We start from the raw sequence: 94,296 nt of genomic DNA, 5'->3' as shown, positions 1-94,296 counted from the left end.
CGCGGGCGAGGCGAGCCAGCCGAGCGGTTCGCTGAAGAGCGTCTGCGCATCGTCGCGCGGCGGCTCGTCCGCGCCATAGCGGATGATCGCCGCGTCGAGCCGGCGCTCGTCGAATTGCGTGAGCAGTGCCGCCGACGTCCCCATATGCAGCTCGATCACGAGCCCCGGATCGTGCGCATTGAGCCGCCCGAGCAACTGCGGCAGATCGGGGCCCGCGACATGCTCGCTGAGCCCGAGCGCGAGCCGGCGCCGTTCCACCGACAGCGCGCCCAACGCGCGCTCGTGCGCATTCAGCAGTTCGCGCGCCGCGCCGAGAAACGCGTTGCCATCGGCGGACAGACGCACGAGGCGCGGCGTGCGTTCGAGCAACGGCTTGCCGAGATGCGCTTCGAGCCGCTTCAGCTTCAGGCTGACGGCCGATTGCGTGGTGTCGAGCGCGTCGGCGGCGCGCGTGAAGCTGCGCAGATCGGCGACGAGCACGAATGCCCGCACCGCATCGAGATCGAGCACTTTCATTTCCAATGAATATGGATGAAATAGGCGAAGATATCTGTTTATTATGACTGAGCGTGCCTAAGCTGTGTTTAACCCAACACCGCAACAGGAGTCGATCATGCCGCTCACCCGAATCTCACTGCGCGCCGGCAAGCCGGCCGAATACCGCGAAGCGCTGACTGCGGGCATCCAGCGCTCGCTGGTGGACACGTTCAACGTGCCGCCCGACGACATGTTCATGCTGATTACGGAGCACACGCCGGGCAACCTGATCTATGACCGGCAGTATCAGAACATCGAGCGTGGCGACGATTTCGTCGTGATCCAGTTGACCGTGAGCAACACGCGCACGATCGAGCAGAAGAAGGCGCTGTACCGGCGGATCGTCGATGAACTGGCGAAATCGCCGGGCGTGCGGCGCGAGGATGTGTTCATCAACCTCGTCGAGGTGGAGAAGGAGAACTGGTCGTTTGGGAATGGGGGGGCGCAGTATGCGACGTAGGCGCGTGCGGGGCAGAGCATCTTCGATGCTCCGCCCCTGCGATTATCCGGTTCAAGCCTCTCAAGCCATTTGAGGCTCAAACGGAAACTGCTCGATCTCCCCGCCGCGCGCCACCACCACCGTGCTCTCCGGAATTTCCTCCCACCAGTCCGGCAAATCGGAGAGCGGTTCCGACAGGACCAGAAACGCATCTTCACCGACCATCGCGATGCGCGGATCGTCGGGATACAACTCGTGCAGATGATGGAACGACGTGCTGTGATACAGCGAGCGTGATTGCTGTTCACTCGAATAACGCACCGCCACGATCTGCTCGCCGTCGGTTGCGCAGACGGTCATGTTCAGCGGCTGATCCACGCCGTGGCGGCGGCCGGTTTCCTCGACGAACGCCACCATGCGCCTGAGCGCGGTGACGGGCGCCAGTTCGAGACCGAACGTGAGCGCGAGGAAGAACAGCACTTCGGAATCGGTCGATCCCTCGACCGACGGGAACAGTTCCGGGTCGATCGCGACCATCAGATCGCGACGCAGCGCCGGATAGTTGCGCACGAGGCCGTTGTGCGCGAACAGCCACCGGCCGTGGCGAAACGGATGACAGTTGGTTTCCTGCGAAGGCGTGCCGGTCGCCGCGCGTATGTGCGCGACGAACATCGGCGCGCGAATCGCGCGCGCGGCTTCACGCAGATTGCGATCGCTCCACGCCGGCTGAATGCAGCGATAGCGGAACGGAATGTCGGTCGGATGGCCGTACCAGCCGATTCCGAAGCCGTCACCGTTGGTGGTCGTGTTGCCGAGCCGCGAATGCAGGCTCTGATCGATCAGCGAATGCTTGGCGTTGAACAGCACCGTTTCGAGCTGAAGCGGTTTGCCGGAATAAGCGAGCCAGCGGCACATGAAATGTCTCCTGTCGAATACGCTTCTATCTGGCGGCCGGTTGCAGCGTCGTGATCGTGATCCGCACACCGATGCACGGCAGCAGCGACGACGATACACGGATTACCGCCCCGGCACCTTTCAAGCCGAAATAATGGGCAAAAATTTCCACACGGCAGCGGATCGGCATGCCGTAAGCGCTACTCATGGTCGACAAAGACCGTGTCGTTATAATGATTCGCGGTCCTTTCCGGACCCTAGCCCTCGCCCCGGCCCTTCAACTTCTCCCGCCATGCCCACCGACCGCACCGATCCCCCTCGCGAATCCCTCGAACTCGGCGGCTCCGTCTGGTTTCAAGCCGGCACGCAGACGCTCGGCGGCGCGGCGCGCATCGCGCTGCTCGCGGCGATCGGCGAAACCGGCTCGATCACGAGCGCGGCGAAGGCGGTCGGCATCAGCTACAAAGGCGCGTGGGACGCCATCGACACAATGAACAACCTCGCGGGCGAACCGCTCGTCGTGCGGATGACGGGCGGCAAGGGCGGTGGCGGCACCACGCTCACGCCGCGCGCGGTGAAGCTGATCGCGACGTTTCGCGCGGTCGAGCGCGAGCATCGGCGTTTTCTCGAACGCGCGGGTGCGGCGATCGAAGGTTTCGCGACGGACTGGGACCTGATCGGCCGCATCGGCGTGAAGACCAGCGCGCGCAACCAGTTCTACGGCACCGTTTCGGCGATTACGCGCGGCAGCGTCAACGACGAAGTCACGCTGGCGCTGCCCGGCGGCCAGGCGATCGTTGCCGTGCTCACGCACGAGAGCACCGAGGCGCTGGGGCTCGTCGAGGGCGCGGCGGCGTTCGCGCTGATCAAGGCGTCGTGGGTCGTGCTGCTCGTCGATGGCGCAGACGGCGCGCCGCTCAGGCTATCGGCGCGCAATCAGTTGCGCGGCACGGTGCAGAGCGTGAAGCGCGGTGCGGTGAACGCGGAAGTGTCGCTGGCGCTCGACGGCGGCGCGGTCATGACCGCGGTCGTCACCAACGAAAGCGCCAACGCACTCGGCTTACGGGAAGGCGCGAGCGCGGTGGCCGCGTTCAAGGCGTCGAGCGTGATACTCGGCGTGAAGGATTGAGCGCCAGCAGGGACGGCGAGACCGCGCCCTTACGACTCGCTGCGCACATACCCCGCGAACGGATGGTCTTCGCGCACGCGGCCATCGTTGACCTGCACGACCTGATCGCCGAATGCCGCGACGTCGTCGGGATCGTGCGTAATCAGCACCATCGGAATGTCGAGCCGCGTTTGCAGGTCCGACAGTTCGCGCCGCATGCGCTGGCGCAGCGCGCTGTCGAGCGCGGAAAACGGCTCGTCGAGCAACAGCAGGCGCGGCTGCGCGACCAGCGCCCGCGCCAGCGCGACGCGCTGCTTCTGCCCGCCGGACAGCTGCACCGGGTGATTGCCCGCGACGCCCCTCAACTCCAGCGCCTCGAGCCAGTAATCGACCTGCGGATGCGAGCCGCGCGCGCGCGGATTGAACCAGCCCCGGCGCAGCCCGAAGCCGATGTTCTGCCGCACGTTGAGATGCGGGAACAGCGCGTAGTCCTGAAACAGATACGCGATCTTGCGCGCCTGCGGTTTCTGATCGACGCCGCTCGCGCTGTCGAACAGCGTGGTGCCGTGCAGCGTGATCGATCCCTCGTCGGGGCGCAGCAAACCGGCAATCGCCTGCAGCGTCAGGCTCTTGCCCGCGCCGGACGGGCCGAACAGCACGAGCCGCTGGGTGTTCGCGCGGAACGAAACGTCGAGCGTGAAGCGGCGCTCGGCGGTCTCGAAGGTCTTGCGGATGGCGACGTCGAGCGGCATGTCAGCGAGACCTCAGAAGCGTGTGCTGCGGCACGAGCCGCCCCGCGAGCAGCAGGATCGTGACGCACGTCACCGAGGTTACGAGCACGAGGAAGTTCGCGGTGCTGTCGTCGCCGGCCTGCACGGCCGAGTAGACCGCGACCGAGAGCGTCTGCGTGCGGCCCGGCAGATTGCCGGCGATCATCAGCGTCGCGCCGAATTCGCCGAGCGCGCGCGCGAACGCGAGCAGGCCGCCGGCGAGAATGCCGCGCGCGGCAAGCGGCAGCGTCACGCGAAAGAAGATCGCCGCTTCGCTGACGCCGAGCGTGCGCGCCGCGCGCTCCAACTGCGGATCGACGCCCTCGAAGGCGGCGCGCGCCGACTTCAGCACGAGCGGAAACGCCACCACTGTCGAGGCGATCACCGCGCCCTGCCATGTGAACACGAGCTGGATGTCGAAGCGGTCGAGCCACGCGCCGATCACGCCGCGCCGGCCGAGCAGCACAAGCAGGTAGTAGCCGAGCACGGTCGGCGGCAGCACGAGCGGCAGCATCAGCAGCGAGTCGATCACGTCGCGCGCGCCGGAGCGCCAGCGCGACAGACCGAGCCCCGCCGCGACGCCGAGCACGAGATTCAGCGCGGTGGCCCAGCCCGCCACCTTCAGCGACAGCAGCAGCGGAACCCAGGCCTGTTGCATGACGTGTGCTTTCCCGTCGATCAGTGCGCGGGCTTGAAGCCGTACTTCGCGAGCACGGCCTGGCCGGCCGGCGACAGCACGAAGTCGATGAACGCCTGGGCGTCGGCCGCGTGATGGCTGCCGTCGACCTGCGCGATCGGATAGGTGATCGGCGTTTGCGTCGGCAGGCTCAGCGCGACCTTGACCTTGTCGGGCATGATCGCGGCGTCGGTGCCGAACACGAAGCCGGCGTCGACTTCGCCGCGCGCGACGTAGTCGAGGCTCTGGCGCACGTTCGCCGCGAGCACGGCCTTCGCGTTGACCGCGTCCCACACGCCGGCAGCCTTCAGCGCGCCTTGCGTATAGCGGCCGACCGGCACCGAAGCCGGATCGCCGAACGCGACGCGCTTCACGTTCGCGGTCGTCAGATCGTTGAGGCTCGCCGGGGCGAAGTGGCTGTCGTTCGGCACGATCAGCACCAGCGAATTGGCCGCGAAGTCGCGCCGCGTGGACGGCACGATCACTTTTTGCGAGGCGGCCATGTCCATCGCCTTCTGGTCCGCCGAGGCGAACACGTCGGCCGGCGCGCCCTTGACGATCTGCTGCATCAGCACGTCGGACGCGCCGAAGTTCAGCAGAACCTTGGTGCCCGGATGCTGCTGCTGGAACGCGTCGCCGACTGCCTTGAACGCGTTGGTCAGGCTGGCGGCGGCGGAGACCACGAGTTCGTCGGCGTGGGCGTTCACGCTGACCACAACGGAGACGGCGCTTGCGACGCAAAGCGCGTATTTCTTCAGATGGCGGGAGAGTGTCATGAAGGACCTGAAAGTCTGACGTGGACGGGAAGCAGCGGTTTAAAAACGCTATCGTAATATATGCGCGGTTATAGCGGTGTGCGCATGACCGGCGATCGAGGCTGACGCTTCATTTTCGACGTGCAGCGCTCGTGGATCGGGACAGGATCGGCGGGGAACCGGGAACTGCGAGGAACGCTCGCAGCAAACCCGAAGAGAGCGGCGCCGTGCCGCTCAGACGTGAGACGCGTGCTGCGGCGCGAGCGTATTGAGCGTTTGCGACAGCGGCAGGCTGGCCGGACGAATCTCGCGCGCGGCCTTCCACTTGGCGCGGATGAACGGCCGGTCGTGGCCGGACACCTTCAGCGCGATATGCGTGACCCAGCGCTGCGTCGGCACATGCACGTCGTGCATCGCGATGGCGAGCACCATCATGCTGACGGCGACTGGCAGCGCTGCGAGGCGCCCCGGCTCGGCATTCCACGCGATGCGCACGAACAGCAGCGCCGCGAGCGCGCCGACGATGCAGCCGGTGACCGCTTCGGACGGCGAATGCGCGCTCAGCACGACGCGCGACAAGCCCACCGCGATGCCAGCGGCCAGCCCCGCCAGCACGCCGAGCAGACGGATGGCGGGCCGCGCGGGCAACAGCATCAGGAACATCGCGACCGGGTAGACCGCCGTGGACAGCGTCGCGTGGCCGCTGACGCCAGTGAAATCGAGTTCCCGCACGCCGACGCCCCAGCCGAGGAAGGCCAGCTTGGTCACCGTCACGATGCCGATGGCCGCGCCGAGCAGCAGCAGCCAGCCGGCCGCGAGCCGCCACGAGTAGCCGACCGCCAGCCAGAGTGCGATGGCGAACGCGAGCGGCAGCGTGAGGCCGGCGCCGCCGAGGCTGGTAATCGAATACCACAGGTGGATCGGTAAGTCGGGCATGGCTAAAGTGCGACGTGGGCCGCGTGAAATGAGGTGGGTGGGTAGCCGAACCGGCGCGCGGCCGGCACGGACGCCGCTTTCGCCCGGGTCGGGACCTTCGGCATTAACCGCCAGTATAGACGGGTGTCGCTCGCCGGTCTTGCCGCGCACCGCGCATTTACGCGCCAAATGTTGGCTGGCGAACGGGACGTCGTGCCAGCTTGCGCGGTGCTTACCGGGTGCCTGTCCTGGACGTCGACGAGCAGCGGTTAGGGTTCGACGGCAGGATGGCAACAAGGTTCGCCGGAGAGAAAATCGGACTCGGCATGATTGTCAGTCTTCGGCAACGCATGAAAAATAATGTTATTGTGCATTGCACAACTTCGTGTGAACTCGCGTTTTTCGCCGGTTTGCACTGTCCCTTTTTGCGAGGTTATCGCCGATGGCAAAAAGCCTGTCGAAAATCTGGCTGCGCGGTTTGAAGCGCCTGCTCGCGATTCAAACCGAACATGCGCAAAAGTCCACCCGACGCGCACCGGCGCGACCCGTGCGCGCCGCCGCCAACAAACCGTCGAGCAAGGCTCGTCCGCTCAAGCCGGCCGACGCGCTGCGCACGCCCGTGAAGCGCGAGTCGCGCGTGCGGCCGCGCGCGGCCGCGTGGGCGAGCGGCTCGTGGACGCGCTCGTTCCACTCCGCGCCGGTGGCGCCGGGGCGGCTCGTCAATCATCTGCAGTACGGGCTGTATGTGCCGTCGGGCCATGCGCTGGAAGCGATGCCGCTCGTCGTGATGCTGCACGGCTGCACGCAATCCATCGACGAATTCGCCGAGGGCACGCGCATGAATCTGCTCGCCGATCGCTACGGCTTTGCGGTGGTGTACCCGGAGCAGTCGAAGCACGCGCACTCGCACCGCTGCTGGCACTGGTACGACGCCAGCGACAGCGCGGGCGGCGCCGAGGCGCGCGCGGTGGTGTCGCTCGTCGACGAGCTCGTCGCGCAGCATGGTTTCGACCGGGAGCGCGTCTACGTGGCCGGGATTTCCGCGGGCGCGGGCCTGACGGCGCTGCTGGCGCTCAACTATCCGGATCGTTTCGCCGCGGTCGCGCTGCATTCCGGCCCCGCAATCGGCGAGGCCCGCTCGGGCATCGCCGCCATGGACGTGATGCGGCGCGGCGTGCGCCGCGAACCGGCCGAGCTCGTCGACGAAATGACGGACGTTGCGCAATATCCGGGCATGCCGGCGCTCATCATCCACGGCGACGCCGATCACGTGGTCGCGCCCGTCAACGCGGACCAGCTGGCGGCGCAGTTCCTGCGTCTGAACCGTCTCGTCGACGCCGACGGCGCACGCCGGGCCGGCGAAATGCGCGAAGACCGCAAGGGCGGCGTAGTGATGCGCGACTATCTGCGCGGCGGCCGGCGCGTGGTGCGGGTGTGCCGTGTGCAGGGGCTCGGCCACGCATGGGCGGGCGGCGACGACGCATTGCCGTTCCATTCCGCCAAAGGTCCGGACGCGAGCGCCATGCTGTGGGAGTTTTTCAGGCATCAGCGCCGCACGGATGCGGGACGTGCCGTGGAAGGCCTGGCGGCGTCGTCGGCCGGGAGATGACACCGGAAGCGCGCCTCGAAAATGAGCAGTAGCACGGAACTAGGGTTTTCCCTATAATACGGGTTATCCCTTAGTTGTAACGCACAGCCTTCATTTCCGAGGTCGACCATGTATCTGCTTAGCCGCCTGTTCCTGTTTCTGACCAAATCGCCGGACCAACTCGCAAAAGAGCGCGCCGACGACTACCTCTCCGAAGCGACCGATCTCTACGATCTCGAATTCCGCATGCGCAAACTGGACCGCGAAGGCAGCGTGCGCCAGCCGTCGTGGATGAGCCAGCACTACGGCTAAGCAGGCGCGAGCGTCGCGATAGTCGGAAAGACATCGGCGTGTGGTGAGGCGCCGATGTGCGGGGCGAGCCGCTCAGGTATCGCGAACCGCCACGGGTTTTTCAGCGTAGTTGCCGCCGGGCAGCCTGCGCGCCCAACGCCCAACCAATCGGCTCCGCGTCAAGCAGCCGGATTCAACTGCCAGAGCGCGTAATTCAGTAGCGCCGCGTACGCGACCCAGATCACGTACGGCATCAGCATCACACCGGCCAGGCGGTCCCGTCGCCAGAAGACGCCGGTCAGCATAACGATCAGCACCAGCAGAATCACGATATCGGTTAATGCCATTTCCGGCCGATGCAGACCGAAGAATAGCCACATCCACGCGGCGTTGAACACCAACTGAACCACCCACAGGACGATTGCCGCGCTCAGGCCATCGCGCTTCCATACGCGCCACGCGGAAAACGCCATCAGCACGTAGAGTACGCTCCAGACCGGCGGGAAGACCCAGTTCGGCGGATTGAACGCGGGCTTTTGCAGTCCCGCGTACCAAGCGTCCGGCAAGGACAGGCTTGCGGCCCAGCCGGCCGCAAGCGTCAGAATCAGAAACACGAGCAGCGACGGCAGACGGCGCATCTTCATCCCTCCAGGCGTTTTTCTTCAATGATGTAAGCGGGCACTCACTTGCCGAAACGGGCCAGTGTACGCAGGCGCGCCTGCGCATGATCGACGATCGGCTCGGGATAATTCCCGCCCAGCACCACGCCGAATTCCGCCAGCCGTTCCGCGCCCGCCAGCCACGGCGCGTGAATCCATTTTGCCGGCAGCTTCGTAAGCTGCGGGAGATAGCGTTGGATAAAGCGCCCGTCTGGGTCGAATTTTTCGGATTGCGTGACCGGGTTGAAGATGCGGAAGTACGGCTGCGCGTCGCAGCCCGTTGATGCCGCCCACTGCCAGCCGCCATTGTTCGCGGAGAAATCGAAGTCGTTGAGCCGATCGGCGAAATAGCGTTCGCCGCGGCGCCAGTCCACGCCGAGATCCTTCGTGAGGAAACTCGCCGTCACCATTCGCAAGCGGTTGTGCATGTAGCCGGTGCGGTTCAGTTGCAGCATGGCCGCGTCGACGAGCGGATAGCCGGTGCGGCCGTCGCACCACGCGGCGAATGCGGCGTCGGCTGCGGGGCCTTGTTCCCAGCGCAACTGCTCGTATTCCGGCTTGAACGAGGCGCCCTTTGCGAGGCGCGGATGATGCGCGAGGATCATGAAATAGAAATCGCGCCAGATCAGTTCGGAGAGCCACGTCGCCGCGCCTTGTCCGTCGGGCTGTAGCGACGTTTCGTAGGCGAGCCGCGCGAGCGTGCGGATCGACACCGTGCCGAAGCGCAGATGCACCGATAGATAGCTCGGCCCCTTCGCGGCGGGAAAATCGCGCCGCTCGGCATAGCTGTCGATGCGCGTCAGGAAGTCGTCGAGCAAATGCCGGGCGCCGCTCATGCCGGCGGGCAGCTTCAGGTCTGCGAGATTGCTCGGTGCGAAACCGAGCTGGTCGAGCGTGGGTAATTGCCGGTCGAGCTTGCGCGGCAGCGCCGCGAGGTGCTTCGCGTAGGTTTCCACGGGGTAGGGCTTCAGGTCGAATGCATCGAGTTGTTTGAGCCACGCGTTCCTGTACGGCGTGAACACCGTGAACGGTTTGTGCTGGCCGGTCAGCAGTTCGTCGCGCTCGAAAATCACCTGATCCTTGAACGTTAGCCACCGACGCCCCGCTTGCGCGAGGCGCACGCGCACGGTTTCGTCGCGTTCGAGCGCGACCGGTTCGTAGTCGTGATTCGCGAATACGGCATCGACGCGCAGTTCCGCGGCGAGCTTCGGCACCTGCTCGGCCGGATCGCCGTACAGCACGACGAGACCGCCGCCGTGTGCGCGCAACGCGTCGCCAAGCTCGCGCAATGACTCGAGAATGAAGTCGATGCGACGATCCGGAGCCCGCTCGCCCGGATGGCGCGCCTGCCACGCGTCGATCAACGGTTGCAGGATCGTCGTGTCGAACACGAATACGCACCAGACGCGCTCGCAATGCTTGAGCGCGTAGTACAGCGCCGCGTGGTCCGTGCTGCGCAGGTCGCGGCGGAACCAGACGAGGCCGGTATCGAAGATGTCGTTCAGGCGGCGGGCGAGTGTCATCGAGCGCGTCGGTCGGAATGAAGGGGGCTCGAAAGCCAGTGCAGCAGATTGCGTGCCCCGTGCGCCCAATGCGTCAGCGCCCGCCCCTATTGTGCAGGGGCGGGCGCTGTTCGCGAGCGCGCGAGGGTGTTGCGCCGGCGGCGCTCATTGGCGGCGTGCTTATCAGCACCATCGCCTATGCTGCCATGAGCAAAGGCCGCCGCAACGCGCAACGACTAACGCAGCGGCGAACCCAGCTTAAGCGACGTGCAGACGCACCGCGACGTTGTTGCGCGTGGCGTTCGAGTACGGGCAGACCTGGTGCGCGGCATCGACCAGTTCCTGCGCCGCATCCGCGGCGAGGCCGGGCAGCGAGATTCGCAGATCGATGTCGAGCGCGAAGCCGCCCTTGTCGTTCGGGCCGATGCCGACCTCGGCCGAGACCTGCGTGTCGGCCGGCAATGCCTGCTTGCGCTGGCCGGCGACGAACTTCATCGCGCTCAGGAAACAGGCCGAGTAGCCGGCTGCGAAGAGTTGTTCGGGGTTCGTGCCCGCTGCGCCGTTGCCGCCCAGTTCACGCGGTGCTGCCAGCTTCACGTCCAATGCATTGTCCGACGATACTGCGCGGCCGTCGCGGCCACCGGTGCTCGTTGCGCTTGCCTTGTAGAGGATGTTCATGGTGCTGCTCCTTAGCTGGGTTGTCAGGGTTTGCATGCTTGCCGCTTCGTGTTGCTTTCCGGTCCGGCCGGGTGGTTGCGAGGTAGTTACGAAGCGGCATGTCGTTAAGATAGTACACAAATGATTTGTGTGCAAATTAAATTTGAGCGGATACCGGAACAAGTCTTTTGCTGTGATTGCACTACTGGTCCATGTAATCGTTGAGCGTCGTGCGCAAGCGCGTCAGGTCGTCGCGCAGACGCAGCAGAAAGTCTGGCGTCTGCTGGGTCGCGCAGAGAATTTCGGCAGGCACCTCGCGTGCCTGGCGCTTGAGCGCCTTGCCCGCGCTGCTGAGGCGGATATAGACGATGCGTTCATCGTCGACGCCGCGCACGCGCTCGACGAGGCCTTGCGCTTCGAGGCGCTTGAGCAGCGGTGTGACGGTGGCCGGATCGAGATTCAGGCGCGCGGCCATGTCCTTGACCGCGACGTCGTCGGCTTCCCATAGCACGAGCATGGCCAGATATTGCGGATACGTGAGTCCGAGCTTGTCGAGCAGCGGCTTGTACGCTTTCGTCATCGCAAGCGAGGTCGAGTAGAGCGCGAAGCAGAGTTGCTCGTCGAGCGTGAAAGGCAGGATGGGGCGCTGTGTCATGGTGCATCTCGGCTGAAAGAGCGTACGAATGAATTGCACGCAAACCATTGTGCCGCAAATCGATGCGGGCCGGTGAGCACAGGCAGAGGTACGGGCGGGGAGCGGCGGGTAGCGCGAAAGGCGGCCGCTAAAGCAGGAAAGCGAAGGAAAGCCGCGCGAAGAAAACGCGGGTATCCCGACGACGCCCGCATGCAAGCGGTCGATCAGGCCGCCGGTTTGGTCGGCAGATCCGGCGTTTGCGGTGTCTGCACGCCGAAGCAGCCGCGGTAGGTCGCGTAGAACGAGCAGTACAGCATGGTCGTGACGATCATCGTCGCGGGCATCAGGACCGCGAACGCGAAGTCGGCGGCGCCGAGCGCCTGCATCACCGCGGACAGACCGAACGACACCAGCGTCGCGACCGCGAACCACAGCGCCACGAACACGACGAAAGCACCGCGATTGCGCCAGCAACTGACGACGCTGAAGAACATCGCCTTGACGGGCGGCACGTCGTGCCAGGCGGCGAGAATCGGCGAGAACCAGAACAGCATCGCAACCGGCACATAGAACGCGAGCGCCGTGAGCACCGCGAGCGGGATGTTGCTGTTGACGATCGCGTCCTGATCCAGCTGCGCGCCGCCGAGCATCACCTTCAGCAGCATGCCGCCGTCGGCGAGCGCGGAGCCGGCCAGCACGAGCGCCATCGCGACGACATACAGCGCGCCGAGCACGAGCAGCCGCCGCGCGACCACCGGGCCGTACGAATGAAAGCCATCCACGAGGATGGTCGGGAACACCGGCTTGCCCGCGATCGTGTTGCGGCACGCGGCCATGAAGCCGACCGCGACGCCGGGAATGAACAGCAGCGGCAACACGCCGCCGATCACCGGAATCTGCGAGACGAGCGTCATCACCAGCACATAGGTGAAGAACAGCGTCAGGAACGCGAGCGGATTCTTACGGAACAGCCAGATACCTTGCCGGAACCATACATAGCCGGTTTTCGCGGGGACTTCGATCAGTTGCATGAGGTAGGGATGCCTGGATGCGCGACGCCGGCGAGGCGTTCGCGCAGAATGCGTTCGAAATGGCCGGGATCGTGCGGCTTGAGCAGCTCGGCCGCGCGCGGCAGGTGAAAATCATACAGGCGCGAGACCCAGAAACGGTACGCACCCGCTCGCAGCATGTCGCCCCAGTGGCGGTTTTCCTCGGCGGTGAACGGCCGCACCGTCTGATACGCGCGCAACAGCGCTTCGGTGCGCGCGGCGTCGAGCTTGCCGGTCGCGAGGTCGACGCACCAGTCGTTGACGGTCACCGCGACGTCGAACAGCCACTTGTCGCAACCGGCGAAATAGAAGTCGAAGAAGCCGCCGAGCCGCACTTCGTGGCCCGTATCGGGCGCCGCATGCGCGAACATCGCATTGTCGCGGAACAGGTCGGCATGGCACGGGCCTGCGGGCAGCGCCGCGTAATCGGCCGAGGCGAAGAACGCTTCCTGATGCGCGAGCTCGGACGCCAGCAACTCGCGCGGCTCGCCTTCGAGAAACGGCAGGATGGTCGGCACGGTCTCGCGCCACCACGGCAGGCTGCGCAGATTCGGCTGATAGCGCGGATAGTCGCGGCCCGCGAGGTGCATGCGCGCGAGCATCTGCCCGACTTCGACGCAGTGCTCGACGCCCGGCGCGAGTTCCGGCTTGCCTTCGAGCTTCGTCACGATGGTCGCGGGCTTGCCGAGCAGCATGCCGAACAGCGCGCCGTCGAGGCGCGGCATCGGGTCCGGCACCGGCACGCGGTGCGCGGCGAGGTGGCGCATCAGGTCCAGATAGAAGGGCAACTGCTCGGCGGTCAGCTTTTCGAAAATCGTCAGCACGTATTCGCCGCGCGTCGTCGTCAGGAAGAAGTTGCTGTTTTCAATACCGGACGAGATGCCGCGAAGCTCGACGACATCGCCGAGATCGTAGTGACGCATCCATTCTGCGAGTTGGGATTCGTTGACAGCGGTGAAGACAGCCATGCGGGAAACGTCGGATCAGGTTGCTCGGGCTGGCGCGATGCGGCCAGTGCGAAGTGTGGCGAATGGATGTTGCGAATACGGTGTCGAACGATGCGGCGGGACGCGGGCGATTCCGGCTGGACTCGCCGGCAAACAGGACAAGCGCGACGGGCGCATTGCCGCATGTAGCGCCGGAGCAACCCGCCAGCCACCGGAATCAGGCGCGGCGGCCCACGACAGCCGCGCCCACGCGCATCGGCTCAATAGTGCAGATTCACCGAAGGCAAGCGCGTACTCGGACGGCCGCTGTCGTGGACAGTGGGCGAGGTGTCGAGCGGCGCGTTCATCTGATAGCGCGTGCCGAAATTCGAGTGCACGTTGATTTCGACCGGCTTGCCCTTGTCGCGGTATTCGGTAATTTCGGTGCCGTTCGGGCTGACTTCGTGGAAGCTTGGCGTGCGCGGAACGTTGATGTCGACCTTCGAGCTGACCTCGGCGCCCGGACGGTTGATCTTGTCCAGGTCGGGCAGACCGGCCCGTTCATTGGCGGACTGGGGCGCGTCGGCGGGCGGCGGTTCGTCGACGGGCTGGGCAGCCATCGCGGCGTTGCCGAAGGCGAGGGCCAGCGCAACGGCGACGGGAAGGAGCGGCTTCATGGTGATTCTCCGATGGGATGCGCCGATTCTAGCAAATCCGGCCTCGCGTACGGTCGCGAAGCCTTATTTTGCGCCGCTTTCGCGCGCCGCGCGCGAACCGTGCGGGGAACGCCGCGAGGCCATGTGGCGCGCGCGTGTTCCGTGGTAATGTCGTCTCATCAATAGGGGTGAACGATGATGAACAACGATATCAATCAGCGCGCGCTGCAGACGCCCGCCAACAGCTTCCCGACCGAAGGCTTCGACGACGCGGCCGAGGCCGTCACCCGCCTCGCCGCGATCTACGAGGCGAACACGTCGTTTCTGCGCGATGCGTTCGCGCGTTATCGCCGCAACGAACTGTTCGAGCGCCGCGTGCGCGCGTGCTATCCGTTCGTGCGCGTGCGTACCGAGGTCAACACGCACGTCGATTCGCGCCGCTCGTACGGCTTCGTCGCCGGGCCGGGCGTGTTCGAGACGACGGTCACGCGTCCCGATCTGTTCGGCGACTACTATCGCGAGCAGTTGCGCCTGCTCGCGAAGAACCATCATGTGCAGATCGAGGTCGGCGTGTCGGACCAGCCGATTCCGATTCACTTCGCGTTCGCCGAGGGCATTCACCTCGAAGGCGATCTGGACCGCGAGCGTCTGTTCCTGATGCGCGACATCTTCGACACGCCGGACCTCGCGCTGCTCGACGACCGCATCGTCAACGGCACGTACGAGCCGATGCCGGGCGAGCCGCATCCGCTCGCGCTTTTCACGGCGGCGCGCGTCGACTTCTCGCTGCATCGGCTGAAGCACTACACGGCGACCTCGCCGACGCACGTGCAGAACTACGTGCTGTACACGAACTACCAGTTCTATATCGACGAGTTCGTCAAGTTAGGCCGCACGATGATGGCCCGTACCGACGACGAGCAACTGCGCGCCCATCGCAGCGAATACACGTCGTTCGTCGAGCCCGGCGACGTGATTACCTATAACGAGAATCTCGGCGAGCAGGCGCAGGAAGGCGCGCCGCCGCCGCGTCTGCCGCAGATGCCCGCGTATCACCTGAAGCGCGCGGACGGCAGCGGCATCACGATGGTCAACATCGGGGTCGGGCCGTCGAATGCGAAGACCATTACCGATCACATCGCGGTGTTGCGTCCGCATGCGTGGATCATGCTCGGCCACTGCGCGGGTCTGCGCAACACGCAGCGTCTCGGCGACTACGTGCTCGCGCACGGCTATGTGCGCGAAGACCATGTGCTCGATGCCGATCTGCCGCTATGGGTGCCGATCCCGGCGCTCGCCGAAGTGCAGGTCGCGCTCGAGCGCGCGGTCGCGCAGGTCACGCAGCTCGACGGCGTCGAGTTGAAGCGCGTGATGCGCACGGGCACGGTGGCGAGCGTCGACAACCGCAACTGGGAACTGCGCGATCATCGCGAGCCGGTGCAGCGGCTGTCGCAGAGCCGCGCGATCGCGCTCGACATGGAAAGCGCGACGATCGCCGCGAACGGCTTCCGCTTCCGCGTGCCTTATGGCACCTTGCTGTGCGTCTCGGACAAGCCCTTGCATGGCGAACTGAAGCTGCCCGGCATGGCAGATCAGTTCTATCGCGCGCAGGTCGATCAGCATTTGCAGATCGGCGTGATGGCGATGGAGATCTTGCGCACGAACGGGCTGCACCGCCTGCATAGCCGCAAGCTGCGCAGTTTCGCCGAGGTGGCGTTTCAGTAGGCCAAGGGCGAGCGGGTTGCGTCGGCCCGCTCGCGCTGCGCGAGCGTTGCCTCAGTCTCGCATCACACCTGCCCGAAGCCGGTCAGCCCGATCAGGCTGCCGGCCGCCAGCAGCCAGAGCGGATGAATGCGCGTCTTCGTCGCCAGCACGGCGGTGAACGCGGTGATGGCCCATGCGATCGCGTTCGGGTTCGATGCTTTCGCGATCAGCGCCGCGCTGGCCGCGACGATGCCGGCCGTCACCGGCACGAGCCCGAGTTGCGCATAGCGCCGCCACGGGCGGTCCTTGAAGCGATCCCACGCATGCAGCGCGAGGACCGTTACGAGCGACGACGGTCCGAACTTCGCGATCGACGTCACGAGCATGCCGGCCCAGCCGGCCACATGCCAGCCGATCAGCGTCACGATCATCAGGTTCGGCCCCGGCGCGGCCTGCGCCAGCGCGAACAGCGCGCTGAATTCGCTGGCCGGCATCCAGTGATGCACCTCGACCACCTGCCGCTGCATTTCCGGAAGAATCGTATTGCCGCCGCCGAATGCGAGCAGCGAAAGCTGGCTGAAGATGATGGCGAGAGAAACGAGCGTGTCGTTCATCGTGCGTTCCTCGCTGCGAGATAGATGCTGATCGGCGTGAGCACGAGCATTGTCGGCAGAAGCGGAACGCGCAGGATCGCAATCGCGATGAAGCCGAGTACCGCGATCAGCGCGGCCAGCGGCTGGTTGCGCAACGGCAGCACGATCTTGATCGCCATCGCGATCAGCAATCCCGAGGCCGCGGCCGCGAGTCCCGCGAACAGATGGCGCACGTGCGGATCGTTCTGCGTGTGCTCGTAAAGCACGCCGAGCCCGATCACGACGAGCGAGGGCCCGGCGATGAGTCCGAGCAGGCCCGCGAGCGCGCCGGGCACGCCGCGAAAGCGCATGCCGAGCGCGACCGCGAGATTGATGACGTTGCCGCCCGGCAGGAATTGACAGAGGCCGAGCAGATCGGTGAATTCGTCGGCGCTGAGCCAGCGGCGCTGTTCGACGATCGCGCGGCGCGCGAGCGGCAGGGCGCCGCCGAATGAAATCAGCCCGAGGCCGAGAAAGCCGCCGAAGATTTCCCGCGATGTCGGCGTGGGCGCGAGCGCGGGTTCGGACGAGGTGAGTTCGTGGTTCATATCGCGAGGCTTCGAGTAGAAGCTCAGCAGGTTAGCGCCGAACCGGCGGCCCGCAAAACGATTTTTACGCGAACGAGTCGTTCGCGCGCGCGAGCCGCCTATAACCCGCCCATAACCGTAAGCGCGCCGCAAACTGCCCTGCAAAACGAAAGCGGGCGGCCCGAAGGCCGCCCGCCGGATGCGCGTGATCTCACGCGCAAGGCTCAGGCTATTCGCGTGGCATCACGCGATTACAGATAGAACATCCTGTCCTCATCCGACTTGGCCGGATGCGCCTCGCCTTCCTCGCGGTCTTCGTAGAACTTCAGCACCGCTTCGAGCACCTGGTCCGGATCGTCGATCACCTGCATCAGATCGATGTCGGTCGGATTGATGAGGCCCATCGGGATCAGCGAGCTCTTGAACCACCCGAGCAGTCCTTCCCAGAACTCGGCGCCGACCAGGATGATCGGCACGTGGCGCGACTTCTTGGTTTGAATCAGCGTGAGTACTTCGGCCAGTTCGTCGAGCGTGCCGAAGCCGCCCGGCATTACGATGACCGCGTCGGAGTTCTTCACGAACGTGACCTTGCGCGTGAAGAAGTGGCGAAAGCGCAGCGAGATGTCCTGCCATTGATTGCCCGACTGCTCGTGCGGCAACTCGATGTTCAGACCGACCGACGGCGCCTTGCCCGCATGTGCGCCCTTGTTGGCCGCTTCCATGATGCCGGGGCCGCCGCCGGAGATCACCGCGAAGCCTGCGTCCGACAGTTTGCGGGCGATCTGCGTGGTGAGTTTGTAGTAGGGCGAGTTCGGTTTGAGGCGTGCCGAACCGTAGATGCTGACTGCCGGGCGGATCTCCGAGAGGTATTCGGTCGCCTCGATAAACTCTGCCATAATCGTGAACATCTGCCACGATGCGCGGGCTTTTTTGGCCGTTGCGCGCTCTTGATCTGCGAGCGATCGCAGACTCGGAATCACTTTTCTCTTAGTCATAATGCCTGAAGAACGAAGCCTTGAAGGTAAGACCCTGCTGTTGGTCGACGGTTCGAGTTATCTGTACCGGGCCTACCATGCGATGCCTGATCTGCGCGGTCCCGATGGTGGCCCGACGGGTGCGCTCTACGGGATCATCAACATGCTGCGGCGCATGCGCAAGGAAGTCACGGCAGAGTATAGCGCGTGCGTGTTCGACGCCAAGGGCAAAACGTTTCGCGACGACTGGTATCCCGACTATAAGGCGAACCGTCCGTCGATGCCCGATGATCTCTCGCGCCAGATCGAGCCGATTCACGTCGCGGTGCGCGCGCTCGGCTGGCCGCTGCTGATGATCGAAGGCGTCGAGGCCGACGACGTGATCGGCACGCTCTCCACCGCGGCGGAAAAGCTCGGCATGAACGTGATCGTCTCGACCGGCGACAAAGACCTCGCGCAACTCGTGTCGGAGCGCGTCACGCTCGTCAATACGATGACCAACGAAACGCTCGATCGCGACGGCGTGGTTGCGAAGTTCGGCGTGCCGCCGGAGCGCATCGTCGACTATCTGTCGCTGATCGGCGACACAGTGGATAACGTGCCGGGCGTCGAGAAGTGCGGCCCGAAAACGGCCGTCAAGTGGCTCACGCAATACGACTCGCTCGACGGCATCGTCGAGCATGCGAGCGAGATCAAGGGCGCGGTCGGCGACAATCTGCGCCGCGCGCTCGACTTCCTGCCGATGGCGCGCAAGCTCGTGACCGTCGAGCGTCATTGCGATCTCACCGGCCATCTCGAGTCGATCGAGGAAAGCTTGCCGAGCCTTCCCGAGTCGCGCGAAGAATTGCGCGACGTCTTCACGCGCCACGGCTTCAAGACGTGGCTGCGCGAAGTCGAAACCGCCGCCGCCGAAGAGGGGCCGGCAACCGACGCGCCGCCCGCGCTCGCGGTGGATCAGGAGCGCCACTACGACACCGTGCAGACGTGGGAGCAGTTCGACGCGTGGCTCGAAAAAATCGACGCGGCCGCACTGACTTCGTTCGATACCGAAACCACCTCGCTCGATCCGATGATCGCGCAGATCGTCGGCCTGTCGCTCTCGGTCGAAGCGGGCAGTGCGGCCTATGTGCCGCTCGCGCATCGCGGTCCCGACGCACCCGTGCAACTGCCGCGCGACGAAGTGCTCGCGAAGCTCAAGCCGTGGCTCGAAAGCGCGCAGCACAAGAAGGTCGGCCAGCATCTGAAGTACGACGAACAGGTGCTCGCGAACTACGGCATCGAAATGCGCGGCGTCGAGCACGACACGCTGCTCGAATCGTACGTGCTCGAATCGCATCGCACGCACGACATGGACAGTCTCGCGCTGCGTCATCTCGGCGTAAAGACGATCAAGTACGAAGAGGTCGCGGGCAAGGGCGCGCAGCAGATCGGCTTCGACGAAGTCGCGCTCGAGCAGGCCGCCGAATACGCGGCCGAAGACGCCGACATCACCTTGCGTCTGCATCAGGCGATGTATCCGCAGATCGCCGCCGATAAATCGCTCGAACGCGTGTATCGCGAGATCGAGGTGCCGACCTCGCGCGTGCTGCGCAAGATGGAGCGCACGGGCGTGCTGATCGACGCGGAGAAGCTGCGCCAGCAAAGCAGCGAGATCGCCACGCGGCTGATCGAACTCGAAGGCGAGGCGTACGAACTCGCGGGCGGCGAGTTCAACCTCGGTTCGCCGAAGCAGATCGGCCAGATCTTCTTCGAGAAGCTCGAGTTGCCGGTGGTCAAGAAGACGCCGAGCGGCGCGCCGTCCACCGACGAAGAAGTGTTGCAGAAGCTCGCTGAAGACTATCCGCTGCCGAAGATCCTGCTCGAACATCGCGGCCTCTCGAAGCTGAAGTCGACCTATACCGACAAGCTGCCGCGCATGGTCAACCCGCAAACGGGCCGCGTGCACACCAACTACGCGCAGGCCGTCGCGGTGACGGGGCGGCTCGCATCGAACGATCCGAACCTGCAGAATATTCCGGTGCGGACCGGCGAAGGCCGCCGCATCCGCGAGGCGTTCATCGCGCCGCCGGGCCACAAGCTCGTGTCCGCCGATTATTCGCAGATCGAATTACGCATCATGGCGCACATCTCCGGCGACGAATCGCTGATGCGCGCGTTTTCGCAGGGTGAGGACATTCACCGCGCCACCGCCTCGGAAATCTTCGGCGTGACGCCGCTCGAAGTGTCGAGCGACCAGCGGCGCGTCGCGAAGGTCATCAACTTCGGCCTGATCTACGGCATGAGCGCGTTCGGCCTCGCGTCGAACCTCGGTATCACGCGCGACGCGGCAAAGATGTATATCGACCGCTACTTCGCGCGCTATCCGGGCGTCGCGCGCTACATGGACGAGACGCGCACGAGCGCCAAGGCGAAGGGCTACGTCGAAACCGTGTTCGGCCGCCGCCTGTGGCTGCCCGAGATCAACGGCGGCAACGGTCCGCGCCGCCAGGCGGCCGAGCGTGCCGCGATCAATGCACCGATGCAGGGCACCGCCGCCGACCTCATCAAGATGTCGATGATCGCCGTGCAGAAGTGGATCGAAGACTCGAACATCGGCACGCGCATGATTATGCAGGTACACGACGAACTGATTCTCGAAGTGCCTGACGCCGAGTTGTCCGAGGTCCGCAAACGTCTGCCCGAACTGATGTGCGGCGTCGCCGCGCTGAAGGTGCCGCTCGTGGCCGAGGTCGGCGCGGGCCTGAACTGGGAGGAAGCGCATTGACATGCCTGTGACACAGGTACGATGAGTGCGCGATAACGTCGTGCGCATGTCACACATGGGTTTTGGCGACTTGTGGCATCCCGTGAGGGTCGAGGACAATCGGGTCAGGACGGCGCATTCATGCGCAGCGTCGCGACAGATAATTCATCGGCTACACGGAGAAGTGCAATGCATCGATTTATCGTCGTTGGCGGAGGTGCGGGCGGACTGGAACTGGCGACACGCCTGGGTGATCGCTATGGCGCCGGCAAAAGAGGGAGCAGCGCGCGGGCCGTGGTCACGCTGGTCGACCGCAATCCGACGCATATCTGGAAGCCGCTGCTGCACGAGGTGGCGGCCGGCAGCATGGATCCGTTCACGCAGGAACTCGAATACGCGGCGCAGGCGCGCTGGCACGGCTTCGAGTTCCAGCAGGGCGAGCTGACCGGTCTCGACCGCGCGAACCGGCGCATCACGCTCGGCACCGTGCTCGACGACGACGGCGCCGAACTGCTGCCCGAACGCCAGCTCGAGTACGACACGCTGGTCATTGCAATCGGCAGTACCACGGCCTTCTTCGGCGTGAAGGGCGCGGCCGAATTCTCCCTTGCACTCGATACCGTCGGCCAGGCCGAGCGCTTCCGCAAGCGGCTGATCGCCGCGTGCATGCGCGCCGAGCATCAGGCCTACGAGCCCGTCGAGTCGCGGCCGGGGCCCGGCACCTCGACGTCGAGCGAGCCGCGCATCCAGGTGGCGATCGTCGGCGGCGGCGCGACCGGTGTCGAGTTGTCGGCGGAGTTGCGCAATACGGCGCAGGTGCTGTCCGCGTATGGCTTGCACAAGCTCGATCCGCGGCACGACGTCGGCATCGTGCTGATCGAGGCCGGGCCGCGCATTCTGCCCGCCTTGCAGGAGCGCGTTTCGACGGCCACCGCCGAATTGCTGACCAAGCTCGGCGTCAAGCTGATGATCGGCGAAACGGTGGCCGAGGTCGCGCCCGGCTATATCCGCACCGCGAGCGGGCACACCGTGCGCGCCGATCTGACCGTGTGGGCGGCGGGCATCAAGGCGCCGGCGGTGCTGAGCCAGCTCGACGGGCTACCGGTCAACCGGCTCGGCCAGCTCAACGTGCGCCGCACGCTGCAAACCGAAATCGACGACAACATCTTCGCGCTCGGCGATTGCGCCGCCTGCCAGTGGCCCGGCAACGAGCGCAACGTGCCGCCGCGCGCGCAGGCCGCGCATCAGCAGGCGGCCTTTTTGCTGAAGGCGCTGGCGGCGCGGCTCGACAACAATCCGCTGCCGGAATTCACCTATCGCGATTTCGGTTCGCTCGTGTCGCTCGGCCACTTCAGCGCGGTCGGCAATCTGATGGGCGGGGTGATCGGCGGCAACATGCTGATCGAGGGGCTGTTCGCGCGCTTCATGTACATGTCGCTGTACCGGTTGCACATCGCCGCGCTGCACGGCTATCCGCGCATGGTGCTCGACACCTTCGCGCATTGGCTGCGCCGTACCACGCTGCCGCGCGTCAAGCTGCACTGACGACTGCCCCGACGCGGGCGGACGTTCTCCTCAGTCGAATCTGCAACGGGATGCGCCCAGGGCGTATCCTGTTGCTTCCCACCCTTCATCGAGGAGCGCCGCATGCTGAAACCCGAAGTCGACGCCCTGGTCCCGCACGTTCCCTTCAACCGGCGTACCTTCATCAAGACCGCGCTCGGCAGTGGTTTCGCGGCGGCCGTGCTGCCGGTCTCGGCGCAAACCATCCATACCGACAGCGACGGCCTCGAAGCCGGCGAAGTCGCGTTTCATTCGCAAGGCACGCTGATCCCGGCCTATCGCGCGCGGCCATTGGGCAAGACGCATCTGCCGGTGATCCTTGTCGTGCATGAGATCTTCGGCGTGCACGAGCATATCGCCGACGTTTGCCGGCGCTTCGCGAAACAGGGCTATCTGGCGATCGCGCCGAACCTGTACGAGCGCGAGGGCGATCCGACCGTCTACACGAGCATGCAGCAACTCAACGAGCAACTGGTCAGCAAGGTGCCCGACGAGCAGGTGCTGGCCGACCTCGACGCGGCCGCCGCGTGGGCCGGCGAGAACGGCGGCGACCTGAAGCGGCTTGGCGTGAACGGCTTCTGCTGGGGCGGGCGCATCGCGTGGCTGTATGCCGAGCACAATCCGCGCGTGAAGGCGGGCGTCGCCTGGTATGGCCGCGTGACCGGCGCGAAGAATGCGATGACGCCGGCCAATCCACTCGATCTCGTCGCCGATCTGCATGCGCCGGTGCTCGGCCTGTATGGGCGCGAGGACCCGAGCATTCCGCAGGACACGCTCGCGCAGATGAAACAGGCCATCGCGCAAGGTCCGCAGGCGGGGCGCGGTTCGCAGTTCGTCGTCTATGACGACGCGGGCCACGCGTTTTTCGCCGATTACCGGCCGAGCTACAGGAAGGCCGATGCCGAGGACGGCTGGCGTCGCACGCTCGTGTGGTTCAGGCAGCACGGGGTGGTTTGAGGCACATGGTGCTGTCAGGCGGTAACGACGGGGTTGACGCAGTCCTCGTGCCTCGTTGATCCGATAAGTCGGACGAAAAGGAAAAGGCCATGGCCGCGTTGAGACGGCAATGGCCTTTTTAGTCGGCTTTCCTGGCAGGGCTAATGCATTGGACTAACGCGTGCCTCACTGTGGCTGCGCCCGCCCATCGCGGCTTGCTTGCCCGCAAGCTCGGCTCAGCTCAGCTCAAGGATTCGGCCCCGTCGCGACCGGCCGCTTCGGGTCCGAACTCCATTCGCTCCACGACCCTGCGTATAGCGCGGAGCCATGCATGCCGGCGATTTCCATCGCGAGCGAGTTCACGCAGGCGGTCACGCCCGAGCCGCATTGCAGCACCACGTGTTCCGGCGGCGTGTCGCCGAGCAGCGCGTGGAATTCCTCGCGCAGCGTGTGCGCCGGCTTGAAGCGGCCGTCGGCGGTGAGGTTGTCCTTGAAGAAGCGGTTGAGCGCGCCGGGGATATGGCCGCCGACGCGATCGAGCGTTTCGTTCTCGCCGCGATAACGGTCGGCCGCGCGTGCGTCGACCACGACGCGCTCCTTCGAGCCGAGGTTGCGCTCGACCGTCTGCGCGTCGACGGTTACGGCGAGCGGCGCGGCCGCGCTGAAGTCGCCGGTGTTCTGCGCCGGCACGTCCGGCGTCAACGGTTGGCCCGCGGCCTGCCAGGCTTGCAGGCCGCCGTCGAGCAGCGCGACCGCATCGTGCCCGAGCCAGCGCAGCAGCCACCAGACGCGCGCGGCGTACATGCCGCCATGCGCGTCATATGCGACGACCTGCTGGCCCTGCTTGAGTCCGCGCGATTCCAGTGTCTCGACGAGCCGTGCGCGGTCCGGCAGCGGATGCCTGCCGTTCGAGCCGGTCTTCGGCCCGGACAGATCGCGGTCGAGATGCAGATAATGCGCGCCCGGCAGATGGCCGGCGAGATACGCTTTCTCGCCCGCTTCGGTATCGGCGAGGTCGAACCGGCAGTCGACCACGAACACGCTGCCCGGCGCGGCGGCGAGCCGCTCGGCAAGATTGGTCGCGGAGATCAGGGTGGTGTAGTGGGTGTGGGGCATGACGTTTCCTCGATACGTGCGATGGTGGCTCCGGTTGCGTGGTGGGGCGCAGCGGGCGGAGAGCCGGTCTATGTCGGTAGTCTAAACAAAAAAAGACGGGCCGCAGCCCGTCTTTCCTTGTCTTGCCCATTGTGCCAACGAGTGGCGCTGCTTGCAGCGAATCAGACCGTGCCGAGTTCGCGACGCAGGAACTCGTGGAAGTGCTGCATACCGTCTTCCATCGGGCTCTGATACGGACCCACCTGCGATTCGCCGCGTTCCATCAGCGCGCGGCGGCCGGCGTCCATGCGCTCGGCGATCTCGTCGTCTTCGCGGGCCGTTTCCATATAGGCGGCGCGCTCGGCTTCGACGAAGTCGCGTTCGAACAGCGCGATTTCCTCGGGGTAATAGAACTCGACCACGTTGGTGGTTTTCTGCGGACCATGCGGAATCAGCCACGACACCACGAGCACGTGCGGATACCACTCGATCATGATGCCCGGGTAGTACACCATCCAGATCGCGCCGAACTCGGGCGGGTTGCCGCCGCGAAAGCGCAGCACTTCGTCGTGCCACTTGCGGTACGTCGGGCTGCCCGGCTGCTCCAGATCCTTGTGCACGCCGACCGTCTGCACGCTGTACCAGTCGCCGAACTCCCACGTCAGGTCGTCGCAATTGACGAAGCTGCCGAGGCCCGGATGGAACGGCGCGACGTGATAGTCCTCCAGATAGACCTCGATGAAGGTCTTCCAGTTGTAGTTGCACTCGTGGACTTCGACGTGATCGAACATGAAGCCCGAGAAGTCGAAATGCCGCTTCGTGCCGAGACGTGCAAGGTCTTTCGCGACGTCGCGGCCCTGTGCCTCGAACAGCAGGCCCTGCCAGTTCTGCAGCGGCGTCGCGCCGAGGTTCAGGCACGGGTTGTCGGCGAAATGGGGCGCGCCGAGCAGCTCGCCCTTCAGGTCGTACGTCCAGCGATGCAGCGGACAGACGATGTTCTGCGTCTGGCCGCGGCCGTTAAGCATGATGGCCTGGCGGTGGCGGCACACGTTCGACAGCAGTTCGACCTGCGACTGCTGGTTGCGGACGAGCACCCGCCCCTCGCGTTCGCTGGGCAAGGCAAAATAATCCCCCGCTTCGGGCACCATGAGATCGTGGCCGATGTAGCGAGGACCTTTCTTGAAAAGGGTGTCGATTTCGCGCGTAAGAAGCGCTTCGTCAAAGTAAGCCGTGACTGGCAGCTGGCTGTGAACAGACCGCAACTGCAATGCATTGCTCAGATTGGACATTCCCACTCCCGATGAAGACGTGAAAGCAGTGAACAACCCAACCATCGAAGATTCGATTTAGGGAGCCGGAGATTATACCCGTTTCTCGCTGTCAGGGGCACTTAAGTGACTGATTTGGGTCAAAAATGTCCGATTGGTTCGGCATTTTCGCCGCAGATTCAGCGGTTTTTTTCTGCGAGACTTCAGGCTCGAAGCCGCTGCAAAGCAGGGTCGAAGCGGGGTAGGGCGGCGAGGCGAAGGGGGCGAGCGGATCGGAAACGCCGCTTTTGCCGTAGAATGTCCGACTTGTTTTAATTTTGCGACTATTCATGGCGAAGACCGCATCGAAAGATACTGCCGCCGCGTCGGCCGAAAGCGGCGATACCACGCCGCTGCCCGGCAACTACGAGGCCGCGCAGGCCGAACTGGAAGAGCTGGTGGCGCGCATGGAAGGCGGCAGCCTGAGTCTCGAGGAGTCGTTGGCTGCCTACCGGCGCGGGGCCGCGCTTGTCGCGTTCTGCCAGCAGCAGCTCGAAAAGGTCGAGCAGCAGGTGCGCGTGCTCGACGGCGAAACGCTGAAACCACTGCCCATGAATACCGCAGGCACAGCCGCTGAAAGCGGGGACGATCTATGACATTCGAACAATGGACGCGCTCGGTGCTCGAACGCGTCGAAACGGCGCTGGAACATTACCTGCCGGCTGACACGACCACATCCGCCAATCTGCACGAGGCGATGCGCTATGCGGTGCTCGGCGGCGGCAAGCGCGTGCGGCCGCTCCTGTGCCACGCGGCCGGCGAGCTGACCGGCGCGCACGCCGAATGCCTCGACGCGGCGGCAGCGGCGCTCGAAATGATCCACGTGTATTCGCTCGTGCACGACGACATGCCGTGCATGGACGACGACGCATTGCGCCGCGGCAAGCCGACGGTTCACGTCAAATACGACGAAGCGACCGCGCTGCTGGTTGGCGACGCGCTGCAATCGCAGGCATTCGTCACGCTCACTTCCGACGTGCTGGCCCCGCCGCAGCAGGCCTCGCTCGTGCGCGAACTCGCGCTCGCGAGCGGCTCGCTCGGCATGTGCGGCGGGCAGGCCATCGATCTGGCGAGCACCGGCCTGACGCTGGCGCGCCCGCAACTCGAAACGATGCACCGTATGAAGACCGGCGCGCTGCTGCGCGCGGCCGTGCGCATGGGTGCGCTGGCCGGCGAAACGCCGGACGCGCAGGCTCTGGCGTCGCTCGACGCCTACGCCGCCGCGATCGGCCTCGCGTTTCAGGTTGTCGACGACATTCTCGATGTCACGACCGACTCCGCAACGCTCGGCAAGACCGCCGGCAAAGACGCGAAGCTCGGCAAGTCGACCTACGTGTCGATTATCGGGCTCGACGCGTCGCGCTCGCTCGCGGCGCAACTGCGCAGCGACGCCCACGCCGCGCTCGCGCCGTTCGGCGCGCGCGCGCAGCGTCTTGCCGAATTGGCCGACCTGGTGGTGAACCGGGTCAGCTAAACGCGAAAGCCCGCCGCCGCGCACCTTCTGTCCCCGGGGTGCATGTATGAAGTGCGGGCGCGTAAGTTTTCCTACAATGGAACGACGATGTACGACTTGCTGAAAACCATCGACGACCCGGCGGCCCTGCGCCGCCTCGATCGCCGCCAATTGCAACCGCTTGCAGACGAGTTGCGTGCCTTTGTGCTCGACAGCGTATCGCAGACGGGCGGCCATCTTTCGTCCAATCTCGGCACGGTCGAGTTGACCATCGCGCTGCACTATGTGTTCGATACGCCGCATGACCGGATCGTCTGGGACGTCGGTCATCAGACCTATCCGCACAAGATCCTGACCGGCCGCCGCGAGCAGATGCACACGCTGCGCCAACTGGGCGGCATCTCTGGCTTCCCGAAACGCGACGAATCCGAATACGACACCTTCGGCACCGCGCATTCGAGCACGTCGATTTCGGCGGCGCTCGGCATGGCGGTCGCGAGCAAGCTGCAGGGCGACAACCGCATGGGCATCGCCGTGATCGGCGACGGCGCGATGACGGCCGGCATGGCCTTCGAGGCGATGAACAACGCGGGCGTCGAAGACGACGTGCCGCTGCTCGTGATCCTCAACGACAACGACATGTCGATCTCGCCGCCGGTCGGTGCGCTCAATCGCCATCTTGCGCGTCTGATGTCGGGCCGCTTCTACGCGGCCGCGCGCGCGGGCGTCGAACGCGTGCTGCGCGTCGCGCCGCCGGTGCTCGATCTCGCGCGCAAGCTCGAAGAGCACGCGAAGGGCATGATCGTGCCGGCCACGCTGTTCGAGGAATTCGGCTTCAACTATATCGGGCCGATCGACGGCCACGATCTCGACTCGCTGATCCCGACGCTGCAGAACATCAAGGAACTGCGCGGTCCGCAATTCCTGCACGTCGTCACGAAGAAGGGCCAGGGCTACAAGCTGGCCGAGGCCGATCCGGTGCTGTACCACGGCCCGGGCAAGTTCAACCCGGCCGAGGGCATCAAGCCGGCCGCGACGCCGTCGAAGAAGACCTACACGCAGGTGTTCGGCGAATGGCTGTGCGATGCCGCGGAGCTCGATTCGCGTGTGATCGGCATTACCCCGGCGATGCGCGAGGGCTCGGGCCTCGTCGAATTCGAACGGCGCTTCCCGGACCGTTACTTCGACGTCGGCATCGCCGAGCAGCATGCGGTGACGTTCGCGGGCGGCCTCGCCGCGGATGGCATGAAGCCGGTCGTCGCGATCTACTCGACGTTCCTGCAACGCGCGTATGACCAACTGATCCACGACGTCGCGCTGCAAAACCTGCCGGTCGTGTTCGCGATCGACCGCGCGGGCCTCGTCGGCGCGGACGGCGCCACGCACGCGGGCGCCTACGACCTCGCGTTCATGCGCTGCATCCCGAACATGACCGTGATGGCGCCGTCGGACGAAAACGAATGCCGCCAGATGCTGTACACGGCGTTGCAGCAGCCGAATCCGACGGCCGTGCGCTATCCGCGCGGCGCGGGCACCGGCGTTGCAACGGTCAAGCAGATGGTCGCGCTGCCGCTCGGCAAGGGCGAAGTGCGCCGTGAAACCTCGGCGCCGGCCGGCAAGCGCATCGCGATTCTCGCGTTCGGCACGATGGTCGCGCCGTCGCTCGCTGCAGCCGAGCAACTCGACGCCACGGTCGCGAACATGCGTTTCGTAAAGCCGCTCGACGCCGAGCTCGTGCGCCAGCTGGCTGAAACGCACGACGCGATCGTCACCGTCGAGGAAGGCTGCATCATGGGCGGCGCGGGTTCGGCCTGCGTCGAAGCCCTGCTCGAGAGTGGGGTTATGCGACCCGTACTACAATTGGGCCTCCCCGACCAGTTCATCGATCACGGGGACCCGGCCAAGCTGCTCGCCGCGTGCGGTCTCGACGCCGCGGGCATCGCCCGGTCGATCCGCGAGCGTTTCCTCGCAAGCGGCACGGTCGGCGGTCAGTCGTCGGTGAAGCGCGTCGCGTAAAGCGCTGCCGCGCGTCAGGCCGCTGCGCTGCCGTCATGCGGCGGCGGCCGCGACAATCTCCTGTTTGAGCTGACGGGCGTAACGGCCCGTCTTCCAACGCCGGCGGAAGCCGGCGTTCGCCGTTGCGCGTGCTGATCCGCGCGGCCGCCGGGCGTTTCGACGTCGTCGCGTGACAGTTTCCGATGCGGCGAACCGGGAGCGGCCCGGCGCTTTCCAGAAAGGACAAAAAATGAATCAGATGAACCCCGCCTTTGTGATGCCCGACGTGCAAAGCACGCCCGACACGCGCCAGATCCCGATTCAGCGGGTCGGCGTCAAGGGCGTGCGTCATCCGCTGACGGTGCGCACGCAAGGCGGCGAAGTGCAGCCGACGGTCGGCACGTGGAATCTCGATGTGCATCTGCCGGCCGATCAGAAGGGCACGCATATGTCGCGCTTCGTCGCGCTGCTCGAAGAGAACAAAGCGCCGCTCGAGCCGGCCGCGTTCCGCTCGATGCTCGCGGTGATGCTCGAAAAGCTGGAAGCCGAGGCGGGCCGTATCGAGGTGTCGTTTCCGTACTTCGTGAACAAGACCGCGCCGGTGTCGGGCGTGCAAAGCCTGCTCGACTACGAGGTCACGCTGACGGGCGAGACCCGCAACGGCGCGACGCGGCTGTTCCTGAAGGTGCTGGTGCCGGTCACGAGCCTGTGCCCGTGCTCGAAGAAGATTTCGCAATACGGCGCGCACAACCAGCGCTCGCATGTGACGATCGACGCCGAGCTGGCTGGCGACGTCGCCGTGGAAGAGCTGATCCGCATCGCCGAGGAAGAGGCGTCGTGCGAACTGTGGGGGTTGCTCAAGCGCCCGGACGAAAAGTTCGTTACCGAGCGCGCGTATGAGAATCCGAAGTTCGTCGAGGACCTCGTGCGCGACGTCGCGCAGCGCCTCAATGCCGACGAGCGCATCGTTGCCTATGTGCTCGAGGCCGAGAACTTCGAGTCGATTCACAATCACAGCGCCTATGCGGTGATCGAGCAGGACAAGCGCCTCGCTTGATCGCTTCTGCGCCGGTCCGCCCCGTTTCGTTGCGGGCGCATTGACGCAAAAAAGCCGCTTTAAAGCGGTTTTTTTTATCGCACCGGGATTTACGGCATTCGCTTCCGGCGACTCAGCGCGCGAGCGAAGTCAGGTCCCAGCGCGGCTTCACCGTGAACGCGTAGTCGTTGCCGGCCTGCTCGGGCCAGCGCTGCAAGCGCAGCGCGCCGGCCAGCGCGATCATCGCGCCGTTGTCCGTGCATAGCGACAGGTCCGGGTAGTGCACGTAGAAATTGCGTTTCTTCGCGGCGGCCGAAAGCGCTTCGCGCAGTTGCCGGTTCGCGCCGACACCGCCCGCGACCACCAGCCGGTTCAGCTTCGTGCGCTTGAGCGCCGCGAGCGACTTCGCCGCCAGTACGTCGACGGCGGCGTCGACAAAACCGCGCGCGAGGTCGGCCTTCGCCTGCTCGCAGATATTCGCGCCGCCGAGCCGGTTCGCGTGTGTGAGGACCGCGGTTTTCAGCCCGCTGAAGCTGAAGTCGAGATCGCCGGAATGCAGCATCGGACGCGGCAGCACGACCGCGCCGGGCGTGCCGAATTCGGCCATGCGCGAGACTTCCGGGCCGCCCGGATAGCCGAGGCCGAGCAGTTTTGCGGTTTTGTCGAAGGCTTCGCCGGCGGCATCGTCGAGCGTTTCGCCGAGCGTCTCGTAGACGCCGACGTCGGTGACGCGCATCAGTTGCGTATGACCGCCGGACACGAGCAGCGCGACGAACGGAAACGGCGGCGGTTCATCGACGAGCAGCGGCGACAGCAGGTGCCCTTCGAGATGGTGAATGCCGACGGTCGGCTTGTCCCAGGCCATTGCCAGCGAATTGGCGATGCTCGCGCCCACGAGCAGCGCGCCTGCCAGCCCCGGCCCTTGCGTGTAGGCGATCGCATCGATGTCGCCGCGCGTGACGTCCGCGCGTTCCATCACCTCTTCGAGCAGCGGCAGCGCGCGGCGAATATGGTCGCGCGACGCGAGTTCCGGCACGACGCCACCGTACTCCCGGTGCATGGCGATCTGCGAATGTAAGGCGTGCGCGAGCAGGCCGCGCTCGGTGTCGTAGAGCGCGAGTCCGGTTTCGTCGCAGGAGCTTTCGATGCCGAGAACGAGCATGATGAATCGCTTGAAGGCGGGCACACGTAACGCGGGCCCAACAGTGAAAGGTAAGCCTAAAAGTATAGCAGCGCGGGCAAGCAGGCGCTGCTACTGGCGGCCTTCGGGGCTTGGCCACGAACGCGCGGACCCGGCAGGTACAATGCGGCCCCATGGAATCTTTCGATATCGCGGTGATCGGCGCGGGCGCGGCCGGCATGATGTGTGCGGCCGTGGCCGGACAACTCGGCCGGCGCGTGGCGTTGATCGACCACTCGCAGCGTCTCGCGGAAAAAATCCGCATTTCCGGCGGCGGCCGTTGCAACTTTACGAATCTGTACGCGGGGCCGGCCAACTATCTGTCGGCGAATCCGCACTTTTGCCGTTCCGCGCTCGCGCGCTACACGCCGCGCGACTTCATGGCGCTGCTCAAGCGCCATCGCGTGACATGGCACGAAAAGCACAAGGGGCAACTGTTCTGCGACCAGTCGAGCGACGCGATCATCGACGTGCTCAGGAACGAATGCGACGCGGGTGCGGTGGCGTGGCGCGCGCCGCTGTCCGTCGAAGCAGTGAGCCACGACGGGCAGCGTCAGTTCACGCTCGGCACGCCGGCGGGGATGATCACCGCCCGCGCGCTCGTGATCGCGACGGGCGGCCTGTCGATTCCGAAGATCGGCGCGACCGACTTTGCCTACCGGCTTGCCAAACAGTTCGGCCACAAGCTGATCGACACGCGTCCCGCACTGGTGCCGCTGACCTTCGCGCCGGCCGACTGGGAGCCGTTCGCGGCGCTGTCGGGCGTGTCGCTCGAAGTACAACTCGCGACCGGCAACAAAAAGACCGGCGCCGAATTCACCGAGGATCTGCTGCTCACGCACCGCGGCCTGTCGGGCCCCGGCATCCTGCAGATTTCGAGCTACTGGCAGCCCGGCGAGCCGGTCCACATCGATCTGCTGCCGGAGCGCGATGCCGCGGTCGCGTTGCTGGAGGCGAAAAGCGGCACGAAGCGCCAGATCGCGAATCTGCTCTCGGAGTGGGTGCCGCAGCGGCTCGCGCACGTCTGGCTGGAGACTCACCAGATTCCCGCCGAGGCGCGCGTCGCCGATCTGCCGGACAGGACGCTGCGGCGCGTCGGTGAGGCGCTGTCGCGCTGGACGCTCACCCCGAACGGCACCGAGGGCTACCGCAAGGCCGAGGTGACGCGCGGCGGCGTCGATACGCGCGGCCTGTCGTCGACGACGATGATGAGCGCGCGCGTGCCGGGCCTCTATTTCATCGGCGAAGCGGTCGACGTGACCGGCTGGCTCGGCGGCTACAATTTCCAGTGGGCGTGGGCTTCGGGCGTGGCGGCCGGTCAGGCCGCCGCCGACTATGCACGAGGGGCTTGACGGCGCCATGGCTTTGTGAGAAAGCTCTGCTATACTCATCAACCTTTACAAAGTTCCGTTATTGAAAAATGACGACCATCCGCGTAAAAGACAATGAGCCGTTTGAAGTTGCCATGCGCCGTTTCAAGCGCACCATGGAGAAAAACGGCTTACTGACGGAACTTCGCGCTCGCGAGTTTTACGAGAAGCCCACGGCCGAACGTAAGCGCAAGAAAGCGGCGGCGGTGAAGCGTCATTTCAAGCGTCTGCGTGGCCAGATGCTCCCGAAGAAGCTCTACTGATTCTGGCGTTGCCGCGCTCCGCTTCACACGCGGTGCGGCAGCATCCAAGCCGATGGCGGCACGACGGGTGCCGTCACGGAAAACCCGGCCCATCGGGCCAGCCGGCAGGGTCGCATCCACCAAACATATTGCGCCAACCCGCTTGAGGAAGAGGTCCCAAGCGGGTATTCGTGTTGATGCCGCGGTATGGCCGCCATCGACCCGCCGGTTTTTCAACTTTCAACGCATTCAGGTGAGTGATGAGTCTCAAAGACCGGATCAACGACGATATGAAAGCCGCCATGCGGGCGCGCGAGACCGAGCGTCTCGGCGCGATCCGCCTGCTGCTCGCGGCGATCAAGCAGCGTGAAGTCGATGAGCGCGTCACGCTCGACGAAGCCGGCGTGACTGCCGTTGTCGACAAGATGATCAAGCAGCGTAAGGATTCGATCAGCCAGTTCGAGGCTGCCGGCCGCACGGATCTGGCCGACAAGGAAAAGGCCGAACTGGCCATCCTGTCCGCTTACATGCCGGCGCAGATGTCCGAAGCGGAAATCGTTGCCGAAGTGCAGGCCGCGGTCGCGCAAACCGGCGCGGCCGGTCCGCAGGACATGGGCAAGGTGATGGGCGTGCTCAAGCCGAAGCTCGCCGGCCGGGCCGACATGACGGCCGTCTCGGCGCAGGTCAAGGCCGCGCTCGCGAAGTAATTCCTGTGGTTTGTCCGGACCGCGCGCGCCGTGTTCGAAAGCGGGCGCGGCGCCGGGTTGCGGTGTCGAGCCTGAGTACCCGTACCGGGCTTGGATTTTGAAGCTTTCCTGGCAGCGTCATTTACTGTGATCCCACCGTCATTCCTGCAGGACCTGCTCAACCGCGTCGATATCGTCGACGTGGTCGGCCGGTACGTGCAGCTGAAAAAGGGCGGCGCAAACTTCATGGGGCTTTGTCCGTTTCACAACGAGAAGAGCCCTTCGTTTACGGTTAGTCCGACTAAACAGTTTTATCACTGCTTCGGTTGCGGCGCGCACGGCACGGCCATCGGTTTCCTGATGGAGCACGTGGGCGCGTCGTTCCCCGAGGCGGTCAACGAGCTCGCGCAGTCGGTTGGCCTGACCGTGCCGAACGAGCCTTCGCCGGGCTACGGCGGAGGCGGCGGTTTGGGCGGCGGCTATGCGCCGGCAGCGTCGAAGGCCGTCACCACGGCGCTCTCCGACCTCATGCAGACTGCCTGCGACTTTTATCGCAAGCAGCTGCGCGGCGCGACGGGTGCGATCCAGTACCTGAAAAAGCGCGGCTTGACCGGCGGGATCGCCGCGCGTTTCGGCCTCGGCTATGCGCCGGACGGCTGGCAGAACCTCGAGGCGGCCTTCCCGAACTATCGCGACGACGGGCTCGTCGAGGCGGGTCTCGTGATCGTCAGCGAAAAGTCCGACGGGCAGGGGCAGAACCGCCGCTACGACCGTTTCCGCGAGCGGATCATGTTCCCGATCCGCAACGTGAAGGGGCAGGTGATCGGCTTCGGCGGGCGCGTGCTCGACGGCGGCGAGCCGAAATATTTGAATTCGCCCGAAACGCCTTTATTTAACAAAGGCAGCGAGCTGTACGGCCTGTTCGAGGCGCGTCTCGCGATCCGCGAGCAGCATTACGTGCTGGTCGTCGAGGGCTATATGGACGTGGTCGCGCTGGCCCAGCTCGGTTTCCAGAACGCGGTCGCGACCCTTGGCACGGCCTGCACGCCGATTCATGTGCAGAAACTGATGCGGCAGACCGATACGGTCATCTTTAGCTTCGACGGCGATTCGGCCGGCCGGCGCGCCGCGCGCCGCGCGCTCGATGCCTGCCTGCCGCACGCCGCGGACAACCGCACGATTCGCTTCCTGTTCCTGCCGGCCGAGCACGATCCGGACAGCTACGTGCGCGAGTTCGGCACCGAGGCATTCGCGGAGCAGGTCGAGCGCGCGATGCCGCTGTCGCAATTCATGCTCAACGAGGTGCTGACCGGCAAGGAGCTCGATCAGCCGGAAGGCCGGGCCCGCGCGCTGTTCGACGCGAAGCCGCTCTTGCAGGCGCTGCCGGCCAACGCCCTGCGCGCGCAGATCATGCACATGTTCGCGGACCGGCTCGACGTGCCGTTCAACGAAGTCGCGGCGCTCTGCGAGGTCGATGCGCGGATCGCGGCTGCGGCGCGCGAGGCGCCGGCCCGCAAGGACCGCCGCAGCGTGACCGGGATCGAGGAAAAGACGCTGCGCAATCTGGTGATGTATCCGCGCACGGTCGCGATGCTCGACAGCGAGGCCGAAGAGGCGCTGCTCACGGTGACGCGGCATGGGGAACTGTTCGGGGAAGTGACCACGCATGCGCGCGCGCTCGGCGATTCGGCGGAATTCCAGTTGTTGTCCGATCTCTTGCGAAATGGCGCGAACGCCCCAACTTTCGAGGAAATCTTTCGCAAAATTCTAGACTATGATGAAAACGTCCGGGATTTGCTGCTGAAAGACCCACAGGACGCGGCTGTCATCGAGGAACGGCGCGAACAGGAGCGGATCGTCGGCGAGGAGCTGAAGGCTGCGATTCTGAAGATGCGGTATGACGCTTATTGCGATCGTCTCGAGCAGCTTTCGCGACAATCCCGGCATTCGCCTGAGGAATTCGCCGAGCTCTCGGAACTCAACCGGAAACGGGCTGACATGAAGCGTCAGCTCGGGCTCTAACGGAGAGGCCGAAAGCTCGGGTGGTATAATAAAAAGTTTCTAGCGGTTTGTTTTTCAAGGGTTTTCCTAGCAAAGGCGAAAGGCGATGCGATGGCAAAGACGACAGGCGGAAATCAGGCAGCAGGCACACGCTCGCAGGAGCGCACCGCGAAGGTTACCGAGGCCAGGCTGACTTCATCCGCCAGAAAATCGTCTGCTGTCAGCGTTGCGCCGGCCGGGAAAAAATCGTCGACCACTGCGGCCGCGCAGGCGGCTTCGGTAAGGGCGGCGAAAGCTGTACCACCGTCGGCTGCGAGGCGGCCGGGTGTCGGAAGCGCAAGGGAAGCGGCTGCCGCTGATGACGATGCGGTAGCGCGCGTGACTCCAGTATCCACGGTTCAACCGGCTGTTGTCCAACAGCCGGAGGTCGAGATTACAGCCGGTACGACGAACTCCATGACGAAAAAGCTGAACGAAGTATCTGTCGACGACGATGCAACCCAAGCCGAAGAAACCGCTGCCGCCGCGCCGGGCAAGACGGAGAAGGTCAGGGCTCGCGACCGTCGTGCAAAGGAAAAAGCGCTGCTGAAGGATGCGTTCGCGTCGTCGCAGCCGGGCACGGTGGAGGAACTCGAAGAGCGCCGCTCGAAACTGCGCGCGCTGATCAAGCTCGGCAAGGAGCGCGGCTTCCTCACGTACGCTGAAATCAACGATCACCTGCCGGACAACTTCACCGAGACCGAGGCGATCGAAGGCATCATCAGCACGTTCAATGACATGGGTGTGGCGGTCTACGAACAGGCCCCCGACGCCGAAACGCTGCTGCTCAACGACAACGCACCGGCCGCTTCGTCGGACGACGAAGTCGAAGAGGAAGCCGAAGTCGCGCTGTCCACCGTCGATTCCGAATTCGGCCGCACCACCGACCCGGTCCGCATGTACATGCGCGAAATGGGCACGGTCGAGCTGCTCACGCGCGAAGGCGAAATCGAAATCGCCAAGCGCATCGAAGACGGCCTCAAGCACATGGTGATGGCGATCTCCGCGTGCCCGACCACGATCGCTGACATCCTCGCGATGGCCGAGCGCGTCGCCAACGACGAAGTGCGCATCGACGAACTCGTCGACGGTCTGATCGACGCCGACGCGGAAGACGCCGACGGCTTCTCTGCGCAGGAAGCGGAAGCGATCGAGAACGAAGACGAGGAAGCCGAGGAAGAAGACGAAGAGGACGAGGAAGAAGACGATGGCGCGGCGCAAGCCACGGCCAACGCCGCGCAGCTCGAAGCGCTGCGGCGTGCGTCGCTCGAAAAATTCGCGCTCATCAGCGAGTGGTTCGACAAGATGCGTCGCGCGTTCGAGAAGGAAGGCTACAAGTCCAGGTCGTATCTGAAGGCGCAGGAAACCATCCAGAACGAGCTGATGACGATCCGCTTCACCGCGCGTACCGTCGAGCGTCTGTGCGACACGCTGCGCGCGCAGGTGGATGAGGTGCGCCAGGTCGAGCGTCAGATCCTGCACACGGTCGTCGACAAATGCGGCATGCCGCGCGCGGAATTCATCGCGCGTTTCCCGGGCAGCGAGACGGACCTCGAATGGTCCGACAAGATCGTCGCCGAGGGGCACGCGTATAGCGCGATCCTCACGCGCAACATTCCGGCGATTCGCGAACAGCAGCAACGTCTGCTCGATCTGCAGGCGCGCGTGGTGCTGCCGCTGAAGGACCTGAAGGAAACCAACCGGCAGATGGCGGCCGGCGAACTGAAGGCACGCCAGGCGAAGCGCGAGATGACCGAGGCGAACCTGCGTCTCGTGATCTCGATCGCGAAGAAGTACACGAACCGCGGTCTGCAGTTCCTCGACCTGATCCAGGAAGGCAACATCGGCCTGATGAAGGCCGTGGACAAGTTCGAATACCGTCGCGGCTACAAGTTCTCCACCTATGCGACGTGGTGGATTCGCCAGGCCATTACGCGTTCGATCGCCGACCAGGCGCGCACGATCCGGATTCCGGTTCACATGATCGAAACGATCAACAAGATGAACCGCATCTCGCGGCAGATTCTGCAGGAAACCGGCCTCGAGCCGGACCCGGCAACGCTGGCCGAGAAGATGGAGATGCCGGAAGACAAGATCCGCAAGATCATGAAGATCGCGAAAGAGCCGATCTCGATGGAAACGCCGATCGGCGACGACGACGATTCGCATCTGGGCGACTTCATCGAAGATACGAACACGGTCGCGCCGGCGGATGCCGCATTGCATGCGAGCATGCGCGATGTCGTGAAGGACGTGCTCGACTCGCTGACGCCGCGCGAGGCGAAGGTGTTGCGCATGCGCTTCGGTATCGAGATGAGCACGGATCACACGCTCGAAGAGGTCGGCAAGCAGTTCGACGTGACGCGCGAGCGGATTCGTCAGATCGAGGCGAAGGCGCTGCGCAAGCTGCGTCACCCGAGCCGTTCGGACAAGCTGAAGTCGTTCCTCGAAGGGAATTGAGCGTAGCGGGCTTCGAGAGGTAATCAGTGATGTAGTTTGAGGGGCCTCCTTGTCGTTTCGCATAGGCGAAGCGGTCACGGCGGCCCCTTTTTCGTGTAGTATGTCGGCCAATCGACGAAACAGGCCCGGCCTTCACGACCGGGTCTTTTTCTTCTTGGGCTGGACGCCGTGTTGGTTGCAGGCAGTGGACTCATAATCCACCTCCGAAAGGACACCGTGGGTTCGAACCCCACCCGGCCCACCATTTACTCTTCCGCTGGACTCCCGGGCGTTCCGCCTGATTCTCCGAGGCCCATGCCGGACAGGCATTCTGGGCAGTCTTCAGCTCCTTGGTCTACCGTGTTGGTTCATTGACTTCCGACATTCTCTGAGGGTAGTTTTGGGGGTACGCTGTTCTTCGCGACAGGAGATACCCCCATGCCCCTCTCCGACGCAACAATCCGCAGTGCCAAGCCCAGCATCAGACCGATCAAGCTTTATCGATGTGCTGTCGACTGCAACGACGCCTTTTCGCGGCGGCAGTATCGCGTTCAACAGCTATGAGGCGAACGTGCGATACGATCTGACTGCCGCACTGACGCTGGCAGCCTCTTACAATTACACGGATGCCGGGTAGAACGAGGCGGTTCCTCCTGTTGATATCACTATCAGAATACTGCCCATCGCTGTCCTATAGATACAGCGCGGCTAGCTACCGCGCCTGTGACTGCCGCAAATAAACGCTCCCTGTCGTGTGACGTGAAAATCGTCCAGGCGATGCGTGCAAGCTTGTTGGGCAAACCGAGCTTGTAGGGCAGGTACCAGCGCACACAAAGAACAATGATTCCACGATCAAAACACCGATCATCGAACAATCCTTTCACACCTTTGCGCTTGCGGATCATCGCCTGCCGAGTCATTGAGCGGGCTGCGTTAGCTGATTCCAACGACTTATTTGCACCAGGTACTTCTGTGCTGTGGGCGATCGTCGCACATTGTTCGTGCTTCTTAATTATTGGACGATGATGAGCCAGTTATGCTCACACGCGTTGTGTCGTTGTGGTAACTGACGAATTTTTCAAGCAGGCGCAGAAATTGTTCGCTTTCTTTATTGGTGAACGGTTCAAGTAGCGTCTTCATTTCATATTCCGCCAATTTTTGCGCCTCTCGGAATATTTTTTTTCCTTCATTCGTAAGCTGTATCTCGATCTTTCGAGCATCCTCCGTGCTTTGTGTTTTGGTCAGCAGTCCGCGATCCGTGAGCAGCTTGACAACGAGTGCCGTCGTAGAACGATCCAGACCAATCAGGCGTGATATGCCGATCTGACTGAGTGAGCCGAGGGTATTCACGATGTATAGCACTCCGTACTGACTCGGTGTGATGTTCACCGGCAGGCAAGCCTGGACGAACAGATCAATGGCGATCTGATGTGCACGTCGGAGCATAAAACCTGGTCGGGAATAAAGCTCGGTGAGCATGGCACCTTCAGCATGCTTATCGGGATTAGGTTTGGTCATTTTTAAAATTGATCGCGTAGGTAGCGCGCCTCATTCTAACTGACCTCGGCGCCATCCACGGCCGCAAGTAGGTACATACCCCAGGGTGATAGGAATTTGACTTGCATCAAAGTCTCTTAGTACTATTCGGCAGACGTCTGTCGTTTTTGGGGCGACAAATCTTGAGGTGAGGAAAGCTGCATGAACAAGGAATGTGAAGTCGCGATCATCGGCGCGGGCAATGGCGGGTTGACCCTCGCGCTGGCCCTGCATGAAGCCGGTATCAACTGCCGTGTCTACGAAGCGGTCCCGGAACTCAAACCGCTCGGCGTAGGTATCAACATCCTGCCGCACGCGACCGGCGTGCTCGGACGCCTGGGCGCGAATGAGGCGCTTTCGAAGATTTCGATTTCGACGCAGAACGCGTCGTTCTTCAACCAGTACGGCCAGCACATCTATACCGAAGCACTCGGCACGAACGCCGGGTATGCCACGCCGCAATTCTCGATTCATCGGGGCGAACTGCAATTGGCGCTGTTGAAGATCGTCGAGGAGCGGCTAGGGGCGGATTCCGTGGTTATGGATCGCCGCTGCATCGGCGCAACTACCGTGGGCGATGAAGCACATGTGCAATTCGAGAACGTAGCGGGTGAGAAATTCACGGTGAAAGCCAGCGTCGTGATTTCCTGCGACGGCTTGCATTCGGCGTTGCGCAAGCAGTTCTACCCGGATGAAGGTGCTCCGCACTATACGGGCGTGAACATGTGGCGCGGCGCGCTGAACTGGTCGCCGTTTCTCGATGGCGCGACGTTCGCACGTGCCGGTGCGCTGACGGCCGACACCGGCAAGATGGTGATCTACCCGATCCTGAACAATCCGGACGGCACGCAACTGATGAACTGGGTCGCGGAAACCGTTTCGCCGCAGCCTGCAATGCGCGACTGGAACAGGCAGGGCAGCCTGGACGACTTCTTTCCGGTCTTCAAGGACTGGCATTTCGACTGGCTCGACGTGGCAAAGATGATCGAGTCGACCCAAAACGTTCTCGTGTTCCCGATGGTGGATCAGGAGCCGCTGCCGCGCTGGACGCATGGGCGTGTGACGCTGCTGGGCGACGCCGCACACCCGATGGTACCGCGTGGTTCGAACGGCGCCGGTCAGGCAATCATGGATGCGGAATATCTGACGGCGCAATTCGTCAAGTTCGGCGTCGGTACTGAAGCGCTGGAAGCGTACGACCGCGAACGTGTCACGGCGACGGGCAACGTCGTACTGGCGAACCGCAAGGCACCGCCCGACAAGATTCTCCAGGTCGTGCACGAGCGCACGGGCGGCAAGCCGTTCGCGTCGATCACCGACGTAATCAGCCTGGATGAGCTGCGCGAAATCACGAGCAGCTACAAGGCAGTCGCCGGGTACACGCTCGAAGGTCTGGCGAACAAGGCCGCGTAACAGGAGATGACGAAATGACAGACGTTAAAGCAGACCGTGCCGCGTATTACGGCCAGATCAAACATAGAAATATGGCCCCGTTGTGGGAGTCGCTGCACAACCTGGTGCCGCCGCAACCGCGCCCGCAAGCACGGCCAGCGATCTGGAAATACGCGGAAGTTCGTGATCTGGTGATGCAGTCGGGCGGCTTGATTACAGCTGAGGAAGCGGTACGCCGTGTACTGTTCCTGGAGAATCCGGGTCTGCCCGACAAGGCCAGCATTACGCCCGCGCTGTACGCCGGGCTGCAATTGATCCTGCCCGGTGAAATCGCGCCGAGCCATCGTCATACGCAATCGGCGTTGCGCTTCATTCTGGAAGGCTCGACCGCCTATACGGCCGTCGATGGCGAACGTGTACCGATGCAACCGGGTGATTTCATTATCACGCCGTCGTGGACGTGGCACGACCATGGCAACAAGACTGAAGAAGACGGTGGCGAACCCGTTATCTGGCTCGACGGCCTGGATATTCCGATTGTCTACCAACTCGATCAGGGGTTCGCAGAGAACTATCCCGGCAAGGTCCAACCGGTGCAACGCGAATCTGGCGATAGCGCCGCGCGTTACGCCCAGAACATGCTGCCGGTGCGTCATGTCGCGAGCAACCCGACCTCGCCGTTGTTCAGCTATCCATACGACCGTACGCGTGAAGCGCTCGATACGCTCTATCGCCATGGCGAGGTGGATCAATGGGATGGCGTGAAGCTGAAATTCATTAATCCTGCCACCGGTAGCTGGCCGATGCCGACCATGGCGACTTTCATGCAGTTCCTGCCTGCCGGGTTTCGTGGCCGCCAGTACCGCACGACCGATGCGACCGTGTATTCGGTTGTGGAAGGTTCCGGCGTCGCGAAGGTCGGTGACAGGACGTTTGAATTCGCGGCGAAGGATATTTTTGTCGTGCCGTCCTGGGTGACGGTGAATCTCGATGCTGACGTCGATTCCGTGATCTTCAGCTATTCGGATCGCCCGATCGTCAGCGCTCTCAATCTGCTGCGCGAAGAGCGGATTTAGAGCTCGCTTTACATTCATAAGGAAACAAGATGGCGTTTATTTTCCCCCCTGAAGTGCACGTTGCCGTTCCCGTTTTCGGAACGGAAGATAGCGTTGCTGTACGCCGCGTCTACTGCGTCGGTCGTAACTACGCGGCACACGCCCGCGAAATGGGCTTCGATCCGGATCGCGAACCGCCGTTCTTCTTCTGCAAGCCGGACAATGCCGTCGTACCGGCCGCATATGGCGAAACGCTGGAACTCGCGTATCCGGCGCAGACGCAGAACTACCATTACGAAGCGGAACTGGTCGCCGTAATCGGTAAGAGCGGTGTGAACATTGCCGTTGAAGATGCGTTGTCTTATGTGTACGGCTACGCAGTTGGCCTCGACATGACGCGCCGCGATCTCCAGATGAAGATGCGCGAAATGGGCCGCCCGTGGGAACTCGGCAAAGCCTTCGACCGCTCCGCGCCGATCGGCCCGATCCACCGTGCGAGCGAAGTCGGTCACTTCGAGCAGGCGGGTATCTGGTTGACCGTGAACGGTGAAACGAAGCAGAAGAGCGATGTCACGCACCTGATCTGGTCGGTTGCCGAAACTGTTTCGTATCTGTCGCAATTCTTCCAGATCGAACCTGGCGATCTGATATACACGGGCACGCCGGAAGGTGTGGGTCCTGTCGTCGCGGACCAGACGATAAAGGTCGGCGTCGATCGCCTGGGCGAACTGACCGTGCTGGTTGTCTGATGGAACTACATAGCTTCTTCAACAGTTCGGCATCGTACCGCGTGCGGATCGCCCTCAATCTCAAGGGACTTCCGTACGAGTACGTACCGGTCAATATCCGCACCGGCGAGCATCGCGACCGGGAATACGTCGAGCGCATTAATCCGTCCGCGGGTGTGCCGGCGCTGGTCGATGGCGATTTCAGCCTCGGACAGTCGCTGGCAATTATCGACTGGCTGGATCAGATACATCCGGAGCCATTGCTGATTCCAGGTGAAATAGACGCGCGTGCTCGCGTTCTGGAATTAGCGACGCTCATCGCTTGTGATATTCACCCCGTGAACAACATGCGAATCCTGAAGTATCTGGACAGCGTATTGAAGGTCACACCGGAACAGAAAAACGCATGGTATAGGCACTGGATCGTGGAAGGCATGCAGGCAGTTGAACGTCTTCTGACTGATACAGGCGGCGACGACTGGTGCATTGGCGACGCACCTACGCTCGCGGATTGCTGCCTCATTCCTCAAATCGCGAACGCTGAACGCATGGGTTGTGACCTGACGCCATATTCGCGCAGCATGCGAATCTATCAGCACGCGATGCAGCACCCGGCTTTTTTCACGGCAGCACCAAAACAACAACCTGACTATACGAACTAGTCGGTAGCAGAAGGAGACAAAACAATGAAAAACTCTAAAAAAGCAGTGCTTGCGTGCGCGGTAGCATTGTGCGCCGCCTCCGCAGGGGCCACGGAAGGCGGCAATTCCGCCTACGTGATTGGAGCGCAGACGATCTTTCCCGGTACTCTTGATCCCGGTATGCAATTCCAATCGTTCACGGTGATCTATAACTCCGGGAATTTCAAGGATTCGAACGGCAATAACAAGTTCAAGCAGTTCTCGTCCAACGTTCAGGTGCAGGCGTTCCGCTTCCAGTATGTGCTGCCGGAAGAATTTCACGGCTTCCGCTTCGGCATGGCCGCGCTGTTGCCGTTCTTTCACATCAACACTTATCGTCAGCCGCCAGGCGGTGCGATGATTCACGGCAACGACACGGGCCTGTCAGATCCGCTGATTACTCCCGTCATGATCGGCAATAGCTTCAATGCGCCGTTTCTCGGACATGTGAATCAGGCAGTGCGATTGACGGTGAACGTGCCGATTGGCAATTACGCGTCGAGCCAGCCGTTCAACGTCGGTCACCATTACTGGGCGTTTTTGCCCAGCTACGGCATCGATGTACATCCCGACGACAAAACGACAATCGGGATGAACTTCACGTACATCTGGAATGGTCGCAATCTCAACGATGGGTACCGCAGCGGTCAGGAAACCGTGACGGAATTCGTTGCCATGCGCAAGGTGACGCCGAAACTGTCGTTGGGCTTGAACGGGTATTACTACAAGCAGATTTCCGGTGACGTACAGAAAAACGGAACTCCATTTAACGGTGATGGCTTTTACGGCCGCGCTGTCGCCATTGGGCCTCAGATCCAGTATCAGTTCACCAAGAAAACGGCTGTGACGGTGAAGTGGCAGCACGAAATGCTGGTGCAGAACCGTCCGCAAGGCGAGCGCATCTGGATGCAGTGGTCCTTTAAGCTCTGATGTAGCGCGCCGCCTCTCTTGTGGAGCGGTATGTCATTCGAGCATGGTAAAAACAAGCAGGTGTAAATGAAACGTTTGATAGTAGGTATCACTGGGGCTTCCGGTGCGATTTACGGCGTCAGGACCCTCGAAATCCTGCGTGGGCAAGCGGATGTCGAAACGCATCTGGTCGTTTCGCCGTCAGGCTTGCGGACGCTTGAAGAGGAAACCGGTCTTGGACTGGCACGTTTGCGTGAGCTTGCGGACGCAACGCACAGCTACAAGGACATTGGCGCTTCACTTTCCAGTGGTTCATTTCGCACTTGCGGCATGCTGGTTGCGCCGTGCTCGATTCGTGCATTGAGCGGCATCGCCAATTGCTATGACGCGGACCTCATCACACGCGCGGCTGATGTTTGCCTGAAAGAACGTCGTCGCGTCGTGCTGATGCTTCGCGAGACGCCTTTTCACGCCGGGCATATCGAACTGATGGCACAGGCGACGCGCAACGGGGCAATCATCATGCCACCGGTTCCTGCGTTTTACGCACAACCGAAGACACTTGACGATATGGTCAATCAGACTGTCTCGCGTGCACTGGATCTGTTCGATATCGATGTCGGTATCGCGAAGCGCTGGAACGGCGGACAAAAATTCAAGGCGCAACAGGAAGTCGCAAAAGTACAGAACGTCGGAGACAGAACATGAGCACAACGAGTATGAATGCAGCACCGATCACGGTGGAAGACTGGCTAGCAACGCGGCGCGTCAACGTGTTCCAGATTTTTACGACGGTGTTGTGCGGCCTCGCGGTGTTTCTCGACGGCATCAGTACGCAGATTATCGGATATACCGCACCTGCCATTCATAACGCGCTGCATCTGGATCATCAGCAGATGGGCACAATTTTCTCCACGGGCCTTTTGGGCTTGCTTATCGGAGGCTTCAGTTGCAGTGTGCTGGCGGACCTATACGGTCGCCGCCGTATGCTGATTGCCTGCACGATAATTTTCGGTATTTTCACGGTAGCAACCGGTATGGCTACATCGCCATCTGAAATGCTCGCGTGGCGTTTCATCGCCGGTCTGGGCCTCGGTGGCGCGATGCCCACTGCAATCACGCTGACGGCAGAAATCGCCCCGGCCCGCGCACGCAGCGTTATGGTGATGTCCATGTTCTGCGGTTTTCCCGCTGGAGGCGCAATTGCTGGAGTACTGGTTTCGTCCATTTTGCCGCGTTACGGCTGGGAAGCGGTGTTCTACACCGCCGGCGCCGTTTCGCTGATCGTCGCGCTCGCACTCATCATGTGGTTGCCCGAGTCGCTGGTGTTTCTCGTGAATCGCAATGCGGATGCAGCACGTATCGAGCAGGCGAAGCAGCGCATTTCGCCGCTGAGCGATATTGTCGAATTTACGCGCGATGAGAAGAGAAGCAGCACGCCGGTCGCTGGACTGTTCCAGGAGGGGCGAGCACCCGGCACACTTATCCTGTGGGTGATTTATTTCATTAGCCTCCTGGAAATTTATTTCCTGGCCTCGTGGCTCCCGACCGTGCTCAACAGTGATGGCCGTTCGCTTGCGAATGCTGCATTGGGTACGTCGCTGATGCAGTTTGGTGGCGTTGCCGGTACGTTTGTCTTTGGCCGCTTCATGGATCGCCTGAATCCGCACCGCGTGCTGATGGCTTGCTATCTCCTGGGTTGTTTCTTCATCGGCTCTATCGGCTTCCTGTACAAGAGCAGCATCATCCTGCCGACGCTGTTTCTCGGAGGCATGTTTCTGATCGGCGCTCAATCTGGCCTGAGCGCTGTATCTTCAGTGTTTTATCCGACGAGTGCTCGTGCCACCGGGGTAGGCTGGAATCTGGGCGTGGGTCGTATCGGCTCGATCTGCGGCCCTATGGTTGGCGCGTTACTGCTCAGCAAGAATTTCAGCGTGCAGTCGATGTTCATCTGGATTGCGGTGCCGATGTTTATCGCTGCTATCTTCTCGATGGTTCTGCAATACGTTCGCCCCAAAAACTCCTGAACGGAATCTGTCCGTGCTTTCGTATGGACAACACAAGGAATACATGATGACAAACCACACTCCGCACGCCGATCTGCGTGAATTTCTCGAACGTTGCGACGCCGCGGGCGAACTCGTGCACATGAAGGGCGTACATTGGGATCTGGAAATGGGGGCGATTGCGGAAATCGTCAATCACAAGCGCGCCGAAGCACCCGCGATCCTGTTCGAAGACATCCCGGATTATCCCGGTATGCGCGTGCTGTCGGGCGCAACGAATTCATCGAAGCGACTGGCAATCACACTGGGTTTTCCGGAACCGGCACACCCGATGGATGTGGTGCAGGCGTACCGCAATCGCATGAAGACATTCCAGCCGATTCCGCCGCGAGAAGTCGAAACCGGCTCGATCTTTGACGTTGTCGACCGCGATGACGATGTAAACGTACTCAAATTCCCGGTGCCGAAGTTGCATGAACTGGACGGCGGGCGCTACATCGGCACGCATGACCAGGTCATCATGCGCGATCCGGATGAAGGCTGGATCAACCTCGGCACCTACCGCGTGATGGTGCACGATGAAAAGAGCGTCGGTCTATGGATGTCGCCAGGCAAACAGGGTCGTCAGATTCGCCAGAAATACACGGATCGAGGCCAGCCTACGCCGGTCCTGATTTGCGTTGGCATGGACCCGCTGATGTTCCTCGCGTCGGGCAACGAACTGAAATGGGGGTTGTCCGAATACGATTACGCTGGCGGTCACCGTGGCGCGCCGTTCGAAACGGTCAGGAGCGAACTGTATGGCCTGCCGATGCCGGCGCATGCGGAAATCGTGCTCGAAGGCGAAATCATGCCGGGCGACGACAAGATCGAAGGCCCGTTCGGTGAGTTCACCGGCTACTATGCGAACCATCCGAGCGAACAGCCGGTGGTGCGTGTGCGTCGTGTCTATCATCGCAAGAATCCGATCTTGACGATGGCATCTCCGATGCGCCCGCCTTCGGATTTCAACTTCTCGAAGTGCGTCATGAAGTCCGGCATGATCTGGGATGAAATCGAAAGTGCCGGCCTGGCTGGTGTGAAGGGCGTGTGGGTTCACGAGGCCGGAGCCGCGCGCATGTTCAATGTGATTTCCATCAAGCAGGCGTTTGCCGGTCACGCCAAGCAGGCGGGGCTGCTGGCCGCGGGTTGTCAATCGGGTTCGTATATGGGCCGCTACGTTGTGGTCGTGGATGATGATGTAGATCCGAGCGACATGTTTGACGTGATGTGGGCGATCTGCACGCGCGCTGATCCGGCGCAGGACATCGACATCATTCGCCGTGCGTGGAGCGGCCCGCTCGATCCGATTTACGATTCGGCTTCGTCCACGAACTCGCGTGCGATCATCGACGCGTGCCGTCCGTTCGAACGCATCAAGAACGGTAGCTTCCCGCCTGTTGCGCGGGGGTCGAAGGAGCTGATCGCGCAGGTGGAGGCGAAATTCGCAGATGTGCTGAAGAAAATCTAAGCTTTCCTGTGCATTAGAACAACACGTCTGTTGAATTTGAAATGCGCCCCAAAGGTTGGACACTAACCTAACCTTTTGGGGTGACCAGGGGGCCTTGAACAGTCTGGTCGACGAGGACGAAGCGGCGCGGCGCATCGACGTCCACAAACCGGTCGCGGAGGAGGCTGCTGGTGCCTGTACCGTGTTCGGGATGAGCGATGTCTACCTGGAGGTTTGCGACGCATCATATTCTCAGGTCGAGTGGTGCCTGCTTGCCTTCCTGATCGGGTTCCCTGCATTCGTGGTGAACCGATATGGCCGGAGGACGTCGAGGCTGCTGCAACAATGCTCAGCCAGCCGGGGTAACGGAAGTTTGACGGGTTCCAGGGCCGTCTCGTGCAGCGACCTGACAAGTTGCTTGCGAAACGTCCGGTATCTGGCCCGCCGTCGCGCACCGACAGGTTTTCACATTTGTTCCGTATATAAGAACGCATTTCCTTTATAGTTAACACACAGTAAGTAAAAACCCGTATAATGGTTTCCACGGGTTGCCTTGGTGCGCCACCCACGAATCGCTACGGGACTCTCACATGAAATCGCTCATCAATATTGCCTTCGCAGTTGCCCTTATCGCTCCGGTGCTGTCGCATGCCGCTGAGCCGCTTACGCACGCGCAGGTACGCGCGGAACTGATTCAACTGGAAGACGCGGGCTACGACCCTGCCGACGTCAACGGCTACCCGAAGAACCTGAAGCACGCGCAGACCATCCTGGCGCAACAGAACGAAGCCAATACCGCGTACGGTTCGGATATTGCTGGTGCGTCGCAATCCAGTGGCATGAAGCAATCCATCGCAAAGTAAAAAAGCTGCCTTGAACCGAGGCAGCTTTTTATCGAAGGAATGCGGAGCCTAGCTCAGAAACAGGTGGTTAAAGAGGTTGTTCCATTTGGTGCGCTCGGCTGCTGACATTGCAGGATCGACAGGCGTTATCTGGCTATTCTGGAAAGGTGACGCGATATTCCGATGCGTCGGAACATAGTCCATGTTCGCCAGAATTTTTTGCGCCTCCAGCGAGAGCATGTAATCGTAGAGCAATATGCCCGCAGCCGGATGCGGTGCATGTTTGAACAGGGCAATGCCATTCGCTCGCGCCACCGCTGGCTGCAACAGGAACCAGTCGATAGCCGCATTTTTGCGCTTCGCCTGCATGGGCATGTAATTGTACGTCTCGAGCGCGAGTGGCACTTCGCCTGAGGCAACCATATTGTTCAGCAATGAGTTGCCGTTGCGGACAGACACACCATTAGTGGCGATCAATTCCTTGAAGAAGGCAATGCCTTTTTCGGTGCCCATCTGCTGACAAATGGTTGCAAACCAGTCGGAGCTCTTCGACTCGATGCCGAGTTTGCCTTTCCATTTCCGCAACAGCAGATCGTCAAAGGAAGAGGGCAGGTCTTCTTTCCTGATGGTGTTCGTGTTGTAGGACTGAACCCAGACAGAGAGCAGTGTCGAAGCCCACATGCGATGTTCCGGCACCGATCCTGGAATCAGGTCTGCGAACATGGGCGAGGCGACAGGCTGCAACAGGTTCTCCTGTCGCAGATTATTCAGGAATGAAGAGCCGACATGCACATTGTCGGGCATGAAACGGCCGGCTCGCGCTTCTGAAACGGCGCGTTGCACGACTTGCTCATCTCCTGCACGCCAGGTATTGACCTTGACGCCGTATTTTTTCTCAAACGGATTGAACAATGGTTCGAGGTCCGATTTTGCGATCGTGGTGTAGAAGTTCACTTGCCCTTCTTTCTTTGCCGCTGCGAGAATCCGGGCTGCGCGATCCGATCCGGCATAGTTTGCCAGCGCAAGATTCGACGAATTTTCCTCGGCCGATCTGGCATGGAACGGCACGAATGCCGCGCTCGATGCGAGGCCCAAACTGGCTTTCAAAATGGTACGTCGAGTAGTCATCCTGTCTCCATGTTTGAAATAAAACGCCCCGAATGTGGCAGCATTCAGGGCTGTAGTTGGCGCGTGCCCGTGTATCGCGCGATTCGCGCACCTGCATCAATTCGGTCTGCATAGTTTCATGCATCTGCGCATCGAGCGCAGAAAACGGCTCGTCCATCAACAGTACTTCGGGCTCTACTGCTAGTGCGCCTGCGAGGCTCGGGTGTTCGCGCATGCCACGGAATAACTGACGTGGTTAGGTTTCTTGAATCCATCGGGTCCGATTCGTTACAACAATGCGCGCACGGCATGGTTCGACATCGTTGGTACGACCGGCAATTTTGCTCGCTGCCCGCATTCGGGAACGATCTGCGTTGAATTAATTGGTAATCAATCCCGTCATGTGTAAATTAGTAATTTCCCCATGGCGGTCCTATAATAATGAGATAGTGATCTGACAAATCAGACGTCCACACCCCAGAGGTAAGGCCATGAAACTCCTGATCAATGCTGTTTGCGCTGCTGCCATCCTTGTTCCAATGTTGTCGCATGCTGCTGAGCCCATCACGCACGCCCAGGTGGTCAAGGAACTTGAGCAACTGGAAGCGGCGGGCTACAACCCCGGTGTCGCCGACGACAGCTATCCGGAGAATCTGGAGCAGGCGAAGGCCGTCCTCGAGCAGCAACAGAACGCAGCGACTTCCTGGGGGCCGGACATGCACGGCACAACGCAATCGGGTCATTAAACGGCCTCGCGCGAACAAAGCCGTTTCAGACCTGCTGGCGTTCAGAGTCGGCGCCACACGCCAGGCATCGCGACTACCTGTCCTGTGCCGTGTCAGGATCGCCAGTACCATTGGGATCAGGCTGAGGCGCCTGCCTTGACTGCGGCACGCTTCGGATCACGCTGTTCCGGATACACGTATGGCCCGAGACACATGATCGAGACGACGGCGATCGAAATAAATCCCGAGAACGTCCAGAGGGCAATCGTGTAGGAGTGCGTGAGGTCGAACGAGAGTCCGGATGCAAAGATCATGATGCCCGCACCCCATCCCCACGCCATCCACATCGCACCACATACCCGGCCAAACAGGCGCAGATCGAAGTAGCGGCTTACGATGAACGTAATGATGTCCGCTTCCGCGCCAATTGAAACGCCAATCAGTCCGGCGGCAATCATTGCGGTGTAACCGGTCGCGCCCGTTGCGAGAATGAGCACGCCAATGAGCGTCAGCGAGAACGACATCGCAGCACAATAGGGCGCATGAATCCGGTCCATCAACCAGCCAGCGAGCAGACGGCCGAGCGCTGATGTCAAACCGGCGATCGACAGCATCGTTGCGGCAGCCGACACTGTTTCGCCGCGATCGCTCATCATGGGTACGAGTTGCGAAAGCAACGCGAGCAGCACGCCGGACACACAGAAGATCGAAAGGCCCAGCAGGCGGAAAGTCCGATCCTCGAGGAATAGCGACCAGAGCGATGGTAGTTCGCGTCTAGCTTCATGCGCTTTACGCACGAGTTCTTCGTCGACGCCCGGCGGCATTTTGACGAGGAAGTAAAGCGCGGGAACGGAGAACATGGCCATCAACGCAGCGACGCCGAAATAGCCTGCACGCCAGCCAAAGTGTTTCAGCAGGTAACCCGCATAGTGCGGCATGAACATCGCGCCCACTGCCGTGCCGCCAACCATCAAGCCCAGTGCCAGGCCACGCTGGCGGTCGAAGCGAGCGCAGATTACTTTCGCATAAGGCAGTGCATTCGTACTGGGTGCGAACAGGCCGACCGCAACGAATGCCAGTGCGAATATCCATGGAGACGCCGGCAACACGCCCACGAGAGCCGTCGATGCCGCAAACAGGATCAGAAATAACAGGGTGGGGCGGCGCACACCCATTTTGTCGATGAGCGAGCCGAGGAGGATGGTGCCGGGTCCCATCGAAAATTCGAAGACGGTCAAGCCGAGCGAAACCTGTGCACGGCTCCAGTGATTCTCCGCGGCGATCGCCTTGATGAACATGCCGAACATGAATGCCGACAATACCCCCGCGCCGACGGAAACACAGACTGCGCCGCCGAGTACTGTCCACCATCGATTGATGTCGCGCTGCAAAATATTCTCCTTGTTACGCGCCGAGTGCGGAAAGCAGGTCGTCCAGATAACCGGCCTTCGTCGGAAGAACCATCATCGTGCTGTAAGGACGCAACATATCGGCCGTGCTGTTCGATTTCCTGTCGGAAGGACTGATTACGACGGATACGGTGACGCCATGCATGCGATACGTCCTTGCCGCGATTGCCATCGCTCGGGCATCGTCACCGTCGCGGCCCGAAATGACGACCGTATCGGGCGTGCCGAGCCATTCGCTTAGCACCTCGGAGTCCAGGTCAGCACTTGTATCAGAGCTTTGCGAAAGCGCGGCGAGATCGCTCGCCATCGCAAACTCCACATCGGCGTATGTGCGGCAGCTTGCGACTTCGGGGTCGTTATCCGTCAGCGCGATTACGCGAATGCGCCGAGGAGAAGAATTCGGCGTCTGAATTCTGTAACGCACTTCGGATGGGGTCTGGTAATCAGGCATGGCTTACTTCCACGGATCGATCGTCATGTGAATCGCACCGCTGACACCTTCGCCCTGCAAGGTGCGTAACGCCAGGTCCGTGTCGTCGAGACCGAACGTGTGCGTGCTCATCTGCGTGACGTCGTGGCGGTTCGCGGCGATCAATTGCAATGCGAGTTCTACGGACTGGTAACTGTGACCGCGCATGCCTTTCACCGTGAGAAAGCGCGCGATGATCATGTCGCTGTTGAATTCGGGAATCGGCACGCGCTTTTGCCCACCGAGTACGACCGTTCCGCGCTTTCGCGCAAGCTGGATTGCGGAGACGACGGTGGCCGGACCGCCCGATGCGCAATCGATCACGAGATCGGCCATCGAGCCGCCCGTGAGGTCGGCTACGCGTTCGAGCACGTCTTCCTGATCGACCTCGATCGTGTGATCCGCGCCGAGCCGTTTTGCCAGTGCAAGACGTTCGCGGTCGGTGTCCGTCGACAGTCCCGTGACGATGATTTTTTCGGCACCCGCTTCGCGCGCTGCAACGACGCACGACAAGCCTTGTTGTCCAGGACCCTGGATGACGACTGCCTGGCCTGGACCTGCGCCGCCCTGCAAGTAAGCCCATTCGATACCGTTACCAAGGGGCAGGGCAAGTGCCGCGTGTTTCGGTGCGACGCTCGAGGGCACGCGGTGAAATACGGTGTTCAGTTGCAGGTACTGGTATTGGCTGAAGCCGCCCCAGAAAGACGGCGCGGTCTTCAGGCCGGTTGCGCCATAACGCAGACCGTTCAGGCGCCAATCTGTTGCGTTGCACAGGCGGAATTCGTTCGACAGGCAATATTCGCAATGACCGCACGGAACGTATTCTTCGAGCGCGACGTAATCGCCTTCTTTAAGCCCCCAACGTGTGCTGGCAAGCTCGCCTGCTTCTTCGATATGGCCGACTGTCTCGTGCCCGAGAATCAGCGGCCCGCGGCTTTGAGGAAGTTGCTGGTAATAAGGGCCATCGCTGCCGCATACGCCCGTAATCGCAACGCGAAGCAATCCGGTAGACGGCGTAATTGCCGGGCGCTCGAATGTCTGAATCTCCGTGCGTGATGGTTCGACAGCAACAGCCGCCTTGAAGTGACGTGGGGTGAGTTGGATCGTGTCGTTCATACGTAGTGCGCGTGCGAAATTTCCGAAATAACGCGAGGCTCCATGCAACAGAGCCTCGCACGTCCATCAACCGGTTTTAGAAGCGATGCCGAAGAAGGAGCTTGACTGCAACCTGCGTGGGCGTTGAAGAGCTGCCGAGCGAGCCGATCGTTGCGACCGCGGACTTGCCGGTCGAATCGATACCGGAGGCGAGTTGCCATACGCCGCTCAATTGAATGTCGGTGCGTTTGGAGAGGAAATAATCCGGTCCGGCATTGACCTGGTGATAGTGCGCCGCCCTGCCCTGCGCGCGCACGGTCGTGTAGTCATACGCTGCCGCAAGCAGCAGTGTCGGCATCACGCGGTAGCGAATGTTGCCTTCGTAGCTGTTGAACGTCGCCGACCCGGTATTCGGCGTCGTTTTCGTTGGCAACATATTGCTGAAGACGGTTCGCGTGTACACGAAGCTGACCTGGCCGCCGGTGCCGAATTTGTAGCCGACACCTGCTGCGAAGATGGCTTGCGTGTCTGCGGACAGGAAGCCGCTGAACGATGGCGACTTGCCGGGCGACGAGAAGGCCGACGTGCCGGGTGCAGCAGCACTGTCGTAAACCGACACCGCCGGATTGTTCAGATTCTCGTACGCGATTGCGCCGATAATCGGGCCGGAATCGTATGTCGCCGCAGCCTGATAACGACGGTTGGTGGCGAAGCTACCCGGTGCGCCGCCCGGTGCGAATAACAGATCGAGCTTGACGCCGGCATACGTCGGCGAGATATAGCGGATCGAGCCATCCATCCGGAAATTGGCGTTCAGGTTGTCGAAGTCGCCCACGTGACTGCCGATCCACGCCCATATTCCGGTCGAGGACAGGCGCTCGCCGACATCGTCGTGCATGGCATCGTATTGACGACCGAACGTGAGCCTGCCGTACGGCGTTTGCAGACCCATCCATGCCGAGCGGCCAAAAAGACGGCCGCCTTGCGAGAGCGTGCCGGCAGAACCGTCGAAACCGTTCTCCAGGTCGAAGACGGCTTTCAGGCCGCCGCCAAGATCTTCCGTACCGCGCAGACCCCAGCGACTACCATTGGTCTGACCTTTGATGAGGCCAACCACGGCGCCACCGCCCTGATTGTTGATGTAGTTGATCCCCTCGTTCACAATGCCGTACAACGTAACCGAACTTTGTGCGTGGGCAACGCTTGCAATACTTGCAAGAGCGGGGAAGGACATCAGTGCGAGTATTTTTTTATTCATGAGTCTCCGACCTTGATTTAATAAAAATTCAGTGTGGATCGACAGATATCTGCATGCAGAAATGCCGCAATTTGTAGAAATAAGTATACCTAATGAAAAAGGATATACTTTGCGATCTGGTACAAACCCCTGCTGGAACGCGGCACTAAATGCACTGCCTATCCCGTGTTAAATGAAACACACGCATAAGATTCCATGACAGATAAAGATTATCCGCGTGGAAAGCAGTCCTTATAATAATAATGATACTTTGGGTCTGCCTGAAAGAAGAGGTGCGTGGACCAGACGCACCTCTTTCTGATCGGGACTTAATTCATGCCGTTGAATACGGTATTGAACAGCGCCTGGTTTTTCGCCTGGTTGTCGATGATGTCCTTGTTCGAGATGATCTGCATCGCCACGCTCGGCAGCTTGTGCTTGACCGTCGTATTCGTCACAGCCATATCGTGATCGGCATACATGGCCTGGCCTTCGGTCAGCAGGAAATCATAAAACAGCACGGCCGCGTTCGGATGCCTCAGCATGTGCGCGACACCGACGCCGTTCGGCTGGGTGATGGCCGATCCAATCGAAAACCAGTCGATGGAAGCGCCGGCCTCCTTCATGGACTGGACCTTGTAGTTGTAGATGCCGAAAGCCATCGGCACGTCACCCGAGGCGACCAGATTCGCCAGCAGCGTATGGCCGCGACGCACGGACACGCCGTTTTTGGCAACGATCTGCTTGAACAGGTCGATACCCGGCTGACCACCGAGTTCCTGCACCGTGCCTGCGAACCACGGGATCGAATCCTGGCCTTCCACGCCGAGCTTGCCTTTCCATTTCGGGTCGAGCAGATCCTTGTACGTCTTCGGCAGGTCTGCCTTCTTGATCAGGTTCGTGTTGTACGCGACGGTGAACACGTTCAGGCGCGTCGCCGTCCAGGCGTTGTTGTCCTGAATCGCTTCGGGAATCAGCGATTTCAGAACCGGCGAGTTGATCGGCTGCAACAGTTTTTCGCGGTACATCGCTTCGAGCTGCGGGCCGTTGGTTTCGAACACGTCCGCTTCGTAGCGGCCGGCACGGCCTTCCGAAATGGCGCGTTGCAGAATGCCCGAAGCGCTTGAACGCCAGACAGTCACGTGTACGCCGTATTTCTTTTCGAAGGCCTGCACGACCGGGTTGAAATCGTCAGGCGGCAGCGACGCATATACCGTCAGTTTGCCTTCTTCCTTCGCCCCGGCGATCAACTTTTGCATGCGATCCGCGCCGTTGTATTGCGCGACGGATTCGCTCGATACATAACCGGCTGCGAAAGCGGGACTGGAATCCATGAACGTCAGCGCGGCACCCAGAAGCCCAGCAATGGCTGCGAGGCGGAAATTACTCTTCATCAAGAGTCTCCGATGTGTTTATTTTCGGCAGGGGCACATCGGCCTGATGTACCCCACACCTTTAGCCGTACCGGATTAGCGGTTCAGCGGCAGGAATTCAAACCGCGAGCGGCGGCAGCGTTTCCAGTTCCTTCGTGTATGCGCCATCCATCTGCATCGAGAGGCCGATCTTTTCCAGTTCCGATGAGAACGTCGAACGGATGACCGGGTTTTCGTCCGCATAGTCGATCTGGCAACCGCCGATGCGACGCGAAATCCAGGCCTTCGGCACGCCTTGCGAATTGCGCTGCGATACGACTTCGTGCTTGAGCGCGAGGTAACGCGACGGATTCGGGTTCGTGTTGAAGTGCTGGTGGAACTCGCCGTTGGACGGAGTGATGAGCGAACCGGTTTGCCAGTCGTAACGCTTCGGCTCTTCGCCTTCGCGCCACATCATCGAGTAACCCGAACCGCTCATGATGATGACGTGCGCGCCGGGACCATGCGAGTGCGCTTTCTTGTACGTCGAGGTCGGGAACTGCGAAATGTGGCTGTTCTGCGAGCCGCGCGCCATGCTGAAGCGGATGTGACCGCCGCCGGCACCACGTTCGGCGGCGCTGATCAGCGGCAGGTTCACCGCATCGGCGACGAAATTCGTGTCCATCAGCAGGCCTTTCTGTTCGCCGCCGTTGGCGAAGTAATCGGGCTCGCCATTGAAACGGTTCTTGAAATCGTACGCCGTGCCGAAGATGAAATCGATGTCTTCGAGCGCGTTGATCGTAGGCGGACCGTTCGTGACCGCGACGAAACGCGCGGCGTCCTTGCCGGACGTATTGTAGTGCGTGTGCCAGCAGTTCAGCGGGATCGCGAAGAGGGCCCCGGCTTGCCATTCGAACGTGACTTCCGCGCCGGCTTCGTTGCGAACGGTAGTCGATCCCCGGCCACTCAGAACGTAGATCATTTCTTCGAACAACTGACGCTGCGGCGCAAGCGATTTGCCCGGCGGAATTTCGCAGACGTAGCAGTCGTTCGACGTTCGCGACGCTTCGTGGTTGATGTAGACGCCCTTGCCGCCGCGACGCGCCCAATCCTTCAGATCGACCGTACGCAGGTCCTGGATGTAATGACCGTCGATAATGTCCAGGCCTTGCTGGGCAACCCAGCGCGTATACGCGGTTTCCTTTTCGGAAGCGAATTTCTTCGCCATGTCCTCGGAAACGACTGCGTTCTTGCTCATTTACTTCTCCATTCAATGCGGGTTGCGTATACAACAAGTTAGCTCGCAGACCTGCAAGCTAACCGATCCGGGTACGCCTTAGACGGTCGCCGTATTCTTCAGGTACTCGCGAATCTTCTCGGCCGTGAGCGTCACGCTCGGGTCGTATTCCGGCGCGTCTTCGAGCTGTTGGAGATCGTTGAGGCCGCACTTCCAGAAAATGCGGTTGATCGCGGAGATCAGGCGTACGGGGCGCTCCGGGTCCGCGTTGAAATGCTGATGCGCGGTGCCGGGCGGAATATAGATCACGTCGCCGGCTTCCCACTCGAAGCGCTTGAGTTCGCCGACCGGCTTCCACGCGTACTGATCGACGATTTCGACATCGTAGTCCTGGTGCAGGTCATAGCCGCGACCTTCGAGCACGTACAGGCACTCTTCGGCCAGGTGACGGTGTTTGCCCGACTTGCTGCCCGGCGGAATGATCTGCATGTACGCGTCGACCGTCTCCATGCGCGTGTTCATGCCTTCGTTCAGCAGGTGCTTGAGCAGGCCTTGACGCGACATTTCCCACGGCATGTTTTCCGGCCGCACGATCTTTGCGCGCTTGGCGTTGCGCTCCGGAGCCTGTTCGGCGTTTTCCAGCAGGCCCTTGTAAAGCGCGCTATTTTCCTTGCCTGCTAGCCAGTTTCCCGATTCGGTCCATGCCATGATCAGTAGCCTCCTTCCGGATGATTGAAATCAGTTTCTTCCATGCGCGCGACGAAACCAACGCCGGTCGGCGACGGCTCGTCAGGGCGAGGTTCGACGGTCTTCTGGAACAGCATGTTCATGAACATGAACATCGGCTTCGTCTTGATGACGAGCGCACGCGCGGGCTTGTCCAGGCTGCGGTTGAAGTGCTGGTGCACGCAGTTGTTGTGGACGATCGCGATGTCGCCGGCTTCCCAGTCGTAGCGGATGCCGTCGTGTACTTCGTAGCCGATGCCGTCGAGAATGTAGAACGCCGCTTCGTTCACGTGGCCGTGCTTCTGCGAGTGACCGCCCGGCGAGTACTCCTCGATATGAAGGTGGAACGTTTGCGTGATTCCGTTCTTCGGCTGCACGTAGTGGCGGCTGAAGGTTTGCGGTCCCTTGCTGAACTTGACTTCCTTGCCTTTGCGCACGCGCGGAACCGAACGCAGACGCTCCAGTTCCGTGCTCAGGCTGTACGCCCCTTCGATACCGCGCACGAAAATGCGATTCTTCACATTGCCAGCGGTGCTGTGATGCGATTCCTCAGCGCGCTGATCTTCCTCATACATCGTGTTTGTGTCGATGTTTGCTTCAGACATAGTGCCTCCTTGTTGGTACAGCGAATTTACTGCGGGTTCAGCGCGACACAGCGGGCTGGATCAATGGTGACCCAGATCTTCGAGCCGACCGGCTGGCGATGCGACGGATGCGCACGCGCGAGCAAAATCTGTTCACCGACCTTGATCTGCAAATCAAGCGTTTCGCCAAGGAATACTTTGGAATAGACGGTGCCTTCGAACACGTTGCCGTGTTCGAGCGTCGGCTTGCTATCGAAGATTTCCAGGTTCTCCGGGCGCAACGACACGACGGCTTTTGCACCGGCATTCATGCCGTCGCCGTGAGCCACCGTGATCGGGCCGATGCTCGAATGAACGGTCAGCTTCTGACCGTCCGTGTCCCGGACCGTGCCATCGACAAAGGTCGTCGTGCCGATGAAATCCGCCACGAACCGGTTGGCCGGCTGTTCGTAGATATCGCGAGGCCGCGCCTTCTGAACGATGTGGCCGTCCTTCATGATCGCGATTTCGTGCGACATCGCGAGCGCTTCTTCCTGGTCGTGCGTCACGTAGATCGTCGTGACGTTCAGCTCGCGCTGCAGACGCTTCAGCTCGAAACGCATCTTGTCGCGCAGCTTCGCGTCGAGATTCGACAGCGGCTCGTCGAGCAGCAGCAGTTTCGGCTCCATCACGATTGCACGGGCGAGGGCCAGACGTTGCTGCTGGCCGCCGGACATCTTCGTTGCATCGCGATCGGCAGCATGATCGAGGCCGACCGCGGTGAGTGCGCGCATGACCTTGTCGGCAATCTGCTGTTTCGTGAATTTCTTCGTGCCGACTTCAAGCGGAAAGCTGCAATTCTTGAAAACGGTCATGTGCGGCCAGATCGCGTACGACTGAAACACCATGCCGAACTGACGTTTATTGGGCGGCACGAACGTCTTGCGATCCGCGTCGAAGACGGTTACGCCGCTCGCCGTGATTTTTCCGCCATCGGGTTTTTCGAGGCCCGCAATCGAGCGCAGGGTCGTGGACTTACCGCAGCCGCTCGGGCCGAGCAACGTGAACAGCTTGCCTTCAGGCACCTCGAAACTCACGTTTTCAATGCCCGCGACTTTCACGCCGTGACTGTCGAAATACGCCATGTTCAGATTCTGAATGTTTAGCATTGTCGTCTCAATAGTTTCTGTTATGGCGGGTTCAGACCGATTTCACGCCGAATTTGCTGCCCACCCACTGCGCGAGCGATACCAGCGCGAGCAAGCCAATCGCGAACATCACGCTTAACGCCGACAGTTCGACGTATTGCCCGTTTTGCCACAGTTCCCACACCACGACGGAAATCGTTTCGCTACCGGGGCTGTACAGCAGGATCGAGGCGGACAATTCGCGGATCGATACGATGAACACATAAATCCAGCCGCCCATCAGACCCGGTTTGAGCAGCGGCAAGACGATACGAAAGAACGTCGTGCCCCAGCCGGAACCGCACATCTCCGCCGATTCTTCCAGTTCCTTCGACAACTGAACCATCGAGGTCTGCGTATAACGCATGCCGTACGGCATGAATCGCGTGATGTATGCGATCAGGAGAATCCACAACGTGCCGTAGATGCCGACGTTGACGTTCAGGAAGAAGATCATGAATGCCAGGCCCAATACGAGGCCCGGAAACACCATCGGAAGCGATGCGAGGTTATCGAGCAGCCAGCGGCCCCGAATCTTCGTTTTGATCACGATCCAGCACACGATTGCGGAAAGCAGCATCACGCCCGTTGCGCAGGAAAACCCGAGAATCAGGCTGTTGCCGACGGCTTCCTTAAGTTCCGGATAGCTGAATATGTAGCGGTACGAGTCGAGCGTCAGGTGGCGCAGCGCTTCCATCGACGGCGGCGCATAGAACTTCTGGAACGACGACCATAGCAGAACGAGCAGAGGCAGCACCACGATCACAAGCGCATACAGCACGAAGATTGCCGCGGTGAGATAGCGCCATGCGCCAAGGTCGATGGTGCGTGCGCGGAACGCTTTGCCGGTGACCGTCGTGAATTTGCCGCCCTTGGCCAACAGGCGGCTCTGGACGAAGATGCCGACCGACGTGATGAGCAGCAGGATGGTGGAATAGGAAGAGGCCAGCCCGGTCGGTGTCGGATATTGCTGCAGTGCTTCGTAAATCGACGACGTGAGTACCTGAATTTTTACCGGCAGGCCGATCAGCGCAGGCACTTCGAACGATTCGACCGCGCGCACGAACAGGATCAGCACCGTCGAAACGATGGCCGGCACTGCGAGGCGAAACGTGATGCTGAACGTCGTCCTGAACAGGCTTGCGCCGCTCATGATGGCGGATTCTTCCAGCGACGGGTCCATGCCGCGAAACGCTGCCGACATCAGCAGGAACGCCATGGGCGAGTATTGCAAGCCGTCGATCCAGATCATCCCGCCCATACTGTAGATATTGAGCGGCGGATGCGAAAGGCCGAGCCAGTGCATCAGCGCAACGTTCAGCACGCCGATCTTCGGGCTGGCAAGCAGAATCCAGGCAATCGTGAAGAGAATCGCCGGATTGATGAGCGGAACGATCGTCACGATCGAAAAAAAACGCCGCAAGGGCGTATTGGTACGCTCGTTGATCCAGGCAAGACCCGAGCCGAGAACGAACGAAACGAGTGCGGCACCAATGGCGAATTCCACCGAATTTGCGAAAGCCGACCAGGAGTCCGCGCTACCGAATGCAATCCGGTAATTGTCGAGGGTAAATACCGATGACGTATCCGCTCCCTGCGGCGTCATGAAGCTCTGCCATAACAGGAAACAAAGGGGAATCAACGCCAGCACCGCGACGATGAAGATTGCGCTGCCGATCACCAGCCATTTCGAGTCGAACCGCTTCCAGAACCGGGGCGGCGTATTGGTGACATCAAGTTGAAGCTCCACCAACTGTCTCCTTAGATAACTTCATTTCCGTTGTTCCTTTATATAGAACACCGTTTCTATATTAAGGTGCAGTTGCCGTATTGGGCGCGTCTGCTTGATTTTTGTCAAGATGTAAGGGGATCGGGTTAGCCCTAGTGTGGGCGGTTCTATTGATTGCTGCGCCGCGTTTTTTGCCGCGCAGCCAATAAGCGATGCCGGTATTTAAAGGGGAACAATTCTTTTATGCGGAGAGTCGTTCCATTTTCAGCTACTACCGTTCCATAAGCTACGGTATGATCGCTGTACAAATGCCCTACAAACCGGAGACGCCCCATGCCGAACGATGCAAACGTTCATTCGCTTGACGATCACCTGTACGGTTACGACCCTAACCACGAGCACGGTGACGATGCCGATCATGATCACGACCACGATTTCGCCGAGTCCGAAACGAATCAGGAGGCCATGTGGCTGCTCGATAACGTCGTGCTCAATAGCGTCGGTATCGATATCGGTTCGTCGGGCACGCAACTCGTGTTCTCGCGTATTCATATGCGGCGCATTGCTGAAGAACTCTCGAGCCGTTACATCATCGTGGGGCGCGAACCGATTTATCAGAGCCCGATTTCGCTCACGCCGTATCTGAGCGAAACGCAGATGGATACGCAGGCGCTCGAACGCATCGTGGCCGCGGCCTACAAGGAAGCCAATCTCGGTCCGGACGACATCGATACCGGTGCCGTGATCCTCACCGGTGAAGCGCTGCGTCGCGAGAACAGCGAAGGCATTGCGGATATGCTCGCGGAACAGGGCGGCGAATTCGTCTGCGCGGCTGCCGGGCACCACATGGAAGCCATGCTGGCCGTGTATGGTTCGGGCGCGGCCAGGTATTCTCACGAGCACAAAAAGCGCGTGCTCAATGTCGACATCGGCGGCGGCACGACCAAGCTGGGTCTGGTCGATTCCGGCAACGTGATCGGCACGGCCGCGGTTCATCTCGGCGGACGATTGATCGTGACGGACCAGCAAGGGCGCATCACGCGTCTCGATCCGGCAGGCAAGGAACATGCGCGGGCGGCCGGATTTGCCTGGGAAATCGGCACGCAGACGACGCGCGAGCAACTTGCGCAGGTTGCCGACTGGATGGCGCAGACGCTTATGCGTGTGCTGAGCGAGCGCTTCACCGCGGAAGATCTGAATTCACTGTTCCTGACCGATCCGATTGCCGATTTGGACAAGCCGGATGGTCTGATCTTCTCGGGTGGTGTCGGCGAATATGTCTACGAGCGCGAAACACGGGACTTCCTCGATCTCGGGAAACTTTTCGGTTCCGCCGTGCGTCGGCGCCTGCTTGCCAATGAAGTGCCGTGGACGCTGCTGCCGGCCATCGAGTGCATTCGCGCGACGGTTCTCGGCGCGTCCGAATACAGCATCCAGCTGAGCGGCAACACGACTTTCATTTCGAATCCGCGCAATCTGCTGCCGCGCAAGAATATGCCGGTCGTGCCGATCGAAGAGCGCATGCCCGAAGTGATCGACCCGGCGGCGATCGTCGAGTCGCTGCGCAAGAGCTTCCAGCGCTACGACCTGAAAGAGGGGGAACGCGACGTGGCAATCGTGGTGCGCTGGGCGGGGCCGCCGGAATATTCGCGGCTGTCGGCACTCGCGCGCGGGCTGATCGACGCAAATCCGTCGACCATCGCTGCCGGCAAGCCGCTCTACGTTATCGCCGATGGCGACATTGCCAATTCGCTCGGCAACTTGCTGCGCGAAGCACTGGACGGAAACGACCTGTTCGTGATCGATGGGGTTTCGCTGCGAGGGCTCGATTACGTCGATCTGGGCCGCATCCGCATGCCGTCACGCACCGTTCCCGTCACGGTCAAATCGCTGGTGTTCAGCGAAGACCCGAGCCTGCACGGTAAATCCGATGTGTCCGAATGGCATGCGCACGAGGATGGCACCGTACATCGTCACCACCACCCTGTAACCGCCGGCAAGCATCAACATCACGATCATGCACACGCACACGGCCATCACCATCATCACGATCATGATCATAGCCACGGCGCTGATCACGGGCATCACCACCATGGGGATCACGCGCATGACCACTCGCACGGCCACCCGCACAAGCACGACTAACGGCTAAAGCAACCCACGCCGTCACACGTGCAGATGCTCGTGTGACGGCGCACTCTCTCCCATCAGCGGCATCAGATGCAGGTTGCTGTTGCGCACGCCACGCTGCGACGCAAGCGACCATGCGAATTGCTGAATCGTACCCACTTCACCGCGTAGCACGATCGTTTCCAGGCAATTGTCGTGGTCGAGATAGATGCGATTGCTGCTGACGATCAGCGCGTGCCGTTCGTGATACGCATCCGACAGGCGCTGCGCGAGTTCGCGTACGCCGTGCTCGAACACGATCGTCAACGTGCCGATACATTGCACGTGGGCGTCAGCCAACAACTCCTTTGAACGATGGGCACGCAGGATGTCGCGCAGCGCTTCCGAGCGGCTGTTGTAGGCGTGCCGCTTCATCGTGTCGTCGAGCATCGCGAGCAGGAAATCGTCAATCGTAATCGTGATGCGTTGCATGTCGGCTATCCATTTCGCGCCAATTGCGTCTTGACACCACCATAGCATAGCCCGCATTATTCTCGCAAAGCGTTCCAGATAAAGATTCGATGTTCTTTTATAAGGAACGACTGGATGTGATCGGGAGTATGAGGATTCTTTAGAAAAGTATGAGCGATGTGCGATCCGCGCATGGCGATCTTTCGGTGGAGACGTGAATGATTCGATTTCTGAAATTCCTGTTCAACGATGCCGGCCCGAATATTCGAGGCCGTATTGCCGCGATGTATGCGCTTCTCGCCGTATTCAATCTCGGCGCATGGGCGTGGGCATTCATTGCGTTTCATGGGCAGCCGGTGCTGCTCGGCACGGCCTTTCTCGCCTACAGCTTCGGGCTGCGTCACGCGGTCGACGCCGACCATATCGCCGCTATCGACAATTCGACGCGCAAGCTCATGCAGGAAGGGCAGCGGCCGGTGACGGTGGGTTTCATGTTCTCGCTGGGTCATTCGACTATCGTGATCGCCGCAACCGCTGCGATTGCGGCGACGGCCATGACGCTGCAACACCGCTTCGAGGCATTTCATGAAATTGGCGGCGTGATCGGCACGCTGGTGTCGGCCGTCTTCCTGTTCGTGATCGCCGCGATCAATCTCATCGTGCTGAAATCCGTGGTCGCTACCTTTATGCGCGTGCGCCGGGGCGAGCGTTACGATGAAGAAGATCTCAATCTACTGCTCGCCAATCGCGGCCTGCTCGCGCGCATTTTCAAACCGATGTTCCGGCTGATTACGCGCGGCTGGCATATGTACCCGCTCGGCGTGCTCTTCGGGCTCGGCTTCGATACGGCATCCGAAATCGGCTTGCTCAGTGTTTCGGCGACCCAGGCATCACATGGCGTGCCTATCTGGTCGATCATGGTGTTCCCGGCGCTGTTCACGGCAGGCATGTCGCTTATCGATGCGACGGACAGCATCCTGATGCTGGGCGCGTACGGCTGGGCGTTCATGAAGCCGATCCGCAAGCTCTACTACAACATGACGATTACGTTGGTATCGGCGGTTGTCGCAATCGGCGTTGGCGGAGTAGAAGCACTCGGGCTGATCGCCGACAAGCTGCATCTGAGCGGTGCGTTCTGGGATGAAATCGGCGCGATCGGTGACAACTTCGGGATGGTCGGCTACGCGATCATCGGATTGTGCGCGTTTATCTGGCTGGCCTCGACCCTCGTCTACAAATGGCGGCGTTTCGACGAAGTGGAGGTGTAAGCACGATGGCAGAACGACACAATAAATATCGTCCCCAAAGCATCGCCCGCCTTGGCCTGATGGCGGCACTTGCCGCGGCCGGCTCGAACGCATTGGCTCAAAGCAGCGTGACGCTGTACGGTGAAATCGATGCTAGCGCCGTTTGGCTGAACCGTGTCGATGGCGGGCATCAATTCAAGCTGGCATCGGGTCTGATCGACGGCAGTTTTTGGGGCCTGCAGGGTTCTGAAGACCTGGGTGGCGGTAATCGGGCCATCTTTCGTCTCGAACGTGGTTTCAGCGTCACGACCGGTGCCGATCAGAACGACCATCCGTATTACGTGGGCCTCGAGAACGGCGGATATGGCACGCTGACGCTCGGGCATCAATACGATTCCATCCACGACTACCTTGCCCCGTTCACGCTGACGGGCGGCAATGGCGGTACGGCGTTCGCGCATCCATTCGACAACGACAACGCGAATAATTCATGGCTCGCGCGCAACTCGATCAAATACGCCAGCTCATCGTTTGGCGGACTGAGTTTCGGCGGGATGTATGCGTTCTCCAATGCGGCGGGGCGGTTTGCCGACAATCGCGCCTACAGCATCGGCGCGAATTATGGCAGCGGCGATTTCAACGCCGGTGCGGCCTGGCTGCATGCGAACGGGCGGGGCAACACGGAAAGCGGCGCTTACGATGCAGTAACGTTGCCGGGCGCGAATCGCAGTACGTTCGATGCTGCTGTGCAGGCACAAAACACTTTCGGTGTCGGTGCCAGCCAGGCGTTCGGTCCGGTCACGCTGGCAGCATCCTGGACGCGCTCGATTTATAGCGGCATAACCGACACGGAAACGGGGCAAGCCGCGCGATCCGTCGCCTTCGGCAACTACGAGGTCAACGGAACGTGGCAAGCAAGCGCCGCGTTGTCGCTCAGCGGCATGTACACGTATACGAAGGGTACGGGCGCACATTGGAATCAGGGCGCGCTGCAGGCCGATTACATCCTGTCGAAGCGTACCGATACCTACGTCGAAGCAGTCTATCAGCGTGCTTCGGCTGACGCGCCGGCCGTCATCAACTCGATGATGCCTTCGGGCGGAAGCAGCCAGTTATTGCTCGCGGCGGGTATTCGTCATCGCTTCTGAAGCGGCGTTCCTGGTGCGCGTTCCCGGTGCTTAACCCGGGAAGCTGGGCGGTTCAGGAATCCCGGTCGGTTCAATGAAAAAACCCCGGGAGTCGGATCGATGTCCGACTCCCGGGGTTTCAGTTTATCCGCCGTCTGTTCGGTTCTATTAGAGCGGCACGTAGAACACGGCTACGTAGATTAGCGCTACGGCCGACATCAGAATGTACGGATTGAGCTTGGTGAAGTAGACGACGCAGGCTGCAATAGCCGTTGTTGCCCACGCGAGCGTGGTTGCGTGCATGGATTCCATCACGGCCACGGCCCCGGCGAAAATCAGACCGACCGCCACCGGTGCCAGCCCGCGCTCGATGGCGCGACGCCAACGCGTGCCTTCGCTCTTATGCCAGAACAGCGTGACGACCACGAATACCACCGATGACGGGATATACATCGCGAGCGTCGCCACGATCGCGCCTGTAAAGCCCTCCAGATGCCAGCCGATCAACGCGGAAATCAGGGTGGTCGGCCCGGGAGAGACGCGGGAGATAGCGAAGAGGTCCGCGAATTCCTGACCCGACAGCCAGTGGTAGACCGACACACTTTGATGCTGGACATCGGCAATGATGGTTTGGCCGCCGCCGAACGACAACGCGGAAAGCGGCGCGAACAGAAGAACGATTCTTAGCAGGACGTTAGCCATTTAGTTTTCCATAGCAGCGCAAATGATACTGAGCGGGACGAGTACGAGCACGACAGGCACGGTAGGCCAATGCAGCACGCCGACGGTGACGAAGGCGACCATGGCAAACACATAGCGGAGCAGTTTGCGCTCGACGCGCACCGCAACCTTGGCACCCATCGAGAACGTCGCGCCAACGCCGGCAGCGGCAATGCCGAGCAGCAGAAAGTGGGTGAGCGGATAGCCCGAGAGACGCGTATAGAGCACTGCCAATACGAGCACGACGACAAGAGCAGGCAAGATCATGCCGATCGCGCCAACGAGCGCACCGAGCGGCCCACGCAGACGCTGGCCGACATAAAGCGAGACATTGACCGGGTTTGCGCCGGGCATGACTTGCGAGAGGGTCATGCCCGCGACGAAGGCATCGTTATCCATCCATTTGCGCTCCTCCACGACGGCTCGATAGGCCCATGCGGCAGTGCTGCCGCCGAACGACATCACGCTGATGCGCACGAAGGCGGTGAATATGTCCCATAACGCGACGTTTTGAGCCGCGGGTGCGGCAGCGGATTCTTCGAGGGTAGACATGGCATGAAGTAGACAGAGGGTTGATGTATGTTCCGTATAAGGGAACTTCGTTCCTATTTAATTGCTATTTTTAGCACGCTGACGATTTTCCGGGCAACCAGGTTTTACGCGACGTCGGCGCCCGTCGTGTTACGGAAAATAAAAAAGCGCTGTGTCCATCGGAGCACAGCGCTTTGAGCGGCGGAGCTATAGGGGCTCAGATCGATTGCTGCTTCTTGCCTTCTTCCGCGACCATCGCATCGTGTGCGCCTTCGCTGAACGGCGTTTCACGCTTCAGCAGAATCGCGACCGAGCGAACCTTCTGCGACTCCGGATCGCGGCCCGGCGGCAGCGTGCCGTTCTCGGCGAGTGCGCGCGCCGACTTCATGATCCGGCTGCGCATCATGATGATGCCGTTGTCGGTGCCTACGAGGTTTTCCCTCGTGCGATCCTGAATCGGCCCCATGCTTTCCTGCAGCGAGGCATCCTGCATGGCGATGCCTTCGACACCGCTGTACGCGGTGCCTGCCCTTTGCGCCGCACGGTCCATCAGGTAGTTGTTCGTCTTGTTCTGCTCGGGAACGTAGTTGCTGCCTGGCACATAGCGCACGTGGATGCCCTTGCCTTCCTTCATCGCCCGCACTTCGCCTTCCGTTAGCGCGCGCGTCGGATGGTAATCGAAGCTCCATGCCCAGCAGTGGTGATCGTCGATCGGCACCCAGAAGTGGCCGTGCATCGGGTGATCGCCGCGCGGCGGAACCATCGTGAAGCAAGGCATGACCCACGGCGTGATACGCCAGTAATACTGATCGTCCTCGGCATTGCGACGCACGCCGATTGAGAGACCGCCCGACGCCTCGACCACCTCGAACACCGGAGCCAGGTCGTTCAGGTTGTACTGGTTGCCCTTCGAGCCCTTGAACAGCGGGTCGGAGTTGAGGCTGCCGCTATGCAGGAACGAGACGTGGCTCGAATCGATGCCGCCTTCGAGCGCCTGCAACCAGTTGCATTCCTGAATCCGCTTGCTCATGAACGACTGGCGTGCCGGCACGGTCGAGAATTCCCATGCGGGCAGGGGCGGCTGCTGATCGGCCGGTCCCATGTAGACCCAGATGACGCCGCCCTGTTCGACGAGCGGATACGACTTCAGTTTGATTCTCTGCGCGTAGCCGCTTTCCTGCGCTTCGGACGGTACCTCGACGCACTGACCGGTCACGTCGTATTTCCAGCCGTGATACGGGCAGCGAATGCCGCCTTCCTCGTTGCGGCCGAACCACAGCGACACGCCACGGTGTGCGCAGAATTCATCGATCAGGCCCAGCTTGCCTTCCGAATCGCGGAACGCAAGCATGCGTTCCGAAAGCAATTGCAGGCGAACCGGTTCGCCGCCAGGTTGCTCGAGTTCTTCCGACAGAAGCGCTGGCAGCCAGTAACGGCGGAACAGTTCGCCCATCGGCGTGCCGGGGCCGGTTTGTGTGACGAGATCGTTTTGTTCTTTTCTCAACATGGTAGGAGCCTCAGGGTTGCTGTTGTTGCGCGACGCAGTTTGGTACGGTTAGCAAGCTACTTGTTTTGTTGTTCCTTTATAAGGAACGCTGTTCAAAACTTGAGAACAAAGTTATCATCGGACCCACAACATGTCAACGATGGAGATTCCCTATGAGTCACGCTTGCGCATTTGCTCACCTCTGCCACGCTGGAGACGTTGCCGAGGGTAAAGCGATCAAGGTCGAGAAGAACGGCCTGACGCTCGCCGTATTCAATATCCAGGGCGAATATTTCGTCACGGATGACACCTGTACGCATGGTCCGGGCTCGTTGTCGGAGGGCTATATCGATGGCGATACGGTGGAATGCGATTTCCACAACGGCTCGTTCAATATCAAGACCGGCGAGGTGGTCGCGCCGCCCTGCATGATTCCGCTCAAGACGTACAAGACGCGCGTTGAAGACGGCGTGGTCGTGATCGAAACGGATGGCGAATGAAATCGATGCGCCAGGCGTGTTTAAAAATACCTGGCGCATACCTTCATGCTGCGTTCGAGCGCTCGTGAGTACACAGCTCCTAATTTCTCTTCACGATCAAGGTCAGGCCGCTTTTCACGCCTGCCATATTTGATGTCGCCTCGGTAATCTGCGCGAACCGGTCGCCCAGCACGAATTGCACGATGACGGGTGAACGGCCATTTTTCAGGCGCACACAGCCCTTCAGGCGCAAAAGCGATTTGTCGTACTGCGAGGTGAGTTCGCGCAGGCGTGCACACAGCGCGCCGCTATCCGGCACGTCGTCCATTGCAACGAAACGCGTAATCGCCCCGTGCGTACGGGTCAAGCGCGAAAGAGGCACACCCGGAACGGTGATGCGTTCGGCGCGCTTCACAGGCCGCGAAGGCGGCGTAAGCGCCTCATGTAGCCGGAGATTGCCGTTAGCGGAACGAAGAATGTGCGAACCCGCGTAATAGTTGCCTATGAGCGATTCCGCGGCGTCGATTTCCGGGGGCTCGGCAATATCCGTGTGAGTGAGGATCACCGTGTCGGCGCCTTGCAGCTGCGCACGCGCCTCGTCGAAGCGTGCGAGCGTATTGGCCGCGTGATGCGCCGCAATCGTCGTGAACGTACCGGCGATGCGGTAGCGCTCTTTCACGAGCGAATTCAGACTCAGAGCTGCAATCAGCGGACCCGGATCGGCAAGCCCGGTCGTTTCGATCACGACCATGCCGAAGCGGGGGATGCTGCGATGCAGGCGTGCCCAGAATAGCGTTTCAAGCGCTTCGTTCAGCGCCGGCAGCCCGTTGCAACATACGCACGCGTCCGCGAGCAGCGTCGAGGTATCGCCTGCAAATCCCAGCGTCGCATGATCGAGGCCGATTTCACCAATCTCGTTGACGATAAGTGCCGCGTTCGAAAACGGCGTTTCCTTCATCCAGCGGGCGAGCAGCGTCGACTTGCCGCTGCCGAGAAAGCCGGTCATGACATAGATGGGTATGCGTTCGTGATGCATGTTCGACGGCCGGATTCCGTTACGCGCGGAGCTTGCCGGCGTGGTAGTCCCACACTTTTTGCAGCAGGTTCGGTTTCCACAGATTGCGGCTGATCGTTTCGACCTGCTCGGGAGAAAGAACCATCGGTTCGCCGATTTGCTGCGCAAGATACTGACGATGCGCGTTCTCTTCGAGATAGAACGCGAGCACGAACGTTTCCAGAATGCCTTCGGCCGCAATGACCGCGCCGTGCGATTTGAGCATGGCGACGCGATGTGCGCCGAGGCATTCCGCGAGTTCTTCACCGAGCGGCTTTTTGTTGATCGAAGCCGTCTTCGGGAACTGCTGAATTTCGCCGAGCACCGACGCCTGCATGATGACCGGTTGAACGACATGGCCGGTCATGCTGAAGAGGGTGGACCAGGTCGGGTGCGTATGCACGACGGAATGGACGTCGGGGCGTTTGCGATAGATTTCCGAGTGAATGTGAAACTCCATCGGCGGGACGGCATCGCCTTCAATCAGGTTGCCGTCGAAATCGATCGTGATGATATCGTCCACAGTCAGTGCGCTACGCACCGATGCGCCCGAATTGATCAACATGCGATCCTGGCCTGGCACGCGCCAGCTGAAGTGACCGTTGAAGTCGATCACTTCGGCGCGTTCGAGCATCAGGATCGCGTCAACGAGCATGTGCTTCTGTTGCGTGTATTGACTCATCGCGTTCACTTCCAGGGAATCAGCTTGCGTTCAATTTCGTTCAGCAGCAGGGAAATGCCATAGCCAAGGATCGCAATGACAATCAGGCCGACATACATCTGCTCGACCGAAAGCAATTCCCATGCATTCCAGATCATGTAGCCAAGACCGCTCTTCGAGCCGATCATTTCGGCAATGGCGATCAGCATCAGGCCCAGACCAAAACCCAGCTTGATGCCGCTCATGATGTGCGGCACGGCGCCGGGCAATGCGATAGTGCGAAATACCTGCCATGGATTCGCGCGAAAATTGCGGCCCACGTCCAGATAGATCCTGTTGATTTCGAGCACGCCCGTCGTCGTATTGATGAGCATCGGATAAAACACGCCGATCGCGACCATCGCGATCTTCGACGCTTCGCCAAGGCCGCAAATCAGCATCAGCAGCGGAAAGATCGCACTCTTCGGAACCGGATAGGTTGCCGCAATCAGCGGTTCGAATACGGCGTGCAACGGTTTCGACAGACCGGTTGCAACGCCTAGCAGCAAGGCGGGAATGCCGCCGATCAGTCCGCCCCACAGAAGGCGCAGCAGCGTTGCCGAGGTGTTGTCCCATAGCGAGCCGTCCTTGACGAGCGCGCCGAAGGTACTGAAGATCTGCGTGGGTGCGGGGAAAAAGCGCACGTCGATAAGACCCGTCTGCGCCGCACCCTGCCATAGCAGCAGTAACAGAACGGGCGACGCAATGCTGATCATGCGATCGCGTTGCCCTTTGCTTATCTTGCGTCTCTTCGACGGCGTGGTGCCCAATAAAGTACTCATACTTTTTCACCGAGGTCGCGGGAACGCACGCGCTCGACTTCCTCGCGCAATTGGCCCCAGATGGAATAGACAAATTCGCCGTATTCCGGCTGTGCGCGCAGTTCGAGCACCGAGCGCGGGCGCTGGAACGGAACGTCGATCACGCGTTTCACGCAACCGGGCTGCGCCGTCATGATCATGATGCGATCGCCCAAGGTCGCCGCTTCGTCCACGCTGTGCGTGATGAACAACACCGTCTTGCGCGTTTCGTCCCAGATGCGCAGCAACTCTTCCTGCAGCAGCAGCTTGTTCTGTTCGTCGAGCGCCGAGAATGGCTCATCCATCAACAGGATGTCCGGATCGTTCGCGAATGCACGGACGATGGAAACGCGTTGTCGCATACCGCCCGAGAGTTGATGAGGGTAGGCCTTCGCAAAACGCGTGAGGCCGGTGCGATCGAGGTAGTAGCCGACCGTCTCGCGAATTTGCGCTTTCGGCACACCGCGAAGCGCCAGCCCATAAGCCGCATTGTTGAACACCGTCATCCACGGAAACAGCGAATCGCCCTGAAAGACCATCGAATTCCCTGGACGATTCTGCGCGGGCGAGGTGATTTCGACCGTGCCGCTCGTCGGCGCTTCGAGATTCGCGAGGATGCGCAGCAGCGTCGTCTTGCCGCAACCGGATGGCCCGACGATCATGAAAAAGCAGCCGGTCGGGATATCGAGCGAAACATTGTCGAGCGCCGTGACCTTGCCGCCTGCCGTCTCGAACGATTTCGTGAGATTCCTGAGCCGGATTTTCACGGAGGTGTCTTGCATCGTGCGTGAAGCTCCCGTTATTTCGCGCGCGGCCGGTACGGGCCCAGCGCTGTGTCTGCGGCTTCCGCAAACGACGTATCGACAACCTGGGCAACGGTGACATTGCCCTTCACGTCGCCGTGACTCTTGAAGTACGCCAGATCATTCTCGAGACTCGCGATGTTGAGCTTGCCGTCGGGATTCGTACCTTGAGGAACGATCTCGCGATAGAGCGAGGCATCCTTGATCGACGTGTACTGAGTCAGAATCGAAATCACCTCGTCCGCGTTCGGGCCGGCGATCCTGCCGTCCTTGAGCGCATCGTTGTAATCGCGCGCGGCGCGCAGATAGGCGCGCATGAATGCTCTTGCCGTGTCCGGATGCGCATGGATGAAGGTGTCCGAATAGAGCAGGACGGCGAGCTGATGATTCAGGTAAATCTGGTCGTCGCCCATCACGCGGATCGCGGCACCGCTGCGAACCGCTTGAGTCGCGGAAGGCTCGGTTGTCAACGATGCATCAACGGCCTTGTTTTCGAGCGCCATCACGTGCTGCGGAAAGCCCAGATAGACGCGCTCGACGTCGCTCGGCTTGAGGCCGGCTTTCTTGAGCGCTTCGTTCATCGTGGACGTAGAAGCGCTGCCGGTTGCACTGCCGGCAATCTTCATGCCTTTCAGGTCTGCAAGCGTTTTGTAACGACCGCTCCTGACGAGATCCGTGCGCACGAGCAACGGCTGATAACCGTAGCCCGACGGCGTCGATCCCTTGTCCGCCACGACCTTGATGCCGATGCCGCGCATGACGGCGTTATAGAGCCCCGCGGACGGCGAACCGCCCGCGACTTCCAGTTGCCCGGAGCCGAGCGGCGCAACCATTTTCGCGCCGGAATCGAACGGAATGAATTTCGCGTCGATGCCTTCGGCGCGGAAATAGCCTTTCTTGTCGGCAATGAAGAACACGACATCACTGCTTGCATCCGCAATGCCCACATGAACGGTCTGCAAGCCCGCAGCCACTGCCGCGGCCGGGCCCAGCATGAAACACATGGCCAGCGCCGCGCCCATCATCCTGATGCCTTTCACTGCCTGTCTCCTTGATTTGATCTTTGCGGCGCTCGGGTGGACTACCTCAGTTTCGATCTCCGGCGCAAGTGGTGCTCCCTTCGCTGCAACACAAAAAATGGTTCTTATATGTGGAACTATGTATGTTATAATGGAACGATTGAAGTTTCCCTTTGAACAGATGAGAAAGTCAAGGTAAACGAAAGAGACCTGGGGTTAGTCCGCATGTGTCGAGAGAGGCGGGCACCGGAACATGCGTGGTCGTGGCTATAAATAGAAGATTGCGTTCCGTGACCAGGGGGCGCTAAATTGAACGAGGATTGATAAATTGGACGCGAAGATCATGCGGAACAATGAAACGGGAATAGAAGAAGCAGAGGTGGAACAGGATGGCCCGCGCAGGCTGTCGTCGGTAACGGCGGCATTGCGGCTACTCAAGATCTTTTCGGAAGAGGAGCCCGAACTGGGCATCAGCGCATTGTCGAAGCGCATGGGTGTCGCAAAGAGCACGGTGCATCGTCTGTGCGCTGCGCTGCTTGCCGAGGGATTGCTGGAACAGAACCCGGATAACGGCCGTTATCGGCTCGGCGTCCAGTTGTTCACGCTCGGCGCGCTCGTGCGCCGACGCTTCGACGTAACGAAACAGGCGCTGCCGTTCCTGCACGTGTTGCGCAAACAGACGGACGAAACCGTACAACTCGCGATTCTCGACGACACGAGCGTCGTTTACATGTTCAACCTCGAAAGCGAACAGGCGATCCGCATGCGCTCGTATATCGGCGTGCGCAAACCCGCCTGCTATACCGCGGAAGGGCATGTACTGCTCGCCTCCAGCACGCCGGACGTCGTTTCGCGTGCGCTCAAGCAAGGACTCGTTGCCCGCACGCCCAAGACGAACACGGATACGCAGGTGTTTCTGAAAACGCTCGAGGACGTGCGTCGAGAGGGTTATGCGATCGATGATGAGGAGTCTGAAGTAGGCATGCGCGGTATTGCTGCGCCCGTGCGTGACACGACGGGCCATGTCGTTGCGGCGATCGGCTTCGGCGGCCCCGTACAACGTCTCACGAAGAAGGCGCTGCGCGCGGCGGTGCCGCATTTGATCGCCGCCGCCGAAGGCATTTCCGCAACTCTCGGCTATCACCCTTGAGATAGCCCATCAGGACATGGAAGAGACACTTGTGAATAACCATAAACATCGCATCACACTCGCGGGCACGGAGCAGTCTTTCGAATGCGGTAGCGATGACGTGCTGTTGCGAGCGGCCCTGCGTAATGACATCGCGTTCCCGTACGAGTGCAACGTAGGCGCGTGCGGCAATTGCAAATTCGAACTGATCGAAGGCGACGTCGACGCCCGGTGGCCCGAGGCACCGGGGTGGACCGCGAAGGATCGCGAACGCCGTCGTTATCTCGGCTGCCAGAGCATGCCGCGCGGCGATTGCACGATCAAGATGCGCCCGAGTCAGCACTACGCGCCTATTCATCAACCGAAACGCGTCACGGGCACGTTCACGTCGTGCCGTCCGGTCACGCACGATATCGGCGAATTCCGTTTCGAGCTTGCGGACGAGATGCGCTTCGAGCCGGGGCAATACGCATTGCTCACGCTACCCGGCGTCAACGGGCAGCGGGCCTATTCGATGAGCAACATCGTGCAAGGCCCGAATGCCAAGGTGCTCGATTTTCAGGTGCGCCGCGTACCGAACGGCCAGGGCAGCAACGCGCTGTTCGACATGCTGGCGAAGGGCGAACAGATCGAGATCGACGGTCCCTACGGCATGGCCTATCTGCGCCGGGACGTGAAGCGCGACATTCTGTGTCTTGCGGGCGGTTCGGGCCTTGCCCCGATGATTTCCATCGCGCGCGGCGTTGCGGCAGACCCGGACATGCAGGGCGTCAAACTGCACTTCCTGTACGGCGGCCGTACGCCACGCGACGTGTGCGGACGCGACATGCTCGAAGTACTCGAAAATTTCGGCAAGCACCTTCATTTCGACGCGGCCGTTTCGGATGCGGGCGGCGAGCAGTGGGACGGCCATACCGGCTTTGTGCATGAGCTGGCCGAGTCGATGTTCGGTGACGGCCTGCGCGAGATGGAAATCTATTTTGCGGGTCCGCCTGCGATGGGGCAGGCGATCCAGAAAATGCTGCTGGCACGCAAGGTGCCGTTTGGGCAGGTGCATTTCGATCAGTTCTATTAATTTTCTTCAGTCCATAAAGGAGACGGTGTGAGCAAGTTGCAGCTTTCAGTTGCGGTCGGTCCCTACGACCGTATGCGCCCCCTGGTCGATGGTGAAGTGCAGATCGAGGGCGTCGATCCGACGTTCATGTTGCAGGAACCGGAAGAAATCTTCTTTCGCGCGCTGCGTCATGCGGACTACGACATCTGCGAACTGTCGTTGAGCAGCTATTCGGTCAAGACGGCCGCGGGTACGTCGGCTTACGTTGCCATTCCGGTATTTCCGTCGCGCGCGTTTCGCCATACGTCGGTGTATGTGAACGCGAACGCGGGCATTCGCAAGCCGGAAGATCTGAAGGGCAAGCGCATCGGCGTGCCGGAATACCAGTTGACGGCAAACGTGTGGGTGCGCCTGTTCCTCGAAGAGGAGTACGGCATCAAGGCGTCGGACGTCACGTGGGTACGCGGCGGTTATGAAGACCCGACGCGCGTCGAAAAGATCAGCCTGAATCTGCCGAAGGATGTGGAACTGGTGAACGCACCCGAAGGCAAAACGATTTCCGGCATGCTCGAAGCCGGAGAAATCGATGCGCTGATCGGCCCGCGCGCACCGTCGTGTTTCGATCGCGGTTCTCCGAACGTGAAGTACCTGTTCGATGATCCGCAGGCGGAAGCCGCGGCGTGGTATCGCAAAACGAAGCTGTTCCCGATCATGCACACGCTCGGCATCCGGCGCACGCTCGTTGAGCAGCATCCGTGGCTGCCGATGTCGGTGATGAAAGCCTTCGAGAAATCGAAAGCGATCGCGCTGCACCGTCTGACCGATACGTCTGCGACGAAGGTGACGCTGCCGTTTGTCGATACCCAGCTTCGCGCCGCGCGCGAATTGATGGGCGAGGATTTCTGGCCGTACGGTTTCGCCGCGAACGAACATACGCTCAACCGGTTCCTCGCGCAGCATCACGCGGAAGGGCTGTCGAGCCGCCTGCTGGAAGCGAAGGATCTCTTCCATCCGGCGAGCCTCGAAAGCTTCAGCATTTAATCGGTCATCAGGCAACGCTGGGGGAATCCCCGGCGTTGCTGTTTTGGATCGCGTCAAAATATCATCATGCAACAGATCGCAATAGAGCAGGGCGGTTTGGCAACGAAGGAAGACGGGCTGAGCGGCAGCAAGCTGATATTCGGTGTACTGGCAATATCGCTTGCGACTGCGCTCAGTATGCTCGATAGCGTGATTGCCAACATAGCGTTGCCCACCATCACCAAGACATTGAATATCAGCCCGTCGGATTCGGTGTGGATCGTCAATGCTTACCAGCTTTCGATCATCATGACGTTGTTGCCGCTGTCGTCACTGGGTGATCGGGTCGGCTATGCGCGCATCTACATAGCCGGGCTCGTACTCTTCACGTTCGCATCGCTGATGTGCGCGATGTCGCAATCGCTCGACATGCTGATTATTTCGCGTGTCTTGCAGGGGCTAGGCGCCGCCGGCATTGGCAGCGTCAACACCGCCATCATCAAAATGATTTATCCATCGCGGCTGCTCGGGCGCGGCGTCAGTATTCATGCATCGGTCGTGTCCATTTCGACCGCCGCCGGGCCGACCATCGCGGCGGCGATCCTCTCCATTGCTACATGGCCGTGGCTGTTTGCGATCAACGTGCCGCTCGGCATTGTCACGTTCTTCGTCGGATTCAAGGCGCTGCCGCGTCCGCAGGTCTCGAAAGCATCCTATGATTATTTCAGCGCACTGCTGAATGCGGCGATGTTCGGGCTGCTCGTGATCGGCGTCGACCGGATGGGCCACAGCAACGGTATCAACGCAAGCATCGTCATCCAGCTATCCGCGGCTGCAATCTGTGCGTGGTTGCTGGTGCGTCGCGAGCGGCATCGAGCCAAGCCGCTCCTGCCGGTCGACCTGCTGCTTAAGCCGGCATTTCTGCTGGCCGTCCTGACATCCGTCTGTTCGTTCACCGCGCAAATGCTCGCGTTCGTATCGCTGCCGTTCATGCTGCAGGATGCGCTCGGACGCAGTGCGATGGAAACCGGCGCGCTCATTACACCGTGGCCGATTGCGGTCCTTTGTATCGCACCTCTGGCCGGTTCATTGTCGAATCGCATCAATGCGGGGGCGCTCGGCGGCGTCGGGCTGGCTATTCTTGCAACAGGCCTGTCGCTGCTCGCGCTATTGCCCGCACATCCCGCTTCGTTCGATATCGGTTGGCGCATGGCGGTGTGCGGGATCGGCTTCGGGCTGTTCCAGCCGCCGAATAACCGGTCGCTTCTCGCCCTTGCGCCGCCGGGACGCACCGGCAATGCCAGCGGCATGATTAGCGTGGCGCGCGTGCTCGGACAAACGTTCGGTGCCGTGCTGACAGCGTTTATATTGCTGATCGAGCCTCATCATGCAGGCGTGGTTGCGTTGATCACGGGTGCGAGTTTCGCGGCGGTTGCCGCGTGCGTCAGTCTGACTCGCCTCATATAGGCGAGTGGCTATAGAAGCGCGTTTGACGGGTCTGTGAGGGTGTTTTCTATCGCCTTCATTTTTGTTCTAGTGTCGATGGCGTTGCTTTGAGAGAAATTGATGAACACAAAAGATTTGACGCACGCATCCGCAACGGCAGACATCGAAGTACCGGTGCGGCAGAGTGATACCAGCATGGTCTGGTCGGATGCACGGCTGCTGGGCTTCACGCCGATGGACGATGTGCACGAGGAATTCTATGCGGTCGCGCTACGGCTCGTGACCTGTACCGATACCACGGCGCTCGCCGCGATCGAGGACTTCGAGAAGCACGCCGTCAGTCATTTCGAGCAGGAAGACGAATGGATGCGCACGACGAATTTTCCGCCGCGCGATTGCCATATCGAAGAGCATGCGGCCGTTTTGAAATCGGTGGGCGAGGTCAAGGCGGCCGTTGCGGCGGGGCAGGCCAACGCCGAGGTCGTGCGTGATCTGGGTATGCACCTGTTTGGCTGGTTTCCCGGCCATGCGGACTATCTGGATTCCGCGCTGGCAGCGTGGATGACGAAACAGACAATGGGTGGAAAGCCTGTTGTGCTGCGGCGGACTATCTAGTCTGCAAGACCAAAGAAATGAAATGGAGCGGCGCGGCGATCGTCGGAATATGAAACGCCGCCGCCGCAATCATGCGTTGCATGTGCAACCAGAGCTGATCCGCCCCGGCCGCATGCCTGCATGCAGGCATGCATTCAAGGCAGCGAGATCGTCAGATTGGCCGACTGCGGCCCGAGCTTGATGAGCTGCGTATACGGGGCGAGCATATGCACCGTGTTATCGCGCAGCCAGGTGCTGAGGCCGAGCCAGGCAAGCAGGCCCGCCAGTGCGAATACGGTGCCGATCGACCAGAGCGGCACTTCGCGCTTGAGGCGGTGCGCGACCTGATCGGGCAGCGGCCAATGCGGCGCGAAAGGCGCGCGCTTGCCCTTGATGTGAGCGATCTCGTCGCCGAGTCGTGCCGTGAGATAGGCCAGCTTTTCCGGTCCTTCCAGAATGTACTTGCCCTGGAAGCCGAGCAGCAGGCACATATGAAAAACCTCGAGCGACTGTAGCCGCGGTGCGCCTTGCGCGCGGCACTCCTCGAGATACTGGAAGAACTTCTCGCCCGCGAGCTGCTCGCCGAACAGCGCAAGCTGCAACGGACGCCGTTCCCATTCGGTACGAATGCGGAACGACGACGCAAGCACCGATTCATCGAGGGCGGCACAGAACGCAAACTTTGCCGCGTACACGTCTTCGGCCGCGACGTTCAGCTTCTTCGCGCCGCGCTCGAAGTCGCCGAGAAACTGCTGCACGCGCGCGCCGAATTCGGGAGCGTCACCCGGTTCACGGCCGTTCTTCAGCAGGAACAGCATGAAGAAGCCGTCGTACAGCAAATCGAGCAGCGAGCGCACCTGGTAAGCCGGCTCGGCGTGAGGAGCAGGGTGATTCACGGCCGGCGCCGCGCTGCCGAAAAGAGAAGGGGCGTTGCTCATGACGTCACCGCGATCAGTTCGAGTTTGAGATCGTTAATGCCCGAAGGCGCATAGACCATGGCCGACTGCGACTGCACCATGCGCTCGAAGAGCGCGCTGCGTGCTTCCAGCGCGAAATAGCACGCGCCGGGCCGCACCGGAATGGCGGGCGGAACCTGTGGGGTGTAGACGAGCCGCACGCCCGGCATGGCCGAGAGCACGAGTTTGTCGACGTCGTCGGGGGCGCCGACCTTGAAGCGTGCCGGTACGGCCTCGACGAGATCGACCGCGGGCATGTCGGCCGACACGGCGAGATAGAACGTGGTCTTGTCGTCGATCTTGCCCGAGTCCAGGCGGCCGATATGGAACGAGGGGCGCACTTCTTCGAGCGCGATCGCGAAGTACTGCGTCGAGATAACCGTTTCGAGCAGATCGCGCAGAATCGTATCGAGGCGCGCGAAGCCGGGGCCGGGATCGTCGTGGCGATACGCGGGCAGATCGGCGAGCGCGTAGCCCTTGGAGAACGTCATGAGCTGGCCGGCGAGGCGCAGCAGTTCGTGAAAGAGCCGCTCGGGATGCAGCGTCGCATGCTGATACAGATGCGCGAGCGTGGCGAACGCGCCGCTTGCCGTATGCAGCAGCCAGAACGAAGCGATGTCGCCCGAACGGAACTCGATGATGTTCTTGGTCGGCTCGCGATGAAAGCCATAGAGCGCATTGACCTTGGCCTGCAGCGCGTCGATGAGGCGGCGCAGCCGCTGGTGCAGCAGCGGGGAAGCCTCGATGGCGAGACTCGGCGGCACGAAGCTCTCGTCGACTTCGAAGCCCGAGGTCGCGGTGCGCCGCACGCGCACGATGGGCACCGAGAGCAACTGGTCGCGCGGCTCGCTGTGCGCGATCAGCTTGACGTTCGTCTTCAGGAACGTCACGTCGGCTTGCGCCGCGTCGGTGTAGTGATCGGCCACGCTCGCCTGCTCGCTCACATAGCGCGCGACGAAGCCGGCATCGCGGTCCGGTGCGTAGTTCGCGCCGGTTTCGCGCAACTGGTGCAGCGCCAGGTAGAACGTGAATTCGTTCATGCCTTCGGGCAGCGTGTCGAGCGCGACGGGCGGCGGCAGGTCGTCGGCCTGCGGTGCGCTGTAGAGCGTGCCGTCCGGAAACACGAGCGAGAGTTCGCTCAGGCGCAGCATGTTGCTGCCCAACGCGTCGTGATCGATTCGTGCCGTACGCACGCCCCAGTTATACGGTGCGACGGCCTGAATCGATTCGAACAGGCGCGCTTCGTGATAAGCGTCCTGCCGCTGGAAGTGCTGAGGCCTCAGGAAAAGGCCTTCTCCCCAAAGCACTTTCGAGGAATAACTCATGTTAAATCGGCTATATGCGTGATTCAGCCTATTCCGCTCGCGGCAGCGATTGAGAGACTGAAATTGTTAAATATTCCGTTTGCCCGTTATTCACCCGCAAGTCACCGACGAAAGCAGATTCAGCGGCTGCGACGGTAATCCTTGCTGAGGCGGGATCACTGTGCCGTTCGTGACGGTCATCGCGCAGTTATGCAGGCCGACCATTATGCCGGATTTCTCGGATTTGGCAGGATCGAAGGCGAATTTCCAGCGCTGCATGGCCGGGTCGCGGAATAGCGCGACAACCCCGAATGCCTGTGCTTCCCGCGAAACCTTTTCGGTGGCGTTATATCGCTGCCCCGGGATCAGCGTCACCTCGCGCACGCCGAGCAGGTCGCTACCCAGCGCGCTCTTTTCCTTCGCCGGGTCGGTAAACGTATCGAAAGGCGCTTGTTGGAATGACGTAGGGTCCTTCAGCACGTAGAGCCGCACCACCAGCGCGAGCGGCTTGTTGTCGGTCGCCGCGTTGAGATTGGGGGCCGCCAGCAGGGTGATGCCGAGATTGCGCGGCGGTTTCTGGCTGTCCGGCACATCGGGCTTGCCGATGCCCGCGAGCTGCAAGGCTGCCGACGCTGCGCTGCCGAGTGCCGGCACGGCCGCCGCGCAGCCTGCCAGCTGAATGCTGGCGAGAAGAATCGATGCGAAACGAATAACGCGCGCATTCATTTTTATTGCGCCGGGCGCGAATGCCCGGGACCCCTTGAGTGGTGAACTGCGACCTGGATTATGCCGACCGCATAACCAAGCGTTTAACCCCGTGTTGCGCCAATAATTACGCGGTTATGTCATGCGGCAATCTTTGCCGACTTGCTCATCAATACATTTGATTGAAAAAGAAATTATTTCCAGTGCCAATTTCTTGCCGCTGCACACTCCCGGCTTCAAAGAAACTAATTAGAGTGTGCACCGATCATTCAGAAGTTGAATTATCAAAAATTGGCCTGTACTATACCCGCGCACTGGAGCTAAAGCAAAGCTCTGATTTCCCTTCCATCGAATTAAAAACTACACGTTGGTGAAACCACAATGATAAACCGGGTCATTACAGGGCTCTTCGGGGTGGTGTTGGCATGCGGGGTGATCGCGGGCTGCGCGACGCAGGACAACAACCTTGCGGCTTCACCGGACGCATTCAACAAGGCGTTGGCCGATGCCGACGCCGCGGCGAAGGGCGGCGACCAGGACCACGCGATCGCGCAGTACCAGAAGCTCGCCGCAGCCGATCCCACACGCGAGGAACCGTGGTCGCGCATCGCGCAGATCCAGTTCCAGCAGCAGCACTACGGACAAGCCATCGTCGCCGCGCAGGAAGCGCTGCAGCGCGACCAGAGCGACCGCGACGCGAAGAGCGTGCTGGCGGTGGCCGGCCTGCGCGTCGCCACCCAATCGCTCGGCGAACTGCGCCAGGACGCCTCGCTGCAAGGCGACGCGAAATCCGATGCGCAGGCGCTCGCGAAGCAGTTGCGCGACACGCTCGGCGAGGACTCGCTGTTCCCGCCCGAGCAGGCGGCCGAGAAGCCCGCGCCGAGGAAGCGCCGCATCGTGCGGCACGTGCAGAAGCCGGTGGCGAAGCCCGCCGAGGCGACCGAAGCGGCGGCCGCGCCGTCCGCACCCGCCGGTCCGGCTCCGGCCGTCCCAGCCGTTCCGGCAGCACCCGCGGCCAAGGCCGCGAAGAGCGGCGCGGCCGATCCGTTCAGCGCGCTGCGCTGACGGCCTCGCGGTGAATGGTCGACAACAGGCTTGAACGACTCGAACAGGGGAGCCCTCGATGGCAAAGAAAGAAAGTATCCAGAAGCGCTTGCAGAAAGTGCGGCCGCCGCGCGTTCAACTGACCTACGAGGTCGAACTCGGCGATGCGATCGAGGTGAAGGAGTTGCCGTTCGTGGTCGGCGTGATGGGCGATCTCGCGGGGCAGTCGGAAGTCGAGCAGCCGCGTTTGCGTGACCGCAAGTTCGTCAATATCGACCGCGACAATTTCGACGACGTGATGAAAGGCATCGAGCCGCGCGCCGCGTTCCAGGTCGAGAACCGGCTCAGCGAAGCGGGCGGCAAGTTCGCCGTGGACCTGCGCTTTCGCTCGATGGCCGATTTCAATCCCGACGAAGTCGTCGAGCAGATCGAGCCGCTGCGCCGCCTGCTCGAGGCGCGCTCGAAGCTCGCGGACCTGCGCAACAAGCTCGCCGGCAACGACAAGCTCGAAGACCTGCTGAGCGAAGTGCTCGCCAACACGCAGCAGTTGCAGGCGCTCGCGGGTGGCGCGAACGAGGCGGCAAGCGATGCGGGCAAAGAACCCAGCGACGGCGGCGATCAATAAGCGCCGGGGGAGATCGACATGAATCAGCAAACTGGCGCGGTTCGCACCGCCGCCGTGGAAGAAAACCAGGCCACGTCTTCGCTGCTCGACGACATCGTCGAGAAGAGCAAGGTTGCGAAATCCGAATCCGAGCATGCGCGCGCGAAAGACCTGATCGGCGAACTCGTGCATCAGGTGCTGGACGGCACCGTGGTCGTCTCGAACAATCTCTCGGCGACCATCGATGCCCGCGTGGCCGAACTCGACCGCCTGATCTCGACCCAGTTGAGCGCCGTGATGCACGCGCAGGAATTCCAGCGCCTCGAAAGCACGTGGCGCGGTCTCGAGTATCTGTGCAAGGAAAGCAATACCGGCTCGACCATCAAGATCAAGGCGTTGCATGCGCCGAAGCGCGACGTCGTGCGCGACTTCAAGACCGCGGTCGAATTCGACCAGAGCGCGCTCTTCAAGAAGATCTACGAGGAAGAGTTCGGCACCTTCGGCGGTGCGCCGTTCGGCGCATTGATCGGCGATTACGAGGTGACGCGCCAGCCGGAAGACATGTATTTCATCGAGCAGATGTCGCACGTCGCGGCGGCGGCGCACGCGCCGTTCATCGCGTCGGCCTCGCCGGAACTGCTCGGGCTCGAATCGTTCGCCGACCTTGGCAAGCCGCGCGATCTCGGCAAGGTGTTCGACACCGTCGAATACACGAAGTGGAAGTCGTTCCGCGACGCGGAGGATTCGCGCTACGTGGGCCTCACGTTGCCGCGCTTTCTCGGCCGCCTGCCGTTCAATCCGAAAGACGGCGCGACGGCGGAAGGCTTCAATTTCGTCGAAGACGTCGACGGCACCGATCACGCCAAATACCTCTGGTGTAACGCGGCATGGGCCTTCGCGGCACGCCTGACGGCGGCGTTCGACGACTTCGGCTGGTGCGCGGCGATTCGCGGCGTGGAAGGCGGCGGTCTCGTCGAAGACCTGCCGACGCATACGTTCAAGACCGACGACGGCGAAATCGCGCTGAAATGCCCGACCGAAATCGCCATCACCGACCGGCGCGAAAAGGAACTGAGCGACCTCGGCTTCATTCCGCTCGTCCATTGCAAGAACTCGGACTACGCGGCGTTCTTTGCCGCGCAATCGGTGCAGAAGCCGAAGAAATACAGTACCGACAACGCGAACGCGAATGCCGTGCTGTCCGCGCAGTTGCAGTACATCTTCTCGGTGTCGCGCGTTGCGCACTATCTGAAGGCGATGATGCGCGACAAGATCGGTAGCTTCGCGTCCGCGCAAAACGTCGAAGTATTCCTGAATCGCTGGATTTCGCAGTACGTCCTGCTCGACGACAACGCCTCGCAGGAGCAGAAGGCGCAGTTTCCGTTGCGCGAGGCATCGATTCAGGTCAGCGAGATTCCGGGCAAGCCGGGCTCGTACCGGTCGGTCGCTTTCCTGCGGCCGCATTTCCAGCTCGACGAGCTGTCGATTTCGCTGCGGCTCGTGGCGGATCTACCGAAACCGGCCAATTCGTAATGGCGCGAACGGGCTGAACCGGGATGAGTGGACCGTCGTCCGGCGGCTCACTCCGACACGTGACCCGGGGCATCAAGCCCGGGGCACGTAAAAACTACCGCAAACCACCTTTCTGGGGAGTCGAGGAATTATGAAGGATATCTATCTAAAATTCGGAAATCCCGCGATCAAGGGCGAGTCGCAGGATAAGGACCACGCAGGCTGGATCGAGATCGATTCGTGGAGTCACTCGATCCTGCAACCGCGTTCGGCAACGGCCTCGACGGCGGGCGGCCACACCGCCGAGCGTTGCGAGCACTCCGACATGCGCTTCACGAAGGACATCGACGTGGTCAGCCCGCTGATTTATCAGCACGCGTCGGGCGGCACGACCTTCGACGAAGTGACGATCGACTTCATGCGCTCGGACGGCGAGGGCAACCGCATCAAGTACCTCGAAATCAAACTCAAGTACGTGATCATCTCCAGCATCACGCCGGAAGTCATCGGCGAAGGGCTGCCCACGGAGCAGTTCTCGCTCAAGTATGCGGCCGTGCAGTGGAAGTACACGCAGCAGAAGATCGGCGGCAACCAGGGCGGCAATGCGCAAGGCGCATGGAGCCTCACGAAGAACGACAAGACCTACGCGGTCTGACGCAAGCCGGCGTCACGCAGGGCAGGCGAGGGCGGTGCGCATTGGCGCGGGCCGCCTGCCTGCGTTTGTGCCTGCGCCCTATTGCTGACTGACATTACTTGAACCGATGAAGCGTTTCGAGCCAGGTTTGCTCGACAAGCTCTTCGACGATGATCCGCACTCGCCGGCACCGGCGGCGGTGCGGCAGTTGTCGATCGAAGAACTCAAGGGGACCGTTGCGCGCGATCTGGAGTCGATCCTGAACTCGCGCATCGTGTTTACGGAGTCCGACCTCGCGATGTTGCCCGAGTGCCGCCGTTCGATCCTGACTTACGGGCTGAACGACTTCGCGGGGCTCAGTCTCGCGAGCCATTACGATCGGGCCTTCATCTGCAAGTCGATCCAGCAGGCGATCGAGCGCCACGAACCGCGCCTGCAACGCGTGTCGGTGACGCTTGAACTGAACGAGCGCTCGACCAACGCGCTGTACTTCGGGATTCAGGCGATGCTGGTGGTGCATCCGGCGCAGGAGCCGGTGAATTTCGACGCGCTGCTGCAGCCCTCGACGCTGCAGTATTCGGTCACGCGCGCACGCGCGAAGTCCTGACGCCGGCGGCCATGGGCCGCATCGCGCGAGATAACAGGACGTAAAGGAAGTTTCGGGGAAGTTTCGGGGGCGGGAGAGTCATAGATGGAAGAGCTGTTGCCGTATTACGAACGCGAACTGTCGTTCCTGCGGCGTTATTCGCGCGAATTCGCACAGCGCTATCCGAAGATCGCGGCCCGCCTTGCGATGACGGGGGAGCACTGCGAGGACCCGCACGTCGAACGGATGATCGAATCGTTCGCGCTGCTCGGCGCTCGCATCAACAAGCGTCTCGACGACGATTATCCCGAGTTCACCGAGGCGCTGCTCGAAGTTCTGTACCCGCATTATCTGCGTCCGTTTCCGGCGTGCTCGATCGCGCAGCTCGGCGTCGCGGGCTCGTTCGGCAACCTCACCGAGCCGGCCGTGATCGAGCGCGGCACGGAACTCAAGTCGCGGCCGATCCGCGGCGTGCAATGCCGCTTTCGCACCGCCTACGACGTGACGCTCGCGCCGATCCGCATTTCCGAGGCGCGTTACGTGCCGGCGGCAACTGCGCCGAGCGCGACCGTTCTGCCGCCGAACGCGACGGGCGTGTTGTCGATCACGTTCGAATCCACTTCGCCGCAATTCGATCTCTCCGCGTGGAAGAGCGGTGCGCTGCGCACTTACCTGCATGGCGAGCAGTCGTTCATCGCGGCGCTCGGCGACTGCCTGTTCGTGCATGCGATCGCCGCCTACGCGGAACCCGAACGCAACGGCCGCTGGCGCGCGCTTTCCGCGCTGCCGTTCGCGCAAGTCGGTTTCGACGAGGCCGACGCGCTGATCGACTATCCGGCGAAATCGCATCCGGCCTATCGGCTCCTCACCGAATATTTTGCGTTTCCCGACAAGTTCGACTTCGTCGACTTCGACCTCGCCGTGATGACCGCGGCGGCGGGCCGCTGCCAGCGGCTCACGCTTCACATCGTGCTCAAGGAAGTGCGCGGCGACTCGCATGTCGCGCGGCTGCTGGACACGCTCGCGGCGCATCATCTGCGGCTCTTCTGCACGCCCGTGGTGAACCTCTTCAAGCAGCACGGCGAGCCGATCCGCCTCGATCATCAGGCGGCATCGTATCCGGTCGTGGCAGAGGGGCGGCGCGCATTCGCCTACGAAGTCTATTCGATCGACTCCGTGCAGCTGGTGCGGCAGCGCGCGCACGAGGAATCGGTCATCGAGTTCCGGCCGTTTTATTCGCTGCGTCATGGCGAGACGATGCGCGCCGGCCACTACTGGTTTGCGCGGCGCGACGAGTGGGTCGCGCAAAAGAGCCCGGGCTACGAAACCGAAATTTCGATTGTCGATATCGACTTCGACATGGCCGAGCAGCAGAACGAAACATTGAGCCTCGAACTGACCTGTACCAACCGAGATCTGCCCACGAGCCTCGCGACCGGGATCGAAGGGGGCGACCTGTTTCTGGAAGGCGGCACGATCACGAGCAGCATCTCGCTGCTGATGCGGCCGACGCCGTGCGTGCGTTTCGAGCGCCGCCAGGCTGCGCACTGGCGGCTCATTTCGCATCTCGCGCTGAACCACGTCTCGCTCGCGAGTCAGGGCGCCACCACGCTCAAGGAAATGCTCGCGCTCTACGACCTGCGCCGCACGGCGGTGTCGGCGCGGCATATCGACGGCATCGTCGACGTCGAGCAGCGCGCGGCGGTGCAATGGCTGCCCGGCAAGCCGTTCGCGACCTTCGTGCGCGGCCTTGAGATACGGCTCACCGTCGACGAAGACCACTTCGTCGGCACGAGCCTCGGAACGTTCGTGCGCGTGATCGACGTATTCTTCGGGCTTTACGTGCATATCAACAGCTTCGTACAACTGGTCGTCGTGTCGCGACGCACCGGCGAGGAGATCATGCGATGCAGTCCCCGCAGCGGCGAATCGATTCTGGCGTAATCGGGCGCCTGCTCGACGAGCCGCACCGCTTTGCGTTTTTCCAGGCGGTGCGCCTGCTCGAACGCTGGTTCGTCGAGAACAGCGACGCACGGCAGCGCGACGTGCTCCCTCAGCGCATCGGCTTTCGCAACACGCTGTCGCTCGCGTTTCCGCCCAGCGAAATCGCGGACGCCGTGTCGTACGACGCGGCCGGCGCGCCGCTGGCCGACGCGCGCGAGCGGGCGGACGCGCTCGATGCCGGCGAACTCGAACGCGTGGATCTCACGCCCGCGTTCTTCGGACTGCTCGGCGGTCAAGGCGCGCTGCCGCTGCACTATACCGAGCAGATCGTCGCGCGCGAGCAATTGCGGCGCGACCGCGCCGCGCGCGAATTCTTCGACGTGTTCTCGAATCGCGCCACGGCGCTGTTCTATTCGGCGTGGAAGAAATACCGCCTGCCGTTCCATTACGAACTCGACCGCGACGAGCGCTACCTGCCGCTCCTGCTCGCGCTGGCGGGTGTCGCCAACGACGGGCCGCGTGCGAGTCTGCAGGACGGCACGGGCGCGCTGTTCGACGAGGCGATAGCGGGCCATGCGGTGGCCGCGCGTCATCAGCCGGTTTCCGCCGCGTATCTGCGCCATACGCTCTCCGACTATTTCGGCGTGCCCGTGCGCGTCGAGCAGTTCGTCGGCAAGTGGTATGACGTGCCGCCCGACCAGCTTTCCATGCTCGGCCAGCGCAACGCGATGCTCGGCGCAACGGCGCTCGCGGGCCAGCGCGTCTGGCAACGCGACATGCGCGCGCGTCTCGTCATCGGGCCGCTGTCGAAGGCCGATTACGAGGCCTTCCTGCCGGGCGCCGAACACGCGGTCGCGCTCGAACGCATGCTCACGCTGCTCGCGCGCGTGACGCTCGAATACGAGGTGCTGCTCGTGCTGCGCCGCGAAGACGTGGGGCCTAGCCATCTCGGCGCCGGTGCGCGGCTCGGCTGGGACGCCTTTCTTTGCACGCACGAAGCCGACCGCGATCGCCGCGACGCACGCTACGAACTGCACGTCATCCATTGAACACAAGAGCCCCGAGGCCGGACCGCACATCATGAGCACGCCCCTTAAAACCCTGATCGCCAAGCTGAACACGACATGCCGGCTCGCCGCGGAGCGCGCCGCGAGCGTGTGTCTGTCGCGCGGGCACTATGAAGTCGATCTGGAGCATCTGCTGCTCGCGCTGCTCGAAGAGCCCGCGAGCGATCTCGCGTGCGTGCTGCGCACGGCGCGTGTCGACGCGCATGCGTTGCGCGCGGATCTCGAACGCGAATTGCAGCGGTTCAAGACCGGCAATACACGTACGCCGGTCTTCTCGCCGCATCTGATTGCACTGTTCGAGCAGGCTTGGCTGATCGCCTCGCTCGACTCGCAGATCGGGCGCATCCGTTCCGGCCATCTGCTGCTCGCGTTGTTGAGCGCGCCTGATCTCGCGCAGTTCGCGCAGCGCATGTCGGCGCGTTTCGCGGACGTGCCCGTCGCGGAACTCAAGCATCGCTTCGACGAGGTCACGCAAGGATCGGTCGAGGCCGCGCCGCGCGAGTCCGCGAGCGAGGCCGATGCCGGCGCCGGGCCCGTCGCGCACGATGCACCCGGCGCGCCGTCGAAAACGCCCGCGCTCGACACGTATACGACCGACCTGACCCAGCGCGCGCGCGACGGCCATGTCGACCCCGTGATCGGCCGCGAAGCGGAGATTCGCCAGGCGATCGACATCCTGATGCGCCGCCGCCAGAACAATCCGATCCTGACGGGCGAGCCGGGTGTCGGCAAGACGGCGGTCGTGGAAGGGCTCGCGCTGCGCATCGCCGCGGGCGACGTGCCGGAGCCGCTGCGCGGCGTGGCGTTGCGCGTGCTGGACATGGGGCTGCTGCAGGCCGGCGCGAGCGTGAAGGGCGAGTTCGAGAACCGCCTGAAGAGCGTGATCGACGAAGTGAAGAAAAGCCCGCAGCCGATCGTGCTGTTCATCGACGAGGCGCACACGATCATCGGCGCGGGCGGGCAGGCGGGCCAGAACGACGCGGCGAACCTGCTCAAGCCCGCGCTCGCGCGCGGCGAGTTGCGCACGATTGCCGCGACGACATGGAGCGAATACAAGCGCTACTTCGAGAAAGACGCGGCGCTCGCGCGGCGCTTCCAGGTGGTGAAGATCGAGGAGCCCGACGAAACGCTCGCGGCCGCCATGCTGCGCGGCATGGTGAATCTCATGGAGCGCCACTTCCACGTGCGCATTCTCGACGAGGCGATTACCGAGGCCGTGCGGCTGTCGCATCGCTACATCAGCGCGCGGCAATTGCCCGACAAGGCCGTGAGCGTGCTCGATACCGCCTGCGCCAAGGTGGCGCTCGCGCAGGGCGCGACGCCGGGCGCGATCGACGACGGTAAGAAGCACATCGAGCGCATCGAGGCGGAGATCGCCTCGCTCGAACGGGAGACCGTGCACGGCGCCGCGCACGATGAGCGGCTCGCCGCGCTGCGTGAGCAGCGCGATGCCGCCGCCCGCGAACTGGCCGACAACGAGGTGCGCCATGTCGAGGAGCGCGAACTCGTGGCGCGGATCACGGAACTGCGCGGCCAGATCGACGCGGCGCGCGAGGACAATACGTCATCCGAACGAATGCAGGCAGCCGATGCGGCGCGCGAGGCGCTGCCGCCGCTGATCGAGCGCCTGCACGCCTTGCAGTCCGAGGCGCCGATGGTCCCGTTGCAGGTCGATGCGCACGTGGTGGCCGAAATCGTCGCGTCCTGGACCGGCATTCCGCTCGGCCGCATGGTGAAAGACGAGATCGATACCGTTCTGAAGCTCGATTCGCTGCTGGCCGCGCGCGTCATCGGGCAGGACCATGCGCTCGAAGCGATTGCGCAGCGTGTGCGCACGGCGGGCGCGAATCTCGAAGACCCGAACAAGCCGCGCGGCGTCTTCATGTTCGTGGGGCCGTCCGGCGTGGGCAAGACCGAGACGGCGCTCGCGCTTGCCGACATTCTCTACGGCGGCGAGCGCAAGCTCGTCACGATCAACATGAGCGAGTATCAGGAAGCGCATAGCGTGTCGGGTCTGAAAGGCTCGCCGCCCGGCTACGTCGGTTATGGCGAGGGCGGTGTGCTGACCGAGGCCGTGCGCCGCAATCCGTATTCGGTCGTGCTGCTCGACGAAGTGGAAAAGGCCCATCCCGACGTGCTGGAAATGTTCTTCCAGGTCTTCGACAAAGGCACGATGGACGACGCCGAAGGCCGCGCGATCGACTTCCGCAATACGCTCATCATCCTCACGTCGAACGTGGGTTCGACCGCCGTCATGCAGGCGTGCCTGAACAAGTCCGCCGAAGAACTGCCGGATGCGCAGGCGCTTGCCGAGCTGTTGCGCCCGCAGTTGTACAAGACCTTCAAGCCGGCCTTCCTCGGCCGCATGAAGGTCGTGCCGTATTACCCGATTTCCGACGACGTGCTGGCGGAGATCATCGAGCTGAAGCTGGAGCGCATTCGCCGCCGTATCGAAGCGAACCACGGCGCCACGTTCGAATGGGACGAGTCGCTCGTCGACGCCGTGCTCGCGCGTTGCACCGAGGTCGACTCGGGCGCGCGCAACGTCGATCACATTCTGAACGGCACGCTCCTGCCGGAACTCGCGCAGCAGATCCTGGAGCGTATCGCGCAGGGCACGTCGCTCGCGCGCGTGAGCGTGCGCGCGGACGAGGCTGGCGAGTTCGAGTACACGGTGGAATGACATGACGGATATGACCGCGCTGCTCGCGCCCATCAACGAAGCGTCGCCATGCGGCGACGATCTGCTGTTTTCGTCGGACTTCGATGCGATCCAGCATGCGCGCCGTTTCGACGACGCCTCGCTCGATCAGGGCGAATGGATCACCGACATCAAGGAAGCCGACTGGCCCTTCGTCGTCGAGCGTTGCACGGCCCTGCTGGGCACGCAGACGAAGGACCTGCGCCTCGCCGTGTGGCTGACCGAGGCGCTGGCGATTCAGGACGGCGTGCCGGGACTCGCGCAGGGCTACACGCTGCTGACCGGACTCGTCGAACGGTATTGGGAGCAGGTGCATCCGCTGCCCGAAGGCGACGACACCGAGTATCGCCTCGGCAACGTCGCATGGCTGGCGGGTCGCTCGGCGGAGTTGCTGCGCTCGGTGCCGCTGACGCAATCGGGCGTCGCGTTCAGCGCGCTCGACTGGGATGTCGCGATGCACGTCGCGCAGGCGGTCAAGCGCGATCCCGATCACGCAGACGACATCGCGCGCGGCAAGCCGTCGGTGGAGCAGATCGACGCCTCGAAGCGTGCCACGCCGGCCGCGTTCTATCGCACGCTGCTCGCGCAACTGAAGGCCTTCGAGGGCGCGCTCGCGGCGCTCGACCAGGCGCTCGACTCGCGCGCCGGGGATGCCGCGCCCAGTTTCCGCCAGGCGCGCGACGCCTGCGAGAGCGTTTATCGACTCGCGGAGCGGTTTGCGCGCGACGTGGGCGTGAATCCGCACGAGGCCGAGCAGCAGCAAGAACAGGAACAAGGGCAGGCCGTGCCGCACGCCGGCGTATCCGCGGCGAACGAGCGCGCGGAGCCGAGCTTCAGGACACCTTTGCCGGTCGAGGACACCATGGCGAATCCGATTCGAATGCCGGTCCGCACGCACGCGGGCATCCAGAGCCGCGCCGAGGCCGTTGCGCAATTGCGCGCGGTCGCCGTTTTCTTTCGCGAGACCGAGCCGCACAGCCCCGCCGCCTATCTCGCGGACAAAGCCGCCGAGTGGGCGGAAATGCCGCTGCATCAGTGGCTCTCGACGGTGGTGAAGGACGACGGCACGCTCGCGCATATTCGCGAGATGCTGGGCGTGAAGACGGACGATGCGGGCTAGGCGCGTTTATCGATGAGACGTGCGGCCTCGGTATCGCTTGCGCTCGGCGTGCCCACGCCGAGCAAACCACGCAAGTCACGCAAACCGCGCGCAACAGGCCGATAAGGCGCCCGCTCCCGCGCGGACCGTGCTCACAGCCCCACGCGGAACTCGATGCGCCGGTTGCGCGCGCGTCCGTCGCTCGTATCGTTCGACGCGATCGGCTGGTCGGGGCCTACGCCCGTCGTCGTCATCTGTTGCGGCGAAATGCCCTTCGTCACGAGATAGCCCTTCACCGCATCGGCGCGCGCCTGGCTCAACGCAATGTTCGACGTGCGATTGCCGGCGTTGTCCGTGTGCCCGATGATGTCCACCGTGCGCGTATTCAGCTTCGCAAGCACGGCCGCCATCTGGTCGAGAATCGCGCGGCCTTGCGGCGTGAGCGTCGCGCTGCCCGTTTCGAACTCGATCGTGCGGTTCGCGAGCGTCTGGTCGAGCAGGCCCTGCTCGGAAGCGCTCACGTGCAGTCCGTTGCGAATCGTGTAAGTCGGATTGAGCGCGGTAGCCATGTCGCTCGCGATCTGCTGGCGCATGGCCTCGTTGCCGACCTCGCCGCGCACGTCGATCTGCGTGCCGTCGATCTTCAGCTGTCCTTTGTGGATCTGCTTGAGTTGCGGGCTGAGCAGCTTCTGCACGTTGGCCGACCAGTTCGGCGGCGTGGCGACGTCGCCCACTTCGATCTGATCGACCACGTTGGCCGCGCCGTAGGTCTCGCGCAGACGCGCGAGCACGGCCGCGTGCGTGGCTTCGTCGGGCACCTTGCCGCCCGCCACGACCTGACCCGGCGTGGCATTGACGGGCGCCGGCGTCGAGGTGGCGCCCGCGCGGGGCAACGACGCA

Annotated in this window: 91 protein-coding genes and 1 tRNA gene; 46 read left to right on the top strand and 46 right to left on the bottom strand. The window is 61.9% G+C overall.

Annotation, left to right across the window (positions count from 1 at the left end; translation table 11 throughout):
* Positions 1–516, bottom strand: a 516-nt coding sequence (locus GXB81_RS06540) for a LysR family transcriptional regulator (RefSeq protein WP_205988669.1), incomplete at its 3' end; no start/stop codon positions are given.
* 97 nt (positions 517–613) lie between these two features.
* On the opposite strand from GXB81_RS06540, the gene GXB81_RS06535 reads away from it, so the two are divergent.
* Positions 614–997 (top strand): tautomerase family protein, encoded by a 384-nt coding sequence (locus GXB81_RS06535; RefSeq protein WP_167283635.1) that lies wholly within the window; start codon positions 614–616, stop codon positions 995–997.
* A 60-nt stretch (positions 998–1,057) separates the two neighbouring features.
* Here GXB81_RS06535 and GXB81_RS06530 read toward each other — a convergent pair whose 3' ends face one another.
* Positions 1,058–1,891 carry a class II glutamine amidotransferase gene (locus GXB81_RS06530; RefSeq protein ID WP_167039160.1) on the bottom strand — a complete coding sequence of 278 codons (834 nt, stop codon included), beginning with the start codon at positions 1,889–1,891 and terminating at the stop codon, positions 1,058–1,060.
* Positions 1,892–2,162: 271 nt separating this feature from the next.
* On the opposite strand from GXB81_RS06530, the gene GXB81_RS06525 reads away from it, so the two are divergent.
* Positions 2,163–2,999 (top strand): TOBE domain-containing protein, encoded by an 837-nt coding sequence (locus GXB81_RS06525; RefSeq protein ID WP_205988668.1) that lies wholly within the window; start codon positions 2,163–2,165, stop codon positions 2,997–2,999.
* A 29-nt stretch (positions 3,000–3,028) separates the two neighbouring features.
* Here GXB81_RS06525 and GXB81_RS06520 read toward each other — a convergent pair whose 3' ends face one another.
* The 4 genes from GXB81_RS06520 to GXB81_RS06505 form a co-directional block, all read right to left on the bottom strand.
* On the bottom strand, positions 3,029–3,730 hold the full coding sequence (locus GXB81_RS06520) for an ATP-binding cassette domain-containing protein (RefSeq protein ID WP_167039164.1): 702 nt from the start codon (positions 3,728–3,730) through the stop codon (positions 3,029–3,031).
* A gap of 1 nt (position 3,731) precedes the next feature.
* The gene (gene modB / locus GXB81_RS06515; RefSeq protein WP_167039166.1) at positions 3,732–4,406 is read right to left on the bottom strand and encodes a molybdate ABC transporter permease subunit; all 675 of its coding nucleotides are present in this window, start codon (positions 4,404–4,406) and stop codon (positions 3,732–3,734) included.
* 20 nt (positions 4,407–4,426) lie between these two features.
* Positions 4,427–5,200 (bottom strand): molybdate ABC transporter substrate-binding protein, encoded by a 774-nt coding sequence (gene modA / locus GXB81_RS06510; protein WP_167039168.1) that lies wholly within the window; start codon positions 5,198–5,200, stop codon positions 4,427–4,429.
* Positions 5,201–5,413: 213 nt separating this feature from the next.
* Complete coding sequence (locus tag GXB81_RS06505; RefSeq protein ID WP_167039170.1) at positions 5,414–6,115, bottom strand: phosphatase PAP2 family protein; 702 nt, start codon at positions 6,113–6,115, stop codon at positions 5,414–5,416.
* Between the two features lie 421 nt (positions 6,116–6,536).
* Here GXB81_RS06505 and GXB81_RS06500 point away from each other — a divergent pair, with 421 nt between their 5' ends.
* Positions 6,537–7,703, top strand: coding sequence for a PHB depolymerase family esterase (locus GXB81_RS06500; protein ID WP_167039173.1), 1,167 nt, complete (start codon positions 6,537–6,539; stop codon positions 7,701–7,703).
* A gap of 108 nt (positions 7,704–7,811) precedes the next feature.
* Positions 7,812–7,994, top strand: coding sequence for a DUF3563 family protein (locus GXB81_RS06495; RefSeq protein WP_167039175.1), 183 nt, complete (start codon positions 7,812–7,814; stop codon positions 7,992–7,994).
* Between the two features lie 158 nt (positions 7,995–8,152).
* On the opposite strand, the gene GXB81_RS06490 is transcribed toward GXB81_RS06495, so the two are convergent.
* The 7 genes from GXB81_RS06490 to GXB81_RS06460 all read right to left on the bottom strand — a co-directional run bounded on the left by GXB81_RS06490 (position 8,153) and on the right by GXB81_RS06460 (position 14,077).
* A complete protein-coding gene (locus tag GXB81_RS06490) occupies positions 8,153–8,617 on the bottom strand; it encodes a TspO/MBR family protein (protein WP_241016262.1) in 465 nt (154 codons plus the stop codon).
* A 38-nt stretch (positions 8,618–8,655) separates the two neighbouring features.
* A complete protein-coding gene (locus GXB81_RS06485) occupies positions 8,656–10,155 on the bottom strand; it encodes a deoxyribodipyrimidine photo-lyase (protein WP_205988667.1) in 1,500 nt (499 codons plus the stop codon).
* Positions 10,156–10,392: 237 nt separating this feature from the next.
* Positions 10,393–10,812 carry an organic hydroperoxide resistance protein gene (locus tag GXB81_RS06480; protein ID WP_167039179.1) on the bottom strand — a complete coding sequence of 140 codons (420 nt, stop codon included), beginning with the start codon at positions 10,810–10,812 and terminating at the stop codon, positions 10,393–10,395.
* 181 nt (positions 10,813–10,993) lie between these two features.
* A complete protein-coding gene (locus tag GXB81_RS06475) occupies positions 10,994–11,446 on the bottom strand; it encodes a MarR family transcriptional regulator (RefSeq protein WP_167039181.1) in 453 nt (150 codons plus the stop codon).
* A 203-nt stretch (positions 11,447–11,649) separates the two neighbouring features.
* On the bottom strand, positions 11,650–12,456 hold the full coding sequence (locus tag GXB81_RS06470; protein WP_167039183.1) for a BPSS1780 family membrane protein: 807 nt from the start codon (positions 12,454–12,456) through the stop codon (positions 11,650–11,652).
* Positions 12,447–13,442, bottom strand: coding sequence for a homoserine kinase (locus GXB81_RS06465; protein WP_167039185.1), 996 nt, complete (start codon positions 13,440–13,442; stop codon positions 12,447–12,449). Before GXB81_RS06465 ends, GXB81_RS06470 begins: the two co-directional genes overlap by 10 nt.
* Positions 13,443–13,681: 239 nt before the next feature.
* Positions 13,682–14,077 (bottom strand): hypothetical protein, encoded by a 396-nt coding sequence (locus tag GXB81_RS06460; protein ID WP_205988666.1) that lies wholly within the window; start codon positions 14,075–14,077, stop codon positions 13,682–13,684.
* Positions 14,078–14,254: 177 nt separating this feature from the next.
* Between GXB81_RS06460 and GXB81_RS06455 the strand changes: the two genes are divergently transcribed.
* Positions 14,255–15,781: an AMP nucleosidase gene (locus GXB81_RS06455; protein WP_167283651.1), complete on the top strand. Its 1,527-nt coding sequence runs from the start codon at positions 14,255–14,257 to the stop codon at positions 15,779–15,781.
* 62 nt (positions 15,782–15,843) lie between these two features.
* Here GXB81_RS06455 and GXB81_RS06450 read toward each other — a convergent pair whose 3' ends face one another.
* The 3 genes from GXB81_RS06450 to GXB81_RS06440 all read right to left on the bottom strand — a co-directional run bounded on the left by GXB81_RS06450 (position 15,844) and on the right by GXB81_RS06440 (position 17,914).
* Positions 15,844–16,374: a chromate transporter gene (locus GXB81_RS06450; RefSeq protein ID WP_167039189.1), complete on the bottom strand. Its 531-nt coding sequence runs from the start codon at positions 16,372–16,374 to the stop codon at positions 15,844–15,846.
* Complete coding sequence (locus tag GXB81_RS06445; RefSeq protein WP_167039191.1) at positions 16,371–16,940, bottom strand: chromate transporter; 570 nt, start codon at positions 16,938–16,940, stop codon at positions 16,371–16,373. The genes GXB81_RS06450 and GXB81_RS06445 overlap by 4 nt, the downstream gene beginning before the upstream one ends.
* Positions 16,941–17,170: 230 nt before the next feature.
* The gene (locus GXB81_RS06440; RefSeq protein ID WP_167039193.1) at positions 17,171–17,914 is read right to left on the bottom strand and encodes a TIGR00730 family Rossman fold protein; all 744 of its coding nucleotides are present in this window, start codon (positions 17,912–17,914) and stop codon (positions 17,171–17,173) included.
* A 1-nt stretch (position 17,915) separates the two neighbouring features.
* On the opposite strand from GXB81_RS06440, the gene polA reads away from it, so the two are divergent.
* The 3 genes from polA (at position 17,916) to GXB81_RS06425 (ending at position 23,156) form a co-directional block, all read left to right on the top strand.
* The gene (gene polA / locus GXB81_RS06435) at positions 17,916–20,657 is read left to right on the top strand and encodes a DNA polymerase I (RefSeq protein WP_205988665.1); all 2,742 of its coding nucleotides are present in this window, start codon (positions 17,916–17,918) and stop codon (positions 20,655–20,657) included.
* A gap of 168 nt (positions 20,658–20,825) precedes the next feature.
* The gene (locus GXB81_RS06430) at positions 20,826–22,181 is read left to right on the top strand and encodes an NAD(P)/FAD-dependent oxidoreductase (protein ID WP_167039197.1); all 1,356 of its coding nucleotides are present in this window, start codon (positions 20,826–20,828) and stop codon (positions 22,179–22,181) included.
* Positions 22,182–22,283: 102 nt separating this feature from the next.
* Positions 22,284–23,156, top strand: coding sequence for a dienelactone hydrolase family protein (locus tag GXB81_RS06425; protein WP_167283626.1), 873 nt, complete (start codon positions 22,284–22,286; stop codon positions 23,154–23,156).
* A 225-nt stretch (positions 23,157–23,381) separates the two neighbouring features.
* Here GXB81_RS06425 and GXB81_RS06420 read toward each other — a convergent pair whose 3' ends face one another.
* The 3 genes from GXB81_RS06420 to GXB81_RS06410 all read right to left on the bottom strand — a co-directional run bounded on the left by GXB81_RS06420 (position 23,382) and on the right by GXB81_RS06410 (position 25,829).
* Positions 23,382–24,251, bottom strand: a complete 870-nt coding sequence (locus tag GXB81_RS06420; RefSeq protein ID WP_205988664.1) for a sulfurtransferase — start codon at positions 24,249–24,251, stop codon at positions 23,382–23,384.
* Between the two features lie 161 nt (positions 24,252–24,412).
* The gene (locus GXB81_RS06415; RefSeq protein WP_167283625.1) at positions 24,413–25,519 is read right to left on the bottom strand and encodes an aromatic ring-hydroxylating dioxygenase subunit alpha; all 1,107 of its coding nucleotides are present in this window, start codon (positions 25,517–25,519) and stop codon (positions 24,413–24,415) included.
* 91 nt (positions 25,520–25,610) lie between these two features.
* Positions 25,611–25,829 carry a hypothetical protein gene (locus tag GXB81_RS06410; protein WP_167039205.1) on the bottom strand — a complete coding sequence of 73 codons (219 nt, stop codon included), beginning with the start codon at positions 25,827–25,829 and terminating at the stop codon, positions 25,611–25,613.
* On the opposite strand from GXB81_RS06410, the gene GXB81_RS06405 reads away from it, so the two are divergent.
* The 4 genes from GXB81_RS06405 (at position 25,828) to folE2 (ending at position 30,042) form a co-directional block, all read left to right on the top strand.
* On the top strand, positions 25,828–26,133 hold the full coding sequence (locus tag GXB81_RS06405) for an exodeoxyribonuclease VII small subunit (protein WP_167039207.1): 306 nt from the start codon (positions 25,828–25,830) through the stop codon (positions 26,131–26,133). The genes GXB81_RS06410 and GXB81_RS06405 overlap by 2 nt on opposite strands.
* Positions 26,130–27,011 carry a farnesyl diphosphate synthase gene (locus GXB81_RS06400; protein ID WP_205988663.1) on the top strand — a complete coding sequence of 294 codons (882 nt, stop codon included), beginning with the start codon at positions 26,130–26,132 and terminating at the stop codon, positions 27,009–27,011. The genes GXB81_RS06405 and GXB81_RS06400 overlap by 4 nt, the downstream gene beginning before the upstream one ends.
* Positions 27,012–27,098: 87 nt before the next feature.
* Positions 27,099–29,006, top strand: coding sequence for a 1-deoxy-D-xylulose-5-phosphate synthase (gene dxs, locus GXB81_RS06395; RefSeq protein ID WP_205988662.1), 1,908 nt, complete (start codon positions 27,099–27,101; stop codon positions 29,004–29,006).
* A 229-nt stretch (positions 29,007–29,235) separates the two neighbouring features.
* Complete coding sequence (gene folE2, locus GXB81_RS06390; RefSeq protein WP_167039212.1) at positions 29,236–30,042, top strand: GTP cyclohydrolase FolE2; 807 nt, start codon at positions 29,236–29,238, stop codon at positions 30,040–30,042.
* 112 nt (positions 30,043–30,154) lie between these two features.
* Here folE2 and tsaD read toward each other — a convergent pair whose 3' ends face one another.
* Complete coding sequence (gene tsaD, locus GXB81_RS06385) at positions 30,155–31,183, bottom strand: tRNA (adenosine(37)-N6)-threonylcarbamoyltransferase complex transferase subunit TsaD (protein WP_167039214.1); 1,029 nt, start codon at positions 31,181–31,183, stop codon at positions 30,155–30,157.
* A 152-nt stretch (positions 31,184–31,335) separates the two neighbouring features.
* Between tsaD and GXB81_RS06380 the strand changes: the two genes are divergently transcribed.
* From GXB81_RS06380 to GXB81_RS06355, 6 genes are all read left to right on the top strand, one after another.
* Entirely contained in the window at positions 31,336–32,553 is a 1,218-nt protein-coding gene (locus GXB81_RS06380) for an NAD(P)/FAD-dependent oxidoreductase (RefSeq protein ID WP_205988661.1), read from the top strand.
* 68 nt (positions 32,554–32,621) lie between these two features.
* On the top strand, positions 32,622–32,834 hold the full coding sequence (gene rpsU / locus GXB81_RS06375; RefSeq protein WP_008919901.1) for a 30S ribosomal protein S21: 213 nt from the start codon (positions 32,622–32,624) through the stop codon (positions 32,832–32,834).
* 239 nt (positions 32,835–33,073) lie between these two features.
* Positions 33,074–33,520, top strand: a complete 447-nt coding sequence (locus GXB81_RS06370) for a GatB/YqeY domain-containing protein (RefSeq protein ID WP_167039219.1) — start codon at positions 33,074–33,076, stop codon at positions 33,518–33,520.
* Between the two features lie 126 nt (positions 33,521–33,646).
* The gene (dnaG, locus tag GXB81_RS06365) at positions 33,647–35,521 is read left to right on the top strand and encodes a DNA primase (protein ID WP_205988660.1); all 1,875 of its coding nucleotides are present in this window, start codon (positions 33,647–33,649) and stop codon (positions 35,519–35,521) included.
* A 90-nt stretch (positions 35,522–35,611) separates the two neighbouring features.
* Positions 35,612–37,999 carry an RNA polymerase sigma factor RpoD gene (gene rpoD, locus GXB81_RS06360; protein WP_167283620.1) on the top strand — a complete coding sequence of 796 codons (2,388 nt, stop codon included), beginning with the start codon at positions 35,612–35,614 and terminating at the stop codon, positions 37,997–37,999.
* Between the two features lie 156 nt (positions 38,000–38,155).
* Positions 38,156–38,243: transfer RNA gene (locus GXB81_RS06355), tRNA-Ile, on the top strand.
* Positions 38,244–38,646: 403 nt separating this feature from the next.
* On the opposite strand, the gene GXB81_RS06350 is transcribed toward GXB81_RS06355, so the two are convergent.
* Positions 38,647–38,898 carry a hypothetical protein gene (locus GXB81_RS06350; protein WP_167039225.1) on the bottom strand — a complete coding sequence of 84 codons (252 nt, stop codon included), beginning with the start codon at positions 38,896–38,898 and terminating at the stop codon, positions 38,647–38,649.
* 88 nt (positions 38,899–38,986) lie between these two features.
* Positions 38,987–39,496 carry a MarR family transcriptional regulator gene (locus tag GXB81_RS06345; RefSeq protein ID WP_167039227.1) on the bottom strand — a complete coding sequence of 170 codons (510 nt, stop codon included), beginning with the start codon at positions 39,494–39,496 and terminating at the stop codon, positions 38,987–38,989.
* 180 nt (positions 39,497–39,676) lie between these two features.
* Between GXB81_RS06345 and GXB81_RS06340 the strand changes: the two genes are divergently transcribed.
* From GXB81_RS06340 to GXB81_RS06305, 9 genes are all read left to right on the top strand, one after another.
* Entirely contained in the window at positions 39,677–40,927 is a 1,251-nt protein-coding gene (locus GXB81_RS06340; RefSeq protein WP_205988659.1) for a flavin-dependent oxidoreductase, read from the top strand.
* 14 nt (positions 40,928–40,941) lie between these two features.
* On the top strand, positions 40,942–41,982 hold the full coding sequence (gtdA, locus tag GXB81_RS06335; RefSeq protein ID WP_205988658.1) for a gentisate 1,2-dioxygenase: 1,041 nt from the start codon (positions 40,942–40,944) through the stop codon (positions 41,980–41,982).
* Between the two features lie 29 nt (positions 41,983–42,011).
* Positions 42,012–42,710 (top strand): fumarylacetoacetate hydrolase family protein, encoded by a 699-nt coding sequence (locus GXB81_RS06330; protein ID WP_205988657.1) that lies wholly within the window; start codon positions 42,012–42,014, stop codon positions 42,708–42,710.
* On the top strand, positions 42,710–43,351 hold the full coding sequence (gene maiA / locus GXB81_RS06325) for a maleylacetoacetate isomerase (protein WP_167039235.1): 642 nt from the start codon (positions 42,710–42,712) through the stop codon (positions 43,349–43,351). The genes GXB81_RS06330 and maiA overlap by 1 nt, the downstream gene beginning before the upstream one ends.
* A 24-nt stretch (positions 43,352–43,375) precedes the next feature.
* Complete coding sequence (locus GXB81_RS06320; RefSeq protein ID WP_205988656.1) at positions 43,376–44,299, top strand: transporter; 924 nt, start codon at positions 43,376–43,378, stop codon at positions 44,297–44,299.
* 66 nt (positions 44,300–44,365) lie between these two features.
* Positions 44,366–44,986: a UbiX family flavin prenyltransferase gene (locus tag GXB81_RS06315; protein ID WP_205988655.1), complete on the top strand. Its 621-nt coding sequence runs from the start codon at positions 44,366–44,368 to the stop codon at positions 44,984–44,986.
* A complete protein-coding gene (locus GXB81_RS31355) occupies positions 44,983–46,305 on the top strand; it encodes an MFS transporter (RefSeq protein ID WP_240158780.1) in 1,323 nt (440 codons plus the stop codon). Before GXB81_RS06315 ends, GXB81_RS31355 begins: the two co-directional genes overlap by 4 nt.
* Before the next feature lie 43 nt (positions 46,306–46,348).
* On the top strand, positions 46,349–47,794 hold the full coding sequence (locus GXB81_RS06310) for a UbiD family decarboxylase (protein WP_345889882.1): 1,446 nt from the start codon (positions 46,349–46,351) through the stop codon (positions 47,792–47,794).
* Between the two features lie 569 nt (positions 47,795–48,363).
* Complete coding sequence (locus tag GXB81_RS06305; protein ID WP_167283614.1) at positions 48,364–48,636, top strand: DUF4148 domain-containing protein; 273 nt, start codon at positions 48,364–48,366, stop codon at positions 48,634–48,636.
* 48 nt (positions 48,637–48,684) lie between these two features.
* On the opposite strand, the gene GXB81_RS06300 is transcribed toward GXB81_RS06305, so the two are convergent.
* A complete protein-coding gene (locus GXB81_RS06300; RefSeq protein ID WP_167283613.1) occupies positions 48,685–49,743 on the bottom strand; it encodes an extracellular solute-binding protein in 1,059 nt (352 codons plus the stop codon).
* A gap of 470 nt (positions 49,744–50,213) precedes the next feature.
* Between GXB81_RS06300 and GXB81_RS06295 the strand changes: the two genes are divergently transcribed.
* Positions 50,214–50,468 (top strand): DUF4148 domain-containing protein, encoded by a 255-nt coding sequence (locus GXB81_RS06295; RefSeq protein ID WP_167039246.1) that lies wholly within the window; start codon positions 50,214–50,216, stop codon positions 50,466–50,468.
* 116 nt (positions 50,469–50,584) lie between these two features.
* Here the strand turns inward: GXB81_RS06295 and GXB81_RS06290 are convergent, their stop codons facing one another.
* From GXB81_RS06290 to GXB81_RS06245, 10 genes are all read right to left on the bottom strand, one after another.
* Entirely contained in the window at positions 50,585–51,838 is a 1,254-nt protein-coding gene (locus tag GXB81_RS06290) for an MFS transporter (protein WP_205988654.1), read from the bottom strand.
* Between the two features lie 13 nt (positions 51,839–51,851).
* Complete coding sequence (locus GXB81_RS06285; protein WP_167039250.1) at positions 51,852–52,307, bottom strand: hypothetical protein; 456 nt, start codon at positions 52,305–52,307, stop codon at positions 51,852–51,854.
* Between the two features lie 3 nt (positions 52,308–52,310).
* Positions 52,311–53,441, bottom strand: a complete 1,131-nt coding sequence (locus GXB81_RS06280) for a zinc-binding dehydrogenase (RefSeq protein ID WP_167039252.1) — start codon at positions 53,439–53,441, stop codon at positions 52,311–52,313.
* A 76-nt stretch (positions 53,442–53,517) separates the two neighbouring features.
* Positions 53,518–54,678: a porin gene (locus GXB81_RS06275; RefSeq protein WP_167039254.1), complete on the bottom strand. Its 1,161-nt coding sequence runs from the start codon at positions 54,676–54,678 to the stop codon at positions 53,518–53,520.
* A 308-nt stretch (positions 54,679–54,986) separates the two neighbouring features.
* The gene (locus GXB81_RS06270; protein ID WP_205988653.1) at positions 54,987–56,051 is read right to left on the bottom strand and encodes an extracellular solute-binding protein; all 1,065 of its coding nucleotides are present in this window, start codon (positions 56,049–56,051) and stop codon (positions 54,987–54,989) included.
* A 97-nt stretch (positions 56,052–56,148) separates the two neighbouring features.
* Entirely contained in the window at positions 56,149–57,267 is a 1,119-nt protein-coding gene (locus GXB81_RS06265; protein WP_167039256.1) for a cupin domain-containing protein, read from the bottom strand.
* A 78-nt stretch (positions 57,268–57,345) separates the two neighbouring features.
* Positions 57,346–57,954: a cupin domain-containing protein gene (locus GXB81_RS06260; RefSeq protein ID WP_167039258.1), complete on the bottom strand. Its 609-nt coding sequence runs from the start codon at positions 57,952–57,954 to the stop codon at positions 57,346–57,348.
* Positions 57,955–57,956: 2 nt separating this feature from the next.
* Positions 57,957–58,577, bottom strand: coding sequence for a cupin domain-containing protein (locus tag GXB81_RS06255; RefSeq protein WP_167039260.1), 621 nt, complete (start codon positions 58,575–58,577; stop codon positions 57,957–57,959).
* Positions 58,578–58,603: 26 nt separating this feature from the next.
* On the bottom strand, positions 58,604–59,704 hold the full coding sequence (locus GXB81_RS06250; protein WP_167283612.1) for an ABC transporter ATP-binding protein: 1,101 nt from the start codon (positions 59,702–59,704) through the stop codon (positions 58,604–58,606).
* A gap of 31 nt (positions 59,705–59,735) precedes the next feature.
* Positions 59,736–61,472 (bottom strand): iron ABC transporter permease, encoded by a 1,737-nt coding sequence (locus tag GXB81_RS06245; protein WP_345891006.1) that lies wholly within the window; start codon positions 61,470–61,472, stop codon positions 59,736–59,738.
* Between the two features lie 312 nt (positions 61,473–61,784).
* Between GXB81_RS06245 and GXB81_RS06240 the strand changes: the two genes are divergently transcribed.
* Entirely contained in the window at positions 61,785–63,596 is a 1,812-nt protein-coding gene (locus tag GXB81_RS06240; protein ID WP_205988652.1) for an ethanolamine ammonia-lyase reactivating factor EutA, read from the top strand.
* 21 nt (positions 63,597–63,617) lie between these two features.
* Here the strand turns inward: GXB81_RS06240 and nikR are convergent, their stop codons facing one another.
* Complete coding sequence (nikR, locus tag GXB81_RS06235; protein WP_167039266.1) at positions 63,618–64,052, bottom strand: nickel-responsive transcriptional regulator NikR; 435 nt, start codon at positions 64,050–64,052, stop codon at positions 63,618–63,620.
* Positions 64,053–64,249: 197 nt separating this feature from the next.
* Between nikR and GXB81_RS06230 the strand changes: the two genes are divergently transcribed.
* On the top strand, positions 64,250–65,299 hold the full coding sequence (locus GXB81_RS06230; RefSeq protein WP_167039268.1) for a HoxN/HupN/NixA family nickel/cobalt transporter: 1,050 nt from the start codon (positions 64,250–64,252) through the stop codon (positions 65,297–65,299).
* Between the two features lie 59 nt (positions 65,300–65,358).
* Positions 65,359–66,426: a porin gene (locus GXB81_RS06225; RefSeq protein ID WP_205988670.1), complete on the top strand. Its 1,068-nt coding sequence runs from the start codon at positions 65,359–65,361 to the stop codon at positions 66,424–66,426.
* Between the two features lie 147 nt (positions 66,427–66,573).
* Here the strand turns inward: GXB81_RS06225 and GXB81_RS06220 are convergent, their stop codons facing one another.
* The 3 genes from GXB81_RS06220 to GXB81_RS06210 all read right to left on the bottom strand — a co-directional run bounded on the left by GXB81_RS06220 (position 66,574) and on the right by GXB81_RS06210 (position 69,163).
* Positions 66,574–67,107, bottom strand: coding sequence for a chromate transporter (locus tag GXB81_RS06220; protein ID WP_167039270.1), 534 nt, complete (start codon positions 67,105–67,107; stop codon positions 66,574–66,576).
* On the bottom strand, positions 67,108–67,677 hold the full coding sequence (locus tag GXB81_RS06215) for a chromate transporter (RefSeq protein ID WP_167283610.1): 570 nt from the start codon (positions 67,675–67,677) through the stop codon (positions 67,108–67,110). It abuts the gene before it with no gap.
* A gap of 196 nt (positions 67,678–67,873) precedes the next feature.
* On the bottom strand, positions 67,874–69,163 hold the full coding sequence (locus tag GXB81_RS06210; RefSeq protein WP_167283609.1) for an aromatic ring-hydroxylating dioxygenase subunit alpha: 1,290 nt from the start codon (positions 69,161–69,163) through the stop codon (positions 67,874–67,876).
* A 152-nt stretch (positions 69,164–69,315) separates the two neighbouring features.
* Between GXB81_RS06210 and GXB81_RS06205 the strand changes: the two genes are divergently transcribed.
* Positions 69,316–69,642 carry a non-heme iron oxygenase ferredoxin subunit gene (locus GXB81_RS06205; protein WP_167039276.1) on the top strand — a complete coding sequence of 109 codons (327 nt, stop codon included), beginning with the start codon at positions 69,316–69,318 and terminating at the stop codon, positions 69,640–69,642.
* 79 nt (positions 69,643–69,721) lie between these two features.
* Here GXB81_RS06205 and GXB81_RS06200 read toward each other — a convergent pair whose 3' ends face one another.
* The 5 genes from GXB81_RS06200 to GXB81_RS06180 all read right to left on the bottom strand — a co-directional run bounded on the left by GXB81_RS06200 (position 69,722) and on the right by GXB81_RS06180 (position 74,018).
* Complete coding sequence (locus tag GXB81_RS06200) at positions 69,722–70,657, bottom strand: GTP-binding protein (protein ID WP_167039278.1); 936 nt, start codon at positions 70,655–70,657, stop codon at positions 69,722–69,724.
* A gap of 19 nt (positions 70,658–70,676) precedes the next feature.
* Positions 70,677–71,357 carry a class II aldolase/adducin family protein gene (locus tag GXB81_RS06195; RefSeq protein ID WP_167039280.1) on the bottom strand — a complete coding sequence of 227 codons (681 nt, stop codon included), beginning with the start codon at positions 71,355–71,357 and terminating at the stop codon, positions 70,677–70,679.
* A 5-nt stretch (positions 71,358–71,362) separates the two neighbouring features.
* On the bottom strand, positions 71,363–72,091 hold the full coding sequence (locus tag GXB81_RS06190) for an ABC transporter permease (RefSeq protein ID WP_240162794.1): 729 nt from the start codon (positions 72,089–72,091) through the stop codon (positions 71,363–71,365).
* Between the two features lie 62 nt (positions 72,092–72,153).
* The gene (locus tag GXB81_RS06185) at positions 72,154–72,957 is read right to left on the bottom strand and encodes an ABC transporter ATP-binding protein (protein ID WP_167039282.1); all 804 of its coding nucleotides are present in this window, start codon (positions 72,955–72,957) and stop codon (positions 72,154–72,156) included.
* A 17-nt stretch (positions 72,958–72,974) separates the two neighbouring features.
* Positions 72,975–74,018 carry an ABC transporter substrate-binding protein gene (locus tag GXB81_RS06180; protein WP_205988651.1) on the bottom strand — a complete coding sequence of 348 codons (1,044 nt, stop codon included), beginning with the start codon at positions 74,016–74,018 and terminating at the stop codon, positions 72,975–72,977.
* Between the two features lie 322 nt (positions 74,019–74,340).
* Between GXB81_RS06180 and GXB81_RS06175 the strand changes: the two genes are divergently transcribed.
* The 5 genes from GXB81_RS06175 (at position 74,341) to GXB81_RS06155 (ending at position 79,261) form a co-directional block, all read left to right on the top strand.
* Positions 74,341–75,147, top strand: a complete 807-nt coding sequence (locus GXB81_RS06175) for an IclR family transcriptional regulator (protein ID WP_167039284.1) — start codon at positions 74,341–74,343, stop codon at positions 75,145–75,147.
* A gap of 31 nt (positions 75,148–75,178) precedes the next feature.
* Positions 75,179–76,201 (top strand): 2Fe-2S iron-sulfur cluster-binding protein, encoded by a 1,023-nt coding sequence (locus GXB81_RS06170; RefSeq protein ID WP_345891007.1) that lies wholly within the window; start codon positions 75,179–75,181, stop codon positions 76,199–76,201.
* A gap of 27 nt (positions 76,202–76,228) precedes the next feature.
* Positions 76,229–77,221, top strand: coding sequence for an ABC transporter substrate-binding protein (locus tag GXB81_RS06165; protein ID WP_167039288.1), 993 nt, complete (start codon positions 76,229–76,231; stop codon positions 77,219–77,221).
* A 66-nt stretch (positions 77,222–77,287) separates the two neighbouring features.
* Positions 77,288–78,667 (top strand): MFS transporter, encoded by a 1,380-nt coding sequence (locus GXB81_RS06160; protein WP_167039290.1) that lies wholly within the window; start codon positions 77,288–77,290, stop codon positions 78,665–78,667.
* A 174-nt stretch (positions 78,668–78,841) separates the two neighbouring features.
* Positions 78,842–79,261 carry a hemerythrin domain-containing protein gene (locus GXB81_RS06155; RefSeq protein WP_240158804.1) on the top strand — a complete coding sequence of 140 codons (420 nt, stop codon included), beginning with the start codon at positions 78,842–78,844 and terminating at the stop codon, positions 79,259–79,261.
* Positions 79,262–79,395: 134 nt separating this feature from the next.
* Here GXB81_RS06155 and GXB81_RS06150 read toward each other — a convergent pair whose 3' ends face one another.
* The 3 genes from GXB81_RS06150 to tssJ all read right to left on the bottom strand — a co-directional run bounded on the left by GXB81_RS06150 (position 79,396) and on the right by tssJ (position 82,226).
* On the bottom strand, positions 79,396–80,178 hold the full coding sequence (locus GXB81_RS06150) for a DotU family type IV/VI secretion system protein (protein WP_167039294.1): 783 nt from the start codon (positions 80,176–80,178) through the stop codon (positions 79,396–79,398).
* A complete protein-coding gene (gene tssK, locus GXB81_RS06145; RefSeq protein ID WP_167283605.1) occupies positions 80,175–81,521 on the bottom strand; it encodes a type VI secretion system baseplate subunit TssK in 1,347 nt (448 codons plus the stop codon). Before tssK ends, GXB81_RS06150 begins: the two co-directional genes overlap by 4 nt.
* A 90-nt stretch (positions 81,522–81,611) precedes the next feature.
* Positions 81,612–82,226 carry a type VI secretion system lipoprotein TssJ gene (gene tssJ, locus GXB81_RS06140; RefSeq protein WP_167283604.1) on the bottom strand — a complete coding sequence of 205 codons (615 nt, stop codon included), beginning with the start codon at positions 82,224–82,226 and terminating at the stop codon, positions 81,612–81,614.
* Positions 82,227–82,586: 360 nt separating this feature from the next.
* Here tssJ and GXB81_RS06135 point away from each other — a divergent pair, with 360 nt between their 5' ends.
* The 9 genes from GXB81_RS06135 to tssA all read left to right on the top strand — a co-directional run bounded on the left by GXB81_RS06135 (position 82,587) and on the right by tssA (position 93,417).
* Positions 82,587–83,270 (top strand): hypothetical protein, encoded by a 684-nt coding sequence (locus GXB81_RS06135; protein WP_167039299.1) that lies wholly within the window; start codon positions 82,587–82,589, stop codon positions 83,268–83,270.
* 58 nt (positions 83,271–83,328) lie between these two features.
* Complete coding sequence (gene tssB / locus GXB81_RS06130; protein WP_205988650.1) at positions 83,329–83,874, top strand: type VI secretion system contractile sheath small subunit; 546 nt, start codon at positions 83,329–83,331, stop codon at positions 83,872–83,874.
* 18 nt (positions 83,875–83,892) lie between these two features.
* Positions 83,893–85,386: a type VI secretion system contractile sheath large subunit gene (gene tssC / locus GXB81_RS06125; protein WP_205988649.1), complete on the top strand. Its 1,494-nt coding sequence runs from the start codon at positions 83,893–83,895 to the stop codon at positions 85,384–85,386.
* A 130-nt stretch (positions 85,387–85,516) separates the two neighbouring features.
* Positions 85,517–86,020 carry a type VI secretion system tube protein Hcp gene (locus tag GXB81_RS06120; RefSeq protein ID WP_167039305.1) on the top strand — a complete coding sequence of 168 codons (504 nt, stop codon included), beginning with the start codon at positions 85,517–85,519 and terminating at the stop codon, positions 86,018–86,020.
* Between the two features lie 106 nt (positions 86,021–86,126).
* Positions 86,127–86,606 (top strand): type VI secretion system baseplate subunit TssE, encoded by a 480-nt coding sequence (tssE, locus tag GXB81_RS06115; protein ID WP_167039307.1) that lies wholly within the window; start codon positions 86,127–86,129, stop codon positions 86,604–86,606.
* An 84-nt stretch (positions 86,607–86,690) separates the two neighbouring features.
* Positions 86,691–88,529, top strand: a complete 1,839-nt coding sequence (tssF, locus tag GXB81_RS06110) for a type VI secretion system baseplate subunit TssF (protein WP_167039309.1) — start codon at positions 86,691–86,693, stop codon at positions 88,527–88,529.
* Positions 88,493–89,578: a type VI secretion system baseplate subunit TssG gene (gene tssG / locus GXB81_RS06105; protein WP_205988648.1), complete on the top strand. Its 1,086-nt coding sequence runs from the start codon at positions 88,493–88,495 to the stop codon at positions 89,576–89,578. Before tssF ends, tssG begins: the two co-directional genes overlap by 37 nt.
* A gap of 31 nt (positions 89,579–89,609) precedes the next feature.
* Positions 89,610–92,279, top strand: a complete 2,670-nt coding sequence (tssH, locus tag GXB81_RS06100) for a type VI secretion system ATPase TssH (protein WP_167039313.1) — start codon at positions 89,610–89,612, stop codon at positions 92,277–92,279.
* 1 nt (position 92,280) lies between these two features.
* Complete coding sequence (tssA, locus tag GXB81_RS06095; RefSeq protein ID WP_205988647.1) at positions 92,281–93,417, top strand: type VI secretion system protein TssA; 1,137 nt, start codon at positions 92,281–92,283, stop codon at positions 93,415–93,417.
* 131 nt (positions 93,418–93,548) lie between these two features.
* Here the strand turns inward: tssA and GXB81_RS06090 are convergent.
* The coding region (locus tag GXB81_RS06090; RefSeq protein WP_205988646.1) for an OmpA family protein at positions 93,549–94,296 on the bottom strand (748 nt) is incomplete at its 5' end.

This window comes from Paraburkholderia sp. Ac-20336, from assembly GCF_017105025.1.
GTDB lineage: Bacteria > Pseudomonadota > Gammaproteobacteria > Burkholderiales > Burkholderiaceae > Paraburkholderia.
The sequence above is the reverse complement of the archived record's forward strand: the minus strand, read 5'-3'. Positions and strand labels throughout refer to the sequence as shown.

What these genes read in the sequence shown, in the direction of transcription:
- GXB81_RS06535 (WP_167283635.1), top strand. Translation starts at nt 614, where the DNA reads ATGCCGCTCACCCGAATCTCACTGCGCGCCGGCAAGCCGGCCGAATAC.
- GXB81_RS06530 (WP_167039160.1), bottom strand. Translation starts at nt 1,891, where the DNA reads ATGTGCCGCTGGCTCGCTTATTCCGGCAAACCGCTTCAGCTCGAAACG.
- GXB81_RS06525 (WP_205988668.1), top strand. Translation starts at nt 2,163, where the DNA reads ATGCCCACCGACCGCACCGATCCCCCTCGCGAATCCCTCGAACTCGGC.
- GXB81_RS06520 (WP_167039164.1), bottom strand. Translation starts at nt 3,730, where the DNA reads ATGCCGCTCGACGTCGCCATCCGCAAGACCTTCGAGACCGCCGAGCGC.
- modB (WP_167039166.1), bottom strand. Translation starts at nt 4,406, where the DNA reads ATGCAACAGGCCTGGGTTCCGCTGCTGCTGTCGCTGAAGGTGGCGGGC.
- modA (WP_167039168.1), bottom strand. Translation starts at nt 5,200, where the DNA reads ATGACACTCTCCCGCCATCTGAAGAAATACGCGCTTTGCGTCGCAAGC.
- GXB81_RS06505 (WP_167039170.1), bottom strand. Translation starts at nt 6,115, where the DNA reads ATGCCCGACTTACCGATCCACCTGTGGTATTCGATTACCAGCCTCGGC.
- GXB81_RS06500 (WP_167039173.1), top strand. Translation starts at nt 6,537, where the DNA reads ATGGCAAAAAGCCTGTCGAAAATCTGGCTGCGCGGTTTGAAGCGCCTG.
- GXB81_RS06495 (WP_167039175.1), top strand. Translation starts at nt 7,812, where the DNA reads ATGTATCTGCTTAGCCGCCTGTTCCTGTTTCTGACCAAATCGCCGGAC.
- GXB81_RS06490 (WP_241016262.1), bottom strand. Translation starts at nt 8,617, where the DNA reads ATGAAGATGCGCCGTCTGCCGTCGCTGCTCGTGTTTCTGATTCTGACG.
- GXB81_RS06485 (WP_205988667.1), bottom strand. Translation starts at nt 10,155, where the DNA reads ATGACACTCGCCCGCCGCCTGAACGACATCTTCGATACCGGCCTCGTC.
- GXB81_RS06480 (WP_167039179.1), bottom strand. Translation starts at nt 10,812, where the DNA reads ATGAACATCCTCTACAAGGCAAGCGCAACGAGCACCGGTGGCCGCGAC.
- GXB81_RS06475 (WP_167039181.1), bottom strand. Translation starts at nt 11,446, where the DNA reads ATGACACAGCGCCCCATCCTGCCTTTCACGCTCGACGAGCAACTCTGC.
- GXB81_RS06470 (WP_167039183.1), bottom strand. Translation starts at nt 12,456, where the DNA reads ATGCAACTGATCGAAGTCCCCGCGAAAACCGGCTATGTATGGTTCCGG.
- GXB81_RS06465 (WP_167039185.1), bottom strand. Translation starts at nt 13,442, where the DNA reads ATGGCTGTCTTCACCGCTGTCAACGAATCCCAACTCGCAGAATGGATG.
- GXB81_RS06460 (WP_205988666.1), bottom strand. Translation starts at nt 14,077, where the DNA reads ATGAAGCCGCTCCTTCCCGTCGCCGTTGCGCTGGCCCTCGCCTTCGGC.
- GXB81_RS06455 (WP_167283651.1), top strand. Translation starts at nt 14,255, where the DNA reads ATGAACAACGATATCAATCAGCGCGCGCTGCAGACGCCCGCCAACAGC.
- GXB81_RS06450 (WP_167039189.1), bottom strand. Translation starts at nt 16,374, where the DNA reads ATGAACGACACGCTCGTTTCTCTCGCCATCATCTTCAGCCAGCTTTCG.
- GXB81_RS06445 (WP_167039191.1), bottom strand. Translation starts at nt 16,940, where the DNA reads ATGAACCACGAACTCACCTCGTCCGAACCCGCGCTCGCGCCCACGCCG.
- GXB81_RS06440 (WP_167039193.1), bottom strand. Translation starts at nt 17,914, where the DNA reads ATGACTAAGAGAAAAGTGATTCCGAGTCTGCGATCGCTCGCAGATCAA.
- polA (WP_205988665.1), top strand. Translation starts at nt 17,916, where the DNA reads ATGCCTGAAGAACGAAGCCTTGAAGGTAAGACCCTGCTGTTGGTCGAC.
- GXB81_RS06430 (WP_167039197.1), top strand. Translation starts at nt 20,826, where the DNA reads ATGCATCGATTTATCGTCGTTGGCGGAGGTGCGGGCGGACTGGAACTG.
- GXB81_RS06425 (WP_167283626.1), top strand. Translation starts at nt 22,284, where the DNA reads ATGCTGAAACCCGAAGTCGACGCCCTGGTCCCGCACGTTCCCTTCAAC.
- GXB81_RS06420 (WP_205988664.1), bottom strand. Translation starts at nt 24,251, where the DNA reads ATGCCCCACACCCACTACACCACCCTGATCTCCGCGACCAATCTTGCC.
- GXB81_RS06415 (WP_167283625.1), bottom strand. Translation starts at nt 25,519, where the DNA reads ATGTCCAATCTGAGCAATGCATTGCAGTTGCGGTCTGTTCACAGCCAG.
- GXB81_RS06405 (WP_167039207.1), top strand. Translation starts at nt 25,828, where the DNA reads ATGGCGAAGACCGCATCGAAAGATACTGCCGCCGCGTCGGCCGAAAGC.
- GXB81_RS06410 (WP_167039205.1), bottom strand. Translation starts at nt 25,829, where the DNA reads ATGAATAGTCGCAAAATTAAAACAAGTCGGACATTCTACGGCAAAAGC.
- GXB81_RS06400 (WP_205988663.1), top strand. Translation starts at nt 26,130, where the DNA reads ATGACATTCGAACAATGGACGCGCTCGGTGCTCGAACGCGTCGAAACG.
- dxs (WP_205988662.1), top strand. Translation starts at nt 27,099, where the DNA reads ATGTACGACTTGCTGAAAACCATCGACGACCCGGCGGCCCTGCGCCGC.
- folE2 (WP_167039212.1), top strand. Translation starts at nt 29,236, where the DNA reads ATGAATCAGATGAACCCCGCCTTTGTGATGCCCGACGTGCAAAGCACG.
- tsaD (WP_167039214.1), bottom strand. Translation starts at nt 31,183, where the DNA reads ATGCTCGTTCTCGGCATCGAAAGCTCCTGCGACGAAACCGGACTCGCG.
- GXB81_RS06380 (WP_205988661.1), top strand. Translation starts at nt 31,336, where the DNA reads ATGGAATCTTTCGATATCGCGGTGATCGGCGCGGGCGCGGCCGGCATG.
- rpsU (WP_008919901.1), top strand. Translation starts at nt 32,622, where the DNA reads ATGACGACCATCCGCGTAAAAGACAATGAGCCGTTTGAAGTTGCCATG.
- GXB81_RS06370 (WP_167039219.1), top strand. Translation starts at nt 33,074, where the DNA reads ATGAGTCTCAAAGACCGGATCAACGACGATATGAAAGCCGCCATGCGG.
- rpoD (WP_167283620.1), top strand. Translation starts at nt 35,612, where the DNA reads ATGGCAAAGACGACAGGCGGAAATCAGGCAGCAGGCACACGCTCGCAG.
- GXB81_RS06350 (WP_167039225.1), bottom strand. Translation starts at nt 38,898, where the DNA reads ATGACTCGGCAGGCGATGATCCGCAAGCGCAAAGGTGTGAAAGGATTG.
- GXB81_RS06345 (WP_167039227.1), bottom strand. Translation starts at nt 39,496, where the DNA reads ATGACCAAACCTAATCCCGATAAGCATGCTGAAGGTGCCATGCTCACC.
- GXB81_RS06340 (WP_205988659.1), top strand. Translation starts at nt 39,677, where the DNA reads ATGAACAAGGAATGTGAAGTCGCGATCATCGGCGCGGGCAATGGCGGG.
- gtdA (WP_205988658.1), top strand. Translation starts at nt 40,942, where the DNA reads ATGACAGACGTTAAAGCAGACCGTGCCGCGTATTACGGCCAGATCAAA.
- GXB81_RS06330 (WP_205988657.1), top strand. Translation starts at nt 42,012, where the DNA reads ATGGCGTTTATTTTCCCCCCTGAAGTGCACGTTGCCGTTCCCGTTTTC.
- maiA (WP_167039235.1), top strand. Translation starts at nt 42,710, where the DNA reads ATGGAACTACATAGCTTCTTCAACAGTTCGGCATCGTACCGCGTGCGG.
- GXB81_RS06320 (WP_205988656.1), top strand. Translation starts at nt 43,376, where the DNA reads ATGAAAAACTCTAAAAAAGCAGTGCTTGCGTGCGCGGTAGCATTGTGC.
- GXB81_RS06315 (WP_205988655.1), top strand. Translation starts at nt 44,366, where the DNA reads ATGAAACGTTTGATAGTAGGTATCACTGGGGCTTCCGGTGCGATTTAC.
- GXB81_RS31355 (WP_240158780.1), top strand. Translation starts at nt 44,983, where the DNA reads ATGAGCACAACGAGTATGAATGCAGCACCGATCACGGTGGAAGACTGG.
- GXB81_RS06310 (WP_345889882.1), top strand. Translation starts at nt 46,349, where the DNA reads ATGATGACAAACCACACTCCGCACGCCGATCTGCGTGAATTTCTCGAA.
- GXB81_RS06305 (WP_167283614.1), top strand. Translation starts at nt 48,364, where the DNA reads ATGAAATCGCTCATCAATATTGCCTTCGCAGTTGCCCTTATCGCTCCG.
- GXB81_RS06300 (WP_167283613.1), bottom strand. Translation starts at nt 49,743, where the DNA reads ATGACTACTCGACGTACCATTTTGAAAGCCAGTTTGGGCCTCGCATCG.
- GXB81_RS06295 (WP_167039246.1), top strand. Translation starts at nt 50,214, where the DNA reads ATGAAACTCCTGATCAATGCTGTTTGCGCTGCTGCCATCCTTGTTCCA.
- GXB81_RS06285 (WP_167039250.1), bottom strand. Translation starts at nt 52,307, where the DNA reads ATGCCTGATTACCAGACCCCATCCGAAGTGCGTTACAGAATTCAGACG.
- GXB81_RS06280 (WP_167039252.1), bottom strand. Translation starts at nt 53,441, where the DNA reads ATGAACGACACGATCCAACTCACCCCACGTCACTTCAAGGCGGCTGTT.
- GXB81_RS06275 (WP_167039254.1), bottom strand. Translation starts at nt 54,678, where the DNA reads ATGAATAAAAAAATACTCGCACTGATGTCCTTCCCCGCTCTTGCAAGT.
- GXB81_RS06270 (WP_205988653.1), bottom strand. Translation starts at nt 56,051, where the DNA reads ATGAAGAGTAATTTCCGCCTCGCAGCCATTGCTGGGCTTCTGGGTGCC.
- GXB81_RS06265 (WP_167039256.1), bottom strand. Translation starts at nt 57,267, where the DNA reads ATGAGCAAGAACGCAGTCGTTTCCGAGGACATGGCGAAGAAATTCGCT.
- GXB81_RS06260 (WP_167039258.1), bottom strand. Translation starts at nt 57,954, where the DNA reads ATGGCATGGACCGAATCGGGAAACTGGCTAGCAGGCAAGGAAAATAGC.
- GXB81_RS06255 (WP_167039260.1), bottom strand. Translation starts at nt 58,577, where the DNA reads ATGTCTGAAGCAAACATCGACACAAACACGATGTATGAGGAAGATCAG.
- GXB81_RS06250 (WP_167283612.1), bottom strand. Translation starts at nt 59,704, where the DNA reads ATGCTAAACATTCAGAATCTGAACATGGCGTATTTCGACAGTCACGGC.
- GXB81_RS06240 (WP_205988652.1), top strand. Translation starts at nt 61,785, where the DNA reads ATGCCGAACGATGCAAACGTTCATTCGCTTGACGATCACCTGTACGGT.
- nikR (WP_167039266.1), bottom strand. Translation starts at nt 64,052, where the DNA reads ATGCAACGCATCACGATTACGATTGACGATTTCCTGCTCGCGATGCTC.
- GXB81_RS06230 (WP_167039268.1), top strand. Translation starts at nt 64,250, where the DNA reads ATGATTCGATTTCTGAAATTCCTGTTCAACGATGCCGGCCCGAATATT.
- GXB81_RS06225 (WP_205988670.1), top strand. Translation starts at nt 65,359, where the DNA reads ATGGCGGCACTTGCCGCGGCCGGCTCGAACGCATTGGCTCAAAGCAGC.
- GXB81_RS06220 (WP_167039270.1), bottom strand. Translation starts at nt 67,107, where the DNA reads ATGGCTAACGTCCTGCTAAGAATCGTTCTTCTGTTCGCGCCGCTTTCC.
- GXB81_RS06215 (WP_167283610.1), bottom strand. Translation starts at nt 67,677, where the DNA reads ATGTCTACCCTCGAAGAATCCGCTGCCGCACCCGCGGCTCAAAACGTC.
- GXB81_RS06210 (WP_167283609.1), bottom strand. Translation starts at nt 69,163, where the DNA reads ATGTTGAGAAAAGAACAAAACGATCTCGTCACACAAACCGGCCCCGGC.
- GXB81_RS06205 (WP_167039276.1), top strand. Translation starts at nt 69,316, where the DNA reads ATGAGTCACGCTTGCGCATTTGCTCACCTCTGCCACGCTGGAGACGTT.
- GXB81_RS06200 (WP_167039278.1), bottom strand. Translation starts at nt 70,657, where the DNA reads ATGCATCACGAACGCATACCCATCTATGTCATGACCGGCTTTCTCGGC.
- GXB81_RS06195 (WP_167039280.1), bottom strand. Translation starts at nt 71,357, where the DNA reads ATGAGTCAATACACGCAACAGAAGCACATGCTCGTTGACGCGATCCTG.
- GXB81_RS06190 (WP_240162794.1), bottom strand. Translation starts at nt 72,091, where the DNA reads ATGATCAGCATTGCGTCGCCCGTTCTGTTACTGCTGCTATGGCAGGGT.
- GXB81_RS06185 (WP_167039282.1), bottom strand. Translation starts at nt 72,957, where the DNA reads ATGCAAGACACCTCCGTGAAAATCCGGCTCAGGAATCTCACGAAATCG.
- GXB81_RS06175 (WP_167039284.1), top strand. Translation starts at nt 74,341, where the DNA reads ATGCGGAACAATGAAACGGGAATAGAAGAAGCAGAGGTGGAACAGGAT.
- GXB81_RS06160 (WP_167039290.1), top strand. Translation starts at nt 77,288, where the DNA reads ATGCAACAGATCGCAATAGAGCAGGGCGGTTTGGCAACGAAGGAAGAC.
- GXB81_RS06155 (WP_240158804.1), top strand. Translation starts at nt 78,842, where the DNA reads ATGGTCTGGTCGGATGCACGGCTGCTGGGCTTCACGCCGATGGACGAT.
- GXB81_RS06150 (WP_167039294.1), bottom strand. Translation starts at nt 80,178, where the DNA reads ATGAGCAACGCCCCTTCTCTTTTCGGCAGCGCGGCGCCGGCCGTGAAT.
- tssK (WP_167283605.1), bottom strand. Translation starts at nt 81,521, where the DNA reads ATGAGTTATTCCTCGAAAGTGCTTTGGGGAGAAGGCCTTTTCCTGAGG.
- tssJ (WP_167283604.1), bottom strand. Translation starts at nt 82,226, where the DNA reads ATGAATGCGCGCGTTATTCGTTTCGCATCGATTCTTCTCGCCAGCATT.
- GXB81_RS06135 (WP_167039299.1), top strand. Translation starts at nt 82,587, where the DNA reads ATGATAAACCGGGTCATTACAGGGCTCTTCGGGGTGGTGTTGGCATGC.
- tssB (WP_205988650.1), top strand. Translation starts at nt 83,329, where the DNA reads ATGGCAAAGAAAGAAAGTATCCAGAAGCGCTTGCAGAAAGTGCGGCCG.
- tssC (WP_205988649.1), top strand. Translation starts at nt 83,893, where the DNA reads ATGAATCAGCAAACTGGCGCGGTTCGCACCGCCGCCGTGGAAGAAAAC.
- GXB81_RS06120 (WP_167039305.1), top strand. Translation starts at nt 85,517, where the DNA reads ATGAAGGATATCTATCTAAAATTCGGAAATCCCGCGATCAAGGGCGAG.
- tssE (WP_167039307.1), top strand. Translation starts at nt 86,127, where the DNA reads ATGAAGCGTTTCGAGCCAGGTTTGCTCGACAAGCTCTTCGACGATGAT.
- tssF (WP_167039309.1), top strand. Translation starts at nt 86,691, where the DNA reads ATGGAAGAGCTGTTGCCGTATTACGAACGCGAACTGTCGTTCCTGCGG.
- tssG (WP_205988648.1), top strand. Translation starts at nt 88,493, where the DNA reads ATGCAGTCCCCGCAGCGGCGAATCGATTCTGGCGTAATCGGGCGCCTG.
- tssH (WP_167039313.1), top strand. Translation starts at nt 89,610, where the DNA reads ATGAGCACGCCCCTTAAAACCCTGATCGCCAAGCTGAACACGACATGC.
- tssA (WP_205988647.1), top strand. Translation starts at nt 92,281, where the DNA reads ATGACGGATATGACCGCGCTGCTCGCGCCCATCAACGAAGCGTCGCCA.